The organism is Gilliamella sp. A7 (genome assembly GCF_002142015.1).
Lineage (GTDB): Bacteria > Pseudomonadota > Gammaproteobacteria > Enterobacterales > Orbaceae > Gilliamella > Gilliamella apis_A.
Window position 1 is genome coordinate 57672 of sequence record NZ_NASN01000001.1, and the last position, 115343, is coordinate 173014.

General features: G+C 35.5%; 119 protein-coding genes and 1 pseudogene (2 of these 120 cut by a window edge). 55 read left to right on the forward strand and 65 right to left on the reverse strand.

Going from position 1 to position 115343, the window contains the following annotated elements; all coding sequences use genetic code 11:
- From ispG to putP, 5 genes are all read right to left on the reverse strand, one after another.
- Positions 1–431, reverse strand: the 5' portion of a protein-coding gene (gene ispG / locus B6D18_RS00225; RefSeq protein WP_086362631.1) for a flavodoxin-dependent (E)-4-hydroxy-3-methylbut-2-enyl-diphosphate synthase. Its footprint begins 679 nt before the window's first position; 431 of the gene's 1110 nt are visible here — the first part of the coding sequence; it begins with the start codon at positions 429–431; the stop codon falls past the left edge of the window.
- Between the two features lie 86 nt (positions 432–517).
- Positions 518–958: a RodZ family helix-turn-helix domain-containing protein gene (locus B6D18_RS00230; RefSeq protein WP_158092499.1), complete on the reverse strand. Its 441-nt coding sequence runs from the start codon at positions 956–958 to the stop codon at positions 518–520.
- A 58-nt stretch (positions 959–1016) separates the two neighbouring features.
- Complete coding sequence (gene pdxY, locus B6D18_RS00235; protein ID WP_086362633.1) at positions 1017–1883, reverse strand: pyridoxal kinase PdxY; 867 nt, start codon at positions 1881–1883, stop codon at positions 1017–1019.
- Between the two features lie 4 nt (positions 1884–1887).
- Complete coding sequence (tyrS, locus tag B6D18_RS00240) at positions 1888–3159, reverse strand: tyrosine--tRNA ligase (RefSeq protein ID WP_199283287.1); 1272 nt, start codon at positions 3157–3159, stop codon at positions 1888–1890.
- Between the two features lie 50 nt (positions 3160–3209).
- The gene (gene putP / locus B6D18_RS00245) at positions 3210–4697 is read right to left on the reverse strand and encodes a sodium/proline symporter PutP (protein ID WP_173795294.1); all 1488 of its coding nucleotides are present in this window, start codon (positions 4695–4697) and stop codon (positions 3210–3212) included.
- A gap of 263 nt (positions 4698–4960) precedes the next feature.
- Here putP and nth point away from each other — a divergent pair, with 263 nt between their 5' ends.
- Together nth and smrB are read left to right on the forward strand one after the other, a co-directional pair.
- Positions 4961–5599, forward strand: a complete 639-nt coding sequence (gene nth, locus B6D18_RS00250) for an endonuclease III (RefSeq protein WP_086362635.1) — start codon at positions 4961–4963, stop codon at positions 5597–5599.
- A gap of 7 nt (positions 5600–5606) precedes the next feature.
- On the forward strand, positions 5607–6152 hold the full coding sequence (smrB, locus tag B6D18_RS00255; RefSeq protein ID WP_086362636.1) for an endonuclease SmrB: 546 nt from the start codon (positions 5607–5609) through the stop codon (positions 6150–6152).
- A gap of 334 nt (positions 6153–6486) precedes the next feature.
- Here smrB and cgtA read toward each other — a convergent pair whose 3' ends face one another.
- The 4 genes from cgtA to rplU all read right to left on the reverse strand — a co-directional run bounded on the left by cgtA (position 6487) and on the right by rplU (position 9290).
- The gene (gene cgtA / locus B6D18_RS00260) at positions 6487–7653 is read right to left on the reverse strand and encodes an Obg family GTPase CgtA (protein ID WP_086362637.1); all 1167 of its coding nucleotides are present in this window, start codon (positions 7651–7653) and stop codon (positions 6487–6489) included.
- On the reverse strand, positions 7653–8618 hold the full coding sequence (locus B6D18_RS00265) for a DMT family transporter (protein WP_086362638.1): 966 nt from the start codon (positions 8616–8618) through the stop codon (positions 7653–7655). Before B6D18_RS00265 ends, cgtA begins: the two co-directional genes overlap by 1 nt.
- Before the next feature lie 87 nt (positions 8619–8705).
- Positions 8706–8966 carry a 50S ribosomal protein L27 gene (gene rpmA, locus B6D18_RS00270; RefSeq protein ID WP_034883716.1) on the reverse strand — a complete coding sequence of 87 codons (261 nt, stop codon included), beginning with the start codon at positions 8964–8966 and terminating at the stop codon, positions 8706–8708.
- A gap of 15 nt (positions 8967–8981) precedes the next feature.
- Positions 8982–9290: a 50S ribosomal protein L21 gene (rplU, locus tag B6D18_RS00275; protein ID WP_065577863.1), complete on the reverse strand. Its 309-nt coding sequence runs from the start codon at positions 9288–9290 to the stop codon at positions 8982–8984.
- A gap of 232 nt (positions 9291–9522) precedes the next feature.
- On the opposite strand from rplU, the gene narX reads away from it, so the two are divergent.
- Both narX and narL read left to right on the forward strand, forming a co-directional pair.
- Positions 9523–11328, forward strand: a complete 1806-nt coding sequence (gene narX, locus B6D18_RS00280) for a nitrate/nitrite two-component system sensor histidine kinase NarX (protein ID WP_086362639.1) — start codon at positions 9523–9525, stop codon at positions 11326–11328.
- A gap of 3 nt (positions 11329–11331) precedes the next feature.
- The gene (narL, locus tag B6D18_RS00285; protein WP_086359388.1) at positions 11332–11985 is read left to right on the forward strand and encodes a two-component system response regulator NarL; all 654 of its coding nucleotides are present in this window, start codon (positions 11332–11334) and stop codon (positions 11983–11985) included.
- Positions 11986–12495: 510 nt separating this feature from the next.
- On the opposite strand, the gene cysG is transcribed toward narL, so the two are convergent.
- The 4 genes from cysG to nirB form a co-directional block, all read right to left on the reverse strand.
- On the reverse strand, positions 12496–13869 hold the full coding sequence (gene cysG / locus B6D18_RS00290; protein ID WP_086362640.1) for a siroheme synthase CysG: 1374 nt from the start codon (positions 13867–13869) through the stop codon (positions 12496–12498).
- Positions 13870–13978: 109 nt separating this feature from the next.
- The gene (nirC, locus tag B6D18_RS00295; RefSeq protein WP_086359391.1) at positions 13979–14746 is read right to left on the reverse strand and encodes a nitrite transporter NirC; all 768 of its coding nucleotides are present in this window, start codon (positions 14744–14746) and stop codon (positions 13979–13981) included.
- A 22-nt stretch (positions 14747–14768) separates the two neighbouring features.
- Positions 14769–15101 carry a nitrite reductase small subunit NirD gene (nirD, locus tag B6D18_RS00300; protein ID WP_086359392.1) on the reverse strand — a complete coding sequence of 111 codons (333 nt, stop codon included), beginning with the start codon at positions 15099–15101 and terminating at the stop codon, positions 14769–14771.
- Positions 15102–15104: 3 nt separating this feature from the next.
- Positions 15105–17627, reverse strand: a complete 2523-nt coding sequence (nirB, locus tag B6D18_RS00305) for a nitrite reductase large subunit NirB (protein ID WP_086362641.1) — start codon at positions 17625–17627, stop codon at positions 15105–15107.
- 280 nt (positions 17628–17907) lie between these two features.
- Between nirB and B6D18_RS00310 the strand changes: the two genes are divergently transcribed.
- The 13 genes from B6D18_RS00310 to edd all read left to right on the forward strand — a co-directional run bounded on the left by B6D18_RS00310 (position 17908) and on the right by edd (position 31252).
- Positions 17908–18405, forward strand: coding sequence for a MarR family winged helix-turn-helix transcriptional regulator (locus tag B6D18_RS00310; protein ID WP_086362642.1), 498 nt, complete (start codon positions 17908–17910; stop codon positions 18403–18405).
- Positions 18406–18463: 58 nt separating this feature from the next.
- On the forward strand, positions 18464–19600 hold the full coding sequence (locus tag B6D18_RS00315) for an HlyD family secretion protein (protein WP_086362643.1): 1137 nt from the start codon (positions 18464–18466) through the stop codon (positions 19598–19600).
- Positions 19597–20757 (forward strand): ABC transporter permease, encoded by a 1161-nt coding sequence (locus B6D18_RS00320; RefSeq protein ID WP_216818786.1) that lies wholly within the window; start codon positions 19597–19599, stop codon positions 20755–20757. The genes B6D18_RS00315 and B6D18_RS00320 overlap by 4 nt, the downstream gene beginning before the upstream one ends.
- A 402-nt stretch (positions 20758–21159) precedes the next feature.
- The gene (gene agaR, locus B6D18_RS00325) at positions 21160–21942 is read left to right on the forward strand and encodes a transcriptional repressor AgaR (protein ID WP_086362644.1); all 783 of its coding nucleotides are present in this window, start codon (positions 21160–21162) and stop codon (positions 21940–21942) included.
- A 41-nt stretch (positions 21943–21983) separates the two neighbouring features.
- Complete coding sequence (locus B6D18_RS00330; RefSeq protein ID WP_086362645.1) at positions 21984–23150, forward strand: SIS domain-containing protein; 1167 nt, start codon at positions 21984–21986, stop codon at positions 23148–23150.
- A gap of 44 nt (positions 23151–23194) precedes the next feature.
- Positions 23195–23683 carry a PTS N-acetylgalactosamine transporter subunit IIB gene (gene agaV, locus B6D18_RS00335; RefSeq protein WP_086362646.1) on the forward strand — a complete coding sequence of 163 codons (489 nt, stop codon included), beginning with the start codon at positions 23195–23197 and terminating at the stop codon, positions 23681–23683.
- Between the two features lie 16 nt (positions 23684–23699).
- A complete protein-coding gene (agaW, locus tag B6D18_RS00340) occupies positions 23700–24482 on the forward strand; it encodes a PTS N-acetylgalactosamine transporter subunit IIC (RefSeq protein WP_086362647.1) in 783 nt (260 codons plus the stop codon).
- A complete protein-coding gene (locus tag B6D18_RS00345) occupies positions 24472–25368 on the forward strand; it encodes a PTS system mannose/fructose/sorbose family transporter subunit IID (protein ID WP_086362648.1) in 897 nt (298 codons plus the stop codon). Before agaW ends, B6D18_RS00345 begins: the two co-directional genes overlap by 11 nt.
- An 8-nt stretch (positions 25369–25376) precedes the next feature.
- The gene (gene agaF, locus B6D18_RS00350; protein WP_086362649.1) at positions 25377–25814 is read left to right on the forward strand and encodes a PTS galactosamine/N-acetylgalactosamine transporter subunit IIA; all 438 of its coding nucleotides are present in this window, start codon (positions 25377–25379) and stop codon (positions 25812–25814) included.
- Entirely contained in the window at positions 25804–26964 is a 1161-nt protein-coding gene (gene nagA / locus B6D18_RS00355; RefSeq protein ID WP_086362650.1) for an N-acetylglucosamine-6-phosphate deacetylase, read from the forward strand. Before agaF ends, nagA begins: the two co-directional genes overlap by 11 nt.
- A 227-nt stretch (positions 26965–27191) precedes the next feature.
- Positions 27192–28445: a bifunctional glucose-1-phosphatase/inositol phosphatase gene (agp, locus tag B6D18_RS00360; protein ID WP_086362651.1), complete on the forward strand. Its 1254-nt coding sequence runs from the start codon at positions 27192–27194 to the stop codon at positions 28443–28445.
- A gap of 429 nt (positions 28446–28874) precedes the next feature.
- Positions 28875–29405 carry a gluconokinase, GntK/IdnK-type gene (locus B6D18_RS00365; protein ID WP_086362652.1) on the forward strand — a complete coding sequence of 177 codons (531 nt, stop codon included), beginning with the start codon at positions 28875–28877 and terminating at the stop codon, positions 29403–29405.
- Between the two features lie 41 nt (positions 29406–29446).
- Positions 29447–31252: a phosphogluconate dehydratase gene (gene edd, locus B6D18_RS00370; protein WP_086362653.1), complete on the forward strand. Its 1806-nt coding sequence runs from the start codon at positions 29447–29449 to the stop codon at positions 31250–31252.
- A gap of 105 nt (positions 31253–31357) precedes the next feature.
- On the opposite strand, the gene B6D18_RS00375 is transcribed toward edd, so the two are convergent.
- Positions 31358–33082: a thiamine pyrophosphate-dependent enzyme gene (locus B6D18_RS00375; RefSeq protein WP_086362654.1), complete on the reverse strand. Its 1725-nt coding sequence runs from the start codon at positions 33080–33082 to the stop codon at positions 31358–31360.
- 257 nt (positions 33083–33339) lie between these two features.
- Between B6D18_RS00375 and B6D18_RS00380 the strand changes: the two genes are divergently transcribed.
- The 3 genes from B6D18_RS00380 to fmt all read left to right on the forward strand — a co-directional run bounded on the left by B6D18_RS00380 (position 33340) and on the right by fmt (position 36725).
- A complete protein-coding gene (locus tag B6D18_RS00380) occupies positions 33340–35208 on the forward strand; it encodes an SLC13 family permease (protein WP_086362655.1) in 1869 nt (622 codons plus the stop codon).
- Between the two features lie 89 nt (positions 35209–35297).
- Positions 35298–35639, forward strand: coding sequence for a hypothetical protein (locus tag B6D18_RS00385; protein ID WP_086362656.1), 342 nt, complete (start codon positions 35298–35300; stop codon positions 35637–35639).
- A gap of 120 nt (positions 35640–35759) precedes the next feature.
- Complete coding sequence (fmt, locus tag B6D18_RS00390; protein WP_086362657.1) at positions 35760–36725, forward strand: methionyl-tRNA formyltransferase; 966 nt, start codon at positions 35760–35762, stop codon at positions 36723–36725.
- Between the two features lie 37 nt (positions 36726–36762).
- Here fmt and tehB read toward each other — a convergent pair whose 3' ends face one another.
- Complete coding sequence (gene tehB / locus B6D18_RS00395; RefSeq protein ID WP_086362658.1) at positions 36763–37623, reverse strand: SAM-dependent methyltransferase TehB; 861 nt, start codon at positions 37621–37623, stop codon at positions 36763–36765.
- Between the two features lie 218 nt (positions 37624–37841).
- On the opposite strand from tehB, the gene B6D18_RS00400 reads away from it, so the two are divergent.
- The 4 genes from B6D18_RS00400 to fabI all read left to right on the forward strand — a co-directional run bounded on the left by B6D18_RS00400 (position 37842) and on the right by fabI (position 45938).
- Positions 37842–40388 (forward strand): TonB-dependent siderophore receptor, encoded by a 2547-nt coding sequence (locus B6D18_RS00400; protein ID WP_086362659.1) that lies wholly within the window; start codon positions 37842–37844, stop codon positions 40386–40388.
- Between the two features lie 55 nt (positions 40389–40443).
- Positions 40444–42114, forward strand: coding sequence for an ABC transporter ATP-binding protein/permease (locus B6D18_RS00405; protein WP_086362660.1), 1671 nt, complete (start codon positions 40444–40446; stop codon positions 42112–42114).
- Positions 42115–42161: 47 nt separating this feature from the next.
- Positions 42162–44918 (forward strand): pitrilysin family protein, encoded by a 2757-nt coding sequence (locus B6D18_RS00410; protein ID WP_086362661.1) that lies wholly within the window; start codon positions 42162–42164, stop codon positions 44916–44918.
- Between the two features lie 231 nt (positions 44919–45149).
- Positions 45150–45938 carry an enoyl-ACP reductase FabI gene (fabI, locus tag B6D18_RS00415; RefSeq protein WP_086362662.1) on the forward strand — a complete coding sequence of 263 codons (789 nt, stop codon included), beginning with the start codon at positions 45150–45152 and terminating at the stop codon, positions 45936–45938.
- Positions 45939–46377: 439 nt separating this feature from the next.
- On the opposite strand, the gene ppnP is transcribed toward fabI, so the two are convergent.
- Positions 46378–46668 (reverse strand): pyrimidine/purine nucleoside phosphorylase, encoded by a 291-nt coding sequence (gene ppnP, locus B6D18_RS00420; protein WP_086362663.1) that lies wholly within the window; start codon positions 46666–46668, stop codon positions 46378–46380.
- Positions 46669–46941: 273 nt separating this feature from the next.
- Between ppnP and slyD the strand changes: the two genes are divergently transcribed.
- From slyD to B6D18_RS00435, 3 genes are all read left to right on the forward strand, one after another.
- Positions 46942–47514 (forward strand): peptidylprolyl isomerase, encoded by a 573-nt coding sequence (gene slyD / locus B6D18_RS00425; RefSeq protein WP_086362664.1) that lies wholly within the window; start codon positions 46942–46944, stop codon positions 47512–47514.
- A gap of 164 nt (positions 47515–47678) precedes the next feature.
- Complete coding sequence (radC, locus tag B6D18_RS00430; RefSeq protein WP_086362665.1) at positions 47679–48350, forward strand: DNA repair protein RadC; 672 nt, start codon at positions 47679–47681, stop codon at positions 48348–48350.
- A gap of 48 nt (positions 48351–48398) precedes the next feature.
- Positions 48399–48602: a SlyX family protein gene (locus B6D18_RS00435; RefSeq protein ID WP_216818788.1), complete on the forward strand. Its 204-nt coding sequence runs from the start codon at positions 48399–48401 to the stop codon at positions 48600–48602.
- 1082 nt (positions 48603–49684) lie between these two features.
- On the opposite strand, the gene rplQ is transcribed toward B6D18_RS00435, so the two are convergent.
- The 36 genes and pseudogenes from rplQ to iscR all read right to left on the reverse strand — a co-directional run bounded on the left by rplQ (position 49685) and on the right by iscR (position 69734).
- Positions 49685–50071, reverse strand: a complete 387-nt coding sequence (rplQ, locus tag B6D18_RS00445) for a 50S ribosomal protein L17 (RefSeq protein ID WP_086362668.1) — start codon at positions 50069–50071, stop codon at positions 49685–49687.
- A 29-nt stretch (positions 50072–50100) separates the two neighbouring features.
- Positions 50101–51090: a DNA-directed RNA polymerase subunit alpha gene (gene rpoA / locus B6D18_RS00450; RefSeq protein WP_034902352.1), complete on the reverse strand. Its 990-nt coding sequence runs from the start codon at positions 51088–51090 to the stop codon at positions 50101–50103.
- A gap of 25 nt (positions 51091–51115) precedes the next feature.
- Positions 51116–51736 (reverse strand): 30S ribosomal protein S4, encoded by a 621-nt coding sequence (gene rpsD / locus B6D18_RS00455; RefSeq protein ID WP_065577881.1) that lies wholly within the window; start codon positions 51734–51736, stop codon positions 51116–51118.
- A gap of 46 nt (positions 51737–51782) precedes the next feature.
- Entirely contained in the window at positions 51783–52172 is a 390-nt protein-coding gene (gene rpsK, locus B6D18_RS00460; protein WP_025314405.1) for a 30S ribosomal protein S11, read from the reverse strand.
- A gap of 15 nt (positions 52173–52187) precedes the next feature.
- Positions 52188–52544, reverse strand: coding sequence for a 30S ribosomal protein S13 (gene rpsM, locus B6D18_RS00465; RefSeq protein WP_086362669.1), 357 nt, complete (start codon positions 52542–52544; stop codon positions 52188–52190).
- A gap of 173 nt (positions 52545–52717) precedes the next feature.
- Positions 52718–52831: a 50S ribosomal protein L36 gene (gene rpmJ, locus B6D18_RS00470; RefSeq protein ID WP_034884218.1), complete on the reverse strand. Its 114-nt coding sequence runs from the start codon at positions 52829–52831 to the stop codon at positions 52718–52720.
- A 26-nt stretch (positions 52832–52857) separates the two neighbouring features.
- Entirely contained in the window at positions 52858–54195 is a 1338-nt protein-coding gene (gene secY, locus B6D18_RS00475) for a preprotein translocase subunit SecY (RefSeq protein ID WP_086362670.1), read from the reverse strand.
- Between the two features lie 8 nt (positions 54196–54203).
- On the reverse strand, positions 54204–54638 hold the full coding sequence (gene rplO / locus B6D18_RS00480; RefSeq protein WP_034902361.1) for a 50S ribosomal protein L15: 435 nt from the start codon (positions 54636–54638) through the stop codon (positions 54204–54206).
- 5 nt (positions 54639–54643) lie between these two features.
- Positions 54644–54823 (reverse strand): 50S ribosomal protein L30, encoded by a 180-nt coding sequence (gene rpmD / locus B6D18_RS00485; protein ID WP_025314400.1) that lies wholly within the window; start codon positions 54821–54823, stop codon positions 54644–54646.
- Between the two features lie 6 nt (positions 54824–54829).
- Complete coding sequence (rpsE, locus tag B6D18_RS00490) at positions 54830–55330, reverse strand: 30S ribosomal protein S5 (protein WP_025314399.1); 501 nt, start codon at positions 55328–55330, stop codon at positions 54830–54832.
- A 14-nt stretch (positions 55331–55344) separates the two neighbouring features.
- Entirely contained in the window at positions 55345–55698 is a 354-nt protein-coding gene (gene rplR, locus B6D18_RS00495; protein ID WP_034902364.1) for a 50S ribosomal protein L18, read from the reverse strand.
- 9 nt (positions 55699–55707) lie between these two features.
- Positions 55708–56241, reverse strand: a complete 534-nt coding sequence (gene rplF, locus B6D18_RS00500; protein ID WP_086362671.1) for a 50S ribosomal protein L6 — start codon at positions 56239–56241, stop codon at positions 55708–55710.
- Positions 56242–56252: 11 nt separating this feature from the next.
- On the reverse strand, positions 56253–56645 hold the full coding sequence (gene rpsH / locus B6D18_RS00505) for a 30S ribosomal protein S8 (protein ID WP_034902370.1): 393 nt from the start codon (positions 56643–56645) through the stop codon (positions 56253–56255).
- 17 nt (positions 56646–56662) lie between these two features.
- A complete protein-coding gene (gene rpsN / locus B6D18_RS00510) occupies positions 56663–56968 on the reverse strand; it encodes a 30S ribosomal protein S14 (protein WP_025314395.1) in 306 nt (101 codons plus the stop codon).
- An 11-nt stretch (positions 56969–56979) separates the two neighbouring features.
- Positions 56980–57519, reverse strand: a complete 540-nt coding sequence (gene rplE, locus B6D18_RS00515; RefSeq protein WP_025314394.1) for a 50S ribosomal protein L5 — start codon at positions 57517–57519, stop codon at positions 56980–56982.
- Positions 57520–57536: 17 nt separating this feature from the next.
- Positions 57537–57851, reverse strand: a complete 315-nt coding sequence (rplX, locus tag B6D18_RS00520; RefSeq protein WP_065651344.1) for a 50S ribosomal protein L24 — start codon at positions 57849–57851, stop codon at positions 57537–57539.
- Between the two features lie 10 nt (positions 57852–57861).
- The gene (gene rplN, locus B6D18_RS00525) at positions 57862–58233 is read right to left on the reverse strand and encodes a 50S ribosomal protein L14 (protein ID WP_025314392.1); all 372 of its coding nucleotides are present in this window, start codon (positions 58231–58233) and stop codon (positions 57862–57864) included.
- A gap of 194 nt (positions 58234–58427) precedes the next feature.
- Entirely contained in the window at positions 58428–58688 is a 261-nt protein-coding gene (gene rpsQ, locus B6D18_RS00530) for a 30S ribosomal protein S17 (protein ID WP_025314391.1), read from the reverse strand.
- 1 nt (position 58689) lies between these two features.
- Positions 58690–58881 (reverse strand): 50S ribosomal protein L29, encoded by a 192-nt coding sequence (gene rpmC, locus B6D18_RS00535; protein WP_034902373.1) that lies wholly within the window; start codon positions 58879–58881, stop codon positions 58690–58692.
- Positions 58882–59292 carry a 50S ribosomal protein L16 gene (rplP, locus tag B6D18_RS00540; RefSeq protein WP_025314389.1) on the reverse strand — a complete coding sequence of 137 codons (411 nt, stop codon included), beginning with the start codon at positions 59290–59292 and terminating at the stop codon, positions 58882–58884.
- A gap of 12 nt (positions 59293–59304) precedes the next feature.
- Positions 59305–60042 (reverse strand): 30S ribosomal protein S3, encoded by a 738-nt coding sequence (rpsC, locus tag B6D18_RS00545; protein WP_034884234.1) that lies wholly within the window; start codon positions 60040–60042, stop codon positions 59305–59307.
- 14 nt (positions 60043–60056) lie between these two features.
- Positions 60057–60389, reverse strand: a complete 333-nt coding sequence (gene rplV / locus B6D18_RS00550; RefSeq protein WP_034884235.1) for a 50S ribosomal protein L22 — start codon at positions 60387–60389, stop codon at positions 60057–60059.
- Between the two features lie 13 nt (positions 60390–60402).
- Positions 60403–60681, reverse strand: coding sequence for a 30S ribosomal protein S19 (gene rpsS / locus B6D18_RS00555; protein WP_024496505.1), 279 nt, complete (start codon positions 60679–60681; stop codon positions 60403–60405).
- Positions 60682–60700: 19 nt separating this feature from the next.
- Positions 60701–61525 carry a 50S ribosomal protein L2 gene (gene rplB / locus B6D18_RS00560; RefSeq protein WP_034902376.1) on the reverse strand — a complete coding sequence of 275 codons (825 nt, stop codon included), beginning with the start codon at positions 61523–61525 and terminating at the stop codon, positions 60701–60703.
- Between the two features lie 18 nt (positions 61526–61543).
- Complete coding sequence (rplW, locus tag B6D18_RS00565; RefSeq protein ID WP_034885052.1) at positions 61544–61846, reverse strand: 50S ribosomal protein L23; 303 nt, start codon at positions 61844–61846, stop codon at positions 61544–61546.
- Positions 61843–62445, reverse strand: a complete 603-nt coding sequence (gene rplD, locus B6D18_RS00570) for a 50S ribosomal protein L4 (protein WP_034902381.1) — start codon at positions 62443–62445, stop codon at positions 61843–61845. The genes rplW and rplD overlap by 4 nt, the downstream gene beginning before the upstream one ends.
- A 16-nt stretch (positions 62446–62461) precedes the next feature.
- Entirely contained in the window at positions 62462–63088 is a 627-nt protein-coding gene (rplC, locus tag B6D18_RS00575; protein ID WP_034902384.1) for a 50S ribosomal protein L3, read from the reverse strand.
- A gap of 31 nt (positions 63089–63119) precedes the next feature.
- The gene (gene rpsJ / locus B6D18_RS00580) at positions 63120–63431 is read right to left on the reverse strand and encodes a 30S ribosomal protein S10 (RefSeq protein ID WP_006120582.1); all 312 of its coding nucleotides are present in this window, start codon (positions 63429–63431) and stop codon (positions 63120–63122) included.
- Positions 63432–63788: 357 nt separating this feature from the next.
- Positions 63789–64230: pseudogene (locus B6D18_RS12935) on the reverse strand (pseudouridine-5'-phosphate glycosidase); the annotation flags it as partial.
- A 294-nt stretch (positions 64231–64524) separates the two neighbouring features.
- Positions 64525–64863, reverse strand: coding sequence for an ISC system 2Fe-2S type ferredoxin (fdx, locus tag B6D18_RS00590; RefSeq protein ID WP_065577886.1), 339 nt, complete (start codon positions 64861–64863; stop codon positions 64525–64527).
- Positions 64864–64877: 14 nt separating this feature from the next.
- Positions 64878–66737, reverse strand: coding sequence for a Fe-S protein assembly chaperone HscA (gene hscA / locus B6D18_RS00595; protein WP_086362672.1), 1860 nt, complete (start codon positions 66735–66737; stop codon positions 64878–64880).
- A 38-nt stretch (positions 66738–66775) separates the two neighbouring features.
- Positions 66776–67294 carry a co-chaperone HscB gene (gene hscB / locus B6D18_RS00600; RefSeq protein ID WP_158092500.1) on the reverse strand — a complete coding sequence of 173 codons (519 nt, stop codon included), beginning with the start codon at positions 67292–67294 and terminating at the stop codon, positions 66776–66778.
- A 13-nt stretch (positions 67295–67307) separates the two neighbouring features.
- Complete coding sequence (gene iscA / locus B6D18_RS00605) at positions 67308–67631, reverse strand: iron-sulfur cluster assembly protein IscA (RefSeq protein ID WP_086321188.1); 324 nt, start codon at positions 67629–67631, stop codon at positions 67308–67310.
- Positions 67631–68017 (reverse strand): Fe-S cluster assembly scaffold IscU, encoded by a 387-nt coding sequence (iscU, locus tag B6D18_RS00610; RefSeq protein WP_034884104.1) that lies wholly within the window; start codon positions 68015–68017, stop codon positions 67631–67633. The genes iscA and iscU overlap by 1 nt, the downstream gene beginning before the upstream one ends.
- 16 nt (positions 68018–68033) lie before the next feature.
- Positions 68034–69248 carry an IscS subfamily cysteine desulfurase gene (locus tag B6D18_RS00615; RefSeq protein ID WP_086362674.1) on the reverse strand — a complete coding sequence of 405 codons (1215 nt, stop codon included), beginning with the start codon at positions 69246–69248 and terminating at the stop codon, positions 68034–68036.
- A 30-nt stretch (positions 69249–69278) separates the two neighbouring features.
- Positions 69279–69734, reverse strand: coding sequence for a Fe-S cluster assembly transcriptional regulator IscR (gene iscR / locus B6D18_RS00620; protein WP_086362675.1), 456 nt, complete (start codon positions 69732–69734; stop codon positions 69279–69281).
- A 163-nt stretch (positions 69735–69897) separates the two neighbouring features.
- Between iscR and sltY the strand changes: the two genes are divergently transcribed.
- Positions 69898–71838, forward strand: a complete 1941-nt coding sequence (gene sltY, locus B6D18_RS00625; protein WP_086362676.1) for a murein transglycosylase — start codon at positions 69898–69900, stop codon at positions 71836–71838.
- An 11-nt stretch (positions 71839–71849) separates the two neighbouring features.
- On the forward strand, positions 71850–72140 hold the full coding sequence (gene trpR, locus B6D18_RS00630; RefSeq protein ID WP_207463508.1) for a trp operon repressor: 291 nt from the start codon (positions 71850–71852) through the stop codon (positions 72138–72140).
- 38 nt (positions 72141–72178) lie between these two features.
- On the opposite strand, the gene robA is transcribed toward trpR, so the two are convergent.
- From robA to B6D18_RS00645, 3 genes are all read right to left on the reverse strand, one after another.
- Positions 72179–73099 carry an MDR efflux pump AcrAB transcriptional activator RobA gene (gene robA, locus B6D18_RS00635; protein WP_086321184.1) on the reverse strand — a complete coding sequence of 307 codons (921 nt, stop codon included), beginning with the start codon at positions 73097–73099 and terminating at the stop codon, positions 72179–72181.
- 85 nt (positions 73100–73184) lie between these two features.
- Positions 73185–73763 carry a Fe-S biogenesis protein NfuA gene (gene nfuA, locus B6D18_RS00640; protein WP_086362711.1) on the reverse strand — a complete coding sequence of 193 codons (579 nt, stop codon included), beginning with the start codon at positions 73761–73763 and terminating at the stop codon, positions 73185–73187.
- Between the two features lie 102 nt (positions 73764–73865).
- Positions 73866–74537, reverse strand: a complete 672-nt coding sequence (locus B6D18_RS00645) for a phosphoribosyltransferase family protein (RefSeq protein WP_086362677.1) — start codon at positions 74535–74537, stop codon at positions 73866–73868.
- 247 nt (positions 74538–74784) lie between these two features.
- Here B6D18_RS00645 and B6D18_RS00650 point away from each other — a divergent pair, with 247 nt between their 5' ends.
- Positions 74785–75354, forward strand: coding sequence for a peptidylprolyl isomerase (locus B6D18_RS00650; RefSeq protein ID WP_086362678.1), 570 nt, complete (start codon positions 74785–74787; stop codon positions 75352–75354).
- Positions 75355–75426: 72 nt separating this feature from the next.
- On the opposite strand, the gene B6D18_RS00655 is transcribed toward B6D18_RS00650, so the two are convergent.
- The 3 genes from B6D18_RS00655 to pepB all read right to left on the reverse strand — a co-directional run bounded on the left by B6D18_RS00655 (position 75427) and on the right by pepB (position 79833).
- Positions 75427–77538: a tetratricopeptide repeat protein gene (locus B6D18_RS00655; protein WP_158092501.1), complete on the reverse strand. Its 2112-nt coding sequence runs from the start codon at positions 77536–77538 to the stop codon at positions 75427–75429.
- Between the two features lie 345 nt (positions 77539–77883).
- Positions 77884–78486, reverse strand: a complete 603-nt coding sequence (locus B6D18_RS00660) for a tetratricopeptide repeat protein (RefSeq protein WP_086362680.1) — start codon at positions 78484–78486, stop codon at positions 77884–77886.
- A gap of 66 nt (positions 78487–78552) precedes the next feature.
- On the reverse strand, positions 78553–79833 hold the full coding sequence (pepB, locus tag B6D18_RS00665; protein WP_086362681.1) for an aminopeptidase PepB: 1281 nt from the start codon (positions 79831–79833) through the stop codon (positions 78553–78555).
- 101 nt (positions 79834–79934) lie between these two features.
- On the opposite strand from pepB, the gene B6D18_RS00670 reads away from it, so the two are divergent.
- Together B6D18_RS00670 and ftnA are read left to right on the forward strand one after the other, a co-directional pair.
- The gene (locus B6D18_RS00670) at positions 79935–80699 is read left to right on the forward strand and encodes a tyrosine-protein phosphatase (protein ID WP_086362682.1); all 765 of its coding nucleotides are present in this window, start codon (positions 79935–79937) and stop codon (positions 80697–80699) included.
- 97 nt (positions 80700–80796) lie between these two features.
- Entirely contained in the window at positions 80797–81318 is a 522-nt protein-coding gene (gene ftnA, locus B6D18_RS00675; RefSeq protein WP_086362683.1) for a non-heme ferritin, read from the forward strand.
- A gap of 53 nt (positions 81319–81371) precedes the next feature.
- On the opposite strand, the gene B6D18_RS00680 is transcribed toward ftnA, so the two are convergent.
- Entirely contained in the window at positions 81372–81989 is a 618-nt protein-coding gene (locus tag B6D18_RS00680; RefSeq protein WP_086362684.1) for a 4'-phosphopantetheinyl transferase superfamily protein, read from the reverse strand.
- A gap of 98 nt (positions 81990–82087) precedes the next feature.
- Between B6D18_RS00680 and metC the strand changes: the two genes are divergently transcribed.
- The 3 genes from metC to B6D18_RS00695 all read left to right on the forward strand — a co-directional run bounded on the left by metC (position 82088) and on the right by B6D18_RS00695 (position 86112).
- The gene (metC, locus tag B6D18_RS00685) at positions 82088–83305 is read left to right on the forward strand and encodes a cystathionine beta-lyase (RefSeq protein WP_086362685.1); all 1218 of its coding nucleotides are present in this window, start codon (positions 82088–82090) and stop codon (positions 83303–83305) included.
- A gap of 11 nt (positions 83306–83316) precedes the next feature.
- Positions 83317–84621: a tRNA lysidine(34) synthetase TilS gene (gene tilS, locus B6D18_RS00690; protein WP_086362686.1), complete on the forward strand. Its 1305-nt coding sequence runs from the start codon at positions 83317–83319 to the stop codon at positions 84619–84621.
- A 321-nt stretch (positions 84622–84942) separates the two neighbouring features.
- Complete coding sequence (locus tag B6D18_RS00695; protein WP_065577903.1) at positions 84943–86112, forward strand: serine hydrolase; 1170 nt, start codon at positions 84943–84945, stop codon at positions 86110–86112.
- A gap of 326 nt (positions 86113–86438) precedes the next feature.
- Here the strand turns inward: B6D18_RS00695 and B6D18_RS00700 are convergent, their stop codons facing one another.
- On the reverse strand, positions 86439–88640 hold the full coding sequence (locus B6D18_RS00700) for a cation-translocating P-type ATPase (RefSeq protein WP_086362687.1): 2202 nt from the start codon (positions 88638–88640) through the stop codon (positions 86439–86441).
- A gap of 204 nt (positions 88641–88844) precedes the next feature.
- On the opposite strand from B6D18_RS00700, the gene B6D18_RS00705 reads away from it, so the two are divergent.
- Entirely contained in the window at positions 88845–89165 is a 321-nt protein-coding gene (locus B6D18_RS00705; protein ID WP_086362712.1) for a helix-turn-helix domain-containing protein, read from the forward strand.
- 87 nt (positions 89166–89252) lie between these two features.
- Here the strand turns inward: B6D18_RS00705 and suhB are convergent, their stop codons facing one another.
- Positions 89253–90056, reverse strand: a complete 804-nt coding sequence (gene suhB / locus B6D18_RS00710) for an inositol-1-monophosphatase (protein ID WP_065577905.1) — start codon at positions 90054–90056, stop codon at positions 89253–89255.
- A 272-nt stretch (positions 90057–90328) separates the two neighbouring features.
- Here suhB and B6D18_RS00715 point away from each other — a divergent pair, with 272 nt between their 5' ends.
- From B6D18_RS00715 to csdE, 6 genes are all read left to right on the forward strand, one after another.
- Positions 90329–90979, forward strand: coding sequence for a hypothetical protein (locus tag B6D18_RS00715; RefSeq protein WP_086362688.1), 651 nt, complete (start codon positions 90329–90331; stop codon positions 90977–90979).
- Between the two features lie 14 nt (positions 90980–90993).
- Positions 90994–91536 (forward strand): hypothetical protein, encoded by a 543-nt coding sequence (locus tag B6D18_RS00720; RefSeq protein WP_086362689.1) that lies wholly within the window; start codon positions 90994–90996, stop codon positions 91534–91536.
- A gap of 679 nt (positions 91537–92215) precedes the next feature.
- Entirely contained in the window at positions 92216–93211 is a 996-nt protein-coding gene (locus B6D18_RS00725) for a peptidase U32 family protein (RefSeq protein WP_065651370.1), read from the forward strand.
- Between the two features lie 139 nt (positions 93212–93350).
- The gene (locus B6D18_RS00730; protein ID WP_086362690.1) at positions 93351–94229 is read left to right on the forward strand and encodes a U32 family peptidase; all 879 of its coding nucleotides are present in this window, start codon (positions 93351–93353) and stop codon (positions 94227–94229) included.
- Positions 94198–95409, forward strand: a complete 1212-nt coding sequence (csdA, locus tag B6D18_RS00735; protein ID WP_216818789.1) for a cysteine desulfurase CsdA — start codon at positions 94198–94200, stop codon at positions 95407–95409. The genes B6D18_RS00730 and csdA overlap by 32 nt, the downstream gene beginning before the upstream one ends.
- Before the next feature lie 63 nt (positions 95410–95472).
- Complete coding sequence (gene csdE / locus B6D18_RS00740) at positions 95473–95871, forward strand: cysteine desulfurase sulfur acceptor subunit CsdE (protein ID WP_086362692.1); 399 nt, start codon at positions 95473–95475, stop codon at positions 95869–95871.
- Between the two features lie 58 nt (positions 95872–95929).
- Here csdE and dolP read toward each other — a convergent pair whose 3' ends face one another.
- Positions 95930–96502 (reverse strand): division/outer membrane stress-associated lipid-binding lipoprotein, encoded by a 573-nt coding sequence (dolP, locus tag B6D18_RS00745; RefSeq protein WP_086362693.1) that lies wholly within the window; start codon positions 96500–96502, stop codon positions 95930–95932.
- 241 nt (positions 96503–96743) lie between these two features.
- Between dolP and B6D18_RS00750 the strand changes: the two genes are divergently transcribed.
- Positions 96744–97442 carry a DUF1266 domain-containing protein gene (locus tag B6D18_RS00750; protein ID WP_086362694.1) on the forward strand — a complete coding sequence of 233 codons (699 nt, stop codon included), beginning with the start codon at positions 96744–96746 and terminating at the stop codon, positions 97440–97442.
- The gene (locus B6D18_RS00755; protein ID WP_086362695.1) at positions 97439–100120 is read left to right on the forward strand and encodes a J domain-containing protein; all 2682 of its coding nucleotides are present in this window, start codon (positions 97439–97441) and stop codon (positions 100118–100120) included. The genes B6D18_RS00750 and B6D18_RS00755 overlap by 4 nt, the downstream gene beginning before the upstream one ends.
- 84 nt (positions 100121–100204) lie before the next feature.
- Here the strand turns inward: B6D18_RS00755 and B6D18_RS00760 are convergent, their stop codons facing one another.
- The 3 genes from B6D18_RS00760 to xthA all read right to left on the reverse strand — a co-directional run bounded on the left by B6D18_RS00760 (position 100205) and on the right by xthA (position 104264).
- Complete coding sequence (locus B6D18_RS00760; RefSeq protein WP_086362713.1) at positions 100205–101875, reverse strand: molecular chaperone HscC; 1671 nt, start codon at positions 101873–101875, stop codon at positions 100205–100207.
- Between the two features lie 197 nt (positions 101876–102072).
- On the reverse strand, positions 102073–103422 hold the full coding sequence (gene xseA, locus B6D18_RS00765; RefSeq protein ID WP_086362696.1) for an exodeoxyribonuclease VII large subunit: 1350 nt from the start codon (positions 103420–103422) through the stop codon (positions 102073–102075).
- Between the two features lie 35 nt (positions 103423–103457).
- The gene (gene xthA, locus B6D18_RS00770) at positions 103458–104264 is read right to left on the reverse strand and encodes an exodeoxyribonuclease III (RefSeq protein ID WP_086362714.1); all 807 of its coding nucleotides are present in this window, start codon (positions 104262–104264) and stop codon (positions 103458–103460) included.
- Positions 104265–104379: 115 nt separating this feature from the next.
- On the opposite strand from xthA, the gene tyrA reads away from it, so the two are divergent.
- The 11 genes from tyrA to recC form a co-directional block, all read left to right on the forward strand.
- Entirely contained in the window at positions 104380–105501 is a 1122-nt protein-coding gene (tyrA, locus tag B6D18_RS00775) for a bifunctional chorismate mutase/prephenate dehydrogenase (protein ID WP_086362697.1), read from the forward strand.
- Between the two features lie 91 nt (positions 105502–105592).
- Positions 105593–106930: a phosphoglucosamine mutase gene (gene glmM, locus B6D18_RS00780; protein ID WP_086362698.1), complete on the forward strand. Its 1338-nt coding sequence runs from the start codon at positions 105593–105595 to the stop codon at positions 106928–106930.
- Positions 106931–107183: 253 nt separating this feature from the next.
- Positions 107184–107966, forward strand: a complete 783-nt coding sequence (gene atpB, locus B6D18_RS00785) for a F0F1 ATP synthase subunit A (protein WP_086362699.1) — start codon at positions 107184–107186, stop codon at positions 107964–107966.
- 36 nt (positions 107967–108002) lie between these two features.
- Complete coding sequence (gene atpE, locus B6D18_RS00790) at positions 108003–108230, forward strand: F0F1 ATP synthase subunit C (protein WP_371328850.1); 228 nt, start codon at positions 108003–108005, stop codon at positions 108228–108230.
- Between the two features lie 24 nt (positions 108231–108254).
- The gene (gene atpF, locus B6D18_RS00795) at positions 108255–108725 is read left to right on the forward strand and encodes a F0F1 ATP synthase subunit B (RefSeq protein WP_034901512.1); all 471 of its coding nucleotides are present in this window, start codon (positions 108255–108257) and stop codon (positions 108723–108725) included.
- Positions 108726–108738: 13 nt separating this feature from the next.
- On the forward strand, positions 108739–109272 hold the full coding sequence (gene atpH, locus B6D18_RS00800; RefSeq protein ID WP_086362701.1) for a F0F1 ATP synthase subunit delta: 534 nt from the start codon (positions 108739–108741) through the stop codon (positions 109270–109272).
- Between the two features lie 11 nt (positions 109273–109283).
- Entirely contained in the window at positions 109284–110825 is a 1542-nt protein-coding gene (gene atpA, locus B6D18_RS00805) for a F0F1 ATP synthase subunit alpha (protein ID WP_034901516.1), read from the forward strand.
- Positions 110826–110839: 14 nt separating this feature from the next.
- Complete coding sequence (gene atpG, locus B6D18_RS00810) at positions 110840–111709, forward strand: F0F1 ATP synthase subunit gamma (RefSeq protein ID WP_086362702.1); 870 nt, start codon at positions 110840–110842, stop codon at positions 111707–111709.
- A 47-nt stretch (positions 111710–111756) separates the two neighbouring features.
- A complete protein-coding gene (gene atpD / locus B6D18_RS00815) occupies positions 111757–113139 on the forward strand; it encodes a F0F1 ATP synthase subunit beta (RefSeq protein ID WP_034901521.1) in 1383 nt (460 codons plus the stop codon).
- Positions 113140–113165: 26 nt separating this feature from the next.
- Positions 113166–113591 carry a F0F1 ATP synthase subunit epsilon gene (locus B6D18_RS00820; protein ID WP_034901523.1) on the forward strand — a complete coding sequence of 142 codons (426 nt, stop codon included), beginning with the start codon at positions 113166–113168 and terminating at the stop codon, positions 113589–113591.
- A 266-nt stretch (positions 113592–113857) separates the two neighbouring features.
- Positions 113858–115343 carry the start of an exodeoxyribonuclease V subunit gamma gene (gene recC, locus B6D18_RS00825; protein ID WP_086362703.1) on the forward strand. 1724 nt of this gene lie beyond the right edge of the window, so only the first 1486 of its 3210 coding nucleotides appear in the window; its start codon is at positions 113858–113860; its stop codon lies off the right edge, out of view.

The following is a 115343-nucleotide window of genomic DNA, read 5'->3' on the forward strand; positions in this document are numbered from 1 at the left end:
TTTTCTAGCGAACCCGAGTTTACACCGATTCGGATCGGAATGTTTTTGTCCTTAGCACAATCAACAACAGAGCGAATCCGTGATTCATTACCAATATTACCAGGATTAATCCGTAAACAATTCACTCCATATTCAGCAACTTTTAAAGCGATGCGATAATCAAAGTGAATATCGGCAATAAGTGGAACTTTTGTTTGTTGCTTAATTATTTTAAACGCCTCTGCAGCATCCATCGTTGGAATAGAAACACGGACAATATCAACTCCTACACGCTCAAGGGCTTGAATTTGAGCTACTGTTTTTTCCACATCTGTTGTTCGAGTATTCGTCATCGATTGCACAGCAATTGGCGCACCCCCACCTATTGGCACATTACCAACATAAATCCGGGTAGATTCTCGCCTAATAATTGGTGACTCTTGATGACTCATAAGATGCCTAATCATATAACAAAATAACTAGGACGCAATCTTAACAAGATTTAAGGCAAATGTCTGTATGTGAATGAGAAAATTTGCTAACTGTTAACGCGATCTGAAGGCTGCGGAGAAATATAATGACTAACTTCAATAAAGTTACTTTTATTTTGTGAATTGACATAGTATAAGCCAACACCTAATACACAAACCAAGGCAAACAGACCAAAAAAGAACGGTTTCTTACTACGACTTTTTTTACTATACATTGGTTTAGTTTTTTTGGTTTCTTTTGCTAAATATTGTTCAGCTAATTTTTCGAGATAAGGTTGATATTCATCAGCTGGTAAACCAACAATATTGGCATATGAACGAATATAACCTTTAACAAAAACAAAAGGGGCATGAAGTAACTGGTCGTTCTCAATTTCAGAAATGACTGCTGTTCTAACATGAATTTGTTCAGCAATATCTTTTTGCGATAAACCCATATTATTTCTTAAATCGGAAAGAATCTTACCCAATGAAATATTGTCTTCCATTAATCCCCTCATTGTCTTACTATCCGCAATTTTTTGTTATTTTTACATATTTTCGCAATTAATCAATTTTTTTCGCATTAAACCACTGTTTAGGGGTTTCTATTTCATTTTGTGCGGCAACTAATTGCAATTCATATTCATTTTGTCTTAATGTTTCAAGTATAACCGCATAAACCGCCGATGTAGTATGCTCAAATGCTTCAACCATGGATTTACCAAGCATAATATTTGCTAAAAACAGCCCACTAGTCATATCGCCAACACCAACTGGTTGTTTGACACCAAAATCAACTAACGGCCGATCAATATGCCAAGCTTCACTTTCTGTTACTAACAACATTTCAAAACGATCTTGTTGATAGCCCGCTCGACTTAAATGTTTAACTAAAATTGCTTTAGGTCCTTTTTCACAAATTGAACGGCATGCTGAGATTGCTTGACTGACATTATTAATCGGCTGTTTACCGTTAAGTTCTTCTAATTCTAAAATATTCGGTGCCATCATGTCTGATATGGGTAAAGCTGTATTACACAAAAATTCTGCTACACCAGGAGCAACAAAGCATCCTTTTTCGGGATGCCCCATTACTGGATCACAAAGATAAATTGCTTCAGGATTCTCAGCTTTTACTTTTTTCACAATTTCAATAATTGCATTACCTTGTTCTGGTGAGCCCATATAGCCACTTAATACGGCATTACATCGTTGTAATTCGCCAATAGCATTAATCCCATCAGCGATATCGGTTAAATGAGATGCAGGCATTACCGTTCCAGTCCATTGCCGATATTGAGTATGGTTTGAAAATTGTACCGTATTTAATGGCCAAACATTCACACCTAAACGACGCATTGGAAATACAGCAGCACTATTACCTGCATGACCAAATACAACATGAGACTGAATCGATAAAATATTTTTCATGAAATCATCTCCAAATAAGTAAGCAATAGTATTTTTTACCTCGACGCAGTAATGTGTAACGATTAAATAACTTATCACTATCAGAAAAACGATAATCTGTTGTTGAGTTACGTTCACCATTAACAGAAATAGCATTGGAATCAATCATTGTTCTTGCTTGCCCTCTTGATGGTGCAAACTCAGCATTAACAATAGCCTGTTGTAGATCTACATCACCTTCAATGCTGGCTGTAGGCATGCCATCTTGAGCTAATTGTTCAAAATCAGCTTCAGATAAATCTGTTAATTTACCAGAAAATAAACTTTCAGTAATACGTTTTGCCGCTGTTAGTCCTTCTTCACCATGAACTAATCGCGTCACTTGTTCGGCAAGGACATACTGAGCTCTAGGTGCTACGCCACTGTTTTTATCTTCTTCTTCCAAGGCATCAATTTCTTCCAATGACATGAAGGTAAAGAATTTAAGGAATCGATAAACATCAGCATCAGCAGTGTTAATCCAAAATTGATAAAATTTATATGGACTGGTTTTTTTCGGATCTAACCATACAGCACCACTTTCAGTTTTACCAAATTTAGTTCCATCAGATTTAGTAATTAATGGTACAGTTAAACCATATACTTGCTTCTGGTGTAAACGACGGGTTAAATCGATACCAGCAGTAATATTACCCCATTGATCAGAACCACCAATTTGTAACACAACATTATGAGCTTTATTAAGACTTGCAAAGTCATAAGACTGTAACAAACTATAAGAAAATTCAGTAAAAGATATACCTGATTCATCACGGTCAATACGTTGTTTAACGGATTCTTTGTTAATCATTGCATTAACAGAAAAATATTTTCCAATATCTCGTAAAAAAGATAAAACATTCATGCCACCAAACCAATCATAGTTGTTAGCAACAATAGCGGCGTTATCACCACATTCAAAATCTAAAAATGGCGATACTTGTTGTTTAATCTTTTCACTCCATTCAATTACCGTATCTTCAGTATTGAGTTTACGTTCAACAGCTTTAAAACTTGGATCGCCAATTAATCCTGTCGCACCTCCAACTAAAGCTATTGGTTTATGACCAGCCAATTGAAAACGTTTCAAACAAAGCAATGGAACTAAATGACCAAGATGCAAACTATCAGCGGTTGGATCAAAACCACAATATAGTGCAATAGGATTTTGCTCAATCAGTTCCATTAACGCTTTTTCATCAGTAAGTTGAGCAATCAGTCCACGCTCTTGCAGTTGTTTGATCACATTTTTTGTCATGATATTTTACCTATTAAATTTGTTACGTTTATATTCTACTTAATTAAATTCTATACTGTTTTATTGTGGTATTTTTTATACGCTTGTTTGAAATGGTCTTCAACTATTTCGTTCGGTTTTTTATCTAATAAGCTAAAAATAATGATTGCTATTGACGCAAATAAAAAGCCAGGAATTAGTGAATATAAATTAAGCCAATTAAAATTAATCCAAAGCAAGACGGTGATTGCACCAGTTATCATTCCTGCTAATGCACCATTGCGAGTCATTCGAGCCCAAAACACCGAGAATACAACAATCGGACCGAATGCTGCACCAAAACCAGCCCAAGCATGGCTAACTAAATCAAGCACACTGTTATTAGGATTGATCGCTAATAAAATAGCAATAACAGAAACTAATAACACCATCACACGGCCAACCCAAACTAATTCTCGTTGCTTAGCCTTAGGTCGGATAAAAGCACGATAAAAATCTTCTGTTAATGCACTTGAACAAACCAATAATTGACAACTTAAGGTGCTCATTACTGCGGCTAGAATAGCCGCAAGCAAAATACCAGCAACCCATGGGTTAAATAGTAATTTAGATAATTCGATAAAAATACGTTCATGTTTCCCATTATCAATTAGATAAGCTAAGTTAGGATTATTGGCAAAGAAAGCAATACCAAAGAAACCAACTGTAATTGCGCCAGCTAAACATAAAATCATCCATGTCATACTAATTCGACGAGCATTTTTCATTACTTCATGAGAATCAGCAGCCATAAATCTAGCTAAAATATGTGGTTGACCAAAATAACCAAGTCCCCAACCTAACAATGAAATAATGGCAATCAAATCCATATGAGCAAAGATATTTGTATAATCAGGATTTAATGATTGAATGTTAGCCATTGCATCAGTGAAACCACCAGCATTAACCATTACCATAATTGGCGTTAAGATTAAAGCAAACATCATTAAACTAGCTTGAATTGTATCGGTCCAACTGACCGCTAAGAAACCACCAATAAAAGTATAAGCAATTGTCGCTCCAGCACCTGCTAGCATTGCCCAGCCATAACTAAGCCCAAATGTACTTTCAAATAATTTAGCACCTGCAACTACACCTGAAGCACAATAAATGGTAAAAAAGATTAAAATTATTACTGCTGAAATAATTCTTAATAGTGAACTATTGTCATCGAATCGACGAGCAAAATAGTCTGGTAAAGTTAATGAATTATGGTTTATCTCTGTGAAAACTCTTAATCTACCGGCAATCAGCAACCAATTTAGATAAGCGCCAATTATTAATCCTATAGCAATCCAACTTTGCGAGATACCAAATAAGAATACTGCACCCGGCAATCCCATTAATAACCAACCACTCATATCAGAAGCACCAGCAGAAAGTGCAGTAACTACACTGCCTATGCGACGTCCACCTAATATATAATCACCAAAGTTTCGTGTTGCACGAAATGCAAAGAAACCAATCGCAATCATTCCTAATATATAAACAGCAAAGGTGACAATCATTGGTAATGACATTTTTATAATAAACCTTGATCGATGAAATTAAAAATAGTTGGCTAGCTTATCATAAAAAGCCCCTGCTAAAAAGCAGGCGATTTTGCTATATTTATCTTAGCTATAAAAGCTAGTATTACAATTCAATCCATAAAATAAAAATATCTTCAATTTTTTAAATAGATACATTGTTAATAGTTTCAACCTATATAAAAAGTCAATATATCCTAAGGTTAAATATCTTATAATGTATATAATATTAACTTTTTTATTTATAAAATATTGTGAAACAATCAACTCGAATTGAAATTTTAGAAAGATTAAAAGAGCATATTAAAGATCCTACAACTGAATTGGTATATAAAACACCATTCGAGTTACTTATAGCTGTTGTACTATCCGCTCAAGCCACCGATGTTAGTGTGAATAAAGCCACTAAACCATTATTTGCTATCGCAAATACCGCAGAGCAAATTCTGGCACTAGGTGTCAATAAATTAAAAGACTATATTCGGACAATTGGTTTATATAATAGCAAAGCAGAAAATATTATTAAAACCTGTCAGATTCTCGTAGATAAATACCAAGGTGAAGTACCAGAAAATTTTGACTCATTAATTGCACTACCTGGCGTAGGAAGAAAAACAGCTAACGTAGTTTTAAATACCGCATTTGGCTGGCCAACTATTGCTGTAGATACCCATATATTTAGAGTAAGTAATCGAACAGGATTTGCACCAGGCAAAACGGTTGAAGCTGTTGAAGAAAAACTACTTAAAGTGGTTCCAGATGATTATAAAATAAATTGTCATCATTGGTTAATATTACATGGTCGATATACCTGTATAGCTAGTAAGCCACGCTGCGGATCTTGCGTTATTGAAGATTTGTGTGAATATAAAGAAAAAATTTATCCAGAGTAAAAAATCAATGCCAAATAAATTTAAATTAGAAGATGAAGATATCAACTTGTTTAAAAGTAGTATTGGTAATACCAAACAACTTAAACAAGATACCGTTATTCATAAACCAGTAAAACGATCCCAAAAGCTAATTGATAATCAAAAGCTTCAACATGAAAAAGTAAATAATGAATTTTATTTTTCTGATGATTACCAACCACTACTACAAGAAGATCCTATTCGTTACATTCGTGAAAATGCGGATAACAATGAGTTAAAAAAATTACGGCGAGGATTTTATTCACCCGAGTTTTTTTTAGATTTACATGGATTAACCCAGAAAGAGGCAAAAAAAGAAATTGCAGCACTTATTGCTGCTTGTTTACGTGAAAATGTCAATTGTGCTTGTATTATGTATGGCCATGGTAAAAACATATTAAAAAAACAAACACCAATGTGGTTAGCTCAACACCCACATGTAATGTGTTTCCATCAAGCACCAAAAGAGTTTGGCGGTAATGCAGCATTATTAGTTTTATTTGATATCAATAATCCATCTGTTAACCTAAGATAATTACTAATCAATATACACTAAATAATAAAAAAGCCAGCTTAGTTTTACTAGGCTGGCAAACATTGGAAGCAATGTGAGCAATGTCATACTTTTTAGAAGTCTTTCGACGCTCTAACAAAGTACAATTGAATGATAATCATTCTCATTATTAAAAGCAAGTTATTTTTTGACTATTTTCAAAAAAGCGACAAAATTTGGTCAGTTTAACATTTGTTTTTATATTAACATTTTGTTTTTATAAAGAATATAATTGAGAGGAGCAGGGTAATTTGACCCTGCTTTTTGGAAAACTTAACTATAAACAAACTATTATAATTAATTTTTGGGAATAGTTTTATTTTTGATAGATAAACTCCACACCCTCTTCATCACTCTCATCCCAATCATCAAAATCATCGTCATCATCAAATGCATCATCCATTGCTTGTTGATGATAATCATCCCACATAAATTCGACTTTTTCAGGCGATGTTTCCTCTTGTTCTGCCTCTCGGGGATGAGCCGTAATATAATCCATTAAATCCCAACATAATGCTTTTACGCCTTCGTGATTCACCGCTGAAATAAGATAATATTTCTCATCCCAATTTAAGGCTTTCGCAATTTCAGCTGCACGTTTTTCACTTTCATCAGGACCTAATACATCCATCTTATTAAAAACTAACCAACGCGGTTTATTTGCTAATTTATCACTATACTGATGCAATTCTTGAATAATAACTTTCGCATTTTCAATTGGATCAGAACCATCTATTGGCGCTATATCAATTAAATGCACTAATACGCGACAACGTTCAAGGTGTTTTAGAAAGCGAATACCAAGCCCTGCGCCATCAGATGCCCCTTCAATCAATCCAGGTATATCGGCAACAACAAAACTTTGTTCATTATCCATTCGCACAACACCTAAGCTAGGTACTAATGTTGTAAATGGATAATCAGCGACTTTAGGTTTAGCTGCTGAAACACTGCGAATAAATGTTGATTTACCAGCATTAGGTAAACCCAACATACCCACATCAGCTAGCAATAATAATTCCAATAATACATCGCGTTTTTCACCAGGCGTACCATCGGTTTTTTGTCGTGGAGCACGATTCACTGATGATTTAAAACGGGCATTACCAAGTCCATGAAAACCACCTTTAGCAACCAGAACTTTTTGTTGATGATGTGTTAAATCACCAATAATTTCACCAGTATATTTATCAGTTATACGAGTTCCTACTGGCACTTTAACGGTAATATCTTTACCTCGTTTCCCCGTACAATCAGAACCTTGTCCATTTTGACCACGTTCTGCTCGGTAGTTTTTTTCAAATTGAAAATCAACCAATGTATTTAAGTTTTCATCGGCAATAAAAAATACATCACCACCGTCTCCACCATCGCCACCATCAGGGCCACCTTTAGGTATATATTTTTCTCGGCGGAAACCAACACAACCATTTCCACCATCTCCGGCTTCGACACGAATTGAAGCTTCATCTACAAATTTCATTATTTGTCCTCTTTCTTTCGGTTAATTAGCCAGCCCTTTCGTGGTTGCCACAAGTAGTGTCCAACCGTTGCAAACATTGCACCAGCGACCACTGATACTGCACCAATATAACCTAAAATATTTAAATATTGCATTGCAAACTTTTCTGGCCATAGTAAAGCAAATAAATCTGAAAAAATCAGTGCAAAAAGTGGTGTTAATGTGGTTATTGCACTTACTTGTGCTGCTTGCCAACGTTCCATTGCCATAACCAAAGCACCATAAGCAATAATAGTATTAAGTCCGCAAAAAATAATGGCAAACAGTTGGCTAAAATCAGCACTGGCTATTTTCGTTGGTGATGCTAGAGGCCATAAAAAAATACTACAAATAAGATAAATCAACCAAAGTAGCTGTTCTGCTCGTAATTTTTTTAATAATACTTTTTGCGCTAACGCATAACATGCCCATGAGATAGAAGCCAGCAAAGCCAGCCAAACACCTATGCCATATGAAGACATATTAGCAAAAAGATCGGCTAGATTTTCATTAAAAAACAATCCTAACCCAATTAATAATATGGTAATACCAATAATTTGTGTTGGTCTTAATCTTTCTTTGAAAATAATTGCACTGGAAATCATAAATATTACAATTCCTGTTTGGCCAACAACTTGAGCAGTAGTTGCAGATAAATACTGAACAGCGGTGGCGAAAAGTGCAAAATTACCGAGTAAACCAAACCCAGCAATCATCAATAAGATAAAACGGCGACGTTTTTTGAACATAGCTAAATTAGGAAACTGTTTTTTATAAGCCAGCCATAGTGTAATACCGATAGCAGAGATACTTAGTCGTGACCAAGCTAATGTTAATGGATCAATAACAACTAATGCATATTTCATAGCTATTGGCACTAGCCCCCACATAACGGCGGTTAACATGGCTAGTGCAAAACCTAATTTAACATTCTGCTGTTTTATCATAATGAATTAATTTATATAAATTTCAAGAAATGAAAAAAGCCCCACAATAACTGTGAGGCTTCTATAACTTCTTAAACCGCTAATTTATTAGCTGTTAGCAACTACACTAACATAACGGCGGTTTTTAGGTCCTTTAACTTCGAACTTAACTTGTCCATCAACTAAAGCAAATAGGGTATGATCACGACCACAACCTACGTTAGTACCTGGGTGGAATTGGGTTCCACGTTGACGAACTAAAATGTTACCCGCAAGAACTTCTTGAGAACCATAACGTTTAACACCTAAACGTTTACTCTGGGAATCACGACCATTACGTGATGAACCACCAGCCTTCTTATGTGCCATTGTTCGATACTCCTATTAAGCGATTGCAGTGATCTTCACATCAGTGAACCACTGACGGTGACCTTGTTGTTTACGATAGTGTTTACGACGACGGAATTTAACAATTTTCACTTTCTCGCCACGACCGTGCTCAACAATTTCTGCTTTAATTGTTGCACCTTCAACAAACGGAGCACCAACTTTGATGTCTTCACCATTTGCTACCATTAAAACTTTATCGAAAACAACTTCTGAACCTGTTTCGACTTCAATTTTTTCCAAGCGAACGACTTGTCCTTCGCTAACTCGGTGTTGTTTACCACCACTTTGGAAAACTGCGTACATACTTAACTCCGCAATAAAAAGCAGACGATTCCTGATTAAAAATATATGTCTGCATTGATTAATCTTATAGGGCGTGAATTTTACGCAAAATTTATGCTTGTTGCAAGCGCTGTTTAATAAAAGATCGCAAAAAGTCACAAAAAAGATCTTAGACCAGCAATTTTCACGCTACAATATAGTTAAATTATTATTTATTTGCATAATATTTAGAACAAAAATATTGAGTACCCATATGCTAAAAAGAAAGTTTCGCTACAGTACTTCTATTATTAATCGTTTAACACTTTTAATGTTCTTTTCAGGTGCTATGGCATTATTGGCGCTATTTTTGTCAATACAAGTCGCTAACGATACTAAAGGTAGCGCTTATATGATTAATCAATTAGGGTTAATCAGAATGAAGAGCTATCAACTTTTAGCAATGACACCTATAGAAAAAAAGGATATTTATCGACTTAACATTTTTAATGATATCCCATCATCACAACAATTAAAATTATTTGAACGTTATCAGTTAATTGATGATTTTAATCAATTACAGTCACAGTGGTTTAAACATATTGTTCCAAAACTTCAACAAGCAAACAATATAAACGAGATAAAAAATGAAATTGATAATTTTGTTGCTCACACCGATAAACTAGTTCATCAAATTGATCAAAAGACAGAAAATCAAATCCATTATCTTTCACAATTACAACTCATTTTTATCATTCTAATTGCACTATTTCTTCTGGCTCAAATTTACTATTTACGTCGTTATCTTCTTGCGCCATGGCGTAAATTAATTCATATGGCGGAATCGATCTCGCAACAAAATTTTAGTCAACGCTTTAACAGTAAAACAACCAAAAGTGAATTTGATTTATTAGGGCAAACCTTTGATAAAATGGCAGAACAAATAGAACGACAGTATTTATTGTTAGAAGAGCGCGTCACAGAAAAAACAGCTGAATTACAACAAATCAATAAAATTTTGTCATTTCAATATCAAGCCATCAAGCAACTCCATACCTCAGATCCCTTATGTGAACGCTTTTTAATTATACTTCGTGGACTGGAAGAATTAGTACCATTAACACAGTTTCAAATCCGATTTTATGAATCAGATAACATAGAACATTTTCAACAAATCAGCTATGACAATCAACAAAAACTCCCTTATTGTCAGAATTCAGAATGTAATGCTTGTCTTATTCCATCAAAATCTTATCAAGAGAATGGGTTTCAGCGCTATTGGTATCTGCAAGAAAAAGGAGAAAAATTTGGCATTTTATTTGCAATACAGCCATCAAAAGTACAACTAGGTACAGAACAAGAAAATTTAATTACTGCTTTAGTTGAACAAATGACTACAGCACTAATGCTTGATAGGCAAATAGAACAACAAAAACAATATCTATTAATGAAAGAACGTTCAGCAATGGCAAGAGAATTACATGACTCGATAGCGCAATCACTTTCTTGTTTAAAAATACATCTTAGTTGCTTACAGATGCAATCGGATTTAACTTCTCAAACTAGTATCAATTTGTTAACAACTATGCGTAAAGAGGTTAATATAACCTACTCTCAATTAAGAGAATTAATTACCTCGTTTCGCTTACGCCTTAACCAAACTGGGTTTTATGCTAGTTTTATGGAGTTAATTGATGAGTTTAATCAAAAATTGAAATTTACAATTCAAACTGAGTATCAATTACCTCTTAATATCATCAATAGTAAATATGCCTTTCATTTACTGCAATGTGTTCGGGAATCTTTAAATAATATTTATAAACACGCCAATGCCACCCAGGTCAAAATAAGCTTAACGATTGATGAGAATCAAATTATTACCGTTAGCATAAAAGACAATGGTATTGGTTTACAAAATAATATACATCAAGATAATCACTATGGTTTAATTATTATGCGTGATAGAGTTGCTGTATTAAACGGCAATCTAATCATTAATAGTAAGGCTAATATGGGTACCGAAATTGTGGTAACATTTAAAGCAACAAACACAATTCCTTGCAAGATGATAAAAGAGTAACCAATGGATCAAGTTAAAAGTTCAATATTACTTATTGATGATCATCCCATGTTAAGAAATGGGGTAAAGCAACTTATTAACACCATCAATAATTTTGAAATTATCGGTGAAACTGGTTCGGGTATAGAAGGAGTTAAACTTGCTGAAACACTTGATCCTGATATTATTTTGTTAGATATCAATATGAATGATGTCAGTGGACTAGAAATTCTACGCTATTTACGCGAGAAAAACATTTCAAGCAGAATCATTATGTTTACTGTCTCAGACGCCAAAGAAGATATTATTACCTCGCTCAAAACTGGTGCTGATGGTTATTTGTTAAAAGATATGGAACCGGAAGATTTTCTTAAAGCCTTAAAGGATATTTCGGAAGGGAAAGTCATTATGGATGAAGCTATTTCACATATCATTCTTAATTATATGCGTGATGATAAAAACCAGACAACCAACCAATCCCATGATATCAATTTACTTACCCCAAGAGAACATGAAACATTTAACTTATTAGTGCAAGGATTATCGAATAAACTTATCGCAAAAGAGTTAGATATTGTTGAAAGTACGGTAAAAGTTCATATAAAAAGTATTTTTAAAAAGCTCAACTTTAAGTCACGTATGGAAATGACTGTATGGTATTTGCAGAGTAAAGAATAACCTTAGCAATGTATTAATGCTGATTTATATCGTTCCGCTTACGCCTTTAATTGGTTGCAATATCTAATCCTAATCATTAAAAATCGCCTATAAAGACAGTTTTCTTTTACTTGATTTAATTAAAAAACAATATTTTTTAATTAAATCAATTCCGTTAATTTATTAGGCAAATAAGAACAAGAAATTAACCAATAGGAGGAAATGCCCCCATAAAATCCTGAAAAATTCAAAGAACGTTGTCCGTTAGGTTTGGCTGCTTTATCAAATATTGAATATGAATCGGCACAAGCAAGCCTTGACACCACTACAATGAGGACTTAATTGGCTAACAAACTTTAAAATGCTGATTGGGATGATGTCGATACACTTTCTTAAATTTTGATAAAAAAACAAAGTCGATATTGTTATAAAACATTTTTTAACAAAATTATTTAGTCAAATTGTTTGGAAACAAAAGGCAAGAAAATAAAAAAATTATAAGATATCCTATCATTTCCTTGCCAATTTATACTAATTCTGTGAAAACCAGTTAAGTTTTTCTCGTAATGCCACCACCGGACCAACAATAATTAAACTAGGGCTACAAGCTTGTAAAGCTAGCTGGCCAAGCTCGGATAATAAACCATTGATGACTTTTTGCTTAGTAGTGGTGCCCTCTTCAACAATAGCAATAGGAGTCTGACCATCCATACCGTGTTTAATTAAATTCGCTTTAATATTTTCTGCTTGCGATAGCCCCATATAAAAAACCAAAGTCTGCTTTTCAGCCGCTAAACTTCGCCAATCAAGATGAGATCCATCTTTTAGATGACCAGTTATTAAACGTACACTATGTGCGTAATCACGATGAGTTAATGGTATTCCACTATACGCCGAGCATCCAGAAGCCGCAGTAATGCCAGGTACTACCGAAAAAGGAATATTAGCATTGAATAATGTTTCAAGCTCTTCTCCTCCTCGACCAAAAATGAAAGGATCACCACCTTTAAGTCGTACCACTCGCAAGCCCTTTTGTGCTTGTTCCAATAATATTTGATTAATTTGTTCTTGCGGAACACAATGAAAACCGGGGTGTTTACCAACAAAAATTCGTTGCGCGTCTCGTCGAGTTAAATTCATTATTTCTTTTGAGACTAATCTATCATAAACAATAATATCCGCTTGTTGAATTTGTTGAAGACCTTTTAAAGTTAACAATCCTGGATCACCAGGGCCAGCACCAACTAAGACCACTTCGCCACGACAATCCAACGAATCATCAAATAATTCATTAGTTAATGTATCGACATTTTCTGAATCATTATTCGCTATTGCTTGAGCTAATCTATCATGAGAAAACAATTTTTCCCAAAATCGTCGACGTTCAGTCATACTTCGGTAAGTCGCTTTTACTTTATTGCGTAAATAACCGGCATATATGGCTAATTTACCAATATGTTGTGGCAATATTGCTTCAAATTTTTCACGTAACAAGCGAGCTAATACAGGAGCATGCCCTTCTGAAGAGATGGCTACCATAATAGGTGAACGATCAATAATTGAAGGCATAATAAAACTGGCATCTTTAGGAGAATCAACCACATTACAAAAGATACGACGGTTTTCTGCGGCGCTACTAACTTGTTGATTGGTTTTTTGACAATTAGTTGCAGCAATAACTAACCATTTATTATCAAGCAGTTGCTCGTTAAACTCACTTTTGATTAAAACTAACTGCTTTTGTTGCTGCCAACAGATAAATTGTGGGTTAAATTCAAGTGCATTGACAGTTAATTTTGCACCAGCTTCAAGTAATAATCGAGCTTTACGCTCAGCTATTTCACCTCCGCCAACTAATAAACAATCACGATTTTCTAATTTGCAAAATAAAGGTAAATAATCCATACAATTTCAAAATAACCATTAATATATTTTCGATTTAAGAACAATTTACTGATTGGTAATTACCATACCAACCAGTAAATTGAGCAATAAAAACTTCTGTTATTTATAATTAAGGTCGCTCTGATTTAGGTGTTGAAAACCAATATCCTAACCCCATAAATAGTGCGCCGGATACTAAATTTCCTAATGAAACCCATAACAAATTATGACCAATGCCTGCTAATGTGTAAGAATCAGAATGATTACCAAACCAAGAAAGTGAAAATAACGTCATATTGGCAACACTATGTTCATAACCACAAGCAATAAAGGCTAATAAACACCACCATATTGCAATAAATTTTGCTGACCCCTCTACTCGGTTTGCCATCCAAATAGCTAAGCAAACTAACCAGTTACATAAAATTCCCCGAAAGAATAATGCTGTTGCTGGCGCAGATGTTTTTGCCAATGCGGCGGTATGCACAAGCGAAGTATCTGTTGCCAATAATGGACTTGCAGCCCAATAAAACAAAGCGGCCACAAAAATTGATCCAAGCAAATTGCCTAACCATGTTTGTGGCAATACACACCACATTTGACAATGAGTAATTTTTTTAGCCTGCACGCCAAAAGTTAAAAACATGGTATGGCCAGTAAATAATTCTGAGCCGGCAATTACCACTAAAGTTAATGCTATACCAAAGGTTGCCCCCATAACTAAAGGTCTAACTGATGGATCAAGTAAATTACCTAGTGTGAAAATTAATATAATTCCTAAACCAACGTAAGCACCTGCCATAGCAGAACTTAACCAAAATCCAATTGGATTGGTTTTAGCTAGTCGAACGATACGCGCAGCATTAGCTGCACATTTGTTAATTGTTTCTGTATACATTTTCTATTCCTAATGCGATTAATTAATTAGATTTTATTTGCACAAATTCATCGTTATCTACTTTGACTTCATAATGAGTAACAGAATAATCTTCATTTTCAAGGCAATAACCATCCTTTAAACGAAAACGCTGTTTTTTAAGAGGACTTGCGACCCATAACTCATTTTCATGTTCAGCAATAATGCCTCGAGAAAGGACGCTGGCATTCGCAAAAGGGTCAATATTACTAATCGCATAAAGCTCATTGGTATTGTAGGGACGAAAAACTGCAACATGTTCTTTGCCGACTAGAGCACATATTCCTGTTTCAGGTAAAATATCTTGTAATTTACAAATAGTAATCCATTGGCTCATGATCTATTCTCCTAACATAGTTTGACGTTCTTCAAGAGTTGCTGGGCGATGTTGATCGCGTTCAGGCACAAATTGAACATTATCATCACGCTTAGAACTATTAACAAAATGGGCAAAACGGATTTGTGCTGCTGGGTTATCCACTGTTTCTTTCCATTCGCAGACTACTAATTGTCGAACCCGATCCATCTCTTTTTCTAGTTCGGCATTAATACCTAACTTGTCATCAATAATCACACTACGTAAATAATCGATTCCACCTTCAAGATTCTCAAACCAAACGGAAGTTCGTTGTAATTTATCAGCAGTGCGAATATAGAACATGATAAAACGATCCAAATAACGTATAAGCGTCTCTTTATCTAAATCCGCAGCAAGTAAATCAGCATGACGAGGCTTCATACCACCATTACCACAAACATATAGATTCCAACCTTTTTCAGTAGCAATAACACCAATATCTTTACCTTGCGCCTCCGCACACTCCCGAGTACAACCTGAAACACCAAGTTTAAATTTATGAGGTGCTCTAATACCTTTATAACGATTTTCTAATTCAACGCCAAAACCGACACTATCGCCAACACCAAAACGACACCAAGTACTACCCACACATGTTTTAGCCATACGTAACGCCTTCGCATAGGCATGACCACTTTCAAAACCAGCGGCTATGAGCTCTTTCCAGATAGCTGGAAGATCGTCTTTTTGTGCACCGAATAAACCAATTCGCTGAGATCCGGTGATTTTCGAATACAGATTATATTTCCTTGCAATCTGGCCTATCGCAATTAAGCCTTCTGGTGTAATTTCACCACCAGCACTACGTGGGATAATGGAATAAGTACCATTTTTTTGGATGTTACCTAAAAAAATGTCATTACTATCTTGCAAAGGAACAAGATCTGGTTTAAGAATATAATTATTCCAACATGATGCTAATATTGACCCTATTGTTGGTTTACAGACTTCACAACCATAACCAGTACCATGTTTTGTAATCACTTCACTGAAAGAAGTTAATCCTTCAACTCGAATAAGATGGAAAAGCTCTTGACGAGAATATTTAAAATGTTCACAAAGGGCATGACTGACTTCAATACCTTGCTTAGCTAATTCTAAATTAAGGATTTGTGTTACTAATGGAATACAGCCACCACAGCCAGTACCTGCTTTCGTTTCGGCTTTAATTGCTGCCACCGTATGACAACCAGCATGAATAGCTTGCACAATTTTTGCTTTTGTTACATCAAAACAGGAACATATTTGTGCATTATCCGGCAAAGCATCAGCGCCTAATACAGGTTTAGCTCCGGCATGAGAAGGTAAAATTAAGCTATCAGGATGCTCTGGCAGATCCATATTATTAAGCATTAATTGTAATAAATTACTATAGTCTGCTGTATCACCAACTAATACAGCACCAAGCAATTTGCGATTATCATTTGAAACCACTAATTTTTTATAAACTGGGATATTTTCGTCTAAGTAAACATAACTCCGACAACCGAGCGTCTTAGCTTTGGCATCGCCAATACTACCGACATCGACTCCCATCAACTTGAGTTTAGCACTCATATCAGCGCCTTCAAATTTAGCATTTTCGCCGATTAAATGGGCTAACGCGACCTGCGCCATTTTGTATCCAGGGGCAACAAGACCATAAACTTTACCTTGCCAACAAGCACATTCCCCAATCGCATAAATATCAGGATCTGATGTTTGACAATAATCGTTAACAACAATCCCACCACGAGGGCCAATATCAAGCTCACATGCTTTAGCTAATTGATCGCTAGGTCGAATACCTGTTGAAAAAACAATAAAATCAATTTTAAGTGATGAACCATCAGCAAATTGCATAATTTTACCTGATGGTGTATGAATAATTTCTTGGGTATTTTTACTGGTATGAACACCAACCCCCATCTCCTCAATTTTTCGACGTAACTGTTCACCTCCCATAGAATCAAGTTGCTCTGCCATTAACACTGGCGCAAATTCAACGACATGAGTTTCAATGCCTAAATTCTTTAGCGCCCCAGCAGCTTCAAGCCCAAGCAAACCGCCACCCACTACTGCGCCAGTTTTACAATTGCTGGCACAATTACGAATAGCATCAAGATCTTCAATAGTACGATAAACAAAACAATTCGCACCATCAGCACCTTTAATTGGTGGTACCCATGGATAAGATCCCGTTGCAATAATCAATTTATCATAAGAGATTATTCGTCCTGTTTGTGAATGCACTTCTTTACGTTGTCGGTTGATTAATATAACCCGCTCATTAAGTAGAATATTTATATCATTTTCTTGATATAAACCCTCTCTAACTAAAGATAATGCTTCTGCGGTATGTCCTGAAAAATAGGATGAAAGATGAACACGATCGTAAGCTACTCTAGGTTCTTGGCAAAAAATAGTGATGTTGAACTTATCAGCCTGCATTTTATCGATAATCTCTTCAACAAAACGATGGCCAACCATCCCATTGCCAATAATGACGAGATTGGTTTTACTCATAAAAAGCTCCAAATTTATTTTTAATTCAATTATTTAATTTTTATCTAATTGATATTTTAAGGAACTTTAAACAGAATATAATTATCCTCAAGGATTACCTCTTTAGTAGTAGATAAAATAATAATTTTGAAAACAATGAGTTATCATTTTTCACGATTTAACTATCAAGTAACATTAGAATATTATTATGATAAACATCACAAATTACGAATAAAAAAAGGATTGCCAATTAGGGTTAAATAAGTATAATTAGCCGACTAAATAAATTAGGTAATGACAATTGAATTACAATTCAAGAATACTTCCTTCTCGCGAAACTTTAGCAAAAGCACAAAGATTTAATGATGAAATTATTGAGGTTTCAGGCGTTGATCTTGTCTTAAGTTTAATCACCACCGCCGATTTAATTCGATCAAATATTTATGCACAACTAGCCAAAGATTATGATGTATCTGAAGGAAAATTTGCCTTGCTAATGTCATTGTATAGTGAAGGAGAAACTTGCGCTAGCGAGTTAGCATTAAGAGTTGGCGTAACACCAGCAACCGTTTCGGTAATGGTGAAACGAATGTTAGCAGCACCCGATCCTTTAATATCAATGACCAAAAGTGGAGAAGATGGCCGTTCTCGACTAATCACCCTTACTGCAACTGGGGTAAATCTTATCCAAAAAGCATTACCTAATCACTTAAAATCGATTCGTGCTTTTGCTCAAGTCTTAAATCCACAAGAGCAGGAATCTTTAATTGCAATGTTACGCAAATTATTGCGTAAATAATTGCCAATAATTATTCATAATCATGATATTTTAACAATATACTTAGCTGACTAAATAAATGAAAAATAAATTAAACTTAGATTTACCCAAAAACATTAAAATTCCTGCTATATTTTTATTGCTACTTTTATTTGGATCTACATTAATATGTCTTGGTTCAAGAAATGATGCAGTAACTGTTGCTAAAAGTATCAAATCAGGGGTATTAACCGCTGATGAAATCAATGTTGCCTTTCAAAATGTAGGTGGAAAAGTGATTAAACGATTTGTCCAAGAATCACAATTCGTTAAAAAAGGCGACCCATTAATGCAACTTGAAGATATTGATACCAAGCTATCAGTTGATCGCTTGCAAGCACTAGTTGATAGTCAAACTGCTGCTGTTAATCAAGAACAAGCAGCAATCGAAATCACTGAAAATGAAATCAATCTTAATGAGTTATCAACATGGCGAAAAATTGAGGAAGTTAAAGCTAATCTTGAAGCGGCAAAGTCTGCTCGTGATCTAGCTAATACTGAGTTTCAACGCCATACTCAATTAAGAAAAACGGGCGGTACTTCTCAATCACAACTTGACGCTGCACGAAATGTCTACATTAGTACCAAAATGCAAGTGGTACAGATTGAAAGCCAATTATCAACCTTAATGATTGGAGCAACTCAAGACCAAATTAACCAGTTTGAACAAACTAGAAATGCTACGGGTATGACATTGCAATCGATCACTATTGATCGACAAAAACTGCAAAATCGTCAAAATCAGCTTGCTCAGATTAAAGCGCAATTAGCACAAGCTCAAGCTGATTTAAAACAATTACAAGTCAATTATGATCGACTAACATTAGTTGCGCCAGAAGATGGCAAAGTACTAAAACTGATGTTTGAAGATGGTGAGATGGCACCTGCTGGAGCTCCAGCTGTATTATTAGAAACTGATCGCAAATATGTCGATATTTATGTTAATGAAAAAATGGTCAATGATTATCAACCAGGCACAAAGGTAAAGGCGAATGTTATTGCATTAGATAAAACCGTAAAAGGCACCGTTCGATTTGCAACTGCTGCGCCATCATTTGCTGACTTACGCATGACTCGAGAACGTGGACAGGCCGATTTAACATCTTACCAAGTCAGAATTTATATGGAATCTATTCCACAACTATTAACCGGTATGACAATTGAGGTTGATCAATGATGCGACAAAACATCATTAAATCTATGCTTGAAGAGCTTGATGCTATGTTATCAGGCCACTTCATTCCTTATTATAAAGTGTGCTTAGGTTTAGCAGCCATCGTATCACTTATTTTTTCAATTGTTCTGAGTCATGGTTCAGTTTTTGAAGGAAAAATCGCCGTTATTGATCTAGATGGTTCTAATTATTCAACTGAATTAATCAGTAAGGTAAATACGTCACCATTTATTGAAATAACAGAAGTGATTCGATCGCCAATTAATCCAATTACCTTGGTTTCACATGATCGTAATTTAGGCGTGTTATATATCCCTAAAGGGCTAGAAAAATCATTAAAGAAAGGGGACCGTACGGTTAAATTAGGTTATTTTGCTGATGACTCAAACGATGCCCAAAATGCCAAAGTAATGCAAAGCCTTAATGAAATTATCCCTGAATCAGGTGCAGAATTAAGTGTTGGTAAAGTAGCAGCATTAGGACTAGGTCGAGAAGCAACAGAAGCGACCTTATCACCAATGCAATTAAAAACGAGAACCATGTTTAATCCGGCTAGTTCATCAACAATATCCACTATTATCTATTTTGTTTACTTCTTTTCATCATTAACTTATGGATTAACCTCATTAATGATTATTGGTCGATTAAAAACCATGGGGATGTGGAATACAGTAATTGAACGAGGTTTTTTACCATTATTAGCCAGAACAGTGCCTTATGCCCTATTTTATACCACTGCTTTAACCTTGATTACAGCAATATTGGTAATATTCGGTCAACTACGTTTTGATGGTAATTATTTTACTTTCGTACCAAGCATTTTTATGACTGGTTTAGCTTTTGGTTGGTTAGGTTTACTACTATCTTGGAAAACTAACCATCCCGGCGAAGGAGCAAGTAAAATGATTTTCCTTGTTCCTCCCGGCTTTATTATGGGCGGTTCAACCATGGCAGTAGGCATTATGCCAATATGGGCCTTTTATGTTAGTCATGCCTTTCCATTAGTTTGGTTATTTCGCTTCTTCCGTGACATAGGTATACGCGGACGTTCATTTGTCGATATGTTATCAACATATGGTATCTTCATTATCTATTTAACCGTTATTGCTTTTGCCGTGATGATGTTTGTTAAGCGCAGTAAAAATAGCCAACCAGAATGAAAAAATAACCACAATTAAGTTATTGAAACACCAATCGGTGTTTCAATATCTATATCAACCTCTATATTCTCTTAGTTATAATTTTCGATTAACAATCTTATAATCAATGAAATTTACAAATTTGTGACATAGATCACTCTAAACAATGAAAGCGGATATTTTTTTATTGTTTAGCTGTCTTTCTTTTATATGATTTCTCTTTTAAGTTAAAAATTTGAAAAATAACATTAATATTCTTTTTACTGCTTATCTTTCACATTGAAAGCTTTCGTTTTATTTTAAATGGAAATAATATTTCAATTTTTTCTTACCTAACCAATTTTGTGACCTATCTATCATTTTTCGATCCCTTATCTATGTTTAAATTTAATAAAGAAACGAAAGTCAAATGAGTGGTAGAAAATGAATAAAGAAATAATCAATACTTTACAACGTAGAGAAAAAATTATTCATTTACTTGATACAGAGAATACCGTATCAGTTAACAAATTAAGTAAATTATTTAAAGTATCAAGCGTTACCATCCGAAACGATTTAAGACACCTTGAAGAAAAAGGTTGTATATTGCGCTGTTATGGTGGAGCAATGTTAAATAAATCCTTTGCTTTAGATAAACCATTATTAGACAAAAGCCGTATCAATTCGAACATTAAAAATAAAATTGCTCAGCAAGCAGCTGAAATGGTTAATGATGGAGACCGAATCATTCTCGATTCAGGATCGACAACAGCAGCTATGGTTCCCTATTTACGTAACAAAAAAAACTTAATTGTTTTTACTAATGCAGTAAATATTGCCTATGAATTATCAAATAATAATGACATAGAAGTAATTATTGCTGGAGGGAACATCAGAACAAAAGCTTACTCTATTTCCGGCCCTACAGTAGAACAACAATTAAGAATGTACCATTTTGACAAGCTTTTTTTAGGTGTTGATGGGTTTGATCTAAATGCTGGCATTACTACACCAAATTTCGGTGAAGCTAATGTCAACAAGGTAATGTGTCAAGTTTCAGAGCAAATTATCGCAATGACTGACTCAACAAAGTTCGGTCGTAAAAGTTTCTGTACGATTGAAAAAATTAATCTAATTAACACTATCATTACTGACACAAAAATTCCACAGGATTATCTAGAACAATTACATCAACTAGGAATAAATGTAGTCATTGTAGATTATTAAACTTTATAAATTTATTGGAATGATTAAAAAGGATATAGATTATGCAAAAATATTTGAATTATTCGTTAGATTGGTTAGAACAACACGGCGCTCAACATACTGCGAAAGAGATTTGTCAGCAACCACAAATTTGGCGAAATTTATTACAAATCATTTCACAACAGCAAAGTCAATTACAATCATTTTTACAGCCTTTACTTTCCGATCCAAACTTAGAAATAATATTGACAGGTGCTGGCTCGTCCGCTTTTGGCGGTGTAGCTCTGGCACCATGGCTAAGAGAACAGACTCATCGTAACGTTCACGCTTATGCGACAACAGAGATTGTCACTAATCCTCAGCAATATTTATCACCAAATAAAAAAACGTTAATTGTCTCATTTGCGCGATCAGGAAATAGTCCAGAAAGTGTTGCTGCAGTCAAATTAGCAGATCAAATAGTTTCTGACTGCTACCATCTGTTTTTAACCTGTAACCCAACCTGTGCATTAACAGAATATACGGCAAAAGAAAACAATCCTAAGCGTATTTTTCATCTAGTCATGCCTGAAGGAACACATGACTTAAGTTTTGCAATGACGTCAAGTATAAGTAGTATGATGCTTGCCACACTTCTACTTCTAGACAAGCTTGATCTTGAAAAAGCACACAATGCTGTAATGGAAATTGCTAGTATTTGTGAAGACAAACTATCAAGCTGGCAATCAATAACTAAACAATTAGCTAGTAAAGAACATGATCGCGTTATCTATGTTGGTAGTAGCTGCTTCACAGGTATTGCACAAGAATCTGCCTTAAAAATTTTAGAACTAACCGCCGGTAAAGTAGCAACCCGCTTTGATTCAATATTAGGACTACGTCATGGCCCAAAATTTATGGTTGATACAAAAAGTTTAGTTGTCTGTTTTTTCTCAAGCGAGCCATATGTTCACCAATACGATATTGACCTATTTAATGAGCTTGTTCATGACAAAATTGCATCCGACGTCATAGCACTGACAAGTCAAGAGAGTATAGATCAACAAATATTATCGGTAGATTGTAAACTCCCTGATTGTTGGTTGATTTTTCCTTATCTAGTTTTCGCACAAATGTTAGCGTTTGAAAAATCACTTCATCTTGGACTGACTCCAGATAACCCTTGTCCAACCGGAGAAGTTAATCGAGTAGTAAAAGGCGTTAATATTTATCCATTTAATAAAAACTAATTACCTGAATCTGTTAAACAAATAAACAAAAGGACTTAATAGCAATGAGCACACCTAATATTCTTATGACACGTATAGACAATCGTTTAGTTCATGGTCAAGTTGGCGTAACTTGGGTTAATGCACTTGGTGCGAATCTATTATTAGTCGCCAATGACAGTGCTTCGCAAGATCCAGTCCAACAAAATCTAATGGACATGGTTATTGCTGAAGGCATTCAAACTCGTTATTTTACCTTACAAAAAACTATCGACATTATTGGCAAAGCCGCTGAAAGACAAAAGATTTTTATTGTCTGTAAAACACCACAAGATGTATTAACCCTCGTTAAAGGTGGCGTACCAATCAAATTTGTCAATGTTGGTAATATGCATTTTTCCGAAGGTAAAAAACAAATTCATAAAACCGTTTCTGTCGATGAATCAGATATCGCAGCATTTAAAGAACTTGAACAATTAGGTGTAACTTGCGAAATCCGCCGAGTACCTGATGAAGCTGGCGAAAAAATAGCGGATTTAATCAATCTATCTTAACTTGAGGGAGCATACTATGTTAATGGATGCATTATTAATTGGACTTCTAGCCGGTATAGCTGGCGTAGATTTATTTGATGGCCTGACTCATTTACACAGACCTATCGTAATAGGGCCGTTAGTTGGATTAATTTTAGGCGATGTTACAACCGGTTTATATGTTGGAGGATCATTAGAACTGGTATGGATGGGAATGGTACCGCTAGCAGGAGCACAACCACCTAATGTGGTTATCGGTGGTGTAATTGGTACCAGTTTTGCAATCTTAACTCATGCAGATCCTAAAGTTGCAATAGGTATTGCCGTACCATTTGCTATTGCAGTACAAGGATGTATCACTATTTTATTCACCATATACTCACCAATGATGCATAAATGTGATCGCTTCGTTGATCAACTCAATTTTAAAGGAATTGAATGGGTTAACTATCTTGGCATGATTATTCTTTTTTGTTTCTATTTTATTGTTGCTTTCTTACCTATCTACTTTGGTGCTGACGCAGCAACAGCACTAGTTAAAAAATCACCGCAATGGTTGCTTGATGGACTTAGTGTTGCTGGTGGTATGATGCCGGCCATCGGTTTTGCAATGTTAATGAAAATTATGATGAAGAAAACCTATATTGCTTATTTCATTTTAGGTTTTCTTGGTGTGACGTTCCTTAATTTACCAATTTTAGCGATTGCATTAGGCGCTCTAGCTATAGCAATGATTGATTTCTTTAATTATGGCCGTGAAAACAACGATAGTAACAAGCCAGTAAGCTCAGATTCAATGGAGGTGGAAGATGGAATTTAATAACGATCACGATAAAAAAATGGCCGAGAAAGAAGCAAAACGTATGGAACAAGCATTAGCGACAAGCAAAGCCACAGCCGATACTTTTTATGATCAAAGCCAAGATGTAACACTAACCAAAGGTGATATTAACCGAATGGCGTTTCGTTCCCTTGCTTTACAAGCGTCATTCAACTATGAACGTATGCAAGCAGGAGGTTGGCTTTATACTATCTTACCAGCATTACGTAAAATACATAAAAACCAAGATGATCTTAAAAATTCGATGCATATGCATATGGAATTTATTAATGTCCATCCTTTTAACGCCACGTTCCTCTCAGGATTAGTTCTTGCCATGGAAAAAGGCAAAGAAAATATTTCAACTATACGCGCGGTGAAAGTCGCTTTAATGGGACCTTTAGGTGGAATAGGAGACGCATTATTTTGGTTAACTTTACTGCCAATATGCGCTGGAATTGGTGCATCATTAGCCTTAGAAGGTAGTTTTTTTGGGCCAATAATTTTCCTACTAATGTTTAATATTGTACATTTTGGCTTACGTTTTGGTTTAGCTCATTATGGCTATCATGCTGGTACCAGTGCTTTACCTTTATTAAAAACGCATACTAAACGTATCTCACATGCTGCATCTATAATCGGTATGACAGTAATAGGAGCATTAGTTGCCTCATATGTACATTTATCTACACCATTAGAAATAAATGCAGGACAGGCTCATGTTGCGCTTCAAGCTGATGTATTAGATAAATTGATGCCAAATATATTACCACTTGGCTTTACCTTAATTGTTTATAGTTTGATGAAACGTAATTTCTCACCAGTAAAACTAATTGGTTTAACGGTTATTATTGGTGTTGTAGGTAAATTAGTCGGATTTTTATAGAGGGAATTATGTTAGGGATAATATTAACCGGCCACGGTAGCTTTGCTACCGGGCTTTACGAAGCCGCCACACAAATTATTGGTAAACAACCACAATTTACGGCTATAAATTTTCCTGATGGTATGAGTAGTGAACAATTAGAGGAACAATTGCACCAAGCATTTCAGGAAACTAATTGTGGTGACGGTGTTTTATTTTTAACTGATATTGTCGGTGGTTCACCATTTCGATTAGCGGCAGTTTTAAGTTATCAACACCAAAATATTGAAGTAATTAGCGGTGTTAATATGCCGCTGTTACTTGAAATTTTGTTACTACGTGAAAATTTAGATATCACAACCATTCGTCAAGAAACTATTGAAAATGGTAAGCAAACAATAACTAGCTTATGGCATGAACATCAAAAACAGTCAACTATTGATAAGGAATGTTCTGATGGAATTTAAACAAATTTGCGCTCAAAAGGTTTTAACACCTGTTGGTTGGATTGATAATGCAATTATCACTATTAATAATGGAAAAATTATTGATATTCAGCCTAATGATAAGCCTTGTACGAACCAAATAAAACTGTTACCAGCGCTCATAGATACCCATATTCATGGTGTCATGGGCGCTGACACTATGGATGCCACTCATGAATCATTAAATACCATAAGCTGTTTTTTGGCAAAACATGGCGTTGGTGCTTTTTTAGCGACAACAGTAACTGAAAGTTATGAAAAGATTGAAGCAGCATTAATACAAGTTAAAAACAGTATAAAGAAAGGCGTTTCAGGCGCCACAATATTAGGTTCGTATTTAGAAGGGCCTTTTTTTAGTGATATACATAAGGGCGCACATCCTGAAGAGTTTCTATGTGCACCGGATCGTGCAATAATTGAAAAATGGTTATCACTAGCTGAAGGGACATTGAAATGCATTGCTTTAGCACCTGAATACCCAAATGCTCTCTCTATTATCAAGTGGCTAAATGAACAAAATATTCGTGTTATGTTGGGTCATACTAATGCCGACTATCAAACAATTAAAGATGCAATATTAGCTGGTGCCAGCGGCGTAGTACATTGCTATAACGGCATGTCTGGATTACATCATAGACAACCAGGCGTTGTTGGTGCAGCATTAAGTATCGATAACTGTCAAACTGAAATTATCGCAGATGGCCACCATGTTCATCCAGCTGCGATTAACATCGCCCATAAATGTTGTGGAAAAAATCTGTTACTAATTACTGATGCGATGCAAGCAACAGGAATGCCAAGTGGCGATTATTATCTAGGTAAATTACAAGTACATATGCAAGATGATGTTGTTCGGACTAACAATGGTGGTTTAGCTGGTAGCACGCTGACCCTTGAACGTGCGGTAACTAATTTTGCTGATTATACCAATATACCTTTCGAACAAGCTTGGTTACATGGTAGTTATTATCCAGCTAAAGCATTAGGGATTGATGATACTTTAGGTAGTATTGCGCCGAACAAATTAGCCAATTTGGTATTATTAAATGATGATAATCAGATTGTTGCAACCATTATAAATGGTAATGTTGTTTATCAAACATCAGCTGATCTTAGCAATATTTTGATTTAAAAATCTATACACTTTTTTAACAAAATAAGAGGCATAAGGGTTAATCGTGTAGGCGTTTATATGTCTATTAAATCTATTTTCTTTCCTCTTATTATATTAGGATTGATAAGTAATATAGAGTAAAAATATACTATTTAATTGAAGTAATTATTGGTGTTTACCTCCTACTTATCACAAGCAATATCATGATGATCTTATCTCCTCGAACGTTACTTAAGAGGTTATTTATGCGAAAATTAAAATTAATATTAGGCCTATCTTTTGCTTTATCTTTCTCAACACAAGCATTAGAAACAATAGATAATTATACATTAGAACAAGTGGTGGTTTTCAGCCGTCATGGATTGCGAGCCCCATTAGCTAGTCCGAATAGTACTTTAGGTAAAGTAACCCCTAATCAATGGCCACAATGGGATACACCTGCTAGTTATTTAACTACCCGAGGTGGAGTATTAGAAAGTTATTTTGGACATTATTTTAGTGAATGGTTAGTTGATAATAAATTATTAAGCGAAAATACATGTCCAACAGAAAAAGAAGTATATATTTATACTAATAGCTTACAACGAACTATCGCAACTGGTCAGTACTTTGCGGTTGGCGCTTTTCCTGGTTGCATTGTCCCAATTATTCATAAAGAAAAATTAGGCACTATGGATCCTACATTCTTTCCTGTAATTAAAGATGGTAGCCCATCATTTAAAGAGTCTGCCATTGCATCAATCAATCAAATTGCTGATACAAATGGTATTGAAGGATTAAATAAAAAATTGGATAACGCCTATAATGACATGTCCAAAATAATCAATTACGCAAATTCGGCAAATTGTCTAAATGATAAACAATGTGATTTCACTGCGTTACCAACTAAACTTATTATTGAAAAAGGCAAAGAACCAGGTATAACAGGTCCTCTTCGTACTGGAACATCAATTGCGGATGCCTTTATATTACAATATTACGAAGGGGCACCATTAACAGATATAGCCTGGGGTAAAATAAAGAATAACGAGCAGTTTGAGAAATTAGTCGCTATCAAAGAAAATTATAATACCGTATTATTTGGTTCGCCTGTTGTAGCCAAACAAATCGCAGCCAATTTAGTTAATTATATCAATCAAACATTTTCAGAAAAAGACAACAAAAGCAAATTTACGTTTTTAGTCGGCCATGACTCAAATGTTGCATCACTATTTTCCGCCATAAAAATTAAGTCATATACACTGGCAAATCAATTTGAAACTACGCCAATTGGAGGAAAAGTTGTATTTCAAAAATGGCGCGATAACAAGACTGGTGAAGCATTAATGAAAATTGAATATTTTTATCAGTCAACCGATCAAATTCGTAATTTGACCCAATTAAATAGGAAAACTCCTCCGCAAAAAATTGTATTAGAAATGGAAAATTGTCCAACTAATAAAGATGGTTTTTGTTCATTTTCAACATTTAAACAAATCATGAATGATGTTACTAAATAATGCTTGATATATTGATTGTATGCTTAGGTTTAATAAAAATTTGGGCATACAATCAAAAATTTATTATTTAACAATTATATTAGTAACTTATACTTAAATCATGACTTATCAGAGTCTACACACTATCTAAAGAAAAAGTTTACCACAACTTTAATAACTAATTTAATCAACATAAATATAACATTTTGCTTATAAAAATCATTTTCAAATCATTAACTAGCAACTAGATTCATATCCACAAAACTTTGCTTCCCAAAATGGCTATAAATAATAGTGAATACAACAAAACAAAGAAAAATAGCCACATGAATATTTTTTGACCGCAAATAAAAATATGATCTAGGTCACAAAAGAAACTTTTTTATATTGCAATAAAAGATTATAGTGACAAAATGTTACCCGTAACAGAATGGTTTAGAGAATCCGCTAATGACCGAAAAAAAGAAGAATATTTTCATTTTCATGGGAGTATCTGGGAGTGGTAAATCAGTTGTTGCTAAACAAATTGCCGATAACCTAAATGCGGCTTTTTTAGATGGCGACTTTCTACATCCCAAAGCCAATATATTAAAAATGCGTAGTGGTATTCCGCTAAATGATGAAGATAGACTACCGTGGCTAAATCTAATTAGTAATGCCGCATTTGCGATGAGTCATATTAATGATATTTCGATCATTATTTGTTCCGCATTAAAACGACAGTATCGGGACATTATTCGTAGCGAAAATGAAAATATTCACTTTATTTACCTAAAAGGAAGTTTTGCGGTTATTTCACAGCGTCTAGCTGAACGTAAAGGACATTACCAAAAATCTGGCATGTTACAGTCACAATTTGACACCTTAGAAGAACCTACTGCCGATGAAAAAGATGTCCATGCCATCAATATTGAACAATCGCTAATTGATGTTATTAATGAAACTACGCAGGTTATTAATTCAATATCTAATTGTGAATAAATTTATAACAATAAAAAATAAAAAAGATCGGAGAGGTTAATGTGAATTCCACTATTTTAGCTGTAACGCAGCGTATTATTAATCGTTCTAAAGCATCTCGTGAGGCTTATTTACAAAAAATAGAACACGCTATGTTAAAAAAAGTCACACGTGCAAGTTTACCTTGTAGCAACTTAGCACATGGCTTTGCTGCTTGTTGCTTAGATGATAAAAATGATCTTAAAAATATACTAAAAAGTAATATCGGCATTATCAGTTCTTATAATGACATGTTATCTGCACATAAACCTTATGAATCTTATCCAGAACAAATTCGCAAAGTATTACATGAAATAGGTGCTGTTGGTCAAATGGCCGGTGGCGTACCCGCCATGTGTGATGGAGTAACACAAGGTGAACCAGGGATGGAAATTTCCCTTATGAGCCGAGATGTCATTGCAATGTCAGTTGCTGTTGGCTTGTCGCATAATATGTTTGATGGTGCTCTTTATCTTGGTGTTTGCGATAAAATTTTACCAGGGTTATTTATTGGAGCTCTATCTTTTGGGCATTTACCGGCTATTTTTGTCCCTTCAGGACCCATGCCTTCAGGCCTATCGAATAAAGAAAAAGTCCGTATTCGCCAACTTTATTCAGAAGGAAAAGCATCACGTGAAGATCTATTAGAATCTGAATCTGCATCATACCATTCTAGCGGAACCTGTACTTTCTATGGTACCGCGAATAGTAACCAAATGGTCATCGAATTAATGGGTTTACATTTACCTGGCGCAGCCTTTGTACATCCAGAAACAGCATTACGTTACGAATTAACAAATGCAGCAGCAAAACAGATTACGCGTTTAACTAACCAATCAGGTAATTATATGCCTGTCGGTAAAATGGTTGATGAAAAAGTGATTGTTAATGGTTTAGTTGCTCTATTAGCAACAGGTGGGTCAACCAACTTAACCATGCACATTGTTGCTATGGCTAAAGCTGCTGGTATTATTATTAATTGGGATGATATTTCTGATTTATCAACTGTTGTACCTCTACTTAGTCGAATATACCCGAATGGGCCAGCTGATATCAATTATTTCCAAGCGGCTGGTGGAACCTCATTACTTGTAAGAGAATTATTAGCTGGCGGCTTATTACATGAAGATGTTGAAACCGTTGTGGGACGTGGATTAAGCCGTTATACCAAAGAACCAATTTTAGAAAACGGCAAACTCATCTTCCGTGAAGGCCCGACCAAATCTTTAGATGAAAATGTGATTGCTTCAATTAAAAAACCGTTCAATTCCCATGGTGGACTAAAGGTTATGTCCGGAAATTTAGGGCGAGCCATAATGAAAACATCAGCTGTTACTGCTGAGCATCAAATTATTGAAGCACCTGCAGTAGTTTTTAACAGTCAATATGATTTAGATGCAGAGTATAAAGCTGGCAACCTCAATAAAGATTGTGTTGTAGTTGTACGTTATCAAGGTCCAAAAGCTATCGGTATGCCGGAACTACATAAATTAATAACACCATTGGGCGTGTTACAAGATCGCGGTTATAAAGTTGCCTTATTAACTGATGGTCGCTTATCTGGCGCCTCAGGTAAAGTACCAGCTGCAATTCATGTCACACCTGAAGCTTATGCTGGAGGATTGTTAAGCAAAGTACAACAAGGTGACATGATTCGTGTCAACGGTCAAACAGGCGAAATCACATTATTGGTCGACGAAGCTGAACTAGCAATGCGACAAGCAGAGCCAATCGATCTAACCGAATCACATCAAGGCTTTGGTCGAGAACTTTATTCGGTTATTCGAGAGAATCTTACTTCAGCGGAAGAAGGCGCCGTTAGCTTTTGATTTAACTTATCTGCCGCCATATGCGGCAGATATCGTTAAAGTTAGGCTAAAAAACCCCTTTCCTCAAAATTTTTTAAGATAATACTTAATTGTTAACTTAATGATTTATTTTTTAACAAAATTATCAATTAACAAATTAACCACATCTTTCATTTTGCCATGCAATGATGCTTTTACACTATAAAGCGCCATTCCCATCACTTGTGAACTATGTATTTCTGGCGGCATAACTAGTTCATACTCACTTGTTTTAACATCTAATAAAGCTGGACCTGAATGAGCTAAGAATGATTGCACGGCCGCTTCAAGCAAATCGGAATTATCAACTCTAATTGAATACAGACCCATTGCATCGGCAACTTTAGCAAAGTCAGGATTTTTTAAATCAGTATAGTGATCGACAAGCCCTTCCGATTTTTGCTCTAATTCAACAAAATTAAGTGAACTATTATTCAGCACGATAACTTTGATGGGTAGATTCTCCTGAATTGTGGTCAATAAATCTCCCAAAAGCATACTAATACCACCATCCCCTGATAAGGTAATAACTTGACGATGAGGAAAGGCCTTTTTCACACCCAATGCTTGTGGCATCGCATTGGCCATAGTGCCGTGTTTTAAACTAATAACAGTTCGTCTTTTACCATTGGTTGAAAAATGACGACATGCCCAAACCATCGCCGAACCAACATCAGCACACAGTACTGCATCATCATTAGCATACTTATCAATCAATTCGGTTAAATATTGTGGGTGAATGACTGTTTTTGATGGTATCGCTTTTTTATTTAATTTATCGATTGCTTTAGTGTGTAACTCACGACATTTATCTAAAAATGTCGTATCTGTTTTTTCATCAATTAGTGGTAATAAGTCTGCTAAGGTTGGTTTGCTAGCCCCGACTACACCAACCTCAACACTATGACGGTGACCAAGATGAGTAGCATCAATATCGACCTGAATAATTATTGCATTATCTGGATAAAACTGAGACCATGCAAAATCAACACCCAACATTAAAAACACATCACACTCTTTAATAGCCGTGGTACCTGATTCCATACCAAACATCCCCGTCATACCAACATTATAAGGATTATCATATTCAACAAAATCTTTAGCTCTTGATGTATGGACTATCGGTGATTTTAATTTATTGGCTAGAGCAACTAACTCATCATGAGCATCTGACACTCCATGCCCAGCAAAAATTGTCACTCTACTATTTTTATTTAAAATTTCAGAAATTTTAGCCAATTCATCATCAGATGGACGAATTATTGGTTTGGGATGATAGATTTTGTGTCCACTGTTATCCTCAACTTTGGTTAAACTAATATTGTAAGGAATAACTAAAACAGCAACCCCACGCTGATTAATCGCAGTTTGAACCGCAGCAGTTGTAATTCGTCTTGCTTGGGTTGGGTCAGTAATTTGCTGACAAAAAACAGAACAGTTTTTATAAACAGCCTCAAAGTCAACTTCTTGCGGAAAGTCCGTTCCCTGTTGAGAAGTAACCAACTGACTAGCCAATAAAATAAGCGGTACTTTATTTCGTTGTGCTTCATAAATACCATTAATAAAATGTAAACTTCCCGGTCCACAAGAACCAGCACATGCAGTTATTTGATCGGTCAAATAGGCTTCAGCGCCGGCAGCAAAAGCGCCAACTTCTTCATGACGAACATGTACCCACTCAATATCATCACTTTTTTTAATAGCTGAAGTAATCTGATTTAACGTATCGCCAACAATACCATAACAATGTTTCACACCGGCTTGAGCTAAAACATCAACAATAATCTGTGCAACTGATTTTTTTGATGACATATGGTCCCCTCAACATGGTTTAGATTTAAACAATTCAAGTTGACTAACTTACACCTAGTTTTATGAATACGAATAGTCGAAAAATAAAACTGCAGAAAATGTTAAAAATGTCATAATGGTAAAGGATTGCCGCAATAATCTTTATTGGAAGATATTCCCTATTACAATGAATCAAGGTATTATGTCGAAAATCTACTCAACACTTAGAGCTACTTTTTGTGGAACATTTGTCATCTGGACATAGTTTTGTATCATTAATGTCGGCTTTTTTGCCTAATTATATAATCCAATATTATCCTCTTATTACTGTTTGTTTATTACTTTTTATTGCTATTTTACTGTTTTCATTCAGTAAATTAAGAATGGATATTATTGCACTTCTCATTATAACTGCAATCACCGTTACCGGTGTATTAACACCTGCTGAAGCACTTTCAGGATTTAGCGATCCAAACATTATTTTAATCGCATTACTATTTGTTATTGGAGAAAGCTTAGTAAGAACCGGTATTTCTTACAAAATGAGTGAATACATATTAAAAGCCGCCGGTCAAAATGATATACGTATTATAACATTTATTATGTTAGGTGTAGCATTATTAGGATCGGTGATGAGCTCAACAGGCGTAGTAGCGATATTTATTCCTGTAGCGATTAGCATTGCCAATCATACCGGTATACATGTTAAAAAATTAATGATGCCGCTATGTATTGCTGCGCTAATTAGTGGCATGATGACCCTTGTTGCTACCGCTCCCAACCTAGTAGTGAATAGTGAACTGAGTCGAGCGACTTTAACTGAATTTGGTTTCTTTTCTATTACGCCAATAGGTATAGGGGTATTAATTGTCGGTGTTATTTATTGTGTACTAACTCGCAATTGGTTACTGACAGCCGACCAAATCACACCAACCAATAGTCAACCACAAAGACGCAAAATTACCGACCTAATTAGAGATTATAGATTAATTGGTCGAGCGCATCGAGCGCAAATTCTTGCTGGTTCCCCTTTTGTGGGTCGAACTATTGATGGTTTACATTTACGTAGTGAACACGGAGTAAATGTTATTGGTATCGAACGCTGGCGAAAGTTTCAAAAAGTCCTCATTCCGGTTAACGGATCTACCGAATTTAGAGAAAACGATATTCTTTTGTTGGATATGTCCCATTCCGAAGCTGATTATCGTACATTTTTAACGACCAATAATCTTGAACCGAAAATTCTACGTGGTGAATATTTTTCTGAACAAGTAAAAGAAGTTGGTATGGCCGAGGTAGCATTACTACCAGAATCATCATTATGTGGTAAAACGCTTAACGAGATAGATTTTAGAAGTAAATATTTTTTAACCGTGATTGGTATTTGGCGAAATCATGCTCCTGTTGAGACAAATAACTTATTCCAAGAACGCTTAGAAATGAGTGATACGTTATTAGTTTGCGGTGATTGGGGTTCAATCCAAAAACTTCAAACTCGTACTAGTGATTTTGTAGTGTTAGATTATCCTTCAGATATTGATGATGTTGCCCCCGCTAGTTCGCAAGCTTATGTAGCACTATTTAATCTAGCCCTGATGATAATTTTAATGGTTACTGGAATTGTGCCTAATGTTGTTGCTGCGCTAATCGCCTGCTTATTAATGGGAGCAACACGTTGTATCGATATGGCTAATGCCTATAAATCGATTCATTGGCCAACATTAATTCTCATTATTGGTATGATGCCTTTCGCAGTAGCTTTAAATAAAACGGGAGGAATATCATTAATCTCGGAGTGGCTTGAAATTCATTTACGATCGTTTGGTCCTTATATGGTGTTAACCTTTATCTTTTTATTATGCTCAACGGTAGGATTATTTATTTCGAATACCGCAACAGCAATTTTGATTGCGCCAATTGCGATTGATTTAGCCATAAAATTTGGTTATTCACCTTATCCATTTGCTATGACAGTGGCGATTGCAACATCAGCTTCATTTATTACACCTGTTTCATCACCCGTTAAAACAATGGTAGTGGCTCCAGGAGGATATAGCTTTAGTGATTTTGTTAAAATTGGCGTACCATTAACTTTTCTAGTGATGGCTGTTGATATAGCATTAGTGCCAATCTTTTTTCCATTTTAAATAATAAGAAAATATTTATCACAATATATGTTACTGTTACTATAAAGTGTCTGGATGATAAGACAATTTAAGGAATAAGGAGTTAGAAAATGAGTAATGCTCAACAATTTTTCATGTTTATAGGCATAATGACATGCCTAATTGGCAGTTTTAGTTTATTTATTTATATATTAACAGTGTTACATACATTAACAGTAAAAAAATCAATAAATAATAATAAAACATCAGATGAAAGATTAATCAAATTATATAATGATGCGAAAAATACTATTGATAATAAATCTAAAATTATCATAACGGCGGTTGTTATGGGCATATTTTGTGGCGGAATTATTGGTGGATTTTTTTACTATTATTTTATCAAAAAACTTTTTACCAACTCTTATGAAATTTACAAAAATGCGATGATTCAACGAAACTTACCGCTATAACTTAACACTTTTATACAACTAAAAAGTGATAGGTATTAAAAACTCATTTTTGTGGTTGCAGATTCTTAATTTAATTTAAAGTATAATATCCATAATTTTTTGATTATGGATATATTGCGCATGCCACAAACTACTAGCCCCTTAAATATTATTTTTGCAGGTACACCTGATTTTGCTGCCACACATTTAAAAGCCCTAATTGACTCAAACCATAATGTCATCGCCGTCTTTAGTCAACCAGATAGACCCGCAGGTCGAGGAAATAAGTTAACGGCAAGCCCAGTAAAACAATTAGCAATCGAAAATAATCTTCCCATTTATCAACCGGCCACACTCAAAACAGAAGAAAATCAGCAAATCATTGCCAATCTTAATGCCGATATTATGATTGTGGTTGCTTATGGATTAATTTTACCTCAAGCAGTACTTGATATGCCAAAATTTGGATGTTTAAATGTTCATGGTTCTTTATTACCTAAATGGCGAGGTGCAGCGCCAATTCAGCGTGCGTGTTGGGCTGGAGATAGTGAAACAGGTATCACCATTATGCAAATGGATGCCGGACTTGATACTGGTGATATGCTTTATAAGTTAGCATGCCCCATTGAATCGTCTGACACCAGTGCAACATTATATGAAAAGTTGGCTAAATTAGGGCCACAAGCATTACTTGAGACACTAGCACTGATTAACCAAGGAAAAATTAAACCAGAAAAGCAACAACAATCACAAGCCACTTATGCGGAAAAATTATCTAAACAAGAGGCTAAATTAGATTGGAATTTATCAGCAATACAACTGGAACGATGTGTGCGAGCATTTAACCCTTGGCCAGTTAGTTACTTTGAAGTAAATGGTGAACCTATAAAAGTATGGCAAGCTGAAGTTATGGCAACTCAACATAATCAACCTGTAGGCACCATTTTACAGGCTGATAAGAAAGGAATTTGTATTGCCACCAGTGATGGATCATTAAATATGACAATATTACAACCAGCAGGTAAAAAACCAATGTCCGCCCAAGACCTACTAAACTCTCGTAAATCTTGGTTTGAAGTGGGTAAAATACTTGATAGTAATCAATAGTCAAAAACAAAATATTACAGGATGATATCCTGTAATATTATCGTTTTTTTGCCAGTAAAGTCGCAAAACGAAGCTTTATCCGATTACCATTAATATCCGTCTTATGCAATTCACCAACATCTTCATTATATTTTAGAATATCCCAATCTTGATAATAATTACGTAATTCATTCTCTTTAAACGTAAATGAAAACCCGACTGAACAAGGAAAATCGTCTGTTGACATGGCACATACAATTAAATTATAACCGCCCGTTTTGGTTATAGTTTGCATATTATCAATAATATCAGGAATTCGATCTGGTTGTAGAAACATCATTACAACTGTTGAAATAATTAAATCGTAATTACCTTTAAGATTAGCTTGGTTTATATCATAAATAGATGCCTTGATATGAGATAGATCATCATTGGCAATAATTTGTTGTAAATTACTGATACTCATCTCCGATTTGTCAACAGCATCAACATCAAAGCCAAGTAGCTGCAAAAAAAGTGAATTACGACCAGAACCACACCCTAAATCTAAAGCTTTTCCTGCTTGAATAATTTGACAAACATCTAACACATCAGAATGCGTTTTCGTCATTTGATATTTTTTCTGGGTATAATCTTTAGGTTTACAATAAAAAGCCAGTTGACACTTTAGATCATCAGATACTTGCGCAATTCGATGCCATTGTTGAGGCAAAATAAATGGAGGTTGATGATCAATATCGAAAATATGTTGAGAGATAATATCTCCCTGTTCAGTTAACATATCAAAATTCACATAACCTTTAATAATGTTTAATTTCGCCCATGTACCTATTTGTGTATTATGCTTTTCGCGAAACAAAGTTGGTAAAGTATTAACATCCCAAATAGGCAACGTTTTATAACAAACTAAATTTTTCATCTCAATACCATTAATAAAATCACCTAATAGTTGACTATTATAGTCAACTATTAGGTGATTCAACAACTTTTTTTAAAAACTTTTATTTAATAAAGACATAATACATAGTTATGCATAAAAAATGTGATATATGTCACATTTCTGTCAAATTAAATTGATTTAAATGATAATGATAATAAGATCCATTCTTATTTAAATTAGTTATCATTAAATTTATCATGTGTAAACCTTATCAAATCTACTCAATCCTCTGTTGTTTATTATTTCCAATTTACACTCAAGCCGAAGATGTTAAAGATGAAAAAAAACATCAAGATAACAAAGAAGCACTAACTGAAGAAAATAAAGAGGATAATAAAAAAGAGGTTATGGTTGTAAAGGCAAAATTTAACTCCAATCCTATAGCATCACAACCAGAACTTATTACATCAGAAGAAATTCGTACCGGTACAATGGGTAACGGCAATATTACCGATATTTTAAAAACATTACCGTCAATTCAAGTATCAAATAGTAGCAATAATGGCAATCAACAAGGGGAAATCAAACCCTCTAAAGTTACAATTCATGGCGCATCAAGCTATCAAAATAATTTTATGCTAGATGGCATTAGTTTTAACAACGATATTGATCCGTCAAATCCTAATGATGATATTACGGCTACACGTATTAATTCTGATGAGCAAGGTCTATATATTGACAGTCGTTTAATCGATAATGTTAAAGTTTATGATAAGAACATTCCTGTGGAATATGGTGGATTTACTGGCGGTGTTATTGATGTTACCGGACGTCGTTGGAAATATACTACAGGAGGTAGTGTTTACTACAATACTACTCGTTCAGCTTGGAATAAAATACATACCGATAAACGTGTTGATTTTAGTCCTACACAAAATACTTCAAACCGACCAAATCGTTTTCAACCACATTATAAAAAAGAAAACTTTGGCGGATGGTTTGAATCTGGTATCACTGATAATTTAGGTTTTGTTTTCTCCGCTTCTCGAAAAGAATCAGATATTTCATCTTACGCTTATCGCGGTGAAGCAATTATTCTAGACTCATCAAACAAAATTGCAGCTATTGACGCTGCTGGTGGCTATAAAGATCAAACACGAACATCCAATAACTACTTATCTAAATTTAGTTGGTATATGACGGATAATACCTATTTAGATTGGTCAGTAAATTATTCTAATTACCAGGACTATTCATTTTCTGCCAATGTTGCTAATTCTGGATTTAAAACTAACCATACTGGCATTGGCTCATCATTACAGTTAACTTCGCAACAAGATTTAGGTGAATTAGAATTAACTACCGGTTACCAGGTATTAGAAGATAAACGTAAAGATGACCAAAAATATTATGTTTCTTATCGTTATGAAAATTGGATGGAACCAGATGAAAACTTTGAAAAACAATCTGGTGGTATTGGTGATTTAAAAACTAAACAAAAAAATACCGAATTAAAAGGTAAATTCACATTTACGCCGATTAATTGGGGTAACACATTACATCAACCAAAATCTGGATTTGAATTCAAAAAAACAAACGCATCTTATATCCGTAATAAAGACTTTTTTAGATATAACTTTGTTAATTATAATGATGTTTGGAAGAATTGGATGATCAATGCCTTCAAGAAAGGAACTTATAGTGCAGATTATAAAAACTACGCACTTTATGCTGACGATACTATCACCTATCACCGCTTAACCTTACAACCAGGAATACGGGTTGACTACGATAATTTTGTGAAAAATTATAATGTCGCTCCACGAATAGCGACAACCTATGATCTATTTGGTACTAAACAGACTAATTTAATTGCTGGTTATAACCGCTATTACGGTAGAACAATGATGGGCTATGCATTATATGGTGCACAAAATGGTGGATTATATAACTGTAACCACGACAAATGTAAGCCAGGTGATGTCATTGGTGATAATTGGACAAACAAAACTGATTTTGAAGGTTTAAATCATCTTTCTACACCTTACAGTGATGAAATTAACTTTGGTATTGAACAAAAAATTCTTGATACACTGTGGAAATTTGAATATGTACACCGTAATAGCCGTGACGAAGTAGTCAGTAAACCTAAATATGCTAGATCTTCGGTACGCACATTTGACAATACAGGTAAAAGTGAACATAACAGTTTTGCTATTAGTGTAACTAATCCCGAAAAATGGAAAATTGCTACAACTGAAAATACCTTAAAAGCATCGATTATCTGGGAAAAAAATCAGAGTAATACACCAAAAGTAGGTTATGCTCATTATGATGCTGCCGGAAGAAGAATTAATAAAGATTATGTTTATTATAATGGGAAAGTTATTAAAGCGTCCAAATTACCAGCAACTGATTTTAATCTTCCATTAAGATTTAATTTAGAGCTTACGACTGCGTTTCCTGATTATGATCTGTCAATTTATAATCAGTTCCAATGGCATGCTCAACGCTCTCAAGCTGTGAGATATGAAAGCTCATACAAATGGGATCCAGACAAAGGCCAATTAGCACGTTATGATCGTGAAGATTTTGGTAGTACATTTCGTTGGGATGTAAAAATGCTATGGAAACCGAGTTTTGCTTATGGTGCGAATATGTCATTGGAAGTCAATAATTTATTAAATAAACGCAATGTAACTGATCGATATAATTATGGTGTTGACGCTAATGGCAACCCTATTATCTTAAATTCTTATGATATAGGTCGCCAATTTTGGATGCAAATCGGCTATGATTTCTAGTCTACCATCATTTATCATTGTGTTTTTTAAGTAACTTAATAGAAATAATAAGATCGTGAGCAAGTTAAAACAATTTTATTTTTTAGTTAAACCTTTTTGGCGATCATCACAATCAATGGTCGCTTGGTTATTACTAATTGTTACTATTGGATTGAGTTTAACATCAATCTGGTTTAATGTCTTAATCAATGAATGGAATGGTAAGTTCTTTGATGCTTTACAACGTCTTGATAGTACTACTATTTACAGTTTATTATTACAATTCATTCTATTGATTGCCATTCTCATTTTATTAGTTGTTTATGCTGATTATTTAAGAAAAAAATTATTAATAAAATGGCGTAATTGGATGACAGTGCATATTACCCAAAAATGGCTGTCTAAAAATGGGCAGCATTACCATTTACAAAATCGACAACTTGAACCTGATAATCCAGATCAACGTATTGCTGAAGATATACATCTATTAATTTCGCAATCATTAGGTCTACTCATTTCTTTTTTAACATCAACATTCACTTTTGTTTCGTTTTCAATGATCCTATGGAATTTATCAGGATCAATTTCATTCAACTTGTTTGACATCACAATAACCATACCTGGTTATATGTTTTTCGTCTGCCTTTTATACGTTACTTTTGGTATATTACTTACCCATTTAATTGGTAGAAAACTACATGGTATTAATGTTGAAAAACAAAAAAATGAAGCAAACTATCGTAGTGCCCTAATTCGATGTCGCGATAATAGTGATAACATTGCTGGGCAGCATGCACAGGAGCAAGAACAAACAAAACTACAACACCATTTTTCAGCTATCATCCGCAATTGGTACCAGTTGATCAATAAAGAACGAAACTTATTGTTTTTCGTCAATGGCTTTAGCCACATCTCATCATTGGCTCCAATATTTTTTGCTTTACCTAAATTTATTAGCGGTGCAATCCAATTAGGTGGATTGATGCAAATTAGGATGGCATTTACTCAACTCAATAGTGCATTAAGCTGGTTTATTTTCAGTTATAAAGATATCGCAGTATGGCAAGCAACAGTAACAAGACTTTATAATTTTGTCATATTACTAGAAGAACCAATTGAACCTAATATAAAAAATGATGATTTAGAATCTAACTACCTATTAAAGGTAGCTAATTTACAAGTCATGAATACTAATAATTTACCTTTAGTTTCCATCTCTTGCCAATTAAAAGCAGGACAATCATTACTAATAAAAGGTGTGTCAGGAAGTGGTAAATCAACATTATTAAAAAGTTTAGCTGGATTTTGGCCTCATTTTTCTGGATCGATAAATCGAACAGATAACTATATTTGGTTACCGCAAAAAAGTTATATTGGTTTTGGCAAATTAGCTGATTTAATAAGTTATCCACAACATGCCAATGTTTATAATCAAAATGAATTAGAAAAAGCATTAGAGTTTGCAGGATTAACTGAGCTAAATCATGAGCTTGAAAAAGAAGATAATTGGGAAACAAGATTATCTGGTGGTGAAAAACAACGATTATTATTTGCTAGGTTATACCTGAATAAACCTGATTTATTATTACTTGATGAAATTACATCATGGCTAGATGTTGACAGTGCAATAATCATGATAGATCGCTTAAAAAAAACATTAACACATAGTGCGATAGTATTAGTTTCACATCAAAATGAATTAGAGCCATTAGTTAACCAAGTAATTAATATTAATAAAACATTGTAGATATTTATATAGATCACAATATCTAAAGTATTTTTATAGGACGAAAAATGAAAAATTTGATTGTTTGTTGTGTTTTATTTGTACTAACCGCCTGTGTACAAAGCACATCACTTCCACAAGATCCCATGATAAAACGTTATCAATTGGATAATGGTTTAACAGTAATTTTAATGCCAAAACAGAGTGATAGCGCTGAATTAAGATTAGTTATCCATAGTGGCTCAGTGCAAGAAACAGAACAGCAAAAAGGGCTAGCACATTTTGTTGAACATATGGCATTTAAAGGTACAAAAAACTTCCCTAACCAATCAAGCCGGAAACAGTTAGAAAAATATGGCATAACATTTGGAGCGCATATTAATGCCGTTACTAGTTTTAACTCTACAATATATAAATTATCATTACCAACCAATCCACAAGCCATTCAAACGGGTCTACAGGTAATGGCGGACTGGGCTTATAATATCTCATTTGATCCTGCTGATTTTAATCAGGAACGCAATGTAATTGTCGAAGAGTGGCGCTTACGACAAGGTGTTGCTTATCGAATTAATGAACAACTCGATCAATTACGTTACCAAGGAAGTTTATACGCTAATAGCTCACCTATTGGATCGTTATCTATAATCAAAAATAGTCCGGTTGAAGAAGCTAAAGCTTTTTATCAAAAATGGTATCAACCACAAAGAATGAGCTTAATTGTAATTGGCCAATTTAATGAACAATCTATACGCCAAGAGATAAACAAATATTTTGGTGTTGCAGATAAAGGAAACTCACCAATAGATATACCATCTTTACGACAATTTTCTTCTCAGCCAACTCCGCTAGTTAAAATGATATTTGATGCAGAGCAAGGGCAACGATTGATCCAAATTATGCTGCAACGCGATGCTATTGCACCATTAAATACTTCACAAGGAATGACTGATGATATTGTAGATCAAATTTGGCTATCTATTCTAAATAAACGCCTGCAATTGATTACTGAAAATCAAAAATTGCAACTAGCTCAAGTGAAAGAGCAAAGTGTTTTATTAGATGAAAAAAGAATACAATACCTACTATTTGCTATTCCAAATCAAAATCATTATCAAGAAACGCTACAATTAATGTTTGATGAGCTGCAACGATTAGCGATAATGCCTGTATCTAAAAAAGAGTACGAACAGGCCACTAAACAGATATTAACCAAATTATCACAACAAGCAGCAAGTGAAAATAATTACCGTAATAACCAATTAGCTGAACGCTTAACCACGGCAGTCGAATACCAAATGCCGATGATAAATAAAAAACAGCAATTAGCTATAACACAATCAATTATTAATCAAATAACACCGGAAAAGCTTAAACAAGTTATTTCTCGTCGTTTAGAGCAGAGTCACTTACGCGTTGCAATTATCGGACCTGATAACGATAAAAAAATAATATCGCAAAGTGCTATTGTTGCATTATGGAAAGCAACTCGACATAAAGATGATACTCAACTGAGTGAATTTACTTATCAAACTCAAAATAAACCCTTAATCATTGCACCTCCAGTACAGGGTACTATCGTTAAAACAAATACATTAAAAGAGCTTGATAGCGAAGAGTGGATTCTTAATAATGGTATGAGGGTTATTGTATACCCAAATCAAAAATTAACTGATAATATCCAAATCAATTTAAGAATTCCAGGCGGTCAATCATTAGATGCTAATTCACAATTAGGAGCAGTAACTTGGTCTCAGCAATTAGCTGAACTCAGCGGTTATGGCAATTATAGCAGTAAAGAATTACGGCAATATGGAGAATTAAAACCTTATGCTGAGCTTCTACATCATGGTTTTCAAGGTAGTACAACCGATGATCAATTAGAATCGTTATTTTCTATACTCTATTTAAAATTAACAGCGCCACAATTTAATTCACAAAAATTGTCATTAGCACAGCAAAATGCTGTGTTGATGCAAAATAAATTACCAGTAGAAAGAAAATTTTTAGATTTTATCCATAAAAATACATTTAATAATAGTCAACGTTTAATGGTTGATCCAAATGGTGCATGGCGTCACTTTACTAGCACACAATTACAATCGACTTATCAAATGCTCTACTCATCACCAAATTCGATGGTTTTAACGATTTCTGGTAATGTAGATACAAAGCAACTAAAAGCATTAACTGTAAAATGGCTTGCAGGGATTAACGGTAATTCCACTAAGTTACATTGGCATAACAATCATATCACGCCAATTAACAAGCCAATGCAATTTAATTATCCACATGGCACCAGTGATAAAGCAATGGTAAGTCTATTGTATACAACTAAAGCAGATTGGAGTCAAAACAATCAACTTGCTTTAAATTTACTTGATAAAGTTGTAAATGCTCGCTTACATACTGCTATTCGAGAACAAAACTCTGGTGTTTATACTATTATTTTTTCAGAGCAGATAATCAAGCGACCAGAATCTTACTACCTTGCTAGGCTTAATTTCACCACCGATCCTAAACGGGTCAATGAAATTAAATCTTTAGTTAATCAAGTTATGGATAATATTCGTTCACATGGTATTAATCTTCAAGAGCTCAGCATAGCGAAAAAAGCATGGAAAGAAGATTATAAAGAACAACAAAAAAGTGCCCAATATTGGAGTACTGCCATCGCTCAAACAGCAACAGATGATGGTAATTTTGTACAATTAAATCAACAATTAACACAAGTTGAAGATATTTCATTAGAAACCGTCAACGAACTTGCGCAAAAATTGATAGGTCAAAACCCTAAAATATTTACATTATTACCGAAAAAATAACCAAACTTATTACAGGGCAATGCCCTGTAATATATTAAAATAGTTTATGGCTTACCTTATCATAAACAATAATTGTCAATTACGATTCAAATTAACTATAACTATTTGCGACTAAAATAAAAAAAGCAAATAACCAATTAAAAAATAAATTTATAGTAGCGAAGTTAACTATATCAACATATAATCATCAGCATTCTAGACTATATAGTGAAAATATTAGAGGAATAATTTATGGGATTTTTAACAGGTAAACGCATTCTGGTTACCGGCGTTGCAAGCAACCGTTCTATCGCTTATGGTATTGCAAAAGCAATGCATCGAGAAGGCGCAGAATTAGCCTTTACTTATCAAAGCGAGAAATTAAAAAGCCGTGTTGAAGAGTTTGCTGCTGATTTTAATTCTAATATCGTTTTACCTTGTGATGTAGCACATGATGACAGCATCACATCGTTATTTACTGAGCTAGCAAAAACATGGGACAAATTTGATGGTTTTGTACATGCTATTGCGTTTGCGCCAGGAGATCAATTAGATGGTGATTATGTTAATGCGGTAACTCGTGAAGGTTTTGCTATTGCCCACGATATCAGCTCTTATAGCTTTGTAGCTATGGCTAAAGCTTGTCGTTCAATGCTTAATCCCGATTCAGCATTAGTTACTCTTTCTTACCTAGGTGCTGAACGTGCAATTCCTAACTATAATGTTATGGGTCTTGCTAAAGCATCTTTAGAAGCAAATGTACGTTATATGGCAAATGCAATGGGACCTGAAGGTATACGTGTAAATGCGATTTCAGCTGGTCCTATTCGTACTTTAGCTGCATCAGGTATTAAAGATTTTAAAAAGATGTTATCACATTGTGAATCAGTTACCCCTATTCGTCGTACAGTAACTATCGAAGATGTGGGTAATTCAGCAGCATTCTTATGTTCGAACCTATCATCAGGTATTACTGGTGAAGTCATTCATGTAGATGGTGGATTTAGCATCGCAGCTATGAATGAATTAGAACTTAAATAATATCAACTTGATATGCAAGCAAGGTGTCAGTTATTTATTCTGACACCTTATTTTTTGATTTATTACCATGATATTTTGTATCTTAACCTCTAAATAATAAAACTTTTGTATAGAGTAAATTAATATTACTGTCTAATTCAAAATATAAAATTTTTACTAATCCATTTTATCTGTAATTTCATACTATATCTGTTAATCTAAATCAAAAGCTCAGCATCTTAATTTTAAAAATTATCTATCGCTTTTAACAATTAATTGCAATAATGATGATTTAATAACCATTATATTTATTTTATAGAACCTTAAGAATCTAAAAAATTATCATTGCCCAAATAAAATATAAACCAATTTTACACGAGCGAATCTAATGGTTAATTTAATAATATTATTTGTAACACATTAGTGTATCTTTAATAACTATAACTTAATTAGCTAATGGTTATTTTGCTAGGTAACGACACAAATAAGCGGTTGGTTCTGATACCTGAACATCGAATTTGCTTTCTTTAGCAATATGAAAAACTTGACCAGCTTCAAATATTTGCCAATCATTTGCCATAGGCAATAACACTTTAAGTGAACCGGTTATGACGGTCATTTCCTCTGGATTATCAGTATTAAAAATATATTCACCTGGTAACATCACACCAACAGAGACTTTACCGGTAGAACCATTTTCAAAACCGATAGATTTTACTTTACCTTCAAAATAATCATTAACTTTCAACATAAAATCCCCTTTCTTCACTATTTTTAGTCATTAGCAATAATTTAATATTAGCTACAATAAAGTACTGTGTAAAATTCACTCTATCAGCTTAATTGATTTCAACTAGCTATCCAACTATTATTTATCAATTAAAAATTATCATTTAAAGCAAAATCAGTTAAAAAATATAACATTAGCAAAACTTGTTAAAATGCAAAGAAAATAGCATACAGATCGATTTTTTTCCGTTAAAATCTAACACTATTTGCTCAATAACAGTTTGTTGGAGAAAACATGAAAATAGCAAAAAACACAGTGGTAAGTTTAGCATATCAAGTTCGTACTAAAGATGGTGTTTTAGTTGATGAAGCAACAACAGTTGCGCCACTTGAATATCTACATGGTGCAGGAAACTTATTACAAGACCTTGAAAATGCCTTAGAAGGCCATCAGGTGGGTGATAAATTTGACGTTGAATTAGTTAATCCTTATGGTGATTTTAATGATGCACTAGTACAAAATGTACCACGTGACGTTTTTGTTGGTGTCGAAGAACTTGAAGTCGGAATGCGTTTTTTTGCAGATACAGATCAAGGATCTTTACCTGTTGAAATAACTGCAATCGATGGTGATAGTGTAACTATCGATGGTAATCATATGTTGGCAGGTCAAGATCTAAATTTCAATGTTGAAGTATTAGCAATTCGTGAAGCAACTCCAGATGAAATATCACACGGACATATTCATGGTGCTCATGGTCACGACCATGGACATGGTGGCTGTGGTTGTGGTGGACATGACCATGATGAAGATGAAGAAGAAAGCGGTTGTTGTGGCGGTGGACACGGCGGCTGTGGCTGTCATTAATTTTCGAATAGATAATCAGTTAAAAAGCGCTTGTTAGCGCTTTTTTATTTAGCGTAAAAATAATCTCATTATTGCGAGTTAGTTCACAATTTTCAATTTCTCTACTTATTATTTTTCACAGCATAAACAATAATCACATTTTCGTTAATAACAATAACTCGATTATGCCAGCACAAACCCCTACTTTAATGCCTCGTGAAAAATTATTACTATTTGGTGTCGAAACACTATCCGATGCTGAATTACTGGCCCTTTTTTTACGCACAGGAATAAAGAATTTACCAGTCTTAGATTTGTCACAAAAATTATTAAATGAATTTGGCTCATTTTATCATTTAATCAATGCCAGCCACGATGAATTTTGTAAAAAGCAAGGTCTTGGAACCGCAAAATATACACAGTTAAAAGCAGTAGTTGAACTTTCTAATCGTTATTTAAAAGTTAAAATAAGCCATGAAAGTTACCTAACCTCACCAAGCTTAACCCATCATTACCTCGCTAGCCGCTTAATGGATAAAGATCGTGAAATCTTTATGGTGATATTTTTAGATAACCAACATCATGTCATTACATCTGAAGAAATGTTTGTTGGAACCTATAACTGCGTAGAAGTTCATCCAAGAGAAGTTGCTAGACGGGCATTACAATATAATGCAGCTGCATTAATTTTAGCTCATAATCATCCATCTGGATTAGCCGAACCAAGCCAAGCTGACCGTATATTAACAAAAAAAATTGAACAAGTTTGTGAATTGATTGATGTACGTATAGTTGATCACCTTGTAATAGGTAAAGGTGAGTATGTTTCTTTTGCAGAACGAGGATGGATTTTATAATTACTTTTACTTACAATATAAAATTACTTAGCAATTAATGAATATACTATGAACCAACAACTGGAATTATTAGAGACTAAAGTCGCATTTCAAGAAATGACCATCGAAGAACTCAATCAAATGGTTGTTAATCTTCAAACAGACATTAGCAAACTTAAAGAACAACTAATATTGTTATCACAAAAATTACAGGCTACGCAAGCCTCAAATATTGCTAACTTATCAGAAGAAACACCACCGCCTCATTATTAAATCCGAATTTAATAATTCTAGGAACTCAAGTGCTACTTTTCACGGAATCCCCCCTGGTAAGAAAGCAGAGAAATTAAAGCCAATAAGTTACTACTTTATTTACCCATGGTATGGAAACACGCCAGTTAAAGTTGTAAATACAGGCTCTAAAATCATGATTATTTTTGCATTGCTTACAGGGACGTATTTCTTTCCAACAAATTACAAAACAAATCGTAAAAATTGTAGCAATAAAAATACTAACGATAAACCATATTAAAGTAATTAAACTGATGCTTGTCGGCCAACTTTTGGCAAATACAGAAATAATTAGGCTTGCTGTACCAGTAAAAAGGATTTGTATACAAATTAACGGCAAAATTGCTGTTTTTTGAACTAATCAACTATCAAAAACAAAAGATATTGCTTAAGCTAGTGCAGAAATTAAAAATCAGAGTTGATTGATGCTTAAAGATCAATTATTTGATAAAGACAAAAATCAAAGCCAACAAGAATCGGTAATAAGAGCCAAAATATAACTAATGGCTTTTCTTTAAAAAAGAACCAACCAAAATTGGTGATATTAATATCGATAAAATCATAATTAAAGAGCCTTCACCTAATTGCGCTCCAATACTTATTGCTAATATCCATAAAATGACATTAGTTGATTGGTAAACAGCCAGTTATTATTGCTCTTGGTACATTTGTCAAATTGATTCATTGTTAAGTACTTAAACAGACCGAAAATAAAATAATACAGGAAGAGAGAAATCTTAATCGCATAAAAACTAAAGGAGGCATTCTAAAATTGCGTCTTTTGAAGAAATTCAACCAACTACGGCAAAATAGTAACTAACACTAAAATCCATTCACCATTCTGTTTAACGTCTATCATATTGCTACTAGTTTACTTAACATTAGATTGCTAATTTGAACATTAAGATTTAACTGAGTAAATATCGACAATAATTTATACTAAATTCTGAAAAAAGTAGATAAGATGATTTATATAGTGTAAGTAAATAAAATTAACCAAATTGGTAATATCTAGATAATAAAAAACCGGCTAAATAGCCGGTTTTAATTTAAGCTTTAATTATTTATTCAGCTGCCACTTCTGCTTCTACTGCAGGGCGATCAACTAATTCAATATAAGCCATTGGAGCATTATCTCCATCACGGAAACCACATTTTAAAATGCGAACATAACCACCTGGACGGGTAGCAAAACGTGGGCCTAAATCAGAAAATAATTTTTTTACTGTATCTTTATCACGGATACGAGCGAAAGCCAGACGGCGATTAGCTACGCTATCGCTTTTAGCTAGCGTAATTAACGGCTCAACGACACGACGCAACTCTTTTGCTTTAGGCAATGTTGTTTTGATAATTTCATGTTCAACTAATGAACTTGTCATATTACGAAACATCGCTTGACGATGGCTGCTATTTCGGTTCAGTTGACGACCACTTTTACGATGGCGCATAACTTTATCCTTCTTATATAAATTTTATCTTAGTCTTCAACAATACTTGCTGGTGGCCAATTCTCAAGACGCATGCCTAAAGATAAACCACGAGATGCGAGCACATCCTTAATTTCGGTAAGAGATTTTTTACCAAGATTAGGGGTTTTAAGTAACTCAACTTCGGTACGTTGCACTAAATCACCAATATAATGAACTGCTTCTGCTTTTAAGCAATTAGCAGACCGAACAGTTAATTCCAAATCATCTACTGGACGTAAAAGAATTGGATCAAATTCCGGTTTATCTTCTTTGACTTCTGGTTGACGTACATCACGTAAATCAACAAAAGCTTCAAGTTGTTCAGCCAAAATAGTAGATGCACGACGAATAGATTCTTCTGGATCGATAGTACCATTGGTTTCCATATCGATAACAAGTTTATCTAGGTCAGTACGTTGTTCCACACGAGCAGCATCGACAGAATAGGCAATACGCTCAACTGGACTATAACATGCATCAACTAATAGACGACCGATAGGTCGTTCTTCATCTTCTGACTTAACTCGAGCAGAAGCAGGGACATAACCACGTCCTCGTTGTACACGAATACGCATACTAATTGAAGCATTGGCATCAGTAAGATGACAAATTACTAAATCAGGATTAACAATTTCAACATCACCATCATGAGTGATATCTGATGCAGTTACAGCACCAACGCCTGATTTATTTAAAGTCAGCATAACATCATCTTTGGTATGTACACGAACCGCTAATTTTTTCAAATTAAGCAGAATATCAAGCACATCTTCTTGAACGCCTTCTTTAGTACTATACTCATGCAGAACACCGTCAATTTCAACTTCGGTCACTGCATATCCCGGCATAGATGATAATAAAATGCGGCGTAGTGCATTACCTAAAGTATGTCCAAAACCACGCTCAAGTGGCTCTAAAGTCACTTTCGCATGAGTTGGGCTGTATTGAACAACGTCAACTAGGTGAGGTTTTAAAAACTCTGTTACAGAACCCTGCATTATGTCCTCTCTTAAGTGCTAAACTTTACTTAGAGTAAAGTTCGACGATCAAATGTTCGTTGATGTCAGCAGATAAATCTGAACGTTCTGGTAAGCGTTTAAATACACCTTCCATTTTGCTAGCATCAACTTCTAACCATGTTGGTTTTTCACGTTGTTCAGCTAACTCTAAAGCGGCTTTAATACGTGCTTGTTTTTTTGATTTTTCGCGAACACTAATAACATCTTCAGGTGAAACTTGATAAGATGCGATGTTCACAACGTGACCATTAACAAGAACAGCTTTATGACTAACTAATTGACGAGCTTCAGCGCGAGTTGCACCAAATCCCATACGATAAACAACGTTATCTAAGCGACGTTCTAAAAGAGCAAGTAGGTTTTCACCAGTATTACCTTTAATACGTGCTGCATTTTTGTAGTAATTACGGAATTGACGCTCTAGAATTCCATAAATACGTCTAACTTTTTGTTTTTCGCGTAACTGAACACCATAATCTGATAAACGCGGTTTACGCGCACCATGTTGTCCAGGAGCTTGTTCTAACTTACATTTACTATCAACCGCTCGGACGCCAGACTTAAGGAATAAATCTGTACCTTCACGACGACTTAATTTGAGCTTTGGTCCCAAATATCTTGCCATTTTTTTTCTCCAATAATCCTATAAACATTCAATGTTTAATAAAAAATTAAACACGACGTTTCTTTGGTGGACGACAACCGTTATGAGGAATCGGAGTTACATCAGTAATATTAGTGATGCGATAACCCGCTGCATTTAATGCACGAATTGTTGACTCACGACCAGGACCAGGTCCTTTAACCATAACTTCCAGATTCTTAATTCCGTAGTCTTTTACAGCTTCGGCACAACGTTCTGCTGCTACTTGAGCTGCAAAAGGAGTTGATTTACGAGAGCCGCGGAAACCAGAACCACCAGCGGTTGCCCAACCCAACGCATTACCTTGACGATCGGTAATTGTTACGATTGTATTGTTAAATGATGCATGAATATGAGCTATACCATCAGAAACTTGCTTTTTAACACGTTTACGTGTACGAACAGGTGTCTTTGCCATTTATTATCACCTCAATTATTTCTTGATTGGCTTACGCGGTCCCTTACGGGTACGAGCGTTAGTCTTAGTGCGTTGACCACGGACAGGAAGTCCACGACGATGACGCACACCACGATAACAACCAAGGTCTAATAAACGCTTGATACTCATAGTTACTTCACGACGTAAATCACCTTCAACAGTGAATTTAGCGACTTGTTCGCGTAACTGTTCAATCTGATCTTCAGATAGTTCTCTGATCTTAACATTTTCAGGAATACCCGCTTCAGCACAAATTGTCTTTGCACGAGTACTACCGATACCATAAATTGCTTGTAACGCAATCACAGCATGTTGTTGATCAGGAATGTTAATGCCTGCTATACGGGCCACTATGCACTCCTTTATTGTTAATGTTCAGCAGATCCACCATACTGAAAAGCCCGTTTTCAGGATACTCAAACGATGGATCTACAAAAAAATTTTTTAGGCTGGCTATTCTAGCCAGCTTTACTATACTTTGGCAAGTAAAATATGCAAAAGTTCAACTTTACAGTTAAGTGATATTAACCTTGACGTTGTTTATGTTTACCTTCAATGCAAATAACACGAACGATGCCATTGCGTTTGATGATTTTACAATTTCTGCATAATTTCTTGACTGAAGCACGAACTTTCATTTTTTTCTCCGTAACTTCTGGCTAACTTATCGGCCGTAGCCTTTAAGATTCGCTTTCTTTAACACTGACTCATAACGATTTGGCATCATTAAAGTCTGTACTTGTGCCATAAAATCCATGATTACAACAACTACAATTAATAATGATGTTCCACCAAATTGAACTGGAACTTTCATCGCACTTGTCATAAACATTGGTACCAAACATACAAGAGTAATGTAAATAGCGCCAATTAGCGTTAAACGTGTCATTACTTTGTCAATATACTTCGATGTTTGTTCACCTGGACGGATACCTGGAATAAATGCACCAGATTTTTTTAACTGATCTGCTGTTTCTCTAGGATTGAAAACCAATGCCGTATAGAAGAAACAGAAGAAAATAATCGCGACAGCAAAAAAGATTATGTATAACGGTTGATCATGAGAGAAATATTGTCCGATAAGAAGAAAAATATATCTCCATCCCTCACCGTTTCCTTGGAACCAAGAAGCCATCATTGATGGTAACATAACAATTGTTGAAGCAAATATAGCAGGAATAACACCCGCCATATTAATTTTTAATGGTAAATGTGTGCTTTGTGCAGCATACACACGGCGACCTTGTTGTCTTTGCGCGTAATTGACAACGATACGTCGTTGACCACGTTCAACAAAAACAACAAAGTAAGTCACACCAACCACTAATGCTGCGACTACTAATAATAAAATCGGATGCAATGAACCAGAACGAGCTTGTTCAATCGTTTCATATATTGCATGAGGAAGACCTGCCACAATACCCGCAAAGATAATGATAGAAATACCATTACCTACACCGCGTTCCGTGATTTGCTCACCCAACCACATAAGAAACATAGTGCCAGTAACTAAGCTAATCGATGCAATAAAATAGAAAGAAAATCCTGGGTTAATCACAACACGACTATACTCAGGAATATTCGGTAAACCAGTCGCAATACCAACCGCTTGTACAATCGCTAAAGCTAATGTGCCATAACGAGTATACTGGCTGATTTTTTTACGACCTGATTCACCTTCTTTCTTCAATTCTGCTAATTTAGGGTTAATTGCCGTTAATAACTGCACAATAATAGATGAAGAAATATAAGGCATTATCCCTAAAGCAAAAATTGAAGCACGGCTTAAAGCACCACCAGAGAACATATTGAACATACCTACAATACCATTAGATGATTTTTCCAGTAAGTCCGATAACGCTTTAGTATCAATACCAGGAACCGGAACGTAAGAACCAAGACGGAAAACAATAAGCGCTAAAAGCACAAATAATAAACGTCTTTTAAGCTCACCACTACCGCCTCGTGTGCTTTGAAAATCTAATCCTGGTTGCTTTGCCATCTTTCTAATTATTCCTCAATTTTTCCGCCAGCAGCTTCAATTGCAGCTTTAGCACCTTTAGTTACTCGAATACCACGAACTGTTACTGGTTTAGTAACTTCTCCAGATAACATGATTTTTGCATATTCGATTTGTGAATTAATCACATTAGCAACTTTCAAGCTATTTAGGTCAACAATATCACCTTCAACTTTCATTAAATCAGAAAGTCGAACTTGTGCTGTTACCATAGCTTTACGTGAGGTAAAACCAAATTTTGGTAAACGACGATATAAAGGCATTTGACCACCCTCGAAGCCACGACGAACGCCGCCACCTGAACGTGATTTTTGACCTTTGATACCACGAGTACCAGTTTTACCTAGCCCAGAACCGATTCCTCGGCCCACGCGCTTAGATGCATGCTTTGAACCTTCAGCAGGAGATAAAGTATTTAAACGCATTACTATTACTCCTCAACTTTAACCATGTAATAAACTTGGTTTACCATACCGCGAATTGCTGGTGTATCTTCACGCTCAACAGTATGACCAATACGACGTAATCCTAAACCAACTAACGTTGCTTTATGCTTCGGTAGACGGCCAATAGAACTACGAGTTTGTGTAATTTTAATTGTCTTTGCCATGGCTAATTACCCCAAAATTTCTTCGACGGTTTTACCACGCTTAGCAGCAACCATTTCTGGAGATTTCATATTTTCTAAGCCATCAATAGTCGCACGAACCACGTTAATTGGGTTAGTAGAACCATATGCTTTAGCTAGAACGTTACGAACACCAGCAACTTCTAATACAGCACGCATTGCACCACCGGCGATAATACCAGTACCTTCTGATGCTGGTTGCATATAAACACGAGAACCTGTATGAGCACCTTTAACTGGATGCTGTAAAGTATCGTTATTTAACGCAACATTAATCATATTACGACGTGCTTTTTCCATTGCTTTTTGGATTGCTGCTGGCACTTCACGTGCTTTACCATATCCAAAACCAACGCGGCCATTACCGTCACCAACCACTGTTAGTGCAGAAAAACTAAAAATACGACCACCTTTTACGGTTTTAGAAACTCGGTTAACTGCGATTAATTTTTCCTGCAGTTCACCAGCTTGTTTTTCGATGTTTGACATCTTTAACTCCTACCTTAGAACTGTAGGCCAGCTTCGCGAGCAGCATCTGCTAGCGCCTGAACTCGACCATGATATTGGAAACCTGAACGATCAAAAGAAACTTCTTTGATATCTTTCGCTAATGCACGTTCTGCAATTGCTTTACCAACTGCTGCTGCTGCATCTTTGTTTCCAGTGTATTTTAAACTTTCACTGATAGCTTTTTCTAATGTTGAAGCCGCTGCCAGTACTTCTGATCCGTTTGGTGCGATAATCTGCGCATAAATATGACGCGGAGTACGGTGAACTACTAAGCGAGTTGCAAGTAGTTCTTGCATCTTACGACGCGCTTTAGTTGCACGACGGATACGAGCTGATTTCTTATCCATAGTGTTACCTTACTTTTTCTTAGCTTCTTTAGTACGCACAACTTCATCTGCGTAACGAACACCTTTACCTTTATAAGGTTCAGGACGACGATAAGCACGGATATCAGCAGCTACTTGTCCAATTAACTGTTTATCAGCACTTTTCAGAACGATTTCAGTTTGAGAAGGACATTCAGCTGTTACACCTGCAGGTAATTCATGATCAATTGGATGTGAATAACCAAGAGATAAACCAATTGTATTACCTTTAACTTGTGCACGATAACCGACACCAACTAGCTGAAGTTTTTTAGTAAAACCTTCAGTAACACCAATAACCATTGCATTAATTAATGCACGAGCAGTACCTGCTTGTGCCCAAGCGTCAGCAAAACCGTCACGAGGCGCAAATGTAATTTGGCCTTCTGCTTGATTAATAACAACAGCTTTATTTATTTCACGAGATAACTCGCCATTTTTACCTTTAATCGTAATTACCTGATCATTGAGTTTTACCTCTACGCCAGCAGGAACAACGACAGGTGCTTTTGCAACACGAGACATTTTTTTCTCCCTTACGCTACGTAGCAGATAATTTCACCACCAAGACCTGCTTGGCGTGCTGCACGATCAGTCATAACACCTTTAGAAGTAGAAACAACTGCAATACCTAATCCAGCCATTACTTTTGGTAATTCATCTTTACGTTTATAAATACGTAAACCTGGACGGCTAACACGTTTAATACTTTCTACTACAGCCTTACCTTGGAAATATTTTAAGGTGATTTCCAATTCTGGTTTAGTGTCACCAACTACTTTATAGTCCCCGATATAACCTTCTTCTTTTAGCACATTGGCAATTGCCACTTTTAGCTTAGAGGAAGGCATGGTGACTGCAACTTTATTCGCAGCTTGACCGTTACGAATGCGGGTCAACATATCTGCTATAGGATCTTGCATGCTCATCTATAACACTCCCCTGATTACCAACTTGCCTTTTTAAGACCAGGAATCTCACCACGCATGGCTGATTCACGAACCTTAATACGGCTTAAACCAAACTTACGAAGGACGCCATGAGGACGACCGGTTTGACGACAACGACGACGTTGACGTGATGGACTAGAATCACGAGGAAGCGTTTGCAATTTAAGCACTGCATTCCAACGATCTTCATCTGATGCATTAAGATCAGAGATAATCGCTTTTAATTCTTGACGCTTTGCAAAATATTTTTCTGCTAGCTTTACGCGTTTCTTATCGCGTTCAATCATTGATTGTTTAGCCATTATGCCCTACCTTACTTACGAAATGGGAAGTTAAAGGCAGATAATAAAGCTCGGCCTTCTTCATCAGATTGTGCAGTTGTTGTGATAGTGATATCTAAACCACGAACACGATCAACTTTATCATAATCGATTTCAGGGAAAACGATTTGTTCACGAACACCCATGCTATAGTTACCACGACCATCGAAAGATTTTGCGCTTAAACCACGAAAATCTCGAGTACGAGGAAGAGCAATATAAACTAGACGTTCAAAAAATTCCCACATACGTTCGCCACGTAAAGTGACTTTACAACCAATAGGATACCCTTGACGGATTTTAAAACCAGCAACTGATTTGCGTGCTTTAGTGACTAGTGGTTTTTGACCACTGATTGCTGCTAAATCTGCAACCGCATTATCTAATAATTTCTTATCAGTAATTGCTTCACCCACACCCATATTCAAGGTGATCTTTTCGATCCGAGGGACTTGCATGACAGATTTGTAGCCAAACTGTTCTTGCAGTTTATTTACTACCTGTGCTTTGTAGTAATCATGCAGTTTCGCCATCGTACACTCCAAATTACTTAATTGATTAATTTATTAGTAGACTTATAAAAACGGACTTTTTTACCGTCTTCAAAACGAAAGCCTACGCGATCTGCTTTGCCTGTATCAAGGTTAAAAATTGCCACGTTAGAAACGTTAATTGGCGCCTCTTTCTCAACAATTCCACCTTCTTGATTTAATGCAGGTACTGGTTTTTGGTGTTTTTTCACCAAATTGATACCTTCAACAATCACTTTACCAGTAGACAAAACACTTTTTACTTTACCGCGTTTACCTTTATCTTTACCGGCTAACACGATAACTTCATCTTCTCGACGGATTTTAGCTGCCATTACCCGCTCCTTACAGTACTTCTGGTGCTAATGAAATGATCTTCATAAACTTCTCAGAACGAAGTTCACGAGTGACCGGTCCAAAAATACGCGTACCAATCGGTTGCTCACTGTTATTATTTAAAATAACACAAGCATTGCGATCGAAACGAATGACAGATCCATCAGGACGACGAACACCTTTTCGAGTGCGCACCACCACAGCTTTAAGTACATCACCTTTTTTAACTTTACCACGTGGAATAGCTTCTTTAATGGTAACTTTGATGATATCACCTACCGCTGCATAACGACGATGCGATCCACCGAGAACCTTGATACACATTACGCTACGTGCGCCAGAGTTATCAGCAACATCGAGCCTAGTCTGTTCTTGGATCATTTTAATGCTCCGTATAAATTAATTATTGTCTAATCTACCTTCATCCACCTCAACTACCATGGATAAGAATAGACAACCAAAAACCCACTTACGTGAGGGCGCATAGTATAACACCACTCAAATGAAATGGATAGCATAAAATAAACGGCTAGTGAGCCGTTTATTATATTATGTACAGTTTTTAATCAAATAGATTAGCTAACTGCTTTTTCAACGATTCGAACAAGAGTCCAAGATTTGGTTTTTGATAATGGACGACACTCTTTAATTTCTACAGTATCACCAATACCACACTCGTTGTTTTCATCATGTACATGCAATTTAGTCGTACGTTTAATGAACTTACCATATAACGGATGCTTCACTTTACGTTCAATAGCTACAGTAATAGATTTATCCATTTTGTCGCTAATAACACGACCTTGCTGAGTACGAATTTTTACTTCAGTAGTCATATTACGCACCCGCCTTCTCAGTTAATAACGTTTTAACTCGTGCAATATTACGACGCACTTGTTTTAACATATGAGTTTGTGTTAACTGACCTCCAGCTAATTGCATACGTAAGTTAAATTGCTCACGTAATAAATTAAGAAGTTCAGTATTTAACTCTTCAACGCTTTTTTCGCGTAGCTCTTTTGCTTTCATTTACATCACCGTCTTAATCACAAAGGTGGTTTTAATTGGCAGTTTTGCAGCTGCCAACGCAAATGCTTCACGAGCAACTTCTTCCGGTACACCGTCCATTTCATAAAGGACTTTACCTGGTTGAATCTGAGCAACCCAGTATTCAACGTTACCCTTACCTTTACCCATACGCACTTCAAGTGGTTTTTCAGTAATTGGTTTATCAGGGAAAACTCGAATCCAGATTTTACCTTGACGCTTAACTGCACGAGTCATTGCACGACGTGCTGCTTCGATCTGGCGCGCAGTCAAACGACCACGACCCACAGCCTTAAGACCGAATGTACCGAAACTTACATCAGTACTCACAGCAAGACCACGATTGCGGCCCTTGTGCACTTTACGGAATTTTGTACGCTTTGGTTGTAACATCAGCGACGCTCCTTATTGTTTTCGGCCTTTGCGCTGCTTTTTCGGTTGAGCAGCAGGTTGTTTTTCTGCTTGTTCAACGGCAGCCATACCACCAAGGATCTCACCTTTGAAGATCCACACTTTAACACCAATAATACCATAGGTTGTCAATGCTTCTGATAAACCATAGTCGATGTCCGCTCTTAATGTATGTAATGGTACGCGACCTTCACGATACCACTCACTACGAGCAATTTCAGCGCCGCCTAAACGACCACTTACTTCAACTTTGATACCTTTAGCACCCGCCTTCATTGCATTTTGTACCGCACGTTTCATTGCACGACGGAACATAACACGGCGTTCTAACTGAGAGGTAATACTGTCAGCAACTAATTTAGCATCTAGTTCTGGTTTACGAACTTCAGCAATATTAATTTGTACTGCAACATCACGTTTCTCTTTTTTGTCTTTGTATTTATTGACAATAGAAGCTACGGCATTACGTAATTTTTCAACGTCCTCACCTTTTTTACCAATCACAATACCTGGACGAGCAGTGTGAATAGTAATGCGAACGTTAGTTTCTGCTGAACGATCGATAACAATTTTAGAGATTGATGCTTGTGCTAATTCTTTATTTAAGAATTCACGCACTCTAAAATCACTTTCTAAATTATCAGCGAATGTCTTTGTACCCGAATACCATGTAGATGTCCAAGGCTTGACGATGCCTAGTCGGATACCATTTGGATTTACTTTTTGACCCATTGCTATTCTCCAGCCTAGCGATCTGAGACGATCACGGTGATGTGACTCGTACGCTTCAAAATTCGATCTGCACGACCTTTCGCACGAGGCATAATACGCTTCATGGTTGGGCCTTCGTCTACGAAAATTTTCGCAACTTTCAGATCATCAATATCAGCACCATCGTTATGCTCTGCATTAGCAATAGCAGACTCTAATACTTTTTTAACAAGTACAGCCGCTTTTTTATTGGTGTACGTTAAAATATCAAGTGCCTGAGACACTTTTTTACCGCGAACAAGATCTGCAACTAAGCGAACTTTTTGTGCAGAAGAACGAGCGTGGCGGTACTTTGCAATTGTTTCCATCTCTTTCTCCTACTTATTTCTTCTTAGCTTTCTTATCCGCAGCGTGGCCGCGATAAGTACGAGTCGGCGCGAATTCACCCAATTTATGACCAACCATTTCGTCGGAAACATAAACTGGAACGTGCTGACGACCATTATGGACAGCGATGGTCAATCCGATCATGTTAGGAAAGATCGTTGAACGACGGGACCAAGTACGAATTGGTTTCTTGTCCCCGCTTTCCACCGCTTTCTCTACCTTCTTCAGCAAGTGTAGGTCAATAAAAGGACCCTTCTTGAGAGAACGTGGCATAGCTAATCCTCTATATTAATTATTTCTTATTGCGACGGCGAACAATATACTTATCAGTACGTTTGTTGCTGCGCGTTTTCAATCCTTTGGCTTTTTGACCCCATGGAGACACAGGATGTTTACCAAAGTTACGACCTTCACCACCACCATGTGGATGGTCTACCGGGTTCATTGCTGTACCACGAACAGTAGGACGAACACCACGCCAACGCGTTGCACCCGCTTTACCTAGTACGCGAAGCATATGTTCTGAGTTACCCACTTCACCAATAGTGGCGCGGCAATCAGATAATACTTTACGCATTTCACCTGAACGTAGACGTAATGTTACATAAGCACCATCACGAGCAACGATTTGAACATAGCTACCAGCTGAGCGAGCAAGTTGTCCGCCTTTACCTGGTTTCATTTCAATATTATGCACGGTAGAACCTACTGGAATATTGCGCATTGGTAAACAGTTACCTGTTTTAATCGCTGCATCAACACCAGATTGGATCTGATCACCTGCTTTTAAGCCTTTAGGCGCTAAAATATAACGACGTTCACCGTCTTTATATAGAACCAATGCAATATTTGCACTACGGTTCGGATCATATTCCAAACGTTCAACAACTGCTGGAATACCATCTTTATTACGCTTAAAGTCGACAATACGATAATGTTGTTTATGACCACCACCGATATGACGGGTAGTGATACGACCATTATTATTGCGACCACCAGTTTTGCTTTTTGTATCAAGCAACGGTGCATAAGGCTTACCTTTATGCAACTCTGGGTTAACCACTTTAACAACGTGGCGACGACCCGGAGATGTAGGTTTACACTTAACAACTGCCATTGTTCTTACTCCTCCGAATTACTCAGCGACGCCAGCAAGGTCTAAATTTTGACCTTCTGCTAAAGTAACGTAAGCTTTTTTCCAGTCGCTACGGCGACCGATTTGTTGACCACGACGTTTTACTTTGCCTTTAACAACAAGAGTATTAACGTCATCTACTTTGACTTCAAATAGTTGTTCAACTGCGGCTTTAATCTCTCTCTTAGTAGCATCTTTAGCAACTTTCAATACTAATGTATTTGTTTTTTCCATTGAAATAGATGCTTTTTCAGAAACATGTGGTGCTCGCAGGACTTTAAGCAGACGCTCTTCACGAATCATGCTAACATCTCCTCTACTTGTTTAACGGCATCAACAGTGATAACCACTTTGTCAAATGCAATCAAACTAACTGGATCAATACCTGCCACATCACGCACATCAACTTTATATAAGTTACGTGCTGCTAAGAAAAGATTTTCATCAACTTCAGAGGTAATGATTAGAACATCTTTTAGATTCATATCATTTAATTTCTGAGTTAATAATTTAGTCTTAGGTGCTTCAACAGTAAATGTTTCAACCACGATTAAACGTTCTTGACGCACTAATTCAGAGAAAATACTCTTTAATGCACCACGATACATTTTACGGTTAACTTTTTGGCTATGATCTTGTGGTTTTGCTGCAAATGTTACACCACCACTACGCCAAATTGGGCTCTTAATAGAACCTGAACGAGCACGACCTGTGCCTTTTTGACGCCATGGTTTTTTGCCTGAACCAGCGATTTCTGCACGAGTTTTTTGTGCGCGAGAGCCTTGACGAGCAGCAGATGCATAAGCAACAACTACTTGGTGAACTAACGCTTCATTAAACTCACGTCCGAAGGTAGTTTCGGAAACAGAAAGCGCTTGCGCGTCTTTTACTACTAATTCCATCTCTATCTCCTCGACGTTAAGCCTTGATTGCCGGTTTAACAATTACGTCACTATTGATCGCGCCTGGTACTGCACCTTTAATTAATAAAAGGTTACGTTCAGCATCAACACGTACAATATCTAAGTTTTGAACAGTTACACGTTCATTACCTAAGTGACCTGCCATTTTACGACCTTTGAACACTTTACCTGGAGTTTGGTTTTGACCAATAGAGCCATGACCACGGTGTGCCAAAGAGTTACCATGAGTAGCATCTTGAGTGCGGAAATTCCAACGTTTAGTTACGCCAGCGAAACCTTTACCTTTAGATGTACCAGTAACATCAACTTTTTTAACGTCTGTGAAAATATCAACGTTAATGCTTTGACCTACAGTATATTCGCCTTCTTCAAAACGGAATTCCCATAGACCACGACCAGCTTCAACGCCAGCCTTAGCGAAATGACCTGCTTCAGGTTTGTTTACGCGGCTTGCTTTTTTGCTGCCTGTAGTAACCTGAATAGCTTGATAACCGTCATTTTCAAGTGTTTTAACTTGAGTAACGCGGTTGCTTTGAACTTCAACTACGGTGACAGGAATAGAAACACCCTCTTCGGTGAAGATTCGTGTCATTCCTACTTTACGACCGATTAAACCAATCATTGTTTCGACCTCTCAATCATTCAGCTTAGGATTAACCTAAACTGATCTGCACATCAACACCGGCAGCAAGATCTAGACGCATTAAAGCATCAACTGTTTTTTCAGTTGGCTCTACAATATCAACTAGACGTTTATGAGTGCGAATCTCATATTGATCACGCGCATCTTTATTAACGTGCGGAGAAATCAATACTGTGAAACGCTCTTTGCGTGTCGGTAATGGAATAGGACCACGAACTTGTGCGCCTGTGCGCTTCGCAGTTTCTACAATTTCAGCAGTTGATTGATCAATCAAACGATGATCAAACGCTTTTAACCGGATACGGATTCTTTGGTTCGACATGAGACCAGAGCTCCACTATTTAAAAGTTATAACAAAAGATTACTCCTCTTGCCCTGTTTCGATTGACAGGAGAGTGTAATCCGTTCTTTTCGTAATCCCCAAATCGGAGATATTGTTGATATAATGCAATATTTTGACATAAAGACTATATCTTTTTACGCATTGTTTATTGAAATAATCAGCAAACAAAGTGCGACAATTATACGGGATTTATCGGCTAATGCAAGGAGTAATTATAAAAACTTGTGTATAATTATCTAATTGATTAGCTAATAATGGAACAGTAATCATAGTAATGCTGTTTCAGCATTTAAAAGCAGTTTAGATTACAAAATACAATTTTTAATTGCATTAAATTTATTTATTATTACGATAATTCATCGTAATTTCAGAAGCTAATTTTGCATTAGTAAAGACAAGATTGATATTTGCTTCTAAACTATCACCACCAGTTAACTCCACCACTTTTGCCAATAAAAATGGAGTAGTTTCTTTACCTTTAATGCCTTGTTCAACTGATTCTTTTAATGTTTTTTCAATTGTTGCTAAAATTAACTCTTCATCCATTGCATATTCTGTTGTGATAGGATTAGCAACCATAAACCCACCAAATGTTCCTGGATATTCCATAATCTAAAATTGATTTAACATCAGCACAAACAACTGCAACACCGATATTCGCAAGTTCTTGGAGATCGGCTGAAATATCAAAAGTATGTTCTGCCCCACGATGAACACCACCTAGACCACCGGTTGCAAACACACGAATACCGGTTAATCCAGTGATAATCATATTTGAGTCAAATTCATAATGTAACCAAGCTAAACTAGAACGGATAATGCCTAACATGTCAGCAATCATTTGTTGTTGGATGAAGAGATCTTTGCGAATAATCGTGAGGATCTGCTTTTCTCTTTTATTCATAAACACCTGTTTATTTTTAAGCATATGTTTAGTCTCTAGCTATAGCAGAATCATTATCAAGTTAAAAGCAGCTAAGTAAATTAGGTAAATAAAATGTGATAATTATCACAAGTGAAAAATTTGAGGAAAGGGGTTTTTACAGAATAATGTCGCCATGAAGGCGACTAATTAATGATCTTCTTTAGCATGATTTAGACTATATCTTGGAATTTCCACTTCTAGATCTTCATTGGTCACCCTAGCTTGGCAACTTAAGCGACTATGAGGCTCAACCCCCCAAGCTTTATCTAACATATCATCTTCTTGTTCATCACTTTCTTCAAGTGAGTCAAATCCTTTTCGAACAATACAATGACAAGTTGAACATGCACAAGACATTTCACAAGCATGCTCTATTTCGATGTCATTGCGCAAAGCGACATCTAATATTGATTCGCCTTCTTCGGCCTCAACAGTTTTTCCTTCGGGACAAAGCTCAGCATTTGGTAAAAAGGTAATTTTAGGCATAATAATCTCATTGGTTAAATATCATCAACGCTATGCCCGGTTAAGGCATCACGTATTGATCTATTCATACGTTTAGCAGCAAAAGTTTGCGTTGCATTATCAACAATTTTTATTTGCTGCTCAATTAAAGAACAATCATCAGATTCAGTTGCTTGTTGCAATTGTTGCTTAGCATTCAAGATAAGATTAAGTTCTTCTTCATCTAATAAATCAGCATCTTTATCTAGAGCAGATTGTAATGTTTCAAGTACTCTGGCCGCCTCTACTTTCTGTTCGGCGAGCTTTCTTAGTTGTTTATCTTGATTTGCGTAATTGATTGAATCTTGAATCATGCTAGCAATTTCATGTTCAGACAGTCCATAAGAAGGTTTAACTTGAATCGCAGCCTCAACCCCTGTCGATTTTTCCATTGCAGTAACACTCAATAAACCATCAGCATCGACTTGAAAGGTAACTCGAATATGCGCACCACCTGCTGGCATAGGAGGGATCCCTCGTAAAGTAAATTTTGCTAACGACCGGCAATCGGCAACACTTTCTCGTTCACCTTGCAAAACATGAATCATCATCGCCGTTTGACCATCTTTAAATGTGGTAAACTCTTGTGCACGAGCGCATGGAATTGTACTATTACGAGGAATAATTTTTTCAACTAATTCCCCCATAGTTTCAATCCCTAATGATAAAGGAATAACATCCAGCAATAACATGTCTGAATCAGGTTTATTGCCAACCAATATATCAGCTTGAATTGCAGCGCCAATAGCAACAACTTTATCAGGATCAATCGACGTTAATGGTTCTGTTTTGAAATAGTGACCAACTAATTGTCTTACTAATGGCACACGAGTTGAACCACCGACCATCACAACTTCACTAACTTCATCAAAATCAATTTGCGCATCTTTCAACGCTCGGCGACAAACAGCCAATGTTCGTTTAACTAGAGGCTCAATTAAGTCTTCAAACTGTTTACGAGTTATTGTGAAAGACTGCCCTTCTATATTGACTAAAGCAGAATCTTGCTGACTTAGTGCAATTTTAATTTTAACAGTCTCATCGATAATTTTCTGGTTTATATATGGGTCAGAATTGTTATTTAAACCTAACTGTGTTTTTAAATAATCAGCAAGTAATCGGTCAAAATCATCACCACCAAGTGCTGAATCGCCTCCAGTTGCTAAAACTTCAAATACACCTTTATGTAGGCGTAAAATAGAGATATCAAATGTACCACCACCTAAATCATAAACAGCAATAACACCTTCTTTACCTGAATCTAAGCCATAAGCGATAGCAGCAGCTGTTGGCTCATTCAGTAATCTTAAAACATGTAATCCGGCTAATTTAGCTGCATCCTTAGTTGCTTGTCTTTGCGCATCATCAAAATAAGCAGGTACTGTTATTACTGCACCATCAATCTCACCACCTAAGCTTTGTTTAGCTCGATCAACCAAAGCAATCAAAATCTCAGCTGAAACTTGTACTGGATTAACTTGTTGATTAGGTAAATTTAATAAAGGAACACCATTATCAGTTTGTGAAAAAGTATAAGGAAAGCGCGAACTATCAATATCAGTTAAGCTCCTTCCCATTAAGCGTTTTACGGAACTAACCGTATTAAATGGATCATTGGCTGCATTAGTTTTAGCATTTTTACCGACCGTAATAATAATATTATCATCATGGTCTAGGCCATAATGCACAACAGATGGTAATAATGCATTACCGTCTAAATCAGGCAAAACTTCTGCTTGCCCACTACGAACTGTTGCCACTAAAGAATTAGTTGTACCTAGATCTATGCCAATAGCTAATCGACGTTGATGAGGTTCTGGTGTTTGTCCCGGTTCACTAATCTGTAATAATACCATTTGATCTATCTCTAATTGATGTGTTACTTAATCTTAAATTATAAAGCAAATTGCTTTTCTTGTAACTTTTCGATCTGTTCAATCAATCTAGCTAGATAACGGATTTTATAGATTTGATTAACTGCGCTTTGCCAATCTTGTTGGGATATATGTTGTAATAGCTGATGATAGACTTGTTTTTTTCGTTGCGAAATTTCCGAATGAAAATCATCTAACAGATCAATATTATTTTGATTTTCAATATCATCCAATTTTTCACGCAAACTAAATTGTTCCATTAAGAAATCGGCATCATGAATAATATTTTGCTCTGTTGCAACATCAAAACCTTGCAAAGACAAAAAATATTCAGCCGCTTTTATCGGATTTTTCAGGGTCTGATAACCATCATTGATCATCGCTGATTTCTGAACAATGGCCACTTTTTCATTATCATTTACATTAGCAAAGTTATCGGGATGATATTGACGTTGCAATTGTTGATAGTTGGCCGTTAACTGACCACTATCAATAGGTAATTGGATTGGTAATTGAAATAATTCAAAGTAATTAATCACAATTCATGTCCCATTAAACATTAAAGCTTTCGCCACAACCACATTCGTTGCTAGCGTTAGGGTTATTGAATTTAAAGCCTTCATTTAGACCTTCTTTGACAAAATCAAGCTCTGTTCCATCAATATAAACTAAGCTCTTTTTATCAACGATAACTTTGACATCTTTATCTTCAAAAACACTATCATCATCATTAATAATATCAGCAAATTCCAATACATAAGCCATTCCAGAACAGCCAGAAGTTTTAACGCCTAACCGAAGCCCAACACCTTTACCTCTGTTAGCTAAAAAGGCCTGAACTCGATCTGCTGCACTATCAGTTAATGTGATTGCCATTAACGTTGTCCTTTTTTGGTTTTATAATCATCAATTGCTGCTTTGATGGCGTCTTCGGCTAAAATTGAACAGTGAATTTTAACCGGAGGTAAAGCTAATTCTTTCGCTATATCAGTATTTTTTATTGCCTCAGCTTCATCTAATGATTTACCTTTAATCCACTCAGTCACTAATGAACTTGAGGCAATTGCACTACCGCAGCCATAAGTTTTAAATTTGGCATCTTCAATAATACCATCATCATTAACTTTAATTTGTAATCGCATTACATCGCCACATGCTGGTGCACCAACCATACCACTTCCAACATTCGGATCATTTTGATCGAAAGAACCTACATTACGAGGATTTTCATAATGATCGACGACTTTTTCACTGTATGCCATAATTCACTCCTAATTTTTAATGGGCTGACCATTTAATTTTTGTTAAATCAACACCATCTTTAAACATTTCCCAAAGCGGAGAAAGATCTCTTAATTTACCGATAGAATCTTTAATTAACTTAATTACATAATCCACTTCTTCTTCGGTACTAAATCGACCAAATGAAAATCTTATTGAGCTATGGGCCAGTTCATCATTAAGTCCTAGTGCTCGTAATACATAAGACGGCTCTAAACTTGCAGAAGTACATGCTGAACCAGATGATACGGCTAAATCTTTTAGTGCCATCATAAGTGATTCACCTTCAATATAAGCAAAACTTACATTTAAAATGTTAGCCACACCATGCTCTAATGAACCATTAAGATAGACTTCTTCAATATCTTTTAATCCATTCCATAAACGAGTTTTTAGTGCTAAAAGGCGAGGCATTTCTGTTGCCATCTCTTCTCTTGCTATGCGGTATGCTTCACCCATACCCACAATTTGGTGTACCGGTAAAGTACCAGAACGCATACCGCGTTCATGTCCACCACCATGCATTTGGGCTTCAATACGTACTCGTGGTTTACGTCTAACATAAAGTCCACCAATACCTTTTGGTCCATAGATCTTATGTCCAGAAAAAGACATAAGATCGACTTTTAATTTGGTTAAGTCTATCGGTAATTTACCAACACTCTGGGTTGCATCAACATGAAATACAATACCTCTTTCACGACACATTTCACCGATTTTTTCGATATCCTGAATAACACCAGTTTCATTATTAACGTGCATAATTGAGACAACAGTTGTGTCATTACGCATCGCTGCAGCCAGTTTATCAAGATCAAGAATACCATTTGATTCTGGTGCTAAATAAGTCACTTCATAACCATCTCGTTCTAATTGACGACAAGTATCAAGTACTGCTTTATGTTCAGTTTTACAGGTAATAATATGTTTACCTTTAGCATGATTAAAATGTGCCGCACCTTTAATGGCTAAGTTATCTGCTTCTGTCGCACCTGAAGTAAATACAATTTCACGTGAATCGGCACCAATTAAGTCAGCAATTTGATTTCGTGCAATATCAACTGCTTCTTCTGCTTGCCAACCAAATTTATGTGAACGAGAAGCGGGATTACCAAAAACACCATCGGGTGTTAAATACTGCATCATTTTTTCAGCTACTCTTGGATCTACAGGCGTTGTTGCTGCATAATCCATATAAATAGGTAATTTCATTAATTACTCCCAATTACAAATTCTGTATTTTTAATTAATTCTGTTTTGATGAAGATGACTTTGTCGATTAGAGACAGCTTTCACTTCTTGATTATTAACCAATTCGCTTAAAGTAATGCTGGTCAGAAAATCGTTGATTCGTTCACTCAAGTCATTCCATAAACTATGGGTAAGGCACCTTACACCGTTTTGACATCCGGTATTACCGTGACATTTAGTCGCATGAACAGTTTCATCAACAGCTTTAACAATTGAGCTAATCGCAATTTGCTCCATACTACGGCCGAGTACATAACCACCACCAGGACCTCTAACACTTGAAACTAAACCATTTTTACGCAATCTAGAAAACAGTTGTTCTAAATAAGATAGTGAGATTTCCTGACGTTCTGAAATATCAGCAAGTGATACCGGGCCTGATTGTGAATGCAGTGCTACATCTAACATAGCCGTCACTGCATATCGCCCTTTTGATGTCAATTTCATTAATCATTCCCCTATATTTAACAGTAAATATTTTATATATCCTTTACTTTTAGTCAAGTATTTAGTTGACTACTTTAGTGGGAATTAAGTTATCAGTTCTTGATCGACGAAATATACGGGAATATGTTAATCTAATAAACTAATTTGATACAGGAGTTTAAGAATGAATTTAGTAATACGTTGGTGTTTGATATTAAGCATACTTTGGGCTAAAAGTGTGTTTGCGGAGCCTACTTTGAAAGATTTACGAAAAAATTATCAAAAGTGGCAAAACACTTATCAATCATTAACTTTTGATGAACAACAGACATTACTAAAACAATTAAAAAACTATCCACTATACCCTTATGCTGCTGTGCAATTTTTTCAAAACAATATTAAAACAGTACCAACACAAACAGTGAGTGATTTTGTTAAAAAATACCATGATTTCCCATTAACATCATCATTAACTGAAGCTTATATAGCTGAGCTAGCTAATCGTCAAGACTGGAATGCAATTATCATTTTTCCTAAAGATAATTCCATTGCCTCTAATTGCCGATATCAGTATGCAAAATTACAGCAACATCAAGACAAAGTGGTGTTCGATAATATCGAATCACTATGGTTAACAGGTAAAGAATTACCTCAAGCTTGTGATCCTTTATTAGATGCATGGTCAAAAAGTGGTAAACGCACAGCAAATCTTATTTTGTTACGCGTAGAATTAGCGCTGGAAAAAAACAATTTAAAATTAGCTCGTCATTTAACTAATTTACTCGATGATAACTATCAAACAACCAAAAATCATTTATTAGCTATTTTGGATAATCCACGAAAAATTGAAGATTTTTCAAAAAATATTAAAACGAGTACCTTTACAAAAAAAATTATCTTAGCATCTTACCCTCGGTTAGCTAAAGCTGACAAAAATGTGGCTGCAGCATTATTACCACAACTAATTAAAAAACAGAATTTCACTAATGATGAGCAAATTAGATTACAACAAAGCTTAGCCAATAGTTATTTTAGTGATTCAGCAACTTCAGAACAGATCAAATGGCGGGATAATTATATTAGCAAGAGTCACAACTCAACTTTAGTTGAAAAACGTATTCGCATGGCTATTGATGCTAATAATTACAAAGATATTGCACATTGGCTAAAACAACTAACTCCAGAAGATCAACTAAAAGAAGAGTGGCAATATTGGCACGCTCGAGTATTACTCAATAACAATAAAACCAAGGAAGCAAAACATATCTTAAAAAGTTTAGCTAATAAACGTGGTTTTTATGGCATGGTAAGTGCACAAGCTCTTAATCAACCATATACTATCAATAATTTATCGAAAAAGATCCCAACTGCAGAAATCAATGCACTAAAAGCCAAGTATGACCTGCAACCATCTGTCATTAGAATTAAAGAATTAAGGTTATTAGGTATGTTAGCGGAGTCAAAACAAGAATGGCGATATGTACTTAAAAACCAAGCAGCTGAAAATGAATATTTAGATTTAGCTAAATACGCTTATCAAAAAGGTTGGGGAGAACTAAGTATACAAGCAACAATATCAGGTAAATTATGGGATAATTGGACTGAACGCCTACCTATCATGTATAAAAACTTATATAATGATGCCTTGAAGGATAAAGCGATTCCATTATCTTATGCTTTAGCAATAACTCGGCAAGAAAGTGCATTTGACACCATGATACAATCTCCAGTTGGAGCCAGTGGTTTAATGCAGTTAATGCCAGCAACAGCTAAGGAAACAGCCAAAAAAGTCAGTAATATTACCTATTATTCACCAAGCCAACTGTTTGAACCGACAACGAATATACAGTTAGGTACTTATTTTTTAAATAGCGTTTATTTACAAAATGATAACAATCGTATTTTATCCTCGGCCGCATATAATGCTGGTCCTGCCCGAGTAAAAAAATGGTTGAATAATAGTAATGGAAAACTTGATGCTATCGCATTTATTGAAAGTATTCCCTTTAATGAAACTCGAAATTATGTCAAAAGTGTATTAGTTTATGATTATATTTACCAATATATTTTAGGAAATCAACATCCTCATATACTGACAACAAACGAATTTAATAGACAATATTAATGGTGCATTACATGAAAACTAAAGAATGGAACCAAACGGTTGAAATATTACACCAAGCATTTAATAGCGGTTATTCATTAGATATATTGAAATTACTGATGACAGCTGATGAACGGGATGCATTAATCACAAGAGTTAAAATTGTCCGTTCTTTACTGGATGGCTCGATCAATCAGCGACAACTTAAAGAGCAATTAAAAATTGGCATTGCCACTGTTACAAGAGGATCGAATAGTTTAAAAGAAGCAACTCCTGAATTTAAAGTGTGGTTGGAAAACATTCTATTGAAATCAGATAAATAAAATAATAGTCAATATTTATAAAAACTAGTTAAAGTAAACTATAACAAGTTTGACTGGATATTGACTTCATCATCTGCAACCACAGGTACACAATAATCGCATTCCATAGTATGAATATCTTCAAAACATTTAATCGTATCATCATGATGATTATGATGAATCTCAATTAAACAGCTTGAGGTGCGTAACCGAACTTTCAATGCAGGCATTGCAGCTAAGTGGACTTGAGAAATAAAATCACTGAAATTTTCTAACGAACCGATATATTTAAAACAAAGATATAAACCACCTTCATTAACAATTGGTTCTATATGCTCAAGATTATTATTATGATCTAAGGCAATTGTATATAAAAGTTCTTGTTCATTAGCATTATCTTTACTTTTCAAGATACGGCTAAAAGCAAAAATCTTATCCGGTAAACTGTCACAATTGTGAGCATAATGGGATAAATAATTTTGAAAAAACTGCGATCTTAATTTATTTTCTTCATCTAAAATTTGACTCAAATTACAATTATTTTTGTAAGAGATTCCCCAAAAAGTTTGTTTCGGCATATTCACAAATTTAGGTTCAGGTAAAGAAAGTCGATTTTTATTTAATTCAATAGCAGGAGTTAACCCGGTAGGATCCCAAAATTCACCACGACGATAACTTGCTGGTGTTTCATTAAATTGCTTTTTAAAAGAACGAGTAAAAGTTTGCTGCGAATCAAAACGATATTGCATAGCAATATCTAAAATAGGTTTACTTGTCATGCGCAAAGATAATGCCGCATAAGTTAATCTGCGGTGACGAATATAAGTACCAAGTACTTGACCAGTTACTTCTTTAAACATTCGTTGTAAATGCCACTTTGAATAACCTGATTTCTGGGCGACATTATCAATAGATAAGGGTTGCTCCAAATTTTTTTCAATCCAAACGATAAGATCTGAAATAATACTAACTTGATTCATATAACCCCATCATGATGTGAATTGGCAAACATTAAGCGATTATGACTTAATCACAGCAATAAGCAAGATGTAAATCGAAAATTTTTTAACAATATGAATGGTTTCCAGCTTGATGTTCGGTAATATCTTTTACGCCTACCAGTTCAGGGAATTCAGCAAGTAGCTGTTTTTCAATCCCCTCTTTTAAAGTGTAATCGACCATCGAACAACCATTACAACCACCGCCAAATTGTAATATCGCATAATTATCATCGGTTAATTCAACCAAACTCACATGACCACCATGACTAGCTAATTGCGGATTAACCTGTGCTTGAATAACATAATTGACGCGTTCAATTAACGGCGCATCATCGGCAACCTTTTTCATTTTTGAATTCGGCGCTTTTAAAGTTAATTGAGAACCTAATTCATCAGTTACATAATCAATCACCGTTTCCTCTAAAAAAGGAGCGCTAATTTCATCAATATAAATAGCAAAACCTGCGTGTTGTTGCTCTTCTATATCACTATCTTCTATTGTATCTACTGGGCAATATGAAACCCCACATTCTGCCGATGGTGTGCCAGGATTAATAACAAAAACCCGAATTTGTGTACCATCAGGCTGATTAGCAAGTAATTTTTTGAAATGTTGTTGCGCTGATTCAGAAATGGTAATAATAGACATAATCCCTCACTTTGGCACGATTGACATTAATCATCACTAACATCATCGATAATAGTTGACTAACCCTGTTGGTCATTATAGGGGGTGTTTTAGATTTTACAAGATGGTGCGACATAAACAAACTACCTGAATATAGTTTGCCCCACAATGTTTTAATTGCTGGCTAATGGCATTTATGGTATTGCCGGTAGTAACAATATCATCAATAAGCATTATCGATTGATTGGTTAAATCATCGCGACATCTAAATAAGGTTTCAACATTGGTTATTCGTTGCTTAAGCGATAGATACTTTTGATCGTGTGCAACTGACTTTCGTGATAACAGATAAGGTTGAAAATCACAATTAAGCCATCTAGATATTGGTCTCGCTAATAATGCCGCTTGATTAAATCCTCTAGACCAATAACGAAAATGATGCAATGGAACACAAGTTACAATATCTGGTTTAACCAAACCACTACCCAACCGTCGTTGATACCACGCTAAAAACATTAATCTGGCCAGAGCATTAGTTAACTCAGTTTTTCGATAAAATTTTAAATGTTGGATTAATCTTTTTAACGGTGCCATATATTCTGTTACAGCAATCATTTCATCCCAATAAGGCCGATTATCACGACATCGATAGCAGATTTTGGTTGATAATGAATGAGGAAGACTACATTGATAACAAATCTTATTAAATTTTGGTAAGTTTTTAACACATTGACTACAAATCCCATGATGAGGCAACACTAAAGGCATATTACATAAAATACATCGCATAATGATTCATCGCTTAGCAAAAAATTTTGAGGAACAGTTTTTTTTATCTACAAAATAAGTTTAAAAATGGAAAGAAAATAAGCTTACTAACAATATGAATTATAATAAATAAAAGCTATTTTTTATTTATTAATCTCGATACTGGAATCTATCACCCAAAATTTTAGTTAATTAGTCATATTAATCATTTCAATTCATCTAATATTCGGTATAATTTGCCCACTATTTTGGAGTAAGGATTTGTTAAATGAAAAAAATCAAACTATTAGTTATATCATTACTATTAAGCCTTTTTTCAACTGTTACCTTGGCTGATAGCAAAGTATTATTACAAACCAGTATGGGTGATATTGAAATTGAATTAGATAGCGAACATGCGCCAATTACCACGAAAAATTTTCTTGATTATGTCAATAGCGGTTATTATGAAAATTTAACCTTCCATCGAGTCATTCCTGGATTTATGATTCAAGGCGGTGGCGCTGATGATCAATTAAAATTCAAAGAAACTCAACAACCAATTAAAAATGAAGCAAATAATGGCTTGAAAAACGATCGCGGAACTATTGCAATGGCAAGAACCAATGTAGTGGATAGCGCAACTAGCCAATTTTTTATTAATGTTGTAAATAATAATTTTCTTAATTACCAATCACCAGACCAATATGGTTATGCTGTTTTTGGTAAAGTCATTAATGGAATGGATGTCGTTGATAAAATTGTTAGCGTAGCCACTAAACGAATGGGACCACATCAAAATGTCCCTGTTGAACCAATCTATATTAAAAAAGCAACAGTTATTGAAGATAAACAATAGACCCTAAAGTTAATCAATACTTTAAGTAAACCACCTTAGTGATTTAAGGTGGTTTTTGATTAAATCATAGGATTATTTTTTTAATTTATTACAGGCCTTTTCAAAACCCAACTCACAAGACTGTTTCAAATAATTGTTAGCTAAAGATTTATTCTGCTTAACTCCATCTCCTTTATCATACATAAACGCTAAATTATATTGTGCTCCGGGGTGACCTTGCTCCGCTGCTTTTGTGTACCAATATACAGCCTTCTGTTTATTTTGTTCTATGCCTTCTCCGTAATAATACATAATGGCTAAATTATATTGGGCGCTTGAGTGATCCTGCTCCGCCGCTTTTGTGTACCAATATACAGTCTTCTGTTTATTTTGTTCTATGCCTTCTCCGTAATAATACATAATGGCTAAATTATATTGTGCTCTGAAGTAACCTTGCTCAGCTGCTTTTATATACCAATATAACGCCTTTTGTTTATCTGGCTCTATGCCATCACCTTGATTATACATAGATGCTAAATCATATTGTGCATAGGAGTTACCTTGCTCAGCTGCTTTTGTATACCAATATATTGCCTTATGTTTGTTTTGCTCTATGCCGTCACCGTCATAATACATGAACGCTAAATTATATTGGGCGCTTGAGTGATCCTGCTCCGCCGCTTTTGTATACCAATATACAGCCTTCTGTTTATTTTGCTCTATACCATCACCTTGATTATACATAGATGCTAAATTATTTTGTGCGTTAGACTCACCTTTTTCTGCTGCTTTTGTATACCAATACAACGCCTTCTGTTTATTTTGCTCTATGCCGTCACCATTATCATACATAAACGCTAAATTATTTTGAGCGCTAGAGTGACCTTCCTCTGCTGCTTTTGTATACCAATATACAGCCTTCTGTTTATTTTGCTCTACACCTTTACCGTAATAATACATAATGGCTAAATTATATTGGGCGATGGAAAGACCTTGCTCCGCCGCTTTAATATACCAATATTCAGCGTTAATTTTATCTTGCTTTATACCTTCACCGTCATCATACATCACTGCTAAATTATATTGGGCGCTTGAGTCTCCTTGCTCCGCCGCTTTTGTATACCAATATACAGCCTTCTGCTTATCTTGTTCTATACCATCTCCTTTATCATACATAAGAGCTAAATTGTATTGAGCAATAGATTCACCTTGTATTGCTGATTTTGTATACCAATATGCTGCCTTCTGTTTATCTTGTTTTATACCATCGCCTTTATCATACATAACCGCTAAATTATTTTGTGCGATGGAAATACCTTGCTCTGCTGCTTTTGTATACCAATATAACGCTTTTTGTTTATCTTGCTCTATACCATCACCTTTATCATACATAGCCGCTAAATTATTTTGTGCGTTAGATTCACTGTTTTCCGCTGCTTTTGTATACCAATATGCTGCCTTCTGTTTATCTTTTGTAACCCCTTCACCATTAAAATATATATTCGCTAAATCGTATTGTGCATCAAGATAACCTTGCTCTGCTGCTTTTGTATACCAAAAAATAGTTTTTTGTATATCTTGCTCTATTCCATCACCGTTACGATACCTAACAGCTAAATTATTTTGAGCTTCAGCTAAACCTTGTTCTGCCGCTTTTAATAACCAAAATATCGATTTTTGTATATCTTGCTCAATACCTTCACCTTGATAATACATCGCTGCTAAATTATTTTGAGCTTCAGCTAAACCCAGTTCTGCCGCTTTTGTATACCAAAAAATAGCTTTTTGTGTATCTTGTTTAACCCCTTCACCATAATAATACAAAAGTGCTAAATTGAATTGTGCTTCTGAGTCGTTTTTCTCCGCAGCTTTAGTAAACCAAAAAACCGCTTTTTGTTTATCTCGGTCGATTCCATTACCTTCATAATATATACTGGCTAAATTGTTTTGAGCTTCAGTTGAACCTTGTTCCGCCGCTTTTGTTAGCAAAAAAATAGCTTTTTGTTTATTTTTCTCTATTCCTTGACCATTATAAAACATAAGTCCCAAATAAGCTTGCGCATTCATATCTCCTTGTTCTGCTTCTTGTGTACATTCAACAAGTGCTTTTTCATAATTTTTTTGTTCAAATTCTGTTTTACATTTACTGGCATAACTCGAAAAAGAACACAGGACTAAAAACCCAAAACATACCAGTTTTTTCATTGTATTTCCTATACAGGTTAAAATAGACATCAATTTTTTTTATGTTACTCATTATATATAAATGTATGTATCAAAAAAATCATTAGCATTAATTTTCTTAATTACTGATCACCAAAAATGAAGTTATTGTATTACGGGTGAACTTATTAAAAGAAGAGAGAGATTATTGATAATATTATGACTGTCGAACTTAACGTATAGAACCACATCTAAATGTCCCTGTTGAATCAATCTATATTAAAAAAACAACAGTGATTGAAGATAAATAATTGGCTCTAATATTAATCAACACTTCAAGTAAACCACCTTAGTGATTTAAGGTGGTTTTTTTATTAAATCATAGGATTATTTTTTTAATTTGTTACAAGCTCTTTCAAATCCCTGATCACAAGACTGTTTAAAATACTTTTTAGCTAAAGATTTATCTTGTGCAACCCCATCCCCCTTATCATACATAATACCTAACTTATATTGTGCTTCAGAGTCATTTTGTTCTGCTGCTTTTGTATACCAATATGCAGCTTTAACTTTATCTTGATCTATACCATCACCTTTATAATTCATAAGCGCTAAATTATATTGAGCGAAAGACTCACCTTGCTCTGCTGCTTTTTCAAACCAATATGACACTTTAAGTTTATCTTGCTCTATTCCTTCACCGTCATAATATTTAACCGCTAAATCATTTTGTGCAGTAGAATCCCCTTGCTCCGCTGCTTTCGTATACCAATATACCACTTTAAGTTTATCTTGCTCTATTCCTTCACCATCATCATACATACGAGCTAGATTATATTGTGCCACTTTGTCATTTTCTTCTGCTTCTTGTGTACATTCAACAAATGCTTTTTCATAATTTTCATTTTCAAATTCTGTTGCACAATCCCTCGCATAAGTAGCAAAAGAAAATAAGAGGGGCATAACTAATAGTAACTTTTTTATGTTCATGATATTCCTTACATATTGATAAACATTTTTAAAATTCTATTCAATTAATCATAAAGTTATTCCAAATCATTTTAATACGGTTAACAAATTAGCTAGCGTTCTTACCCCGATACCTGTTGCACCAGTTGCCCATAAAGCGGTTGCGCTTTTACGGAATGTCGCTGAACAGTCAATGTGTAGCCAATTTTGTTTATAATTTTTAATAAAATGAGATAAAAATGCCGCGGCAGTGCTGGCACCAGCGGTATTGGGTAATCCAGAATTGGCCATATCCGCAAACGATGATGGAAATTGGCTACGATGAAAATCAGCTAATGGTAACCGCCAAAAAGCTTCATGTTCCGCTTGGCTACTTGCCAATAATTGATTAGCAAATTTGTCATCAAATGAGAGTAAAGATTGATAATCGTTACCTACTGCAATTTTTGCTGCTCCAGTAAGGGTTGCGCAATCAATAATATAGTGAGGCTTATCACTGTCAGCACTAATTAACCCGTCAGCTAAAACTAATCGTCCTTCCGCATCGGTATTATCCACTTCAACTGTTTTACCATTACGATATCGGATAATATCACCCAGTTTAAATGCCTTACCACTCACCAAGTTATCAGCGCAACATAGATAAAGTTTAATACGATGTTTTGCTCCTCGGGCAATAGCAAGTGCCATAGCTCCGGTTACTAATGCAGCGCCCCCCATATCCGATCGCATTGATTCCATAAAACTGCTTGGTTTTAAACTATAACCACCAGAATCAAAAGTGATACCTTTACCGACTAAACAAGCAACAATTGGCGCTTTGGGGTTGTTAGTCGGATTATAATCAAGCTCAAGCAACGCTGCCGGTCGTTCTGATCCTTTGCCAACCGTGTAAATGCCCATATAATCCTGTTCTTTTAATGCTTCACCTGAAGTAATGTTATAGGTAATATCTGAGGAATAATTACTAATTAAGTTTGCACTTTGCGTTGCCAGTTCTAACGGGCTTAATGTTTCAGCTTGTTGATTAACAATATCTCGACACCAATCAATAATTGCGAGACGATGTTTTAGTTCTTGCTTATCTTGACTATCAAGTTTGGCCCAACTTACTTTATTATTATTCTTAGCATTACGATAACCGAGCCAAAAATGCCAACAAGATTCTAAATCCCAATTATCACCACTAAGTTTAACTGACTTAATACCTTGATTATCTAGTTTTCGAGCAGCTCGCTGAATAGCACCATGTCGATGGTCAGGTTGATAATGAATGGTAATGGCATCATCAGAAAAACTAAGTAAAGCATCTTTACCCCATTTAGATGGAGCAGGTTTTTCCGATAATAAGATAGATAAAGTCGACATAATAGATTCCTCAAGCAATAATAATGCAAAAACGATGAATCAATTCTAATCAGAAACATGTTAATATAGCAAGCAAAGTTAAGCAGAAATAAGGACCAATAATGACATCAGTTGTACCAATCCAAAATGGAATTAATTTTCGAGACTTAGGTGGCATTAAAACCAGTGATGGTCGCCAAATTCGTTCAGGAATGTTGTATCGTTCGGGTGAATTCTCTCGCCTTAGTGATGAGGAAAAAAAGTTCTTATCTGATGAGCTTAATTTACATTATGTATTAGATTATCGTGATCAACTTGAAATCGATCGTAATCCCGATAATCTTTGGAACAATAGCCAATATTTTAATATCCCAGCAAATCCATTAAGTGATGAAATTAAGGCAAGCTTAGTTAGTGATGATATATTCGTACTTAAAAAATATTCGCCTTTGGATTTTATGATTAAACTCTATCAGCTATTACCATTTAATAATCTAGCTTATAAAAAATTAATATCAATATTACTTAATGCGAATGGCAAACCATTAGTACAACACTGTGCAGTAGGTAAAGATAGAACTGGTGTCGGTGTCACCTTAACCCTATTTGCATTAGGTGTCAGCGAAGACGTTATTATGCAAGATTATTTGCTTACCGAACAATATTTAAATGATTATCGTCAAGCAGTACTTAGCCAAAATAAAAGTAAATTATCAGCTGAAGAGTTTGAAAAACAAAAAATCATTTTTTCAGCTAAGCAAGAGTTTTTAACCGCTGCTATCGATGAGATTAAAAAACGCTATAACACAATAGATAATTGGTTACACCAAGAATATCAATTAGATGATAACAATAGAAAGATCCTTCAAGATATTTATCTAATTTAACTAATATAAGTGTATGAATAGCTATCATACACTTATCAATAATCACTTTATCTCAATAAAAAGTGAAATACTAAAAAAGCAATGTGAGGAAAATGAAATGTTAACCAACCAAATGGTCAAAAAACTCAATGACCAATTAAATCTAGAATTCTATTCTTCTAACCTTTACCTACAAATGAGCGCATGGTGTGATGATCAAAATTTTCCTTCGTTTGGAAAATTTTTAAGAGATCATGCTAGCGAAGAACGCCAGCATATGGAACGCTTATTTGATTATGTGTTAGATTGCGGTGCATTAGCGCTTATTGGCAAAATTGAAGCACCAGAATCAGAATATAAATCACTGCTTGATGTGTTTAAAGCGGCATATCAACATGAACTTAAAATTACCAAAGAGATAAATGAGCTTGTTGACTATGCTTTAACCCAAAAAGATTTCTCAACATTTCACTTTTTACAATGGTACGTTGCTGAACAACATGAAGAAGAAAAACTTTTTAAAAGCATTGTTGATAAACTGGAATTAGTTGGTGAAAACAAACGAGATTTATTCTTTATGGATAAAGATTTTAATAAAACATTAAGTGAGTCTGGTTTACTTGCTTCCAGCGCAGAATAAATTAATAATATTAATCTGCTACGACCATCACGGTGTAGCAGATGATCATCCTATTAAGATTGCAAAATAAAATCTGTAATAGGTTTATTATGATTTACGGCAAGATGAACTGATTCTACTTGCTGATATTGATAATAAAAATCCTGTCCAAATGGCGCACTAATCAACTGTTTTTCAATATCTATTTTTACTGATTTTATTTGCCAAACACCTTTCGCATATAATTTAAGTGCAGATTCTTTTAATGTCCAAAGTTGCCAAAATGCCGCTAATGCATCCGATTGTTTTAATATCCATTGATATTCTTCATTAGCAAAATAATTTTTGGCGACATTCAGATAATTTTTACGCTGCCTAGCAACTTCAATATCAATCCCAACTCTACCATTTAAGGATATGGCAACTGCCACCCAATCTTTACTATGACTGATATTAAAATCAGGCAGGTTATGTTGTAAAAAGCAAGGACGGCTATTATCACCAATAATGATGGGTGGCAAACTATCAATATGACAATACTGTTTAAGTAAACTAGCTAAAATTGAACGACAAACTAAAAACTGTTTTTTTCGTGAACCACTTAATGACTCAGCATCATTAATGATTTGTGGTGATAATAATGAATAGTTCACTTCTGCCGTATCTAAATGAGCAAGTTGAGCAATTAACATTTTATGTAAGCCAATTTAAACAAAAATTATTTTTTACTATTTTAACAGCATGCTATGCTAACTGTTATCGAAATTTATCGGTTCACTAAGGATGCATCATGTCATTACAAACAAAATTAGTTCATGCTGGTCGAAAAAAACGTTATACCCAAGGTGCTGTTAACTCCGTTATTCAGAGAGCATCATCGCTTGTTTTTGATTCATTAAAAGCGAAAAAAGACGCGATGGAAAATCGAGCCAAAGGCGGATTATTTTACGGTCGACGCGGTACCTTAACCCATTTTGCCTTACAAGATGCCATGGTCGAAATTGAAGGTGGCGCAGGTTGCTATCTTTATCCTTGTGGTGCAGCAGCCATTGCGAATGCTATCTTAGCTTTTGTCAAATCAGGTGATCATATTTTGGTTTCAGAAGCCAGTTACGAGCCAACGCAAGAATTTTGCGAACATATATTAAAAGATTTTGGTGTGGAAACCGATTATTTTTCACCCTTGATTGGTCACTATATTACTAATCATATTAAACCCAATACCAAAGTAGTATTTCTTGAATCACCAAGCTCAATCACTATGGAACTGCATGATGTGCCAGCGATAGTTAAAGCTATTCGCAGTGTTAATCCGGAAATTGTCATTATGATGGATAACACTTGGGCTGCAGGTGTTTTATTTAAAGCATTAGAGCATGATGTTGATATCTCTATTCAAGCCGGTACTAAATATTTAATTGGTCACTCTGATGCTATGTTAGGTACTGCGGTTGCTAATCAACGATGTTGGGATCAATTACGTGAACGCTCTTATTTAATGGGACAAATGTGTGATGCTGATACCGCTTATATGGCAGCACGAGGATTAAGAACCTTAGCGGTCAGGTTAAAACAACATCACGAAAGTGGGCTAAAAGTGGCGAACTGGTTAGCAAATCACCCCAAAGTTGCCACGGTTAACCATCCTGCATTAGCAAGCTGTAAAGGGCATGAATTTTTTAAACGTGATTTTAGTGGCGCTAGTGGTCTATTTTCGTTTGTACTTAAAGATCATTTGAGCGAAGTGCAATTATCTGATTTTTTAGATAATATGACTCACTTCTCGATGGCGTATTCATGGGGTGGATTCGAATCATTGATTTTAGCCAATCAACCTGAAGATCTTGCGAAAATACGCCCAGTCTCAGGTGTGGATTTCACAGGTACATTAATTCGATTACATATTGGCCTTGAAGATCCCGATGATTTAATCGCCGATCTGGCTGCTGGCCTAGATCGAATCAATCTACACAAAAATAAGGTTAATGCGTTACAAAGCTTAGTATAAATGGATAGCAGATGAGCCATCAAAGCCAAACCCAAATAGACAATATTGTTGAGCAAACTATTTTACAACATCTAAACGGTCGGCAATCGTTATTGGTTGCCTTTAGTGGTGGTGTCGATTCAACCGTATTAATGCACGCATTAGTCACCTTAAAGCAACGGCTACAAAATTTACAACTAAGAGCTATTTATATTCATCACGGTTTAAGTAAAAATGCCGATAATTGGGCTGAACATTGCCTGAGACAATGCCAAACGTGGCAAGTGCCATTGATTATTGAAAAAGTAAAACTTAATCGTAGTGCTGGCAATATTGAAGAACAGGCCAGAGAAGCTCGTTATCAAGCCATTTATCAACATTTAAAAAGTGATGAGATGTTATGTACGGCACAACATCTTGACGATCAATGTGAAACTTTCTTCCTAGCCTTAAAACGTGGTAGTGGCCCAACAGGCTTATCCGCTATGCCTCTGGAAAATGGCCAACATCTTAGACCATTATTAACGATCTCTCGCCAAGAAATTGAACAATATGCCAATCAACATCTATTAAGTTGGATTGAAGATGAAAGTAATCAAGACGACCATTATGATCGTAATTTTTTACGCTTAAAGGTACTGCCAATACTTAATCAACGTTGGCCACATTTTTCACAAATGGTGGCTCGTAGTGCTGAATTATGTCAACAGCAAGAAGCTTTAATCCATGAGCTGTTATTGGCTGAATTTCAGCAAATTATTGGTAATGCTAAACAACTCAATATTCAACCTTTACGGGATTATTCTGAATACAAACGTAATGCAATATTGCGAATGTGGTTTAGAGAGCAACATATCGGCATGCCAAGTCAAAAGCAACTGTCGTTAATTTGGCAAACCGTTATTCAAGCGAAAGAAGATGCCAATCCGCAATTTATTTTGCATAATCGACAGATTCGCCGCTATCAAAACCAACTCTATTTATTACCTTTATATCAAGATATTGAACAGCAAATCCTGCCGTGGGATTTAGCTACGTCACTCACTTTGCCTGATAATTTAGGCCATTTACAGCCTAATTATCAAACTGATCTAACCTGCCGTTTACCACAAAAAGATGAAACGGTTTCGGTGCGTTTTCATGCGCAAGGTAAATTTCAAATTGTACAGCGCCAAGGAGCACGATCAATAAAAAAACTGTGGCAAGAACACCATATTCCACCTTGGCAGCGCACTCGTATTCCATTAATTTACTATAATGAACAGTTGATTACTGCCGTCGGGGTATTTGTTACTGAACAAGGTAAAGGATCACAAGTTGGGTTTAATCTAAAATAAATTATAAGAATAAAAATGTGCTTGAGTCTAATTGACACTAAACCAAATTCAATCTAATCATACTAACCTGAATTAGATTATATAATTAAGCAACCTTATACATAACAGGGCTGTGGTTCTTCATGGCTAAACAGAATACACTTTATACTAACAAATTAAATCAAACTGGTAATAGAAAAATAATTTTAAGTTACATCAATATACCCATTAATAGCAAGCCAACTAAACGTCGTCAAAATAAATTCATTTAGCATATTTATTACCTTATAAAAAACATATACTATTAGGAGAAATAATAATCAATCAAGAGTTAAGATAAAAATGAAAGTTAATCGTTTTTCTGCAAATGTTGGACAAGCAATCAATAAAGTGAATCAATATGCGATAGATAAAAAACATATAGTTGGATCTGTTGTTATGGTTGCTAAAGAGGGACAAATAATCTATCAACAAGCATCCGGCCATGCTGATAAAGAACAAAAATCAACCATGCAAGTTGACTCACAATTTTTGCTTTCATCAGTCACCAAACCGATAGTTAGTGCAGCCGCATTATGTTTAGCAGAAAAAGGGCTACTAAAATTGGATTCGCCTGTTACTGATTATCTACCTTATTTCACTCCAACACTAGAAAATGGCCAGCAACCAGTTATTACTTTGCATCACTTATTAACCCATAGTGCGGGACTAAAATATCGTTTTTGCGAACCTCATGGTGAAGGCATTTATAATACATTACAGATTTCAGACGGTTTTGATCAAATAGCAACTGATTTAGATGAAAATCTTCATCGGTTATCAAAAGCTCCTCTTCTTTTTGCACCTGGAACAAATTGGTGTTATTCATTGGCATTAGATGTCCTAGGTGGAGTATTAACTGCCGTCACTCAACAACCATTAGAAGAAATAATAAAAACTACAATAACAATTCCTTTGAATATGGCAAATACAGGCTTTACCATACCAGATAATAATCAATTAGTTACTCACTATTATAATGCTTTACCGGAACCATTACCTATGCCAAGCCCTTATTTTATGCAATTAGATGAATCATGGAATAACGGGATTGTTTCTTATGATCCTAAACGTATATTTAATCCTAAAGCCTACCATTCAGGTGGGGCTGGTATGGTTGGTACTGCACCTGATTTTATGCAATTTCTGTTATCACTAACTTCAATAAATAATGATTTAAGTAGCAATAAACTAATGGATAAAATGGCGAAGTGTTATATAAGTAGTGAATATTGTACAAAAGGACCAGGATGGGGATTCGGTTATGGTGGTGCGGTGCTTGATGACCCGATCTTAGCGCAAACACCACAGAGTAAAGGAACTATTCAATGGGGCGGTGTGTATGGTCATAATTGGTTTTATGATCCTCAACAAGAATTAGCTGTAGTCATTTTGACTAATACCGCAATTGAAGGAATGTTGGGACGCTATCCAATAAAAATTAGAGATGCTATTTATCATTGTTTAGCATGATGCTATTCCGATAGGAAAATTTTGCCGGTTTTTGGCTTTAATTTATCTGAAAATTCCGATTGAAAAAACACCCTATAAAATGGTGCTTTTTCAATCAAATATTTGAATCTTTGCATAGTGAAATATTTATACTTATCCAATTAATCGTTTTTTCAATTAGTTTCATTCTGATTTATATTATATTCACCACTAATCTACTATAGATATTACCCTTATTAGATCCGAGCGATAAAAAGGATCCAAAATCGATTAATTTGGGACAATATTTGCATTAATTACTTGATCTAAAATTAATTTATTACCATAAAGTATTTGTTCAAAATAAATTATTTTGACCCAGAACGTGCTTGCCAACGTTTTAACAATAAAGCATTAGTCACTACACTTACACTGCTAAGTGCCATAGCAGCGCCGGCTATCATTGGATTTAAGAAGCCGAAGGCAGCAAGAGGAATGCCAATTAAATTATAGAAAAAAGCCCAAAATAAATTTTGCTTAATTTTATTATAGGTTCGGCGAGAGATATCAATAGCATCGGCAATTAAAAATAGATTGCCACGCATCAACGTAATACTTGCTGCATGCATCGCGACATCAGTCCCTGTTCCCATAGCAATACCAATATCAGCAGCTGCTAACGCAGGTGCATCATTAATACCATCACCAACCATTGCCACTTTATGATTGCTATTACTACTTTTAATATTTTGGTCTTCTTTTTGTAATTGATAAATATAATTGGCTTTATCTTGCGGTAAAACTTCAGCAATAACTTTATCTAAACTTAATTGTTGCCCTACATAATTAGCGGCTTGTTGATTATCACCAGTTAACATAACTATATTTACGTTTAATTTATGTAATGCATTAATGGCATTTTTTGCTTCTGGTTTAATTACATCAGCAAAACCAAATAAAGCTAATATCACAACACCATTTTCTGATTGCTGTTTAGATAAAAATGAGATTGTATAGCCTTTTTGGGTAAGTTCATTAATTTTATCCTGCATATCCACAAAATAAGCATTTAACGATTTCATCCAACGTAAACTGCCTAAATAAAACTGATGATTATCAATCGTTGCCATTACACCTGAACCAGCAACCGAAGTAATATTCTGAGCATAGTTATACGATTTAGCCTTAGCTAAAATTGCTTTAGCGAGTGGATGCTCACTTCCGGCTTGCATTGATGCTGCTAGTGCGAGAATTTGATCGGCAGTTTCTGTGCCCATTACATCCAGTTCAACTAATTCTGGTTTACCAATGGTTAATGTGCCAGTTTTATCAAATGCTACCGTATTAATGTTATGTAAGGTTTCAAGCGCCTCGGCATCTTTAATCAAAATACCATGGCGAGCAGCAACACCCGTACCAACCATTATGGCGGTTGGTGTCGCCAATCCTAATGCACATGGGCAAGCAATCACTAACACGGCGACCGCATGTAGTAAAGCTTGCTGCCAATCATGAGAAATAACGCCCCAAGCAAGCAGTGTAATCAGCGCAATCAATAAAATCACGGGAACAAAAATAGCACTTATTCGATCAACAATACGTTGAATGGGCGCTTTTTTAGCTTGAGCAGATTCGACCATAGCGATAATCTTAGACAAAGTCGAATCAGCTTGTACCGCTGTTGTTTTTACTATCAATAATCCTTCACCATTAATAGTGCCACCGGTTACCAAACTATTGAGGGTTTTACTAACCGGGAAACTTTCCCCCGTCAACATCGATTCATCACAACTCGATGCGCCGTCAATAACCACACCATCTACTGGAACTCGCTCTCCGGGTTTGATCACAACCACATCATCGACCTTAACCTGACTTATCGGCAAACTTACTTCTTGATCGCCTTGTCGAACTAACGCGACTTCAGGGCGAAGTGCAGAAAGTGCTTCAATCGCTTGGGTCGTTTGATGTTTGGCTCTTGACTCTAACCATTTACCAATCAAAATTAACGTAATAATAACCACCGATGATTCGAAATAGAGATGATCATTATTACCAATAATAAGCTGATAAAGTGACAATCCATAAGCAGCACTGGTACCAATAGCCACTAACAGATCCATATTACCGGACAACGCCTTTGCAGCATTAAAACCACTACGATAAAATTTAGCACCAAGCCCAAATTGCACAACCGAGGCAATCACTAATTGCAACCAAGCTGGCATCATCCAATGAATGCCAAATGGCTCAAGTAACATCGGCAACACAAAAGGAATCGCTAAGATAACCGAGATAATAATCGGCCAGAGTGACGCTTGCATATTTATATCTTTGGCGTGAATTTCCGGCTCGGTAATCTTCACCGCATGGTAACCGGCTTTATCTACCGCAGCCATTAAAGTGTCTAATTTAACATTGGCATTGGCTTCAACTGTTGCCTTTTCTGTCGCAAGGTTAACACTAACATTAATCACGCCATCAATCTTTTTTAATGCTTTTTCAACACGACTAACGCATGATGCGCAGCTCATCTCTTCCACAAAAAAACTATATTCGACGGTTTTCATTTTATGTTTCCCTTGGTTTTTGATGTGATTTATATAGCTATTGTAATATTAATTATCCTTTTAACAAGAATGCACTTTTTTGATATATACTACCTAAAAAGATACTATTGAGATAATAATGTGAAAAATAATCCGATTAATACCACTTGTTGTGGAAAAGAACATCAACCTATCACCTGTTGTCCAGTTGATGCTACAATTAATATGATTGGTGGTAAATATAAATCGCTCATTTTATGGAAACTGATGACCGAAACCACCTTAAGATTTTCACAATTACAGAAAGAAATTCCAACCGCTACACCTAAAATACTAACCCAACAGCTACGTGAACTTGAAGCAAATGGCCTAATTAATCGACACGTTTATCCCGTCGTACCACCTAAAGTAGAATATTCTTTAACCAACTTTGGCAAAAGTATCAAACCAGTGCTCGAATCGATGTATATTTGGGGTAGTGACTATTTAAACAATCAAGGCTTACAAGTTAATTGTTCCATGACAGCAATAACTGATCCACAATAACCAATAGCAAATTTATATTTTTGATAAACGACATAAAGACAAAATGCAGGGATAAGACAGCCCTGCATTTAGATAAAGAAAGTAAAATTAATTACGTAAATTTTCTGGCCAATCATTTTGAGTAGAAACAAGCAGATCTTTAACGATTCTTGGATTTCCAGCCACAATATTACCAGAGACCATATAGTTATTACCGCCAGCAAAATCAGTAACCACGCCACCAGCTTCACGTAAAATCAATTCACCAGCAGCAATATCCCATGGTTTTAAGCCGATTTCAAAAAAGCCATCTAAACGCCCTGATGCGACATAAGCTAAATCTAACGCGGCTGAACCTGTACGACGAAAATCACCACACTTAGTAAATAGCTTTTGCAATACCGCGAAATAACAATTACTGTGTTGTTTAGCTTTAAAAGGAAAAGCTGTTGCAAGCACACTACCCTCTAAATCTTTCGCATTACTTACTCGAATACGGTAACCATTTAACTGCGCACCTTTACCGCGAGCAGCCGTGAAGAGTTCATTACTCATCGGATTATAAACGACAGCAACTTCAGTTTTACCTTTAACACGAGCTGCGATAGAAACCGCAAAATGAGGAATATTCTTAATAAAATTGGTGGTACCATCAATTGGATCGATAATCCATTGCGTGTCAGCATCATTACCTTTAGCCAGTCCGCTTTCTTCGGCAATAATCGTATGATCAGGATACGCTTTTTTGATTGTTTCAATAATTAAAGCTTCAGCAGCACGATCGGCGTTAGTAGCAAAATCGTTGGCACCTTTAGTGTCAATTTCGATTGAACTTGGATTTTCATAAGCCTTAATGGCCACATTACCTGCTTTACGAGCAGCACGAATAGCAATATTCAGCATCGGATGCATAATTTTCTTCCAATTGATGATGTTAAAGAACGGGTTGATTTAGCAACACAGCAAGTATTACTAAAAATTGTCGCATAGTATAAAGGTTTTATACTTACTTTGCCAGCCGAGCGACGATAAATTGAAAAATAGACACTATTAATGCAAAAAATCAGGTTATATCGATGTCCTAATAACTATCATGGTATAGACTTCTCAATTATTTTTACAAAATAAACCTAAATAAAGCAACTCAAAATAACCATTATCTAAAAAATAATTAACCAATTAGAATGGTTGTTGGTAGTTATGTTTTTTCACCGACCAGTGGTCAACCAACCATTTATGACCACAACGATGAAGCCTCGAATATTACCCATGCGGCAATCAGTGACGGTGAGTTAATCATTCGTGACCAAGATAAACAAACACAATATATTAATGAACTCAGTCATGATACCGAAAATGCCCATAGTAAGCTCAAACCTATCTTTAATAAAGAGGATGAACAGACCAGATTAAACATTGTTACTAGCTTAAAAGAGTTAGGCGAACAGGTTAAAGAGCTCGAACGCACTATTCATAAAGATGCCGGTAAAACGTTAACTCCTGATTTTAATGCTCAGGAAAGCTATCTGAATGGTCAAAAGGTAAAATGGGGAACAGACGGGAGTGTAAGGCCAGATTTTTGTAATGGTACTACTTGTTCAATAGAAGTAAAAAATTATGATATACAAAATAATATTAATGGTTTGATTGATAATGTTTCCAAACAAGCCATTGAGAGAAAAAAACATCTACCATCAGGAGTACAACAATTAGTTGTAATAGATATTCGCGGTCAGAAAATGACTGCCTTACAGGAATTTAAAATAAAACAGGGTATAAAAAATAAATCAAATGGAATAATTAAGCCTGAACAAATTGAATTTAAAACAAAATAGGAGGTAAGTAAATTATGTTAATAAAAATTGGTTTCAGAGGTGGTGGTTTAGTTTATGAATTAGGTACAGATAGTGATATGCGGCTATTTTTTGACTGTATTTCATATTATGTTCTACCTAAATATCCTGACAAAAATTGGTCATTAATTACTGACCGCTTATATCGCCGTTATTTAAGATTAGAAGAGTTAGATGACGCCGTAGCATTAATGAAATTGGTAGAAAAAGAGTTTAAACAGTTGGATAGAGAAGCATTTGATTGGAGTAAAATATTATCAGGTCAAGTTAAAAGTGATTTAGATAGAGCTAAATCAACTTTATTTGAAATTTTTAGTAAATATTTTGAAGCATTTTATGAGTGTATTGAATGTGCTATAGTAAGTTATGAAGCGTTCAAATCGCGTCCTGATTATAACTACGAACCTGTAATGGTAGCAATTACTACCATTCCTTATTGTGTAAGCTATAAAATGATCCCTTTATCTGTTTTCGATAATTTACAACCTGATGAAAAACCAATTTGGTGGACAGGTAAAATTCCTAAAACCACAACTTAGTTACTTTTTAACTTACCTCTAATCCCCCTTTTCCTAAAAATCTTAAGGAAAGGGGGGGATAGATATTATTACTGATTTTAATTTCACATTAATGTTGTATTATTGAGTTCATTTAGTCTAGTATTTCCAAATCCTGATGTCTAAAATTATTTTTCAGCGACTTATTATTGCCTTATTACCAGCCTACGGATATTCAAATATCAATAAGACGGTATACACTCCTCAATAATTTTTACAAAATAAACCTAAATAAAGTAAATCAAAATAACCATTATCTAAAAAATATAATCACCAATTAGAGCTGTTACTAGTAATGACAGTTTTTCACCGATTGGTGGATAACCTCGTTTATTACCACAACGATGAAGTATTGAATATCATTCATTCAACAATAAGCAATGGTGAATTAATCATGTTGCTATATTTTATTGGGGAATAATATAAAATAAACATTTCTAAGTCGCATGCAAAAGTCACTAACTTTTACCTAGGTATAGCAAAGATTATGCCTAGGTAGTTGATATCAGAAACAATTTCACTATTAATTATCTTTTTATATGACACTATTGATCTATCATTTGTTATGTTTTTAGTGACTTTGCCTGCTTTCTATTCGCATTACAGCCAGAATTATTGCATAATACACAGCGAATAAAATGCAGAATATAAAGGTATAAATATGGAACTTCTTTGCCCTGCTGGCTCGTTACCATCATTAAAAATAGCAATCGATAACGGTGCTGATGCCGTTTATATTGGTTTGAAAGATGATACCAATGCTCGCCATTTTGCGGGATTAAATTTTAATGAAAAGCGTTTAATTGAAGCATCTGAATATGTACATAAGCATGGTAAAAAGTTACACATCGCAATTAATACCTTCGCTCATCCGGAAAACTTTGAACGCTGGCAATATGCAGTCGATACAGCAGCAAACATTGGTGCCGATGCCCTAATCATTGCTGATTTAGCCATGCTTGATTATGCAGCCGAAAAACATCCTAATCTTGAGCGCCACGTCTCGGTTCAAGCATCATCAACCAATGAAGAATCAATCAAGTTTTATCATAATAACTTCCAGGTACATCGTATTGTTTTACCGCGAGTGTTATCCATGCATCAAGTAAAACAGTTATCACAAGTCTCTCCAGTACCATTGGAAGTATTTGCATTCGGTAGCTTATGTATTATGGCGGAAGGTCGCTGTTATTTATCATCATATTTAACCGGTGAATCCCCCAATACCGTAGGAGCTTGTTCACCAGCAAAATTTGTCCGTTGGGAAGAGACCGATAAAGGGCTTGAATCTAGACTGAATAATGTATTAATCGATTGCCATAAGAAAGGTGAAAATGCGGGTTACCCAACCTTATGTAAAGGACGCTATTTTGTTGGCGATGAACTGTATCACCCGATTGAAGAACCAACAAGTTTAAATACTATTGAACTGTTACCTGAACTATTTGCAGCTAATATTGCCTCAGTAAAAATTGAGGGTCGGCAACGTAGTCCAGCTTATGTGGAACAAGTGACCAAAGTTTGGCGACAAGCTATTGATCGCTATAAAGCTAATCCTCAAACATTCCAAGCAGAAAAGAACTGGATGGATACATTAGGATCAGTATCAGAAGGCACACAAACGACATTAGGTGCTTACCACCGTAAATGGCAATAAAATATAAACATATTTACTCATGTTTACCAATAAAATAAATATGATACTCATCTAAATGACTTTTGATATTAGCGTTAGAAAGTAGCTATCAAACATTGACTATTAAAAATAATTAAATACAGATATAGTGAGCAAGACTATGAAATATGCGTTAGGCCCTGTACTTTATTATTGGCCTAAAATTGAAACCGAAGCCTTTTACCAAGCAGCGAAAGATAGTGACGCAGATATTATTTATATGGGCGAAACAGTATGTACCAAACGTCGGGAAATGAAAGTACCCAATTGGTTAGATTTAGCCAAAGAAATTGCTAAATCCGGTAAACAAGTCGTACTTTCTACCCTAGCACTGCTTGAAGCACCATCAGAACTAATTGATTTAAAACAATTAGTTAATAATGGTGATTTTTTAATTGAAGCTAATGATTTGGCGGCAATTAATGTCGCTCATGACAATAATTTACCCTTTGTCGCTGGTCCGGCTATTAACTGTTATAACGCATTAACCCTAAAATTATTACAAAAACAAGGTATGGTGCGTTGGTGTATGCCAGTTGAACTTTCTCGCGATTGGTTAAGCAATGTTTTAAAACAATTTGATGCATTGAAAATTGAACGCAATTTTGAAGTTGAAGTATTTAGCTATGGTTATTTACCATTAGCTTATTCTGCCCGCTGCTTTACTGCTAGATCGGAAGATAAACCAAAAGATAAATGTGAGACTTGCTGCATTAAATATCCCGTTGGTCGAGAAGTATTTTCTCAAGAACAACAAAAAGTATTTGTTCTTAACGGTATTCAAACACAAAGTGGCTACTGTTATAACTTAGGTAACAATCTAAAAGAGATGAAAGGATTAGTTGATATCGTACGTATTTCTCCGCTTGGAATTGAAACACTCGAGGTAGTTAAGCAATTTAGAGCTAATGAAGAAGGACTAAATCCTTTACACATTGAACATAAACGAGACTGTAACGGTTATTGGAATGGAATTGCAGGACTTGAACTTACACAATAATATGCTGCTACTCGAAAAATTTAGGGCGGATTTCCCTGCCCTAGCTAGCCATAATGTGTATCTTGATTCAGCAGCTACAGCGCTAAAACCGCAAACCATGATTGATGCAACCATTGAGTATTACGCGCATAATACTGCAACAGCACAACGTAGTTTGCATCAAGATGCACTACAAGTCACCGCAACGATTGAGCAAACTAGGCAAAATATTGCTGATCTACTTCATGCTAAATCAAATTGTGAAATCATTTGGACTCGTGGCACAACCGAATCAATCAACTTAATTGCCCAAAGTTATGCCAGAGCACAATTACATATAGGTGATGAAATCATTGTTAGCGAGTTAGAACATCACAGCAACTTGTTACCTTGGCTTATTGTGGCGAAACAAACTGGCGCCAAGATCATTAAATGGTCAGCAGATATTGATGAGCTTTCAAGATTACTCTCAGCGAGAACTAAAATTGTTGCTATAACTCAAATGTCTAACGTTACCGGTTTTTGTCCAGATTTAGCCCAAATTAGTCAACTAGTTCATCAAACCAATGCGGTATTAGTCGTGGATGGCGCTCAAGGCGTTATACATCATCCGATTGATGTTGAAAATTTAAATATCGATTTTTATGCCTTTTCTGCTCATAAGCTATATGGCCCAACTGGATTGGGGATACTATATGGAAAACAACATTTACTCAATCAAATGGATGTTTGGCATGGTGGTGGAAAAATGTTAAAAACGGCTTCATTTACCGAATTTACAGTTGAAGATCTTCCCTATAAATTTGAAGCTGGTACGCAAAATATAGCTGGTATTATTGGTTTTAAAGCAACCTTAGATTGGTTAACAAAGTGGAATGAAGCACAATTAGAAAGTTATATAAAACAATTAGCTGACTATACTGAATCAAAATTAAGCCAATTAACCAATATACAATTTTATAGTGTTAAAAATAGCCCTATCATTAGCTTTAATATACAAAACATTCATCATAATGATATCGCTATTTTATTAAGCGAACAAAATATTGCCATCCGAACCGGTGAATTGTGCGCTAAACCACTTATGGCTAAACTTGGTTGTCATGGTGTTATTCGCATTTCACTTATGCCATATAATAATCAGCACGATATTGATCATTTTATTACAGCATTACAAAATGCCATTGAATTACTCACTTAAGCTATATCTGTAGTTAATCAAAGAAACGTTAATGACTTGTTCAATTACTAATCGGTTTTAATTATGCTATCACAACAAACTTTATTTGAATTATTTTCTAAACAACATAACTGGCAAGATCGTTATAGACAATTAATTGTCTTAGCAAAACAATTACCTGATTTTCCGGATATAAAAAAAATAGAATCCAACCAAATTTATGGTTGTGAAAATCGGGTATGGCTAACCAATGAAAAACAATTAGATAATACTTTTATCTTTCAAGGTGATAGCGAAGGCAGAATCGTAAAAGGTTTACTAGCTATTTTAATCATTATTGCCAATCATAAAACAGTAGAACAAATTCAAGCCATCGATTTTCTTGCAATATTAAAGCAATTAAAAATTACTGATGAGTTGAGCCAATCTCGTCTACAAGGAATTGAAAAAATAATTGAACGTATTAAGTTAGCCGGTAGTTAAGTAAAAAAGGGAGAATAATTTCTCCCTTTTTAAAGCCTTTTAGCTTCTACATTCGTAATTAACGTAGGGTAAATAATGTAATCACCTTTCTCACACCAGCAACTTTACTGGCAATAGTAGCGGCTTGTTGTCCCTCTTCATTACTGACAATCCCAATCAAAAATACTTCTTGATTTTCAGTCACAACTTTAATATTACGTGCTTTTGTTTTCGAATTTAGCATAAGTTGGGATTTAACTTTGGTAGTAATCCACATATCATTGGAGATAGTTCCTGCCCCAACCGGCTCTCCAGCGCGAATTTGGTTATAAACTTTTCTTACACCTTCAACTTGATAAGCTAAACGTTCAGCTTTTTCAATCTGTTCAGCATTGGCTTGGCCAGTTAAAATAATATTGCCATCATAAGTACTTGAAGAGATACGTGAGCCGATAAAAAAAGGACCATTTTCACTTAACTTACTATTCATTCGAGTGTTGAGAGTCGTATCATCAACTTGTGTTCCAGTGGTACGCGGATCAGTGGCAACTTTAGCTGTTGCACCAGCACCTAAACCAATAACAGCAGCAACACAACCTTGTAGCATTAATGCGCTCGTTACTAATGCTGTTACTAAGAAAAATTTTTTCATTATTACTCCTTTTATTTACTACTCAGTAAAATTCAAATACTGGTGAATAGTTTTTATTATGCCTTGTAGATATAGTTTTGCAAAACAATTTTATTGTTTTAAAAAATAAAATCTTTCGTTTTTTTTTGCTAATCTATAGCAAAAAAGTAATTAATTTAATTGTTATAACAAACATTTATTTTTTTATAAAATCTGTTATCTTTTATCAAAAGGTCGTTTAAAAAATTAATGGAATAAAGCTATGAATCAAGATTATATCGATTGGTTATATGGTTTATCAGCACCAATGGTTGCCTTAAATAAAGAGAGTGGTGCAAGTTATACCTCACCATTTTTTTTTCCTAATTATGAATATATTGATATGCAAAAAGATTGGGGCATCCACTCTCGAGAAACACTATTAGCAATGGTCTTTAATATGGTCGATGACGGTCATGCAACAGCCTTATCTAAACACTACTTTATGTATCCTCGCCTATCGGCATTAGATTGGTTGAATTACACAGACAAACAGAGCGATTACGATAAAGTTTTACTCGAATTTGTTGAAAAGACTTATTCCGAATGTGGTGCTGGAGGCATCCGTAGTTGGGATTATGCACGTATGGGCTATATATTACGTAATGGCATCACCAATAAATTTATTACTGAAGAAGAAGCCCTTTGGATTTTGTATAGAATTGGACTTCGAGCTCAATATTATTATTCATCATGGCAAAGTTATTTTTCAGGCTGGTATGTTGGTTATCAATATTGGGAATCATTGACTAATAAAGAAGATTTAGAAAGATTACGTTGTGACTTGTGCCGTTCATCCCAAACATGGACCATGACTAAATTATATAGCGACGAAGATTCCCCTTATCATCACCTACCTTGGCATATTGAGATAGAAGAATTGGAAAAACCTGAATCATTGATGGAGTATGCTTGGTCATGAATAACAATTTTTGGCAATTATTAGCAATTGAGAAAACTACCGATATCGCCGTAATTCGACAAGCTTATCGGGCAAAACTACCTGAATATCATCCTGAAACAGATCCTGATGGTTTTAAAGCGCTACGCGAAGCCTATGAATTAGCAATGCAGTATGCAAAATCACCAGAATCAATGACTGAAGAATTAAATCAAGAAAATCTTGCTAAAGAGGCCATTAAACCCCTCACCGCAGAAGAGCGACAAGTCAAAGAAATCTGTGATAACTATCAAGCTTTACTCGACGATCCGGTTCGATGCTATGATGTGAATGAATGGCATAAATTTGTTGCTTCGTTTTATGATTACCCAATGTCTATACTAGAAATAGCTAAATGGAAACTGTTGGATATCAGTTATGACACTATGACGATATCACTATCATGTGTAAAAATATTAGCTGATAATCTACGCTGGCGTCAGCAAATAATTAATTATTCGCCCAACGACGCCGATATGTATGAGAATTTTTTTGATCATATTGATCGTGGTGACTTTTTTAATTATGACAGTTTACCAAAAACGAATAAAGTCTTACAAAATGTAACCATCGACTATGCTCGTCGTGCTAGATGGCTTTTCTGGGAAAAGCCAGCAGTGGAGTTAGCAGAATATTTATCTATTCATACTGTAGTTTACTTACCTGATAATCCAGAGTTCATGCAAGAATTAGCCGATTGGTATTATTTTTCTAAATCGCCAAATAGAGGATTATTAGACTATGCCTTAACTTGTATTGCTGATCCTAATCAAGAACAGCAAATTCAGGAACAATGGAAAGCTGTCGCCGCAATGCAGTATTCATTGCTTGAAGACGAACAAAACGCCTTATCACTTTGGTTAGAACTTTATCGTTTACCACAATATCAAGAAAAAGCCACCAGTTGGTTAATGTTATGGTGTTCTAAAAATCGGTTTGATTATCTACCATTATTAATTCTGGCATTAAACCAATCTTATTGTTTAACGCCAGAAGATCAAGAAACTTATATATATAGTATTCCGCAATTTACGCCATCAACAATTTCTCGACTATTGAAATTTAGGAAACAAAACTATAGTAATGAAATTGCGGCTGTTATAACCTGGGCACTGGATAATCATTGGAATTATCGTCAAGTTCTACATACTTTATTATGCGATGATGGAAACAATCGGTTATATCGTTTATACCGACATGCAATCATGCTACGACACGGTAATAAAACACTATTGCAAGAAATCTTAGCTGACTCAAGTGAAGATGAGTTTGAACAATTTATTTTACAAAATTTACAACGTCAAGCTAGACAACACCTTGAATGGCTCACTAATTTGCCACCCGTTCAGGAGTTTAAACAATGGTTGTACCAAAGTGATGAAAATGCAACTATTCCGACTAAATTTGATCCGGATAACGAAAAAAGCAATCAGTTTTTATATGGTCGATTATGGTTAGATAGATTTGATGATATCCCATTTGTCGCCAAATTACATTTATACCGCAATGTAACCTATCGAAATATGGAAATGTTTGATTGGCCAATATATTATCAATTTAGGGGGTTTAATAATTTACCTAAATCACCTGAACAATCAATTATTGAGGCTGATAAGAATGCTTATTGGCAATGGTATCGTTACTGTTTATTAGCCATTACCATTGCCAATTCACCAATTAAAGCCGCTGAATTTATTCGTGAAAATGATAACTTATTTTTACTCCCAGAAAATGATCCGCTAGTCCCGCTGCTCAATACCTTTAAGTCTAACAAATGGCAAAATGATACAGAATTATATAATTTAATCGATACTGATAACCAATTGATTGGCAGTATGTTGGTTAATTATCCAAATTCAATTGAGGCGTTTACCGACTCGCCAGAAGAGGTTAATTGGGATGAAATTGAACAAATAGTTGAACAAAGATGGGCACATAAACTAGCCAACAAACCTGTAAGTTGTTTAATGTTACTGTATATGATTGTTTTTGATAAACCAAATCAAAAAACAAAACTACACCAAATACTACAAAAACTTGCTGGCGATGATCTACAGTTAAAAAAACTTGCTAACGCATTTTGTGACAAATTATCTATTCCGTCATCCCTTAAAAAACATAATGATGAATTGCAAAACATAGATAAATTATATGCTATAAATAAAAAGTTAGACAAAGATGATTCGCTATGCGAAGAAGAAGATATCGAAGCACTAGAAGAAATTGGACAAAATAATGATAATAATAGCATAATTAAATTATCCTCAGCATTGCTGTTAGCCAAAAATATGGATCACCAGAAAAAGCTTCAATCAAAATCATTTCCGCCAAATGAATGGTGGCAAATTTGGCGTTGGAGGGGCCGAACCAATTTAACTGGTTTCTTAAAACAAATGGGCTTTTTCAGTTTACCTTTATTTTTACTAATAATAGAGGCAGCAAAAAAAACTAATTTAGATCATCCAATTATGCTTGTATTATGCGGATTAGCAACAATCAATAGTATTTTGGCAATAAAACGACGCTTAAATGACTGTTATTCTAATGGAGGTATCTATCATTTTGTATCAGCCACAATTTTATTACCATTACTATTATTGCCGTGTTGGCTTTCAACTGTTAATGAGACCAACCGTTACGGACCACCAATAGAAAATTAACCTCAAAAGATAGATTATCTCAATATCCCCTTTGAAAGACTATTTTCTGATTAGCAAAGGGGATAATTTTAGAAAAGGTAATGATTATCGATTAAGCTCGCTAAGATTTCCCTCTATCTCACTGCGTACTTGCTCGATTTCTTCCGGATTCTGCTGATCAAGTACTTGCATAAAAGCTTCAATATATGATCCAATTAATATTCGTTCATCACCCAATGACTGTGCCCATGCTCGTTCTAATCGTGCTAATAAAGTGCGATTTGGCATTTCATCACGCGGATGAATCTTAAGTGCAGCCAGTCGTTCATGGCTCTCTTGTTTTTGTTTATCGGTTAACCCTATCGGACTATGATCAATCACTTTACCATGCAATACGCCAGTTTCAAGCAATACCACATCAACTTCGAGTAAACCATTTAGATCATAACTAAAACGAACATCAATCCCTTGTATTTTTTCCATTGGCGTTAAAGGAACTTCAAATTCATCTATTAGAACATTATTTTCTACCCGAGGATTTTCACCTTGATAAACCGAAAGAGTGATGCTTTTTTGCTGTGGGTGTGTCGTAGAAAAAGTTTTTACTTTTGACGTTGGAACAATTGTATTACGTTCAATAATCGGCGTAAATAAACCATTGATATTACCAGAGCTACTTTCAATGCCTAGTGTATATGGGCACACATCGGTAAGAATCACTTCTTCAACATCAACATCACGTAAACGACATGCCGCTTGCACTGCTGCACCTTGTGCAACAATAGTCGTTGGATTAATATGGCGATAAGGTAATTTGGCAAATAGTTTGGTTACTAACTCTCGCACTACACCTAACTGTGATGAACCACCAACTAAGACAATATGCTCAAGTTCATTGGGTTTTAAGCGAGCATCATTTAAGGCCTGTTCAACAGGTGCTCGTAAGCGATTAAGTAAAGGTAACCAAATTGATTTAGCTCTTATTTCATTTAATGAAAATTGCCATAACTTATCTTGCCAAGACCAAGTCAAATTATGTATTTGTTCACCACTTAGCTTACATTTTAGTTGTTCGGCTAAATCTAACAAGCGAGCATAATCATCAACAGGAATATCTGATTGTTTGAGTTCCCATTCGCTTAAACAAGCTTTAACAAGTTCATGAGTAAAATCTTCACCACCTAAATAATTATCACCGGCTGAAGCATGAACCTCAATGATTGGCATGCTATATTCCAACACAGTAACATCAAATGTACCACCACCTAAATCAAAAACTAAGGTATTTCCAGATTGTTCTTCATGTAAACCATACGCCATGGCGGCAGCAGTAGGTTCATTAATTAAACGCACGGCATTTAAACCAGCTAGCTCAGCAGCAAAGCGTGTTTGCTTACGCTGTTCATCATTAAAATAAGCAGGTACGGATATTACTACATCGCGAATCTCTTGTTTTAAAAAAGCTTCAGCATCAGCTTTTAATGATTTTAAAACCAATGCCGAAAGTTCAGTTGGGGTAAATTTTTGCTCACCTAATTCAAAAACTTTACTTGAGCCTAAAAAACGCTTGAATGCCGCAGCGCTACGGCTAGGATGAGTGGTTAAACGTGATAAAGCTGCATGACCAACTAAAATAGAGTTATCTTCATCAATGCTGACCACCGATGGCGTAACAACTTCGCCGATAGCGTTGGGAATAAGCGTTGATTGACCATTTTGCCAAACACAAATCAAACTATTGGTAGTACCTAAATCAATACCTATTGGAGCATGCATAACCACTTTATTCTCTTAGTATTTTTTAATAAATTTGCTGGATATTATATCCTTAATACTATTTAAGATACAATTTTATCCAATTTCGCGCATTAAATTTATTAAAAGTGTAGATTATTAATAAAAACAAAATAGCTAAATAAGCTGCTAATTTTCAATTAAATTATAATAAGTTAATTTTTCAAACCTAAACATAGTTATTGTGAATTAGTTTTTTTATCAATCTCAATAATTTGACTAGTTACTTTGCCACTTTTTAACTGCGTTTCAATAATTTCTCCAATAACGACTTGTTCAACTGTGCGTATCACTTTGTGTTGCTGATTAGTTGTTACTGAATAACCTCGTTCTAGGGTTGCTAGTGGGCTAACACTATTAAGCTGAGATGTTTGTAATACAAACTGATGCTTAGCATCTGTCAGCTTGTTTTGAATCAAATTAATGATTTGTTGCTGTTTTTGTTCAAGGCTTTGCTCATAATAAAGAATTTTATGTTGTGGTGAAACACGAACTAAACGTTTATCAAGTAGGTTATGGCGATAAGATTGCCTTAATAAATATTGCTGCATATTTTCAAACAAGGCATGACGACAAGTTAATAAGCGATTTAATTGTTTTGATAATTTTGCTTGAGGATGCTGTGTTTGTAATTGATGGCGCCATTTATTTAAGCGTTCTCGTCGACGCATTAAATAGTAATCCATCGCCATACATAAATATTGTTCTTGGACTTGCAAACGCTTAATTTGCTCTAGTTTGTCTCGACTTACCAGCTCAGCCGCTGCCGATGGCGTTGCAGCACGAACATCAGCAACAAAATCAGCAATCGTAAAATCGACTTCATGACCAACAGCACTGACAACCGGTAACCGGCTAGCAAAAATTGCTCTTGCGACCACTTCTTCATTAAATGCCCAAAGATCTTCTAGTGAGCCCCCTCCTCGCCCAACAATTAACACATCACATTCTTGACGAACATTGGCAATTTCAATCATCCTTGCTATTTGGACCGCCGCTTCATTACCTTGTACCTGAGTTGGATAGATAATCAAATGCAAACTAGGATCGCGTCGATTTAGTATCTGACAAATATCATGCAACGCAGCTCCAGTTGCTGAAGTAATAATTCCAACTGTACGAATATTATCGGGTAATGTTTGTTTATAAATAGGATCAAACAATCCTTCTTCTGACAGTTTTTGTTTTAACTGTTCAAATTTTTGTTGTAACAATCCCGCACCTGCGGGTTGCATTTTATTAATGACTAATTGATACTCGCCACGTGCTTCATAAAGCGTTACCGAAGCATTTACCAACACTTGTTGACCATTTTGTGGAGTAAATCCAGTGCGAAAATTACTATTACGAAACATAGCACAACGCACTTGAGCAACTTCATCTTTTAGTGTGAAATACCAATGGCCAGAAGAAGGGCGAGAAAAATTAGAAATTTCCCCCACTAACCAAATTTGTCCAATAGCATCAGAAAGCAGATCTTTAACCATTTGGTTAAGATCTTTAACCGATAAAATCGAACTGCTTTGCATACTATTATCCTTATGGTTGAAGTTGAAGTTGAAGTTTAATCTAAATCAAATTGTGCCCAGATCGGTGCATGGTCAGATGGCTTTTCCATGCCACGAATATCATAATCGATACCGGTTTGCTGACAATATTGCTGTAACTTTTGGCTGGCTAATATTAAATCAATTCTTAATCCAGTTTCACTATCAAACCCTTTAGAACGATAATCAAACCATGAATATCTTTGCGATTCAGGATTAGCATGACGATAAGTATCAGTATAACCAAGAGACATTAAATTATTTATCCATTCGCGCTCTTCAGGTAAAAAAGAACATTTACCAGTACGCAGCCATCGTTTACGGCTATCATCAGAAATACCAATATCTAAATCAGTTGGACAAATATTCATATCACCTATAATTAAGGATAATTGACTATTAAGTTGCTGGCTTTGTATGTACTGATTTAAATCTTGATAAAATTTACGTTTAGCAGGGTATTTGATTTCATGATGTAAACTTTCTCCCTGAGGGAAATAGCCATTGATGACCATTAAATTACCTTGGTTAGTTGGCAATTCAGTCATAATTAATCGGCATTGTGCGCCTTCCTCATCAGTTGGAAAACCACATTGCACTGATAATGGTTTTTGCTTAGTCAATAATGCCACGCCATAATGCCCTTTTTGACCATGATAATGTAAGTGATAACCGAACTGTGCCAGTTCCTCAACTGGAAATTGATCATTATGAACTTTGGTCTCTTGTAAGCCAATGATATCCGGCTGATGTTTATCAATAATCGCTGCTAATTGGTGAATTCTAGCCCGAAGACTATTAATATTAAATGAGATAACTTTAATCATAAATTTATTGTATTTGATTTAATTTTGCTATTAACCCATGCTACCAAAAATACGTTATACTGTTAAGTAATTACAGTAAAAGCTATAACTTGTGATAAAGGATCCAGCAAATATGTCAAAGGAATTACTTGCATTGCGCAATAAAATTGATGAAGTTGATAAATCAATTTTATCTTTAATTAGTCAGCGACTAGCATTAGTCGCCGAAGTTGGTGAAGTGAAAAGCGAGCATGGAATTCCAATTTACGATCCAAAACGTGAAGCGGATATGTTAGCTAAACGAAAACAAGAAGCCGAAGATTTAGGTATATCGCCCGCGCTAATTGAAGATATTTTACGTCGTTTAATGCGTGAGTCTTATATTAGTGAAAATGATAAGGGGTTTAAAAAAGTTTACTCCGGTAAAGGATCAATTGTTATTATTGGCGGTAATGGCCAAATGGGCCGACTATTTGCCAGATTATTTACTTTATCTGGTTACCAAGTCAAAACACTAGGTTCAAAAACAATGCATCAAGCTGCAGAAGTAGTCGCTGATGCAGCTGCTGTTATTGTGACCGTGCCTATCAACAAAACTTGTGAAATTATTGAACAATTACCACCACTACCTAAAGACTGCATTTTAACTGATTTTACTTCAATCAAAGTCAAACCGTTACAAGCGATGTTAACTAAGCATGCAGGCCCTGTAGTTGGCTTACATCCTATGTTCGGCCCTGATGTACCTAATTTAGCTAAACAAGTTATTGTTTACTGCCAAGGACGATATCCAGAACAATACCAATGGTTAATTGAACAAATGCGAATTTGGGGTGCAAATTTATGTGCGATTGATGCAAAAGAGCATGATAAATGCATGTCATTTATTCAAGCATTGCGTCATTTTACTTCATTCTCATATGGTGTAAATTTACAACGAGAACACGCTGATTTAGATCAACTAATTACCCTATCATCACCAATTTATCGACTTGAGTTAATGATGGTAGGTCGTTTATTTGCTCAAGATCCAGAACTTTATGCTGATATCATTATGGCATCAGATGCCAATATTGAATTAATTAAACGTTACTATCAATGTTTTGGGCAAATGGTTGAGTTAATCGAACAAAGAGATAAAACAAAATTCATTGAGAATTTTAATGAAGTAACAAAATGGTTTGGTAATTATGCCGAGCGTTTTATTAAAGAAAGCCAAGTATTATTGAAGTTTGCTAACGACAATCGAGAATAGTTTAGCTAAGCGCTTTTGTAATAATACCAGTAACGTTAACATTATCGCGCTGGTAATGTGTTAAATAAAAAATTCAGTATGAGGAAATAACATGTCTAATCGGAAATATTTTGGGACAGATGGTATTCGTGGAAAAGTTGGAGAATATCCTATAACACCTGATTTTGCTCTCAAATTAGGTTGGGCTGCTGGGCGAGTACTGGCTAAAGATGGTGTAAAAAAAGTCATTATCGGTAAAGATACTCGCATTTCAGGTTACATGCTGGAATCAGCATTAGAAGCAGGATTTGCTTCGGCGGGTGTAGCAGCTGCATTTACTGGACCAATGCCAACGCCAGCGATTGCTTATTTAACCCGCACGTTTCGTGCTGATGCAGGTGTAGTCATTTCTGCTTCGCATAATCCTTTCTATGATAATGGCATTAAGTTTTTCTCAAACGAAGGACGCAAACTTGATGATGCAATTGAGTTAGAAATCGAAACACAATTAGAAAAAGAGATCGATTGCGTCGAATCAAAACAGTTAGGTCGAGCCAGTCGAATAACCGATGCTGCTGGTCGATATATTGAATTTTGTAAAAGTACTTTTGATCACGATTTAAGTTTATCAGGCCTAAAAATTGTGGTGGATTGTGCCAATGGTGCCACTTATCACATTGCCCCGAAAGTACTACGTGAACTTGGCGCTGAAGTGATCAAAATTGGCTGTGACCCAGATGGAGTTAACATCAATGAAAATTGTGGTGCCACTGATGTAAAAGCTTTAACTGAGCAGGTTATCAATGAAAAAGCCGATTTAGGTTTTGCCCTTGATGGTGATGGCGATCGTATTATTATGGTTGACCATAAAGGTAATAAAATTGATGGTGATTTAATTATTTATATCATCGCTCGAGAAGCATTAAGACAAGGTCAGCTTAAAGGTGGCGTGGTCGGCACCTTAATGAGTAATATGGGATTAGAAATCGCCCTTAAAAATCTTGGTATTCCATTTGTAAGAGCTAAAGTTGGCGATAGACATGTACTTGAAATGCTAGTTGAAAAAAATTGGCGATTAGGTGCAGAAAATTCTGGTCACGTTCTACTACTGGATAAAACCACTACTGGTGATGGTATTGTTGCTGGCTTACAAGTTTTAGCAGCAATGGTACGCAATGATATGTCATTAGCTGATTTATGTAGTGGTATGACAATGTTGCCACAAGTATTAATTAATGTCCGTTTTTCAGGAAAACATGATCCATTAGCGAATACCGAGGTTAAATCAACTATTGAACAAGTAGAACAACAACTTGGTAATAACGGACGAGTGCTAATTCGTAAATCAGGTACAGAGCCTCTTATTAGAGTGATGGTTGAAGGCAGCAATCAGTCACAAGTTCAGCAACTTGCCGAACAAATAGCAAATGGGGTTAAACAATCAAATTAGCCTATTTTTTCTTCATTAATTAGGCAATTGGTGAAAATTATTTCGAATAAAGTGATTATTAAAGCTGTTATTCTTTACGCAAAATTAGTAAAAAGTGTCTAAATTCTTTATTTTTTTAATCAGTTGTTGACTTAATATAGGCAATTAGGTTTAAAATAACAGCTTCGGTTATTGCAGTAATTGTTTATACCTTTTAAGGTGAAAAATATAACAAGCTGTAGTTTTTATTTTTAAAAATAGGTAAGAGGGTTATATGGCAGTTTCCTCTCCAGCTTCACCGCAAGCTTATATAAAACACCATCTAGAGAATTTGCAAGTCGGTTCTGGTTTTTGGACCTTTAATCTTGATTCATTGTTCTTTTCAATTTTACTTGGTGTGCTGTTTTTATGGATTTTCCATCGTGTTGCAAGGAAAGCAACGAGTGGTGTACCAGGTAAACTTCAATGTGCAGTCGAGATGATCTTTGAATTTGTCAATAATACCGTCAAAGACATGTTTACTGGCCAAAATAAACTTATTGCTCCTTTAGCGCTTACTGTGTTTATTTGGGTGTTTTTAATGAACTTACTAGATCTGATCCCCGTTGATTTCCTACCTTACGCAGGGCAATATTTAGGTCTATCGCATTTAAGAGTTGTACCGACAGCTGACGTTAGTATTACTATGTCAATGTCATTAGGTGTTTTTGCACTTATCATCATCTATTCGATCAAATATAAAGGGATTACAGGTTTTATTAAAGAATATACTTTACATCCTTTTAATCATTGGGCGTTTGCACCAATTAACTTAGTCCTAGAGCTTGTTAGCTTATTAGCAAAACCTGTTTCTTTAGGATTACGACTCTTTGGTAACATGTATGCTGGTGAACTTATCTTCATCTTAATAGCAGCGTTATTACCTTGGTGGTCACAATGGGCATTATCACTACCATGGGCTATATTCCATATTTTGATAATCACTTTACAAGCATTTATTTTTATGGTGTTGACGATTGTCTATTTAGCGATGGCTTCGGCAACAGAAGATCATTAATTTTAACTTTTTTTAGATAATAAACTGGAGTATATAATGGAAATTTTATATGTAGCCGCAGGCTTAATGATGGGATTAGCTGCAATCGGTGGTGCAGTTGGTATTGGTCTATTAGGTGGTAAATTCTTAGAAGGTGCTGCTCGCCAACCAGAATTAATGCCTATGTTACGTACCCAATTCTTTATCGTTATGGGCCTAGTTGATGCGATCCCTATGATTTGTGTAGGTATTGCACTATTTGTCATTTTTGCTGTTGCTGGTTAATAATAATTTAAGAGGAATTGTCTCATGAATATGAACGCAACTCTCCTCGGCCAAGCAATTACATTTGTATTGTTTGTTTGGTTCTGTATGAAGTTTGTTTGGCCACCCGTTATCCGAGCGATTGAAAAACGCCAAAAAGAGATAGCAGATGGACTTGCTTCAGCAGAAACAGCAAAAAAAGATTTGGAATTAGCCAAAGCAAATACATCTGACATAATGCAACAGGCTAAGGTTGAGGCTAATGCAATTATTGAGCAAGCGAATAAACGCAAAGCAGCCATTCTTGAAGAAGCACAACAAGAAGCTTCTCGTGAAAAAGAAAGGATTGTTGCTCAAGGACTTGCTGAAGTTGAAGCTGAGCGCAAACGCGCTAGAGAAGAGCTTAAACAACAAGTCGCTACACTCGCTATTGCCGGTGCAGAAAAAATTATTGAACGTTCTGTTAATGAAGCCGCTAACAGCGACATCATTGATAAACTCGTAGCTGAACTATAAGGAGAATAGAGCAATGGCTGACTTAATTACGATTGCTCGCCCTTATGCTAAAGCTGCTTTCGACTTTGCTGTTGAAAAAAATAGCATCGAATCATGGCATAAAATGTTGGTGTTAACATCTGAAGTGAGCAAAGATGCTCAAATAAGAAGTATCTTAACATCTGACATGAAAACTGATTCAGTGGCTAACTTACTCATCAATATCTGTAAAGATGTATTAGATGAGTTTAGCACTAATTTTATTAAAGTTATGGCTGAAAACAAACGATTATCTCTACTTCCTGAAGTGTTAAGTTTGTTTGAGCAATACTGTTTAGATAAAGAAGCACAAGCAGATGTTGAGGTAATTTCTGCTAACGAGCTTACCAGTGAACAACTTGATAAAATTTCTTTCGCAGTCGAAAAACGTTTATCACGAAAAGTAAAACTAAAATGTCATATTGATAAATCGCTCATTTCTGGTTTTATTATTCGTACGGGCGATATGGTTATTGATAGTAGTATCAGAGGGCGTCTAAATCGACTAAATGACGCTCTACAGTCTTAAGGGGACTGATAATGCAGCTAAATTCAACTGAAATAAGTGAACTAATTAAAGAGCGGATAGCTCAGTTCAATATTGTGAGTGATGCTCACAATGAAGGAACTATCATTTCTGTAAGTGATGGTATTCTTCGAATCCACGGATTAACTGATGTAATGCAAGGTGAAATGATTGCATTACCAGGCAACCGTTATGCAATGGCATTAAACCTTGAAAGAGATTCTGTTGGTGCTGTGGTCATGGGACCATACGAAGACTTATCTGAAGGGATGAAAGTGCAATGTACTGGCCGTATTTTACAGGTACCAGTAGGTGATGGTTTATTAGGCCGTGTTATTAATACCCTAGGTGAACCAATTGATGGTAAAGGTTCTATTCAACATGATGGATTTTCACCAGTAGAGGTGGTTGCTCCAGGTGTTATCGACCGTCAATCAGTTGACCAAGCATTACAAACTGGTTACAAAGCGGTTGACTCAATGATTCCAATTGGTCGTGGTCAACGTGAACTTATTATCGGTGACCGTCAAACAGGTAAAACGGCATTAGCAATTGACGCCATTATTAATCAACGTGACTCTGGTGTTAAATGTATCTATGTTGCAATCGGTCAAAAACAATCAACTATTGCTAACGTAGTGCGTAAACTTGAAGAGCATGGTGCACTTAAAAACACAATTGTGGTTGTGGCATCAGCATCTGAATCTGCAGCATTACAATACTTAGCACCTTACGCTGGTTGCGCCATGGGAGAATACTTCCGTGATCGCGGTCAAGATGCATTAATTGTTTATGATGATTTATCAAAACAAGCGGTTGCTTATCGTCAAATTTCATTATTACTTCGTCGTCCACCTGGACGTGAAGCTTACCCGGGTGATGTATTTTATCTTCACTCTCGTTTACTTGAACGTGCAGCTCGGGTTAACGAAGCTTATGTTGAGGAATTCACTAAAGGCGAAGTAAAAGGTAAAACAGGTTCATTAACTGCATTACCAATTATCGAAACTCAAGCAGGTGACGTTTCAGCGTTCGTACCAACTAACGTAATTTCGATTACTGATGGTCAGATCTTCCTTGAAACTAGTTTATTTAACTCAGGTATTCGCCCAGCGGTAAACCCTGGTATTTCGGTTTCTCGTGTTGGTGGTGCTGCGCAAACTAAGATAATGAAAAAATTATCTGGTGGTATTCGTACCGCACTTGCACAATATCGTGAATTAGCAGCATTCTCACAATTTGCTTCTGATTTAGATGAAGCAACAAGAAACCAATTAAGCCATGGCGAAAAAGTAACTGAATTACTCAAACAAAAGCAATACTCACCAATGACTGTTGCTGAGCAATCAATTGTACTTTACGCTGCGGAGCGTGGTTATCTTGAAGATGTTGAACTTGCTAAAGTATTATCATTTGAAACAGCACTTCTTGCTTATGCCCATAGTCAATATGCCGATTTTGTTAAACAAATCGACGAAACAGGCAATTACAATGATGAGATTGAAAACAAGTTAAAAGCAATGCTTGAAAGCTTTAAATCAACTCAAACTTGGTAAGGGTGAGGTAACAAATGGCTAATGCAAAAGAAATTAGAACGAAAATTGCCAGTATCCAAAGTACGCAAAAAATCACCAAAGCGATGGAAATGGTAGCTAATTCTAAAATGCGTAAAACGCAAGATAGAATGGCGGCTAGTCGTCCATACGCTGAAATGATTCGTGAAGTAATTGGACATTTAGCGTTAGCTCAAATAGGCACTAAGCATCCTTATTTGGAAGAAAGGGATGTTAAGCGAGTTGGCTATCTTATCATTTCAACCGATCGTGGTTTATGTGGTGGATTAAATATCAATCTTTTCAAAACTGTTATTGCTGATATGTCAGCATGGCAAGAGAAAGGCGTTGAAGCAGATGTTGCTTTAATTGGTTCTCGAGGTGTTTCGTTTTTCTCTTCAGTAAAAACCAACATCTTAACCCAAGTAACCAATTTAGGTGATGAACCAACTTTATCTGAATTAATTGGTCCGGTAAAAACAATGCTTGAGGCATATGACAACGGTAAAATTGATAAACTATATATTGTAACCAATAAGTTTATTAATACCATGTCGCAAAAGCCAACAATACAGCAATTATTACCATTACCGGCTTCAGAAGATAAAGAACTTAAAGCTTCATCATGGGATTATATTTATGAGCCTGATGCAAAATCATTATTAGATGTGATTTTACGTCGTTATATTGAATCACAAGTCTATCAAGCGGTGGTTGACAATTTAGCGAGTGAACAAGCAGCAAGAATGGTGGCCATGAAGGCAGCAACCGATAACGGTGCAAATTTAATTAATGAATTACAAATTGTGTATAACAAAGCCCGTCAAGGTGCGATCACAAATGAATTAATTGATATTGTATCTGGTGCAGCTGCTGTTTCAGGTTAGTGCTAAATATTGGCTTATAGTTAAGAAAAAGACGTAGAGGATTAAAAATGGCTACTGGAAAGATTGTCCAGATCATCGGTGCGGTGGTTGATGTCGAATTCCCAGAAGATGCAGTACCAAAGGTATATGATGCATTAGAAGTGGAAACTGGCACTGATAAATTAGTTCTGGAAGTTCAGCAACAATTAGGTGGTGGTGTTGTATGTTGTATCGCAATGGGCTCATCTGATGGTTTAAGACGTGGACTTAAAGTAGTAAATACTGGTCACGGCATTGAAGTTCCTGTAGGAACAAAAACTCTTGGCCGTATAATGAACGTACTAGGTGATCCTGTTGATAAAGCAGGTCCAATTGGTGAAGAAGAGCGTTGGGCAATTCACCGTGCAGCACCAACATACGAAGAGTTGGCTAACTCAACAGAATTACTTGAAACTGGTATCAAAGTTATCGACTTAATTTGTCCATTTGCAAAAGGTGGTAAAGTCGGTCTATTTGGTGGTGCCGGTGTTGGTAAAACTGTAAACATGATGGAATTAATTCGTAACATCGCTATCGAGCACTCAGGTTACTCAGTATTTACTGGTGTAGGTGAACGTACTCGTGAAGGTAACGACTTCTATCATGAAATGAAAGAATCAAACGTACTTGATAAAGTATCATTAGTTTATGGTCAGATGAATGAGCCACCTGGGAACCGTTTACGCGTAGCGTTAACTGGTTTAACTATGGCAGAAAAATTCCGTGATGAAGGTAAAGACGTACTATTATTTATCGATAATATTTACCGTTATACCTTAGCCGGTACCGAAGTATCTGCACTATTAGGTCGTATGCCATCTGCGGTAGGTTACCAACCGACATTAGCAGAAGAAATGGGGTTATTACAAGAACGTATCACCTCTACTAAAACGGGTTCAATTACCTCAATCCAAGCAGTATATGTACCTGCCGATGACTTAACTGACCCATCACCAGCAACAACCTTTGCTCACTTGGATGCAACCATCGTATTAAGTCGTCAAATCGCATCATTAGGTATCTACCCAGCGGTTGACCCACTTGACTCAACCAGTCGTCAATTAGATCCACTAGTTGTTGGTCAAGAACATTACGATTGTGCTCGTGGCGTACAGTCAATTCTTCAACGTTATCAAGAATTAAAAGATATCATTGCAATTCTTGGTATGGATGAATTATCAGAAGATGATAAATTAACTGTTGCTCGTGCACGTAAGATTCAACGTTTCTTATCTCAACCATTCTTCGTTGCGGAAGTGTTCACTGGTTCACCAGGTAAATATGTACCATTAAAAGACACAATTAGTGCTTTTAAAGGTATTATGAATGGTGATTATGATCATATTCCTGAACAAGCATTTTATATGGTTGGTTCAATCGACGAAGCGATTGAGAAAGCGAAATCTCTCTAAGAGATTTATAGAACGGAGAGAGCATTATGGCACTAACTTCCTATCAATTAGAAGTTGTTAGTGCTGAATCTCACCTTTTTTCAGGTGATGTTCAGCGAATCAGAGTCACAGGACGAGAAGGTGAACTAGGAATTTATCCTGGTCACACTCCGTTACTGACAACCATTAAGCCGGGAATGGTCGGGATTGTTAAAGCCGATGGTGAAGAAGAGTTTATTTATCTATCTGGCGGTATTTTAGAAGTACAACCAACTATGGTAACAATATTAGCTGACACCGCCATTCGTGGTGAAGACTTGGATGAAGCAAGGGCTCAAGAAGCAGTAAGACAAGCGCAAGAACACATTAATCACCCTAGCGATGATATGTCTTTTGCTCAAGCATCTGCTGAACTTTCAAAAGCCTTAGCAAAAATACGAGTTATAGAATTAACTCGTCGTTTAGGTCAATAAGGATATTGATCACTAAACCAGGCAATAAAAGGCTACAAATTAATAAACTGTAGCCTTTTTTATTATTTGTTGAACAATTAATTGAATTATCACTATCTAAAAAACGCACTTTTTACCTCTAAAAAACCCCTTTCCTCAAAATTTTTATAAAACTATTGGCATTTTATATAGTTATTTAGTTATAAAAAGCTACTATTTAATCATAGCTAGATTTATTAATAGCAATCAGCGATAATCTGATTAATTCTATTAATATTAATGTAACTATGTTCACCATTTATCATTCTAATCAAGTCGATTTACTCAAATCACTCGTTAGCGAATTAATGCGCAGAGATCCGCTAGAACAGGTTTTTATGCCTGATATGGTTATGGTGCAAAGTCAAGGTATGGCACAATGGTTACAAATTGAATTAGCCAATGATCTAGGGATAGTTGCTAATGTTGATTTTCTTTTTCCAAGCCAATTTATCTGGCAGTTATACCAAACTCTGTTACCTAATTCACCTCAGGAAAATAGTTATAATGTCGAATCAATGACTTGGCGTTTGTATTATCTATTGCCAAAAATTATCGAGCGACCTGAATTTGATACCATTAAACATTATCTTAATATTGATAAAGAAGAACGAAAACAGTATCAACTAGCGACTCGAATCGCACAATTATTTGACCAATATTTAGTTTATCGCCCTGATTGGTTAGCCAAATGGGAAAGCAAGCAAACGGTAGCTGAACTAAATCATCATCCTGATGAAATCTGGCAATCTGAATTATGGCGACAACTAATTGCAATTAGTCAACCTTATCATCGTGCCAATATCTATCAGCAAATGTTAGACATTTTATTAGATAATGATTTCGATCGCACAAGATTAAAATCGTTACCGAAACGAGTCTATATTTTTGGTATTACCTCACTACCACCAATTTATTTATCATTATTATCAGCACTTGGTCAACACATTGATGTCCATTTAATGTTTAATAATCCTTGCAAATGGTATTGGGGCGATATTGTAGAAAAACAGCTATTAGAGATCCAAAATACACCTGATAATATTCCTAACCCATTATTAACATCTTGGGGTAAATTAGGGCGAGATAACCTATTTTTATTGCAGGAATTCAATAATAAACAAGATATTGATATTTTTGTCGACCATGAGCGAAAATGTTTATTAGATGCAATTCAGCAAGATATCTTAGAGCTTTATCAAACTAGTGATGTAAAAGCGCCTATAAAGAAAACTGATAGATCAGTAACCTTCCACGCTTGCCATAGCGAACAGCGTGAGGTCGAAGTACTTTATGATTATCTATTATCTGCATTTGATGCCGATCCAACACTCGAATTACGTGATTGTATTATCATGGTTTCAGATATTGATAAATATGTACCCTATATTCGGTCAGTATTCGGTAACGCTGAAGGACAACGCTATTTACCATTCACAATTTCCGATCAAAAAGCGCGTAATATTGATCCAATGGTGCAAGGATTTTTTGCTATCTTAAACTTTACTGAAAGCCGCTTTACCGCTGAAGAGTTATTTAATCTACTTGAAATTCCAGCCATTGCTGAAAAGTTTGCCATAAGTGAGTCACAACTAACTTTATTACATACTTGGATTATTGAATCAGGCATTCGTTTTGGTCTAGAAAATGCTCACAGCTGGCTATTTGGCCTTGAACGGTTATTACTTGGTTATACCATGAATAGTGAACAAGGTGGTTGGCAACAGATACTAG

Coding starts and splice junctions, on each gene's coding strand:
- B6D18_RS00230 (WP_158092499.1), bottom strand. CDS start 958: ATGGAAGACAATATTTCATTGGGTAAGATTCTTTCCGATTTAAGAAAT.
- pdxY (WP_086362633.1), bottom strand. CDS start 1,883: ATGAAAAATATTTTATCGATTCAGTCTCATGTTGTATTTGGTCATGCA.
- tyrS (WP_199283287.1), bottom strand. CDS start 3,159: ATGACAAAAAATGTGATCAAACAACTGCAAGAGCGTGGACTGATTGCT.
- putP (WP_173795294.1), bottom strand. CDS start 4,697: ATGTCATTACCAATGATTGTCACCTTTGCTGTTTATATATTAGGAATG.
- smrB (WP_086362636.1), top strand. CDS start 5,607: ATGCCAAATAAATTTAAATTAGAAGATGAAGATATCAACTTGTTTAAA.
- cgtA (WP_086362637.1), bottom strand. CDS start 7,653: ATGAAATTTGTAGATGAAGCTTCAATTCGTGTCGAAGCCGGAGATGGT.
- B6D18_RS00265 (WP_086362638.1), bottom strand. CDS start 8,618: ATGATAAAACAGCAGAATGTTAAATTAGGTTTTGCACTAGCCATGTTA.
- rpmA (WP_034883716.1), bottom strand. CDS start 8,966: ATGGCACATAAGAAGGCTGGTGGTTCATCACGTAATGGTCGTGATTCC.
- rplU (WP_065577863.1), bottom strand. CDS start 9,290: ATGTACGCAGTTTTCCAAAGTGGTGGTAAACAACACCGAGTTAGCGAA.
- narX (WP_086362639.1), top strand. CDS start 9,523: ATGCTAAAAAGAAAGTTTCGCTACAGTACTTCTATTATTAATCGTTTA.
- narL (WP_086359388.1), top strand. CDS start 11,332: ATGGATCAAGTTAAAAGTTCAATATTACTTATTGATGATCATCCCATG.
- cysG (WP_086362640.1), bottom strand. CDS start 13,869: ATGGATTATTTACCTTTATTTTGCAAATTAGAAAATCGTGATTGTTTA.
- nirC (WP_086359391.1), bottom strand. CDS start 14,746: ATGTATACAGAAACAATTAACAAATGTGCAGCTAATGCTGCGCGTATC.
- nirD (WP_086359392.1), bottom strand. CDS start 15,101: ATGAGCCAATGGATTACTATTTGTAAATTACAAGATATTTTACCTGAA.
- nirB (WP_086362641.1), bottom strand. CDS start 17,627: ATGAGTAAAACCAATCTCGTCATTATTGGCAATGGGATGGTTGGCCAT.
- B6D18_RS00315 (WP_086362643.1), top strand. CDS start 18,464: ATGAAAAATAAATTAAACTTAGATTTACCCAAAAACATTAAAATTCCT.
- B6D18_RS00320 (WP_216818786.1), top strand. CDS start 19,597: ATGATGCGACAAAACATCATTAAATCTATGCTTGAAGAGCTTGATGCT.
- agaR (WP_086362644.1), top strand. CDS start 21,160: ATGAATAAAGAAATAATCAATACTTTACAACGTAGAGAAAAAATTATT.
- B6D18_RS00330 (WP_086362645.1), top strand. CDS start 21,984: ATGCAAAAATATTTGAATTATTCGTTAGATTGGTTAGAACAACACGGC.
- agaV (WP_086362646.1), top strand. CDS start 23,195: ATGAGCACACCTAATATTCTTATGACACGTATAGACAATCGTTTAGTT.
- agaW (WP_086362647.1), top strand. CDS start 23,700: ATGTTAATGGATGCATTATTAATTGGACTTCTAGCCGGTATAGCTGGC.
- B6D18_RS00345 (WP_086362648.1), top strand. CDS start 24,472: ATGGAATTTAATAACGATCACGATAAAAAAATGGCCGAGAAAGAAGCA.
- agaF (WP_086362649.1), top strand. CDS start 25,377: ATGTTAGGGATAATATTAACCGGCCACGGTAGCTTTGCTACCGGGCTT.
- nagA (WP_086362650.1), top strand. CDS start 25,804: ATGGAATTTAAACAAATTTGCGCTCAAAAGGTTTTAACACCTGTTGGT.
- agp (WP_086362651.1), top strand. CDS start 27,192: ATGCGAAAATTAAAATTAATATTAGGCCTATCTTTTGCTTTATCTTTC.
- B6D18_RS00365 (WP_086362652.1), top strand. CDS start 28,875: ATGACCGAAAAAAAGAAGAATATTTTCATTTTCATGGGAGTATCTGGG.
- B6D18_RS00375 (WP_086362654.1), bottom strand. CDS start 33,082: ATGTCATCAAAAAAATCAGTTGCACAGATTATTGTTGATGTTTTAGCT.
- B6D18_RS00380 (WP_086362655.1), top strand. CDS start 33,340: ATGTCGGCTTTTTTGCCTAATTATATAATCCAATATTATCCTCTTATT.
- B6D18_RS00385 (WP_086362656.1), top strand. CDS start 35,298: ATGAGTAATGCTCAACAATTTTTCATGTTTATAGGCATAATGACATGC.
- fmt (WP_086362657.1), top strand. CDS start 35,760: ATGCCACAAACTACTAGCCCCTTAAATATTATTTTTGCAGGTACACCT.
- tehB (WP_086362658.1), bottom strand. CDS start 37,623: ATGAAAAATTTAGTTTGTTATAAAACGTTGCCTATTTGGGATGTTAAT.
- B6D18_RS00400 (WP_086362659.1), top strand. CDS start 37,842: ATGTGTAAACCTTATCAAATCTACTCAATCCTCTGTTGTTTATTATTT.
- B6D18_RS00410 (WP_086362661.1), top strand. CDS start 42,162: ATGAAAAATTTGATTGTTTGTTGTGTTTTATTTGTACTAACCGCCTGT.
- fabI (WP_086362662.1), top strand. CDS start 45,150: ATGGGATTTTTAACAGGTAAACGCATTCTGGTTACCGGCGTTGCAAGC.
- ppnP (WP_086362663.1), bottom strand. CDS start 46,668: ATGTTGAAAGTTAATGATTATTTTGAAGGTAAAGTAAAATCTATCGGT.
- slyD (WP_086362664.1), top strand. CDS start 46,942: ATGAAAATAGCAAAAAACACAGTGGTAAGTTTAGCATATCAAGTTCGT.
- radC (WP_086362665.1), top strand. CDS start 47,679: ATGCCAGCACAAACCCCTACTTTAATGCCTCGTGAAAAATTATTACTA.
- B6D18_RS00435 (WP_216818788.1), top strand. CDS start 48,399: ATGAACCAACAACTGGAATTATTAGAGACTAAAGTCGCATTTCAAGAA.
- rplQ (WP_086362668.1), bottom strand. CDS start 50,071: ATGCGCCATCGTAAAAGTGGTCGTCAACTGAACCGAAATAGCAGCCAT.
- rpoA (WP_034902352.1), bottom strand. CDS start 51,090: ATGCAGGGTTCTGTAACAGAGTTTTTAAAACCTCACCTAGTTGACGTT.
- rpsD (WP_065577881.1), bottom strand. CDS start 51,736: ATGGCAAGATATTTGGGACCAAAGCTCAAATTAAGTCGTCGTGAAGGT.
- rpsK (WP_025314405.1), bottom strand. CDS start 52,172: ATGGCAAAGACACCTGTTCGTACACGTAAACGTGTTAAAAAGCAAGTT.
- rpmJ (WP_034884218.1), bottom strand. CDS start 52,831: ATGAAAGTTCGTGCTTCAGTCAAGAAATTATGCAGAAATTGTAAAATC.
- secY (WP_086362670.1), bottom strand. CDS start 54,195: ATGGCAAAGCAACCAGGATTAGATTTTCAAAGCACACGAGGCGGTAGT.
- rplO (WP_034902361.1), bottom strand. CDS start 54,638: ATGCGTTTAAATACTTTATCTCCTGCTGAAGGTTCAAAGCATGCATCT.
- rpmD (WP_025314400.1), bottom strand. CDS start 54,823: ATGGCAAAGACAATTAAAATTACACAAACTCGTAGTTCTATTGGCCGT.
- rpsE (WP_025314399.1), bottom strand. CDS start 55,330: ATGTCAAACATCGAAAAACAAGCTGGTGAACTGCAGGAAAAATTAATC.
- rplR (WP_034902364.1), bottom strand. CDS start 55,698: ATGGATAAGAAATCAGCTCGTATCCGTCGTGCAACTAAAGCGCGTCGT.
- rplF (WP_086362671.1), bottom strand. CDS start 56,241: ATGTCTCGTGTTGCAAAAGCACCTGTCGTTGTTCCTGCTGGCGTAGAG.
- rpsH (WP_034902370.1), bottom strand. CDS start 56,645: ATGAGCATGCAAGATCCTATAGCAGATATGTTGACCCGCATTCGTAAC.
- rpsN (WP_025314395.1), bottom strand. CDS start 56,968: ATGGCTAAACAATCAATGATTGAACGCGATAAGAAACGCGTAAAGCTA.
- rplE (WP_025314394.1), bottom strand. CDS start 57,519: ATGGCGAAACTGCATGATTACTACAAAGCACAGGTAGTAAATAAACTG.
- rplX (WP_065651344.1), bottom strand. CDS start 57,851: ATGGCAGCTAAAATCCGTCGAGAAGATGAAGTTATCGTGTTAGCCGGT.
- rplN (WP_025314392.1), bottom strand. CDS start 58,233: ATGATCCAAGAACAGACTAGGCTCGATGTTGCTGATAACTCTGGCGCA.
- rpsQ (WP_025314391.1), bottom strand. CDS start 58,688: ATGACTACTGAAGTAAAAATTCGTACTCAGCAAGGTCGTGTTATTAGC.
- rpmC (WP_034902373.1), bottom strand. CDS start 58,881: ATGAAAGCAAAAGAGCTACGCGAAAAAAGCGTTGAAGAGTTAAATACT.
- rplP (WP_025314389.1), bottom strand. CDS start 59,292: ATGTTACAACCAAAGCGTACAAAATTCCGTAAAGTGCACAAGGGCCGC.
- rpsC (WP_034884234.1), bottom strand. CDS start 60,042: ATGGGTCAAAAAGTAAATCCAAATGGTATCCGACTAGGCATCGTCAAG.
- rplV (WP_034884235.1), bottom strand. CDS start 60,389: ATGGAAACAATTGCAAAGTACCGCCACGCTCGTTCTTCTGCACAAAAA.
- rpsS (WP_024496505.1), bottom strand. CDS start 60,681: ATGCCACGTTCTCTCAAGAAGGGTCCTTTTATTGACCTACACTTGCTG.
- rplB (WP_034902376.1), bottom strand. CDS start 61,525: ATGGCAGTTGTTAAGTGTAAACCTACATCTCCGGGTCGTCGCCACGTT.
- rplW (WP_034885052.1), bottom strand. CDS start 61,846: ATGATTCGTGAAGAGCGTCTGCTTAAAGTCCTGCGAGCACCACATGTT.
- rplD (WP_034902381.1), bottom strand. CDS start 62,445: ATGGAATTAGTAGTAAAAGACGCGCAAGCGCTTTCTGTTTCCGAAACT.
- rplC (WP_034902384.1), bottom strand. CDS start 63,088: ATGATTGGTTTAATCGGTCGTAAAGTAGGAATGACACGAATCTTCACC.
- rpsJ (WP_006120582.1), bottom strand. CDS start 63,431: ATGTCGAACCAAAGAATCCGTATCCGGTTAAAAGCGTTTGATCATCGT.
- fdx (WP_065577886.1), bottom strand. CDS start 64,863: ATGCCTAAAATTACCTTTTTACCAAATGCTGAGCTTTGTCCCGAAGGA.
- hscA (WP_086362672.1), bottom strand. CDS start 66,737: ATGGTATTATTACAGATTAGTGAACCGGGACAAACACCAGAACCTCAT.
- iscA (WP_086321188.1), bottom strand. CDS start 67,631: ATGGCAATCACATTAACTGATAGTGCAGCAGATCGAGTTCAGGCCTTT.
- iscU (WP_034884104.1), bottom strand. CDS start 68,017: ATGGCATACAGTGAAAAAGTCGTCGATCATTATGAAAATCCTCGTAAT.
- B6D18_RS00615 (WP_086362674.1), bottom strand. CDS start 69,248: ATGAAATTACCTATTTATATGGATTATGCAGCAACAACGCCTGTAGAT.
- iscR (WP_086362675.1), bottom strand. CDS start 69,734: ATGAAATTGACATCAAAAGGGCGATATGCAGTGACGGCTATGTTAGAT.
- sltY (WP_086362676.1), top strand. CDS start 69,898: ATGAATTTAGTAATACGTTGGTGTTTGATATTAAGCATACTTTGGGCT.
- trpR (WP_207463508.1), top strand. CDS start 71,850: ATGAAAACTAAAGAATGGAACCAAACGGTTGAAATATTACACCAAGCA.
- robA (WP_086321184.1), bottom strand. CDS start 73,099: ATGAATCAAGTTAGTATTATTTCAGATCTTATCGTTTGGATTGAAAAA.
- B6D18_RS00645 (WP_086362677.1), bottom strand. CDS start 74,537: ATGCGATGTATTTTATGTAATATGCCTTTAGTGTTGCCTCATCATGGG.
- B6D18_RS00650 (WP_086362678.1), top strand. CDS start 74,785: ATGAAAAAAATCAAACTATTAGTTATATCATTACTATTAAGCCTTTTT.
- B6D18_RS00655 (WP_158092501.1), bottom strand. CDS start 77,538: ATGAAAAAACTGGTATGTTTTGGGTTTTTAGTCCTGTGTTCTTTTTCG.
- B6D18_RS00660 (WP_086362680.1), bottom strand. CDS start 78,486: ATGAACATAAAAAAGTTACTATTAGTTATGCCCCTCTTATTTTCTTTT.
- pepB (WP_086362681.1), bottom strand. CDS start 79,833: ATGTCGACTTTATCTATCTTATTATCGGAAAAACCTGCTCCATCTAAA.
- B6D18_RS00670 (WP_086362682.1), top strand. CDS start 79,935: ATGACATCAGTTGTACCAATCCAAAATGGAATTAATTTTCGAGACTTA.
- ftnA (WP_086362683.1), top strand. CDS start 80,797: ATGTTAACCAACCAAATGGTCAAAAAACTCAATGACCAATTAAATCTA.
- B6D18_RS00680 (WP_086362684.1), bottom strand. CDS start 81,989: ATGTTAATTGCTCAACTTGCTCATTTAGATACGGCAGAAGTGAACTAT.
- metC (WP_086362685.1), top strand. CDS start 82,088: ATGTCATTACAAACAAAATTAGTTCATGCTGGTCGAAAAAAACGTTAT.
- tilS (WP_086362686.1), top strand. CDS start 83,317: ATGAGCCATCAAAGCCAAACCCAAATAGACAATATTGTTGAGCAAACT.
- B6D18_RS00695 (WP_065577903.1), top strand. CDS start 84,943: ATGAAAGTTAATCGTTTTTCTGCAAATGTTGGACAAGCAATCAATAAA.
- B6D18_RS00700 (WP_086362687.1), bottom strand. CDS start 88,640: ATGAAAACCGTCGAATATAGTTTTTTTGTGGAAGAGATGAGCTGCGCA.
- B6D18_RS00705 (WP_086362712.1), top strand. CDS start 88,845: ATGATTGGTGGTAAATATAAATCGCTCATTTTATGGAAACTGATGACC.
- suhB (WP_065577905.1), bottom strand. CDS start 90,056: ATGCATCCGATGCTGAATATTGCTATTCGTGCTGCTCGTAAAGCAGGT.
- B6D18_RS00715 (WP_086362688.1), top strand. CDS start 90,329: ATGGTTGTTGGTAGTTATGTTTTTTCACCGACCAGTGGTCAACCAACC.
- B6D18_RS00720 (WP_086362689.1), top strand. CDS start 90,994: ATGTTAATAAAAATTGGTTTCAGAGGTGGTGGTTTAGTTTATGAATTA.
- B6D18_RS00725 (WP_065651370.1), top strand. CDS start 92,216: ATGGAACTTCTTTGCCCTGCTGGCTCGTTACCATCATTAAAAATAGCA.
- B6D18_RS00730 (WP_086362690.1), top strand. CDS start 93,351: ATGAAATATGCGTTAGGCCCTGTACTTTATTATTGGCCTAAAATTGAA.
- csdA (WP_216818789.1), top strand. CDS start 94,198: ATGGAATTGCAGGACTTGAACTTACACAATAATATGCTGCTACTCGAA.
- csdE (WP_086362692.1), top strand. CDS start 95,473: ATGCTATCACAACAAACTTTATTTGAATTATTTTCTAAACAACATAAC.
- dolP (WP_086362693.1), bottom strand. CDS start 96,502: ATGAAAAAATTTTTCTTAGTAACAGCATTAGTAACGAGCGCATTAATG.
- B6D18_RS00750 (WP_086362694.1), top strand. CDS start 96,744: ATGAATCAAGATTATATCGATTGGTTATATGGTTTATCAGCACCAATG.
- B6D18_RS00755 (WP_086362695.1), top strand. CDS start 97,439: ATGAATAACAATTTTTGGCAATTATTAGCAATTGAGAAAACTACCGAT.
- B6D18_RS00760 (WP_086362713.1), bottom strand. CDS start 101,875: ATGCATGCTCCAATAGGTATTGATTTAGGTACTACCAATAGTTTGATT.
- xseA (WP_086362696.1), bottom strand. CDS start 103,422: ATGCAAAGCAGTTCGATTTTATCGGTTAAAGATCTTAACCAAATGGTT.
- tyrA (WP_086362697.1), top strand. CDS start 104,380: ATGTCAAAGGAATTACTTGCATTGCGCAATAAAATTGATGAAGTTGAT.
- glmM (WP_086362698.1), top strand. CDS start 105,593: ATGTCTAATCGGAAATATTTTGGGACAGATGGTATTCGTGGAAAAGTT.
- atpB (WP_086362699.1), top strand. CDS start 107,184: ATGGCAGTTTCCTCTCCAGCTTCACCGCAAGCTTATATAAAACACCAT.
- atpE (WP_371328850.1), top strand. CDS start 108,003: ATGGAAATTTTATATGTAGCCGCAGGCTTAATGATGGGATTAGCTGCA.
- atpF (WP_034901512.1), top strand. CDS start 108,255: ATGAATATGAACGCAACTCTCCTCGGCCAAGCAATTACATTTGTATTG.
- atpH (WP_086362701.1), top strand. CDS start 108,739: ATGGCTGACTTAATTACGATTGCTCGCCCTTATGCTAAAGCTGCTTTC.
- atpA (WP_034901516.1), top strand. CDS start 109,284: ATGCAGCTAAATTCAACTGAAATAAGTGAACTAATTAAAGAGCGGATA.
- atpG (WP_086362702.1), top strand. CDS start 110,840: ATGGCTAATGCAAAAGAAATTAGAACGAAAATTGCCAGTATCCAAAGT.
- atpD (WP_034901521.1), top strand. CDS start 111,757: ATGGCTACTGGAAAGATTGTCCAGATCATCGGTGCGGTGGTTGATGTC.
- B6D18_RS00820 (WP_034901523.1), top strand. CDS start 113,166: ATGGCACTAACTTCCTATCAATTAGAAGTTGTTAGTGCTGAATCTCAC.